The 112,867-nt window shown below is 59.4% G+C and carries 104 protein-coding genes, 1 tRNA gene and 6 pseudogenes (2 of these 111 only partly in view); 59 read left to right on the forward strand and 52 right to left on the reverse strand.

The genetic code is table 11. From position 1 onward, the window contains the following. Positions 1 to 792 carry the 5' end (the start) of an L-aspartate oxidase gene (gene nadB / locus J2W17_RS00590; RefSeq protein ID WP_307327591.1) on the reverse strand. The gene continues 825 nt to the left of window position 1, outside the view, so the window shows 792 of its 1,617 coding nt (coding positions 1–792); its start codon is at positions 790 to 792; its stop codon lies off the left edge, out of view. A 556-nt stretch (positions 793 to 1,348) separates the two neighbouring features. Here nadB and rpoE point away from each other — a divergent pair. From rpoE to J2W17_RS00610, 4 genes are all read left to right on the forward strand, one after another. Then, the gene (rpoE, locus tag J2W17_RS00595; protein WP_007944079.1) at positions 1,349 to 1,930 is read left to right on the forward strand and encodes an RNA polymerase sigma factor RpoE; all 582 of its coding nucleotides are present in this window, start codon (positions 1,349 to 1,351) and stop codon (positions 1,928 to 1,930) included. 31 nt (positions 1,931 to 1,961) lie between these two features. Continuing rightward, positions 1,962 to 2,549 carry a sigma-E factor negative regulatory protein gene (locus J2W17_RS00600; RefSeq protein ID WP_307327595.1) on the forward strand — a complete coding sequence of 196 codons (588 nt, stop codon included), beginning with the start codon at positions 1,962 to 1,964 and terminating at the stop codon, positions 2,547 to 2,549. A gap of 8 nt (positions 2,550 to 2,557) precedes the next feature. Further along, the gene (locus J2W17_RS00605; RefSeq protein ID WP_307327598.1) at positions 2,558 to 3,520 is read left to right on the forward strand and encodes a MucB/RseB C-terminal domain-containing protein; all 963 of its coding nucleotides are present in this window, start codon (positions 2,558 to 2,560) and stop codon (positions 3,518 to 3,520) included. Positions 3,521 to 3,727: 207 nt separating this feature from the next. Beyond that, positions 3,728 to 5,155, forward strand: a complete 1,428-nt coding sequence (locus tag J2W17_RS00610; protein WP_307327601.1) for a DegQ family serine endoprotease — start codon at positions 3,728 to 3,730, stop codon at positions 5,153 to 5,155. An 86-nt stretch (positions 5,156 to 5,241) separates the two neighbouring features. Here J2W17_RS00610 and J2W17_RS00615 read toward each other — a convergent pair whose 3' ends face one another. After that, a complete protein-coding gene (locus J2W17_RS00615; protein WP_307327604.1) occupies positions 5,242 to 5,433 on the reverse strand; it encodes a hypothetical protein in 192 nt (63 codons plus the stop codon). A gap of 101 nt (positions 5,434 to 5,534) precedes the next feature. Then, positions 5,535 to 6,968, reverse strand: a complete 1,434-nt coding sequence (locus tag J2W17_RS00620; protein WP_307327607.1) for a M48 family metalloprotease — start codon at positions 6,966 to 6,968, stop codon at positions 5,535 to 5,537. A 97-nt stretch (positions 6,969 to 7,065) separates the two neighbouring features. Between J2W17_RS00620 and J2W17_RS00625 the strand changes: the two genes are divergently transcribed. Continuing rightward, positions 7,066 to 7,305 carry a sulfurtransferase TusA family protein gene (locus J2W17_RS00625; protein ID WP_007898654.1) on the forward strand — a complete coding sequence of 80 codons (240 nt, stop codon included), beginning with the start codon at positions 7,066 to 7,068 and terminating at the stop codon, positions 7,303 to 7,305. A 31-nt stretch (positions 7,306 to 7,336) separates the two neighbouring features. Further along, positions 7,337 to 8,407, forward strand: coding sequence for an AI-2E family transporter (locus tag J2W17_RS00630; protein ID WP_307327612.1), 1,071 nt, complete (start codon positions 7,337 to 7,339; stop codon positions 8,405 to 8,407). Between the two features lie 62 nt (positions 8,408 to 8,469). Here J2W17_RS00630 and J2W17_RS00635 read toward each other — a convergent pair whose 3' ends face one another. Together J2W17_RS00635 and J2W17_RS00640 are read right to left on the reverse strand one after the other, a co-directional pair. Continuing rightward, entirely contained in the window at positions 8,470 to 8,943 is a 474-nt protein-coding gene (locus tag J2W17_RS00635; RefSeq protein WP_307327615.1) for a peroxiredoxin, read from the reverse strand. 10 nt (positions 8,944 to 8,953) lie between these two features. Next, on the reverse strand, positions 8,954 to 9,514 hold the full coding sequence (locus tag J2W17_RS00640) for a glycine cleavage system protein R (RefSeq protein WP_019692529.1): 561 nt from the start codon (positions 9,512 to 9,514) through the stop codon (positions 8,954 to 8,956). Between the two features lie 328 nt (positions 9,515 to 9,842). Between J2W17_RS00640 and dapA the strand changes: the two genes are divergently transcribed. From dapA to J2W17_RS00665, 5 genes are all read left to right on the forward strand, one after another. Next, on the forward strand, positions 9,843 to 10,721 hold the full coding sequence (dapA, locus tag J2W17_RS00645) for a 4-hydroxy-tetrahydrodipicolinate synthase (RefSeq protein ID WP_307327623.1): 879 nt from the start codon (positions 9,843 to 9,845) through the stop codon (positions 10,719 to 10,721). A gap of 17 nt (positions 10,722 to 10,738) precedes the next feature. Next, positions 10,739 to 11,857, forward strand: a complete 1,119-nt coding sequence (gene bamC, locus J2W17_RS00650) for an outer membrane protein assembly factor BamC (RefSeq protein WP_307327627.1) — start codon at positions 10,739 to 10,741, stop codon at positions 11,855 to 11,857. A gap of 4 nt (positions 11,858 to 11,861) precedes the next feature. Then, positions 11,862 to 12,620, forward strand: a complete 759-nt coding sequence (locus tag J2W17_RS00655; RefSeq protein WP_307327630.1) for an MBL fold metallo-hydrolase — start codon at positions 11,862 to 11,864, stop codon at positions 12,618 to 12,620. Positions 12,621 to 12,648: 28 nt separating this feature from the next. After that, positions 12,649 to 13,362 carry a phosphoribosylaminoimidazolesuccinocarboxamide synthase gene (gene purC, locus J2W17_RS00660; RefSeq protein WP_007898671.1) on the forward strand — a complete coding sequence of 238 codons (714 nt, stop codon included), beginning with the start codon at positions 12,649 to 12,651 and terminating at the stop codon, positions 13,360 to 13,362. Positions 13,363 to 13,445: 83 nt separating this feature from the next. Next, positions 13,446 to 13,535 (forward strand) — tRNA-Ser (locus J2W17_RS00665). Positions 13,536 to 13,650: 115 nt separating this feature from the next. Here J2W17_RS00665 and J2W17_RS00670 read toward each other — a convergent pair. Then, positions 13,651 to 15,744 carry an acyltransferase family protein gene (locus J2W17_RS00670; protein ID WP_307327634.1) on the reverse strand — a complete coding sequence of 698 codons (2,094 nt, stop codon included), beginning with the start codon at positions 15,742 to 15,744 and terminating at the stop codon, positions 13,651 to 13,653. Positions 15,745 to 15,977: 233 nt separating this feature from the next. Here J2W17_RS00670 and J2W17_RS00675 point away from each other — a divergent pair, with 233 nt between their 5' ends. Then, complete coding sequence (locus J2W17_RS00675; RefSeq protein ID WP_307327636.1) at positions 15,978 to 17,297, forward strand: hypothetical protein; 1,320 nt, start codon at positions 15,978 to 15,980, stop codon at positions 17,295 to 17,297. Positions 17,298 to 17,449: 152 nt separating this feature from the next. On the opposite strand, the gene J2W17_RS00680 is transcribed toward J2W17_RS00675, so the two are convergent. Next, the gene (locus J2W17_RS00680; protein WP_307327639.1) at positions 17,450 to 17,740 is read right to left on the reverse strand and encodes a DUF3077 domain-containing protein; all 291 of its coding nucleotides are present in this window, start codon (positions 17,738 to 17,740) and stop codon (positions 17,450 to 17,452) included. Between the two features lie 697 nt (positions 17,741 to 18,437). Between J2W17_RS00680 and J2W17_RS00685 the strand changes: the two genes are divergently transcribed. Further along, complete coding sequence (locus J2W17_RS00685; protein ID WP_307327642.1) at positions 18,438 to 18,692, forward strand: type II toxin-antitoxin system HicA family toxin; 255 nt, start codon at positions 18,438 to 18,440, stop codon at positions 18,690 to 18,692. After that, positions 18,689 to 19,021, forward strand: a complete 333-nt coding sequence (locus tag J2W17_RS00690; protein WP_150745892.1) for a type II toxin-antitoxin system HicB family antitoxin — start codon at positions 18,689 to 18,691, stop codon at positions 19,019 to 19,021. The genes J2W17_RS00685 and J2W17_RS00690 overlap by 4 nt, the downstream gene beginning before the upstream one ends. A 182-nt stretch (positions 19,022 to 19,203) precedes the next feature. Here the strand turns inward: J2W17_RS00690 and J2W17_RS00695 are convergent, their stop codons facing one another. Both J2W17_RS00695 and J2W17_RS00700 read right to left on the reverse strand, forming a co-directional pair. Then, the gene (locus tag J2W17_RS00695; protein WP_307327648.1) at positions 19,204 to 19,431 is read right to left on the reverse strand and encodes a hypothetical protein; all 228 of its coding nucleotides are present in this window, start codon (positions 19,429 to 19,431) and stop codon (positions 19,204 to 19,206) included. Between the two features lie 9 nt (positions 19,432 to 19,440). Further along, the gene (locus J2W17_RS00700; protein ID WP_307327651.1) at positions 19,441 to 19,857 is read right to left on the reverse strand and encodes a hypothetical protein; all 417 of its coding nucleotides are present in this window, start codon (positions 19,855 to 19,857) and stop codon (positions 19,441 to 19,443) included. A gap of 241 nt (positions 19,858 to 20,098) precedes the next feature. Here J2W17_RS00700 and J2W17_RS00705 point away from each other — a divergent pair, with 241 nt between their 5' ends. Both J2W17_RS00705 and J2W17_RS00710 read left to right on the forward strand, forming a co-directional pair. Next, positions 20,099 to 20,665 (forward strand): chalcone isomerase family protein, encoded by a 567-nt coding sequence (locus J2W17_RS00705; RefSeq protein ID WP_307327654.1) that lies wholly within the window; start codon positions 20,099 to 20,101, stop codon positions 20,663 to 20,665. A gap of 1 nt (position 20,666) precedes the next feature. After that, positions 20,667 to 21,203, forward strand: coding sequence for a DUF3833 domain-containing protein (locus tag J2W17_RS00710; RefSeq protein WP_307327658.1), 537 nt, complete (start codon positions 20,667 to 20,669; stop codon positions 21,201 to 21,203). Positions 21,204 to 21,253: 50 nt separating this feature from the next. Here J2W17_RS00710 and J2W17_RS00715 read toward each other — a convergent pair whose 3' ends face one another. The 7 genes from J2W17_RS00715 to J2W17_RS00745 form a co-directional block, all read right to left on the reverse strand. Then, positions 21,254 to 21,745 carry a DUF2878 domain-containing protein gene (locus J2W17_RS00715; protein WP_307327661.1) on the reverse strand — a complete coding sequence of 164 codons (492 nt, stop codon included), beginning with the start codon at positions 21,743 to 21,745 and terminating at the stop codon, positions 21,254 to 21,256. A gap of 1 nt (position 21,746) precedes the next feature. After that, positions 21,747 to 23,006 carry an SAM-dependent methyltransferase gene (locus tag J2W17_RS00720; protein ID WP_307327664.1) on the reverse strand — a complete coding sequence of 420 codons (1,260 nt, stop codon included), beginning with the start codon at positions 23,004 to 23,006 and terminating at the stop codon, positions 21,747 to 21,749. Continuing rightward, complete coding sequence (locus tag J2W17_RS00725) at positions 22,981 to 23,793, reverse strand: DUF1365 domain-containing protein (protein ID WP_307327667.1); 813 nt, start codon at positions 23,791 to 23,793, stop codon at positions 22,981 to 22,983. Before J2W17_RS00725 ends, J2W17_RS00720 begins: the two co-directional genes overlap by 26 nt. Beyond that, positions 23,790 to 25,037, reverse strand: a complete 1,248-nt coding sequence (locus J2W17_RS00730) for an NAD(P)/FAD-dependent oxidoreductase (RefSeq protein WP_307327670.1) — start codon at positions 25,035 to 25,037, stop codon at positions 23,790 to 23,792. The genes J2W17_RS00725 and J2W17_RS00730 overlap by 4 nt, the downstream gene beginning before the upstream one ends. 6 nt (positions 25,038 to 25,043) lie before the next feature. Continuing rightward, positions 25,044 to 25,793 carry an SDR family NAD(P)-dependent oxidoreductase gene (locus J2W17_RS00735; RefSeq protein WP_307327672.1) on the reverse strand — a complete coding sequence of 250 codons (750 nt, stop codon included), beginning with the start codon at positions 25,791 to 25,793 and terminating at the stop codon, positions 25,044 to 25,046. Next, on the reverse strand, positions 25,790 to 26,212 hold the full coding sequence (locus J2W17_RS00740) for a nuclear transport factor 2 family protein (protein WP_307327675.1): 423 nt from the start codon (positions 26,210 to 26,212) through the stop codon (positions 25,790 to 25,792). The genes J2W17_RS00735 and J2W17_RS00740 overlap by 4 nt, the downstream gene beginning before the upstream one ends. Before the next feature lie 124 nt (positions 26,213 to 26,336). Then, positions 26,337 to 26,783 carry a PAS domain-containing protein gene (locus tag J2W17_RS00745; protein WP_307327677.1) on the reverse strand — a complete coding sequence of 149 codons (447 nt, stop codon included), beginning with the start codon at positions 26,781 to 26,783 and terminating at the stop codon, positions 26,337 to 26,339. A 174-nt stretch (positions 26,784 to 26,957) separates the two neighbouring features. Here J2W17_RS00745 and J2W17_RS00750 point away from each other — a divergent pair, with 174 nt between their 5' ends. From J2W17_RS00750 to J2W17_RS00785, 10 genes and pseudogenes are all read left to right on the forward strand, one after another. Continuing rightward, positions 26,958 to 27,863 (forward strand): MerR family transcriptional regulator, encoded by a 906-nt coding sequence (locus tag J2W17_RS00750; RefSeq protein WP_373459949.1) that lies wholly within the window; start codon positions 26,958 to 26,960, stop codon positions 27,861 to 27,863. A 391-nt stretch (positions 27,864 to 28,254) separates the two neighbouring features. Next, positions 28,255 to 28,599: a hypothetical protein gene (locus tag J2W17_RS00755; protein ID WP_307327682.1), complete on the forward strand. Its 345-nt coding sequence runs from the start codon at positions 28,255 to 28,257 to the stop codon at positions 28,597 to 28,599. A gap of 296 nt (positions 28,600 to 28,895) precedes the next feature. Beyond that, positions 28,896 to 30,771, forward strand: a pseudogene (locus J2W17_RS00760) (EAL domain-containing protein). Between the two features lie 224 nt (positions 30,772 to 30,995). Continuing rightward, positions 30,996 to 32,096: an ABC transporter substrate-binding protein gene (locus J2W17_RS00765; protein WP_307327685.1), complete on the forward strand. Its 1,101-nt coding sequence runs from the start codon at positions 30,996 to 30,998 to the stop codon at positions 32,094 to 32,096. Between the two features lie 1,279 nt (positions 32,097 to 33,375). Further along, positions 33,376 to 34,425: pseudogene (locus J2W17_RS31225) on the forward strand (sensor histidine kinase); the annotation flags it as partial. 213 nt (positions 34,426 to 34,638) lie between these two features. Further along, positions 34,639 to 34,974, forward strand: a pseudogene (locus J2W17_RS31230) (response regulator transcription factor); the annotation flags it as partial. A gap of 519 nt (positions 34,975 to 35,493) precedes the next feature. Next, positions 35,494 to 35,826, forward strand: a pseudogene (locus tag J2W17_RS31235) (ATP-binding protein); the annotation flags it as partial. A 109-nt stretch (positions 35,827 to 35,935) separates the two neighbouring features. Next, positions 35,936 to 36,862 (forward strand): LysR substrate-binding domain-containing protein, encoded by a 927-nt coding sequence (locus tag J2W17_RS00775; protein WP_307327691.1) that lies wholly within the window; start codon positions 35,936 to 35,938, stop codon positions 36,860 to 36,862. A 56-nt stretch (positions 36,863 to 36,918) separates the two neighbouring features. Then, positions 36,919 to 37,284 carry a 5-carboxymethyl-2-hydroxymuconate Delta-isomerase gene (locus J2W17_RS00780; RefSeq protein WP_307327694.1) on the forward strand — a complete coding sequence of 122 codons (366 nt, stop codon included), beginning with the start codon at positions 36,919 to 36,921 and terminating at the stop codon, positions 37,282 to 37,284. A 55-nt stretch (positions 37,285 to 37,339) separates the two neighbouring features. Continuing rightward, positions 37,340 to 38,110: a class I SAM-dependent methyltransferase gene (locus tag J2W17_RS00785; RefSeq protein ID WP_307327697.1), complete on the forward strand. Its 771-nt coding sequence runs from the start codon at positions 37,340 to 37,342 to the stop codon at positions 38,108 to 38,110. Between the two features lie 14 nt (positions 38,111 to 38,124). Here the strand turns inward: J2W17_RS00785 and J2W17_RS00790 are convergent, their stop codons facing one another. Further along, positions 38,125 to 39,060, reverse strand: a complete 936-nt coding sequence (locus J2W17_RS00790; protein ID WP_307327700.1) for a LysR family transcriptional regulator — start codon at positions 39,058 to 39,060, stop codon at positions 38,125 to 38,127. Positions 39,061 to 39,282: 222 nt separating this feature from the next. Beyond that, positions 39,283 to 40,467, reverse strand: coding sequence for a cyanate transporter (locus J2W17_RS00795; RefSeq protein WP_307327703.1), 1,185 nt, complete (start codon positions 40,465 to 40,467; stop codon positions 39,283 to 39,285). 794 nt (positions 40,468 to 41,261) lie between these two features. Between J2W17_RS00795 and J2W17_RS00800 the strand changes: the two genes are divergently transcribed. The 6 genes from J2W17_RS00800 to J2W17_RS00825 all read left to right on the forward strand — a co-directional run bounded on the left by J2W17_RS00800 (position 41,262) and on the right by J2W17_RS00825 (position 47,807). Further along, positions 41,262 to 42,644, forward strand: coding sequence for a glutamine synthetase family protein (locus tag J2W17_RS00800; RefSeq protein WP_307327706.1), 1,383 nt, complete (start codon positions 41,262 to 41,264; stop codon positions 42,642 to 42,644). Between the two features lie 168 nt (positions 42,645 to 42,812). Beyond that, complete coding sequence (locus J2W17_RS00805; RefSeq protein WP_307327709.1) at positions 42,813 to 44,462, forward strand: phosphoethanolamine transferase; 1,650 nt, start codon at positions 42,813 to 42,815, stop codon at positions 44,460 to 44,462. A 73-nt stretch (positions 44,463 to 44,535) separates the two neighbouring features. Further along, the gene (locus tag J2W17_RS00810; protein ID WP_307327712.1) at positions 44,536 to 45,198 is read left to right on the forward strand and encodes a class I SAM-dependent methyltransferase; all 663 of its coding nucleotides are present in this window, start codon (positions 44,536 to 44,538) and stop codon (positions 45,196 to 45,198) included. A 123-nt stretch (positions 45,199 to 45,321) separates the two neighbouring features. Then, positions 45,322 to 46,455 carry a ribonuclease D gene (rnd, locus tag J2W17_RS00815; RefSeq protein ID WP_307327715.1) on the forward strand — a complete coding sequence of 378 codons (1,134 nt, stop codon included), beginning with the start codon at positions 45,322 to 45,324 and terminating at the stop codon, positions 46,453 to 46,455. Further along, the gene (locus J2W17_RS00820) at positions 46,452 to 46,745 is read left to right on the forward strand and encodes a YcgL domain-containing protein (RefSeq protein ID WP_307327718.1); all 294 of its coding nucleotides are present in this window, start codon (positions 46,452 to 46,454) and stop codon (positions 46,743 to 46,745) included. The genes rnd and J2W17_RS00820 overlap by 4 nt, the downstream gene beginning before the upstream one ends. A gap of 129 nt (positions 46,746 to 46,874) precedes the next feature. Next, entirely contained in the window at positions 46,875 to 47,807 is a 933-nt protein-coding gene (locus tag J2W17_RS00825; protein ID WP_307327721.1) for a D-2-hydroxyacid dehydrogenase, read from the forward strand. 111 nt (positions 47,808 to 47,918) lie between these two features. On the opposite strand, the gene J2W17_RS00830 is transcribed toward J2W17_RS00825, so the two are convergent. Then, entirely contained in the window at positions 47,919 to 48,512 is a 594-nt protein-coding gene (locus tag J2W17_RS00830; protein ID WP_307327724.1) for a nitroreductase family protein, read from the reverse strand. Positions 48,513 to 48,788: 276 nt separating this feature from the next. Here J2W17_RS00830 and J2W17_RS00835 point away from each other — a divergent pair, with 276 nt between their 5' ends. Both J2W17_RS00835 and J2W17_RS00840 read left to right on the forward strand, forming a co-directional pair. Continuing rightward, on the forward strand, positions 48,789 to 49,238 hold the full coding sequence (locus tag J2W17_RS00835; RefSeq protein ID WP_307327726.1) for a YcgN family cysteine cluster protein: 450 nt from the start codon (positions 48,789 to 48,791) through the stop codon (positions 49,236 to 49,238). A 20-nt stretch (positions 49,239 to 49,258) separates the two neighbouring features. Continuing rightward, positions 49,259 to 50,488 carry a hypothetical protein gene (locus J2W17_RS00840; protein ID WP_307327729.1) on the forward strand — a complete coding sequence of 410 codons (1,230 nt, stop codon included), beginning with the start codon at positions 49,259 to 49,261 and terminating at the stop codon, positions 50,486 to 50,488. A gap of 140 nt (positions 50,489 to 50,628) precedes the next feature. On the opposite strand, the gene J2W17_RS00845 is transcribed toward J2W17_RS00840, so the two are convergent. From J2W17_RS00845 to J2W17_RS00860, 4 genes are all read right to left on the reverse strand, one after another. Next, positions 50,629 to 51,006 (reverse strand): YgaP family membrane protein, encoded by a 378-nt coding sequence (locus J2W17_RS00845; protein ID WP_307327732.1) that lies wholly within the window; start codon positions 51,004 to 51,006, stop codon positions 50,629 to 50,631. Between the two features lie 92 nt (positions 51,007 to 51,098). Next, complete coding sequence (locus J2W17_RS00850) at positions 51,099 to 51,569, reverse strand: RNA methyltransferase (RefSeq protein WP_307327735.1); 471 nt, start codon at positions 51,567 to 51,569, stop codon at positions 51,099 to 51,101. 302 nt (positions 51,570 to 51,871) lie between these two features. After that, positions 51,872 to 52,243, reverse strand: coding sequence for a YajD family HNH nuclease (locus tag J2W17_RS00855; RefSeq protein WP_307327739.1), 372 nt, complete (start codon positions 52,241 to 52,243; stop codon positions 51,872 to 51,874). Between the two features lie 49 nt (positions 52,244 to 52,292). Beyond that, positions 52,293 to 52,979 (reverse strand): spermidine synthase, encoded by a 687-nt coding sequence (locus tag J2W17_RS00860; protein ID WP_007898703.1) that lies wholly within the window; start codon positions 52,977 to 52,979, stop codon positions 52,293 to 52,295. 96 nt (positions 52,980 to 53,075) lie between these two features. Here J2W17_RS00860 and J2W17_RS00865 point away from each other — a divergent pair, with 96 nt between their 5' ends. Further along, positions 53,076 to 53,366 (forward strand): hypothetical protein, encoded by a 291-nt coding sequence (locus J2W17_RS00865; protein WP_307327743.1) that lies wholly within the window; start codon positions 53,076 to 53,078, stop codon positions 53,364 to 53,366. Positions 53,367 to 53,424: 58 nt separating this feature from the next. Here J2W17_RS00865 and J2W17_RS00870 read toward each other — a convergent pair whose 3' ends face one another. Then, on the reverse strand, positions 53,425 to 55,479 hold the full coding sequence (locus J2W17_RS00870) for a S9 family peptidase (protein ID WP_307327746.1): 2,055 nt from the start codon (positions 55,477 to 55,479) through the stop codon (positions 53,425 to 53,427). 247 nt (positions 55,480 to 55,726) lie between these two features. Here J2W17_RS00870 and J2W17_RS00875 point away from each other — a divergent pair, with 247 nt between their 5' ends. Genes J2W17_RS00875 through J2W17_RS00885 form a run of 3 tightly spaced genes read left to right on the forward strand, consistent with a single transcriptional unit; the run spans position 55,727 to position 57,585 of the window. Next, positions 55,727 to 56,221, forward strand: a complete 495-nt coding sequence (locus J2W17_RS00875; protein ID WP_307327749.1) for an MFS transporter — start codon at positions 55,727 to 55,729, stop codon at positions 56,219 to 56,221. A gap of 32 nt (positions 56,222 to 56,253) precedes the next feature. Further along, positions 56,254 to 57,030, forward strand: coding sequence for a class II glutamine amidotransferase (locus tag J2W17_RS00880; RefSeq protein ID WP_307327752.1), 777 nt, complete (start codon positions 56,254 to 56,256; stop codon positions 57,028 to 57,030). Between the two features lie 12 nt (positions 57,031 to 57,042). Beyond that, on the forward strand, positions 57,043 to 57,585 hold the full coding sequence (locus J2W17_RS00885; protein WP_150766662.1) for a DUF2937 family protein: 543 nt from the start codon (positions 57,043 to 57,045) through the stop codon (positions 57,583 to 57,585). Between the two features lie 248 nt (positions 57,586 to 57,833). Here J2W17_RS00885 and J2W17_RS00890 read toward each other — a convergent pair whose 3' ends face one another. Together J2W17_RS00890 and J2W17_RS00895 are read right to left on the reverse strand one after the other, a co-directional pair. Then, positions 57,834 to 59,012, reverse strand: coding sequence for a vWA domain-containing protein (locus tag J2W17_RS00890; RefSeq protein ID WP_307327756.1), 1,179 nt, complete (start codon positions 59,010 to 59,012; stop codon positions 57,834 to 57,836). A gap of 33 nt (positions 59,013 to 59,045) precedes the next feature. Continuing rightward, a complete protein-coding gene (locus tag J2W17_RS00895; protein WP_307327759.1) occupies positions 59,046 to 59,891 on the reverse strand; it encodes an AAA family ATPase in 846 nt (281 codons plus the stop codon). Positions 59,892 to 60,095: 204 nt separating this feature from the next. Between J2W17_RS00895 and J2W17_RS00900 the strand changes: the two genes are divergently transcribed. Both J2W17_RS00900 and J2W17_RS00905 read left to right on the forward strand, forming a co-directional pair. Beyond that, positions 60,096 to 60,326, forward strand: a complete 231-nt coding sequence (locus J2W17_RS00900) for a DUF4160 domain-containing protein (protein WP_307327762.1) — start codon at positions 60,096 to 60,098, stop codon at positions 60,324 to 60,326. Next, a complete protein-coding gene (locus tag J2W17_RS00905; RefSeq protein ID WP_307327766.1) occupies positions 60,314 to 60,814 on the forward strand; it encodes a DUF2442 domain-containing protein in 501 nt (166 codons plus the stop codon). The genes J2W17_RS00900 and J2W17_RS00905 overlap by 13 nt, the downstream gene beginning before the upstream one ends. Here the strand turns inward: J2W17_RS00905 and J2W17_RS00910 are convergent. Then, on the reverse strand, positions 60,811 to 61,917 hold the full coding sequence (locus J2W17_RS00910; protein ID WP_444965456.1) for a DUF748 domain-containing protein: 1,107 nt from the start codon (positions 61,915 to 61,917) through the stop codon (positions 60,811 to 60,813). The genes J2W17_RS00905 and J2W17_RS00910 overlap by 4 nt on opposite strands. A 96-nt stretch (positions 61,918 to 62,013) precedes the next feature. Here J2W17_RS00910 and cysK point away from each other — a divergent pair, with 96 nt between their 5' ends. Beyond that, positions 62,014 to 62,988, forward strand: a complete 975-nt coding sequence (gene cysK / locus J2W17_RS00915) for a cysteine synthase A (RefSeq protein ID WP_307327771.1) — start codon at positions 62,014 to 62,016, stop codon at positions 62,986 to 62,988. Positions 62,989 to 63,233: 245 nt separating this feature from the next. Beyond that, complete coding sequence (locus J2W17_RS00920) at positions 63,234 to 64,172, forward strand: aspartyl/asparaginyl beta-hydroxylase domain-containing protein (protein ID WP_307327774.1); 939 nt, start codon at positions 63,234 to 63,236, stop codon at positions 64,170 to 64,172. A 149-nt stretch (positions 64,173 to 64,321) separates the two neighbouring features. On the opposite strand, the pseudogene J2W17_RS00925 reads toward J2W17_RS00920, so the two are convergent. From J2W17_RS00925 to J2W17_RS00940, 4 genes and pseudogenes are all read right to left on the reverse strand, one after another. After that, positions 64,322 to 65,259 (reverse strand): annotated as a pseudogene (locus J2W17_RS00925) (LysR family transcriptional regulator). A 69-nt stretch (positions 65,260 to 65,328) separates the two neighbouring features. Beyond that, positions 65,329 to 66,858, reverse strand: a complete 1,530-nt coding sequence (locus J2W17_RS00930; protein WP_307327777.1) for a tripartite tricarboxylate transporter permease — start codon at positions 66,856 to 66,858, stop codon at positions 65,329 to 65,331. Beyond that, positions 66,855 to 67,388, reverse strand: a complete 534-nt coding sequence (locus tag J2W17_RS00935) for a tripartite tricarboxylate transporter TctB family protein (RefSeq protein WP_307327780.1) — start codon at positions 67,386 to 67,388, stop codon at positions 66,855 to 66,857. The genes J2W17_RS00930 and J2W17_RS00935 overlap by 4 nt, the downstream gene beginning before the upstream one ends. Before the next feature lie 53 nt (positions 67,389 to 67,441). Then, positions 67,442 to 68,455, reverse strand: coding sequence for a Bug family tripartite tricarboxylate transporter substrate binding protein (locus tag J2W17_RS00940; protein WP_307327783.1), 1,014 nt, complete (start codon positions 68,453 to 68,455; stop codon positions 67,442 to 67,444). Between the two features lie 343 nt (positions 68,456 to 68,798). On the opposite strand from J2W17_RS00940, the gene J2W17_RS00945 reads away from it, so the two are divergent. From J2W17_RS00945 to J2W17_RS00965, 5 genes are all read left to right on the forward strand, one after another. Then, positions 68,799 to 69,755 (forward strand): amidohydrolase family protein, encoded by a 957-nt coding sequence (locus J2W17_RS00945; RefSeq protein ID WP_307327787.1) that lies wholly within the window; start codon positions 68,799 to 68,801, stop codon positions 69,753 to 69,755. Further along, entirely contained in the window at positions 69,752 to 70,756 is a 1,005-nt protein-coding gene (locus J2W17_RS00950; protein ID WP_307327791.1) for a 4-hydroxythreonine-4-phosphate dehydrogenase PdxA, read from the forward strand. The genes J2W17_RS00945 and J2W17_RS00950 overlap by 4 nt, the downstream gene beginning before the upstream one ends. Before the next feature lie 611 nt (positions 70,757 to 71,367). Continuing rightward, positions 71,368 to 72,543: an L-rhamnonate dehydratase gene (locus tag J2W17_RS00955; protein WP_150745842.1), complete on the forward strand. Its 1,176-nt coding sequence runs from the start codon at positions 71,368 to 71,370 to the stop codon at positions 72,541 to 72,543. A 177-nt stretch (positions 72,544 to 72,720) separates the two neighbouring features. Continuing rightward, positions 72,721 to 73,716 (forward strand): AraD1 family protein, encoded by a 996-nt coding sequence (gene araD1 / locus J2W17_RS00960; protein WP_307327797.1) that lies wholly within the window; start codon positions 72,721 to 72,723, stop codon positions 73,714 to 73,716. Between the two features lie 122 nt (positions 73,717 to 73,838). Continuing rightward, positions 73,839 to 75,419, forward strand: coding sequence for an aldehyde dehydrogenase (NADP(+)) (locus J2W17_RS00965; protein WP_307327801.1), 1,581 nt, complete (start codon positions 73,839 to 73,841; stop codon positions 75,417 to 75,419). 117 nt (positions 75,420 to 75,536) lie between these two features. Here J2W17_RS00965 and J2W17_RS00970 read toward each other — a convergent pair whose 3' ends face one another. After that, entirely contained in the window at positions 75,537 to 76,445 is a 909-nt protein-coding gene (locus J2W17_RS00970) for a DMT family transporter (protein WP_307327803.1), read from the reverse strand. A 130-nt stretch (positions 76,446 to 76,575) separates the two neighbouring features. Here J2W17_RS00970 and aceK point away from each other — a divergent pair, with 130 nt between their 5' ends. From aceK to J2W17_RS00985, 3 genes are all read left to right on the forward strand, one after another. Then, a complete protein-coding gene (gene aceK, locus J2W17_RS00975) occupies positions 76,576 to 78,297 on the forward strand; it encodes a bifunctional isocitrate dehydrogenase kinase/phosphatase (protein WP_307327806.1) in 1,722 nt (573 codons plus the stop codon). Positions 78,298 to 78,532: 235 nt separating this feature from the next. Further along, on the forward strand, positions 78,533 to 82,444 hold the full coding sequence (hrpA, locus tag J2W17_RS00980; RefSeq protein WP_307327809.1) for an ATP-dependent RNA helicase HrpA: 3,912 nt from the start codon (positions 78,533 to 78,535) through the stop codon (positions 82,442 to 82,444). 457 nt (positions 82,445 to 82,901) lie between these two features. Continuing rightward, on the forward strand, positions 82,902 to 84,023 hold the full coding sequence (locus J2W17_RS00985) for a beta-ketoacyl-ACP synthase III (RefSeq protein ID WP_307327812.1): 1,122 nt from the start codon (positions 82,902 to 82,904) through the stop codon (positions 84,021 to 84,023). Between the two features lie 237 nt (positions 84,024 to 84,260). Here the strand turns inward: J2W17_RS00985 and J2W17_RS00990 are convergent, their stop codons facing one another. Continuing rightward, the gene (locus J2W17_RS00990) at positions 84,261 to 85,553 is read right to left on the reverse strand and encodes a putative porin (protein WP_307327815.1); all 1,293 of its coding nucleotides are present in this window, start codon (positions 85,551 to 85,553) and stop codon (positions 84,261 to 84,263) included. A 279-nt stretch (positions 85,554 to 85,832) separates the two neighbouring features. On the opposite strand from J2W17_RS00990, the gene J2W17_RS00995 reads away from it, so the two are divergent. Continuing rightward, positions 85,833 to 86,957, forward strand: a complete 1,125-nt coding sequence (locus J2W17_RS00995) for a GNAT family N-acetyltransferase (RefSeq protein ID WP_307327818.1) — start codon at positions 85,833 to 85,835, stop codon at positions 86,955 to 86,957. On the opposite strand, the gene J2W17_RS01000 is transcribed toward J2W17_RS00995, so the two are convergent. The 4 genes and pseudogenes from J2W17_RS01000 to J2W17_RS01015 all read right to left on the reverse strand — a co-directional run bounded on the left by J2W17_RS01000 (position 86,958) and on the right by J2W17_RS01015 (position 91,177). Beyond that, positions 86,958 to 88,790, reverse strand: coding sequence for an ABC transporter ATP-binding protein (locus tag J2W17_RS01000; RefSeq protein ID WP_307327821.1), 1,833 nt, complete (start codon positions 88,788 to 88,790; stop codon positions 86,958 to 86,960). An 82-nt stretch (positions 88,791 to 88,872) separates the two neighbouring features. Beyond that, positions 88,873 to 89,430: a peptidylprolyl isomerase gene (locus J2W17_RS01005; protein ID WP_307327825.1), complete on the reverse strand. Its 558-nt coding sequence runs from the start codon at positions 89,428 to 89,430 to the stop codon at positions 88,873 to 88,875. Between the two features lie 3 nt (positions 89,431 to 89,433). Beyond that, positions 89,434 to 90,239, reverse strand: a pseudogene (locus tag J2W17_RS01010) (alpha/beta fold hydrolase). 14 nt (positions 90,240 to 90,253) lie between these two features. Then, the gene (locus J2W17_RS01015) at positions 90,254 to 91,177 is read right to left on the reverse strand and encodes a LysR family transcriptional regulator (protein ID WP_307327832.1); all 924 of its coding nucleotides are present in this window, start codon (positions 91,175 to 91,177) and stop codon (positions 90,254 to 90,256) included. A 48-nt stretch (positions 91,178 to 91,225) separates the two neighbouring features. Between J2W17_RS01015 and J2W17_RS01020 the strand changes: the two genes are divergently transcribed. The 3 genes from J2W17_RS01020 (at position 91,226) to J2W17_RS01030 (ending at position 93,520) form a co-directional block, all read left to right on the forward strand. Further along, positions 91,226 to 91,540, forward strand: coding sequence for a 3-phosphoglycerate kinase (locus J2W17_RS01020; protein WP_307327835.1), 315 nt, complete (start codon positions 91,226 to 91,228; stop codon positions 91,538 to 91,540). A 165-nt stretch (positions 91,541 to 91,705) separates the two neighbouring features. Next, positions 91,706 to 92,305, forward strand: a complete 600-nt coding sequence (locus tag J2W17_RS01025) for an FMN-dependent NADH-azoreductase (RefSeq protein WP_307327838.1) — start codon at positions 91,706 to 91,708, stop codon at positions 92,303 to 92,305. Positions 92,306 to 92,653: 348 nt separating this feature from the next. Further along, on the forward strand, positions 92,654 to 93,520 hold the full coding sequence (locus J2W17_RS01030) for a carboxylate/amino acid/amine transporter (RefSeq protein WP_307327841.1): 867 nt from the start codon (positions 92,654 to 92,656) through the stop codon (positions 93,518 to 93,520). Positions 93,521 to 93,702: 182 nt separating this feature from the next. Here J2W17_RS01030 and J2W17_RS01035 read toward each other — a convergent pair whose 3' ends face one another. From J2W17_RS01035 to J2W17_RS01050, 4 genes are all read right to left on the reverse strand, one after another. Continuing rightward, entirely contained in the window at positions 93,703 to 94,869 is a 1,167-nt protein-coding gene (locus J2W17_RS01035; RefSeq protein ID WP_307327843.1) for an alkaline phosphatase family protein, read from the reverse strand. A 1-nt stretch (position 94,870) separates the two neighbouring features. After that, complete coding sequence (locus J2W17_RS01040) at positions 94,871 to 96,319, reverse strand: FAD/NAD(P)-binding protein (RefSeq protein WP_307327846.1); 1,449 nt, start codon at positions 96,317 to 96,319, stop codon at positions 94,871 to 94,873. Further along, complete coding sequence (locus J2W17_RS01045; protein ID WP_307327850.1) at positions 96,316 to 97,869, reverse strand: AMP-binding protein; 1,554 nt, start codon at positions 97,867 to 97,869, stop codon at positions 96,316 to 96,318. Before J2W17_RS01045 ends, J2W17_RS01040 begins: the two co-directional genes overlap by 4 nt. Before the next feature lie 621 nt (positions 97,870 to 98,490). Next, the gene (locus J2W17_RS01050) at positions 98,491 to 99,789 is read right to left on the reverse strand and encodes a mechanosensitive ion channel family protein (protein WP_307327853.1); all 1,299 of its coding nucleotides are present in this window, start codon (positions 99,787 to 99,789) and stop codon (positions 98,491 to 98,493) included. A gap of 193 nt (positions 99,790 to 99,982) precedes the next feature. Here J2W17_RS01050 and J2W17_RS01055 point away from each other — a divergent pair, with 193 nt between their 5' ends. Further along, positions 99,983 to 101,329, forward strand: a complete 1,347-nt coding sequence (locus tag J2W17_RS01055) for a DEAD/DEAH box helicase (protein ID WP_282483259.1) — start codon at positions 99,983 to 99,985, stop codon at positions 101,327 to 101,329. Between the two features lie 73 nt (positions 101,330 to 101,402). On the opposite strand, the gene J2W17_RS01060 is transcribed toward J2W17_RS01055, so the two are convergent. Together J2W17_RS01060 and J2W17_RS01065 are read right to left on the reverse strand one after the other, a co-directional pair. After that, on the reverse strand, positions 101,403 to 101,678 hold the full coding sequence (locus J2W17_RS01060; protein ID WP_307327859.1) for a hypothetical protein: 276 nt from the start codon (positions 101,676 to 101,678) through the stop codon (positions 101,403 to 101,405). A gap of 327 nt (positions 101,679 to 102,005) precedes the next feature. Continuing rightward, the gene (locus J2W17_RS01065) at positions 102,006 to 102,740 is read right to left on the reverse strand and encodes a DUF899 domain-containing protein (RefSeq protein WP_307327862.1); all 735 of its coding nucleotides are present in this window, start codon (positions 102,738 to 102,740) and stop codon (positions 102,006 to 102,008) included. Positions 102,741 to 102,927: 187 nt separating this feature from the next. Between J2W17_RS01065 and J2W17_RS01070 the strand changes: the two genes are divergently transcribed. Next, positions 102,928 to 103,317 (forward strand): transcriptional regulator, encoded by a 390-nt coding sequence (locus J2W17_RS01070; protein ID WP_307327865.1) that lies wholly within the window; start codon positions 102,928 to 102,930, stop codon positions 103,315 to 103,317. 181 nt (positions 103,318 to 103,498) lie between these two features. Here the strand turns inward: J2W17_RS01070 and J2W17_RS01075 are convergent, their stop codons facing one another. From J2W17_RS01075 to J2W17_RS01090, 4 genes are all read right to left on the reverse strand, one after another. Continuing rightward, a complete protein-coding gene (locus J2W17_RS01075; RefSeq protein ID WP_307327868.1) occupies positions 103,499 to 104,368 on the reverse strand; it encodes a DUF6279 family lipoprotein in 870 nt (289 codons plus the stop codon). A 65-nt stretch (positions 104,369 to 104,433) separates the two neighbouring features. Then, positions 104,434 to 105,150: a TorF family putative porin gene (locus tag J2W17_RS01080; RefSeq protein ID WP_307327872.1), complete on the reverse strand. Its 717-nt coding sequence runs from the start codon at positions 105,148 to 105,150 to the stop codon at positions 104,434 to 104,436. A 214-nt stretch (positions 105,151 to 105,364) separates the two neighbouring features. Beyond that, positions 105,365 to 105,553 carry a hypothetical protein gene (locus J2W17_RS01085; protein ID WP_017337097.1) on the reverse strand — a complete coding sequence of 63 codons (189 nt, stop codon included), beginning with the start codon at positions 105,551 to 105,553 and terminating at the stop codon, positions 105,365 to 105,367. 126 nt (positions 105,554 to 105,679) lie between these two features. Then, positions 105,680 to 105,904, reverse strand: a complete 225-nt coding sequence (locus tag J2W17_RS01090; protein WP_307327876.1) for a hypothetical protein — start codon at positions 105,902 to 105,904, stop codon at positions 105,680 to 105,682. Between J2W17_RS01090 and J2W17_RS01095 the strand changes: the two genes are divergently transcribed. The 3 genes from J2W17_RS01095 (at position 105,903) to J2W17_RS01105 (ending at position 108,316) form a co-directional block, all read left to right on the forward strand. After that, positions 105,903 to 106,739, forward strand: coding sequence for a CvfB family protein (locus J2W17_RS01095; RefSeq protein WP_307327879.1), 837 nt, complete (start codon positions 105,903 to 105,905; stop codon positions 106,737 to 106,739). The two genes, J2W17_RS01090 and J2W17_RS01095, sit on opposite strands and share 2 nt — an antisense overlap. Positions 106,740 to 107,026: 287 nt before the next feature. Continuing rightward, positions 107,027 to 107,959 carry a DMT family transporter gene (locus tag J2W17_RS01100; RefSeq protein ID WP_307327882.1) on the forward strand — a complete coding sequence of 311 codons (933 nt, stop codon included), beginning with the start codon at positions 107,027 to 107,029 and terminating at the stop codon, positions 107,957 to 107,959. Positions 107,960 to 108,187: 228 nt separating this feature from the next. After that, positions 108,188 to 108,316 (forward strand): PA1414 family protein, encoded by a 129-nt coding sequence (locus tag J2W17_RS01105; RefSeq protein ID WP_003184145.1) that lies wholly within the window; start codon positions 108,188 to 108,190, stop codon positions 108,314 to 108,316. Between the two features lie 169 nt (positions 108,317 to 108,485). Here the strand turns inward: J2W17_RS01105 and J2W17_RS01110 are convergent, their stop codons facing one another. From J2W17_RS01110 to J2W17_RS01130, 5 genes are all read right to left on the reverse strand, one after another. Next, positions 108,486 to 108,737, reverse strand: coding sequence for an acyl carrier protein (locus tag J2W17_RS01110; RefSeq protein ID WP_307327885.1), 252 nt, complete (start codon positions 108,735 to 108,737; stop codon positions 108,486 to 108,488). A 54-nt stretch (positions 108,738 to 108,791) separates the two neighbouring features. Further along, the gene (locus J2W17_RS01115) at positions 108,792 to 109,517 is read right to left on the reverse strand and encodes an MBL fold metallo-hydrolase (RefSeq protein ID WP_307327888.1); all 726 of its coding nucleotides are present in this window, start codon (positions 109,515 to 109,517) and stop codon (positions 108,792 to 108,794) included. 85 nt (positions 109,518 to 109,602) lie between these two features. After that, positions 109,603 to 110,982 carry a sodium:solute symporter gene (locus J2W17_RS01120; RefSeq protein WP_307327891.1) on the reverse strand — a complete coding sequence of 460 codons (1,380 nt, stop codon included), beginning with the start codon at positions 110,980 to 110,982 and terminating at the stop codon, positions 109,603 to 109,605. Between the two features lie 189 nt (positions 110,983 to 111,171). Beyond that, entirely contained in the window at positions 111,172 to 112,683 is a 1,512-nt protein-coding gene (locus J2W17_RS01125) for a purine-cytosine permease family protein (RefSeq protein ID WP_307327894.1), read from the reverse strand. Positions 112,684 to 112,737: 54 nt separating this feature from the next. Beyond that, on the reverse strand, positions 112,738 to 112,867 hold the 3' portion of the coding sequence (locus tag J2W17_RS01130) for a YybH family protein (RefSeq protein ID WP_307327899.1). 278 nt of this gene lie beyond the right edge of the window; the window shows 130 of its 408 coding nt (coding positions 279–408); its start codon lies off the right edge, out of view; its stop codon occupies positions 112,738 to 112,740.

A 112,867-nucleotide genomic window follows, 5' to 3' on the forward strand; every position in this document is an offset into this window, starting at 1 on the left:
GCCGCGCAGGGCTTCGGTGATCAGGAAACTCTTGGCTTGCGGGTGATAGAGGCAGGTGGGATGGAACTGGTTGAACTCCAGGTTGGCCACCCTGCAGCCGGAACGCCAGGCCATGGCGATGCCATCGCCACAGGCACCGTCGGGGTTGCTGGTATAGAGGTAGACCTTGGCGGCACCGCCGGACGCGAGAATCACAAAGCGCGCGCCGTAGGTGTCGACTTCTCCGGTGCTCCGATTGAGCACGTAGGCGCCGAGACAGCGGTCGCCGTCAAGGCCCAGGCGTTTTTCCGTGATCAGATCGATCGCGACCCGCTGTTCCAGCAGCTCGATGTTCGGTCTTTGCCTGGCCTTGTCGAGCAAGGTTCGGAAAATCGCGGCACCGGTCGCATCGGCGGCATGAATGATGCGCCGATGACTGTGGCCCCCTTCACGGGTCAGGTGGAATTCGAATCCACCGTCCTCGGTGCCTGACTGTTCATCGCGGGTGAACGGCACGCCCTGGTCGATCAACCATTGTATGGCCTCTTTACTGTGCTCGACGGTAAAGCGCACGGCGTCTTCGTGACACAGGCCGCCGCCGGCATTGAGTGTGTCGTCGACGTGGGATTCAACGGTGTCGGTGTCATCCAGGACGGCAGCGACACCGCCCTGGGCCCAGAAAGTCGAGCCGTTGGCGAGGTCGCCTTTGCTCAGTACGGCAATGCGCAAATGATCGGGCAAGGTCAGCGCAAGGCTCAAGCCGGCAGCGCCGCTGCCAATTACCAGAACATCATGTTGGAACTGTTGGCTCATTTCAGGATTCCGCTCAAAGCGACCCGGGTCGGGGGTGGCGCGTGACGCCTGGATCGGCGAGTCAAGACAGCCACACAGCCCACTAGTATATAGAGGGGGGGAGCGGCACAATAGCCGGGCCAGTATGGCATTGTGAAACTACTGTGACGGAAAACAGGGGACGCTTCGTCGGATGCTTTCTCCTCCGGTTCGGCGACAGCAGCACTGTATCGTGGATTTAACACTCTTTTTCCCTCCACGGTTGCACAATGTCGGGTGGGTACGGCTATAAATATGGAACTTTTGCCAAAGGGCCAAGATCAATAGACGGTTGCCTGAATCAAGGGACAGTGTCGGCTTCAGTGCTGGATCGTGGTTGGATCCTCACTGGCGAAACCGATGACAAGATTATTCGCGCAGCCGGGTCAACTCGCGCTGCGCTTTTCGTGCGTGCCAGATCAGAGCCCGCAGGAAACTTGCTTGGAGGGGGAGAACTTTTGCGAAAAGCCCGAGTCTATGTTTGCAAGCCTGGTCGTTTAGCCATGCAAGCCTCCTCCAAGTTTATCGAGGAGTGTTCATGCTAACCCAGGAAGAGGATCAGCAGCTGGTCGAACGCGTTCAGCGCGGCGACAAGCGAGCTTTCGATCTGCTAGTGCTGAAATACCAGCACAAAATTCTCGGGTTGATCGTGCGATTCGTGCACGACACCCATGAAGCCCAGGATGTCGCACAGGAAGCCTTTATCAAGGCGTACCGTGCACTAGGAAATTTTCGCGGAGACAGCGCGTTTTATACGTGGCTTTACCGCATTGCCATTAACACGGCGAAAAACTATCTGGTTTCACGCGGCCGCCGGCCGCCTGATAGCGATGTCAGTTCCGAGGATGCAGAGTTCTACGATGGCGATCATGGCCTCAAGGATCTCGAGTCGCCAGAACGTGCACTGCTGCGCGATGAGATCGAAGGCACTGTCCATCGAACCATCCAGCAACTTCCAGAAGATTTGCGTACGGCCTTAACTTTACGTGAATTCGATGGTCTGAGTTACGAGGACATTGCAGCAGTCATGCAATGTCCGGTGGGTACCGTGCGCTCCCGGATCTTCCGCGCTCGGGAAGCCATCGATAAAGCCCTGCAGCCGTTGTTGCAGGAAAACTAAAGACAGCGGCGACAGCCAAGAGAGGAACGCCATGAGTCGTGAAGCCCTGCAGGAATCGCTGTCCGCAGTGATGGATAACGAAGCGGACGAATTGGAACTGCGTCGGGTGCTCAATGCCTTCGACGATGTTGAAACCCGTGAAACCTGGGCTCGTTATCAAATCGCTCGGGCAGTGATGCACAAGGATCTGCTGCTTCCACGCCTGGACATTGCCGCGGCAGTTTCCGCTGCGTTGGCTGACGAAGCCGTACCGGCAAAAGCTACCCGTGGTCCATGGCGCAGCCTGGGTCGTCTGGCAGTCGCCGCTTCGGTCACCGTTGCAGTATTGGCAGGTGTTCGTCTGTACAACCAGGACGAGATCGCCGGTGTCGAACTGGCCCAGCAATCCACTCAGCAGGGTCTGGCCGCTCCTCAGGTCAAGGGTCCAGCTGTATTGGCAGGCTATAGTGAGAGTTCGGATGCCACGGGCCCCATGGCCAATGGCGTATTGCAAGGTCAGCCAGGCTGGCACGACCAGCGTTTGCCAGGCTACCTGCGCCAACATGCTCAGCAGGCTGCGCTGAAAGGTACTGAAAGTGCGTTGCCGTATGCTCGTGCAGCAAGTCTGGAAAACCGTTAAGGAGGACCATGCGCTCCATACCTCTACTTACGCTTCTGCTCGGTGGCTGGTTCGTTGTTCCAGCCCACGCCGATGATGCCCAGAACTGGTTGACCCGTCTGGGTCAGGCTGAGCAACAGCAAAGCTTTCACGGTACATTCGTCTACGAGCGTAACGGTAGTTTTTCTACCCACAACATCTGGCACCGTGTCCAGGATGGCAAGGTCCGCGAGCGTTTGCTCCAGCTCGACGGTTCGGCCCAGGAAGTCGTGCGCATTGATGGACATACTCGATGCGTCAGCGGCACCCTGATTGCAGGACTCGGGGACGCCCCGAATTCCGCGGCTCGTGCACTCGACCCTCAAAAGCTCAAGAATTGGTATGACCTTGCCGTCATTGGCAAGTCGCGTGTGGCCGGGCGTTCGGCAGTCATTATCTCCCTGACGCCTCGCGACCAGCATCGCTATGGCTTCGAATTGCATCTGGATCAGGAAACCGGCCTGCCTCTCAAGTCATTGCTGCTCAGTGACAAAGGGCAGTTGCTCGAGCGGTTCCAGTTCACGCAGCTCAATACCGCCGATGTGCCGACGGACAGCGATTTGCAGCCGGGCGACGACTGCAAGACGGTTGCTTTTGATAGCGACAAGGCGTCCGCAACCAAGGTTGCCCAAACCTGGCATTCGGACTGGTTGCCGCCCGGTTTCGAGCTGACCAGCAGTACCGCGCGCAAGGATCCCGAGACCAAGACGCAGGTCGATAGTCTGATGTATGGCGATGGTCTCTCCCGTTTCTCTGTATTCCTCGAGCCATTGAATGGCGCAACCGTCATCGATACTCGCGTTCAGTTAGGCCCGACCGTGGCTGTATCCCGACGCTTGAGTACTCCTGAAGGCGAAATGATGGTCACCGTGGTCGGTGAAATTCCCGTCGGCACCGCTGAACGCATTGCGCTTTCCATGCGGAACGATAGCGCTGCAACCAGCAAGCAGTGAGCTGATTTCGGCCATTTTCACTTCGTCGGCGAGACGTCGAAATGTTTGCTGAGCATTTTCATTTGCAAATATCCCGAAAATTTTTTATAGGTCAGAGCATCTCGGCTCTGGCCTTGTCTGTTGTTCCCGGAACAAAAATGCCGGCCTGTCGTGACCGGTGTTTTATGCTCCATATCGCTTAACCCTGCTCGTCGTAATGGGAGCTGTATGTCGATACTCAGTTTGAAGTCTTATCTCTCCGTTGTTGCCACCGTCCTGGTGCTTGGTCAGGCTGTTCCTGCGCAAGCGGTCGAACTGCCGGATTTCACGCAGCTGGTCGAACAGGCCTCGCCGGCGGTCGTGAACATCAGTACCACGCAGAAACTGCCGGACCGAAAAGTGAACGAGCAGATGCCCGACCTCGAGGGCTTGCCGCCGATGTTGCGCGAGTTCTTCGAGCGCGGCATGCCGCCACAACCGCGTACGCCACGGGGTGATCGTCAGCGTGAAGCGCAGTCCCTGGGGTCGGGTTTCATCATCTCGTCCGACGGCTACATCCTGACCAACAATCATGTGATTGCCGATGCCGACGAAATCCTTGTCCGCCTGGCTGACCGCAGCGAATTGAAAGCCAAGCTGGTCGGCACCGATCCGCGTTCCGACGTGGCCCTGCTGAAAATCGAAGGCAAGGACCTGCCGGTGCTCAAGCTCGGCAAATCCCAGGACCTGAAGGCCGGACAATGGGTAGTCGCGATCGGCTCGCCGTTCGGTTTCGACCACACTGTGACCCAAGGCATCGTCAGCGCCATCGGTCGCAGCCTGCCGAATGAAAATTATGTACCGTTCATCCAGACCGACGTGCCGATCAACCCGGGTAACTCCGGTGGTCCGCTGTTCAACCTGGCGGGCGAAGTGGTGGGGATCAACTCGCAGATCTATACCCGTTCCGGCGGCTTCATGGGCGTGTCGTTTGCGATTCCTATCGACGTGGCCATGGATGTTTCCAACCAGCTGAAAAGCGGCGGCAAGGTCAGTCGTGGCTGGTTGGGTGTGGTCATCCAGGAAGTGAACAAGGACCTGGCCGAGTCGTTCGGTCTTGAAAAGCCTGCCGGTGCGCTGGTGGCGCAGATCCAGGATGACGGCCCGGCCGCCAAGGGTGGCCTGCAAGTCGGCGACGTGATCCTGAGCATGAACGGTCAACCGATCGTCATGTCCGCCGACCTGCCGCACCTGGTGGGCGCGCTGAAGGCCGGCTCGAAAGCCGATCTGGAAGTGATTCGCGAAGGCAAGCGCAAGAATGTCCAGCTGACGGTGGGCGCTATTCCTGAAGAGGGCAAAGAGCTCGATGCCCTGCCAAAATCCAGTGTCGAGCGCAGCAGCAATCGCCTGGGTGTTGCCGTGGCCGAGCTGACCGCTGAGCAGAAGAAAACCTTCGATCTCAAAGGCGGGGTGGTCATCAAGGAAGTCCAGGACGGCCCTGCTGCCCTGATCGGCTTGCAGCCAGGCGATGTGATCACTCACTTGAACAATCAGGCGATTGGTTCCACCAAGGAGTTCACCGACATTGCCGAGGCACTGCCGAAGAACCGCTCGGTGTCGATGCGGGTTCTGCGTCAAGGTCGCGCCAGCTTCATCACCTTCAAACTGGCCGAATAGTCCGGTTGTTACTGTAGGAGCAGCCGGTCGACGCTCGATTGCTCCGGGCGGCGTTCCGACGAAGGTCTCAAGGGCGACGCGTTCATTCAGAAAGAACGCGTCATCGTTGACACCGTCCCTGTAGGAGCGAGCTTGCTCGCGAAGGTCTCAGGGGCGGCGCGTTCATCCAGAAAGAACGCGTCATCGTTGACGTCCATCTCTGTAGGAGCGAGCTTGCTCGCGATGGTCTCAGGGGCGACGCGTTCATTCAGGAGGAACGCGTCATCGTTGACGTCCATCGCGAGCAAGCTTGCTCCTACAAAAGGCAAGACATGTCAGTTGTCGCCAGCATAAAAAAACCGCCTGAAAGGGCGGTTTTTTTATGCGTTCGCGAAAAGCGTCAGCCCATCATGTCCTTGATCATGCGCTCCTGCTCCATCAACTCCCGTTGCCGCGCGTCGATCCGCGACGACAGCGGGAAGTTGGTGCCCGCCTTGCGCTTGGCGAAGTCCAGTTGCTGAATGGCCTGGCGGTAGTCGCCGACCAGGGCGAAGTACTCGGCGCGGGCCTGGTGCAGGCCGATGATGTTGCCCGACAAGCCACGGGTCTCGGCCACCATGTACCAGACGTCCGGATCGTCCGGCCGACTCTTGAGCAGATTTTCCAGGGCTTTTTCCGCTTCGGGCGCCCGGTTTTGCTTGAGCAGCAGATCGACACGCACTGAATTGAGCGGATAGTTGCCCGGATACTGGGTCAACATCCGGTCCACCCGGGCCTGAGCATCGGGCAGCCGATTGTTGGTGATGTCCAGATCGACCTGAGCCAGGTTATAGATGATCTCGTTCGGCGACTTGGCCAGCAACGACGCAAGGTTTTCCCGAGCTTCGTTCAACTGGCCACCCTTGATCTGGGCGATCGCCAGGCCATAACGCGCGACATCGTTTTTCGGGTTTTCATCGAGCTGGGCGCGGAAACGCTTGGCCCCAAGGCCCGGGGTTTCTTCATAGATCAGTTGGACCCGGGCACGAATCAGCTGGTAACGCATGCTGTCTTCAATACCGCCTGGCCTGGCCTGCTCGGCTCGGTTACGGGTGTCGGCGATCCGTGATTCGGTCACCGGGTGAGTCAGCAGGAATTCCGGTGGCTTGGCATCAAAGCGGTATTGGCGCGACAACCGCTCGAACATGGTCGGCATCGAGCGTGGGTCGTAACCGGCCTTTTCCAGATTGAGAATGCCGATGCGGTCGGCTTCCTGTTCGTTTTGCCGCGAGAAGCGTCGCTGTTCCTGAATCGCCGCGGCCTGCGAACCGGCAATGGCGGCGATCCCGGCATCGCCGGCACCGGCGGCGGCAATCACGATCCCGGCCAGCAATGCGGCCATCATCGGTACTTGCATCCGCTGTTGGGCTTCGACGCCACGGGCAAAGTGACGCTGCGACAAGTGAGCCAGTTCGTGGGCCAGTACCGAAGCGTATTCGCCTTCGGTCTGGGCATTGAGGAACAAGCCGCCGTTGACTCCGATAATGCCGCCCGGTGCCGCGAAGGCGTTGAGTTGCGGGCTGTTGATCAGGATGAATTCCAGGCGCCGGTCATTGACCTGGCTGGTCTCCACCAGGCGGTAGACGCTGGATTCGACGTAGTCCTTGAGCTGTGGATCGTTGAGCTGGGACACCTGGCTGCGCAGCAGCGCCAGCCAGGCCCGGCCCAGCTGGTGTTCCTGTTGCGGCGAGACGATGGCAGAACTGGCGTCGCCGAGTGACGGCAGGTCGTCGGCGAAGCCCGGAGAGGCGAGCAGGCAAGCGAGCGTCAGCAGGGTAGGGCGCAGAAATGTCATGCACGAAGCCTTAGTCGACAAAGACCTTACTGTAGCCGGACAGTACGCTCGGGACCAGATATTCTAAGCCCCTCGACCACCTGACCGGAGTGATGCAATGACCGATGCCGTAACCCATGACGCCGAACTCGACGCCAGCGGCCTCAATTGCCCGTTGCCGTTACTCAAGGCCAAACTGGAACTCAATCGCCTGGCCAGCGGCGCAGTGCTCAAGGTAATCGCCACGGATGCGGGGTCGCAACGCGACTTTCGCACCTTTGCCCGATTGGCCGGTCATACGCTGCTGCGTGAAGAAGATGAGGCGGGTGTTTACCGCTACTGGTTGAAAAAAGCCTGAACCTGCTGCGTTGGTTTCCAAGGGATTATTGATGTTCAAGGTGTTACGCGACTGGATTCAGCGCTATTTTTCCGACGAAGAAGCCGTGGTGCTTGCCGTGCTTCTGTTTCTGGCGTTTACCGCCGTACTGACGCTCGGCGGCATGCTCGCGCCGGTGCTCGCCGGTATGGTGCTGGCGTATCTGATGCAAGGGCTGGTGGCGACGCTGGAGCGCCTGCGCATGCCGGGCGGGGCGGCAGTGGGGCTGGTCTTTGCGTTATTCATGGGGCTGCTGCTGGTGTTCATCGTGGTCGTGGTGCCGTTGCTCTGGCATCAACTGATCACCTTGTTCAATGAATTACCCGGGATGCTCGCCAAGTGGCAGTCACTGTTATTGCTGCTGCCCGAGCGTTACCCGCACCTGGTGTCCGATGAGCAAGTGCTGCGGGCCATCGAGGTGGCACGGGGCGAGATCGGCAATTTCGGCCAGTGGGCGCTGACGTACTCGCTGTCGAGCCTGCCGCTGCTGGTGAACATCATGATCTACCTGGTATTGGTGCCAATCCTGGTGTTTTTCTTTCTCAAGGATCGGGAAATGATCGGCCAGTGGGTGCGCGGTTACCTGCCTCGCGAGCGAGCGCTGATCACCCGCGTTGCCCGCGAGATGAACCGGCAGATCGCCAACTACATTCGCGGCAAAGGCATCGAGATCGTCATTTGCGGCGGCGCGACCTATATCGGTTTCGTGGTGCTGGGGCTCAACTATGCGGCGCTGCTGGCGCTACTGGTGGGCGTGTCGGTGGTGGTGCCCTATGTCGGCGCCGTGGTGGTGACCGTGCCCGTGCTGCTGATCGCGCTGTTCCAGTGGGGCTGGAGCGATCAGTTCATCTATTTGATGGCGGTCTACGGCATCATCCAGGTCCTGGACGGGAACGTGCTGGTGCCGTTGCTGTTTTCGGAAGCGGTCAACCTGCACCCGGTGGCAATCATCTGTGCGGTGCTGTTGTTTGGTGGGTTGTGGGGATTCTGGGGGGTGTTCTTTGCGATTCCCCTGGCGACGCTGTTCAAGGCTGTACTGGATGCGTGGCCGCGCAAGGAGCCGGTGGTGGCGCCGTTGCTTTAACTGCCAGCTCTGAATCTTCAGTGGGGTTGATGGCCTCTTCGCTGGCACAGACGCCCAAATAATCAGGCCTTGTTCAACGCCTGGGCAGCCGCCAAAACAGCATCCACATGCCCCGGCACCTTCACCCCACGCCATTCCTGACGCAGCACCCCATCCTTATCAATCAGGAACGTGCTGCGATCAACTCCCATGTATTCCTTGCCATACAGCTTCTTCAACTTGATCACATCGAACAGCTGACACAGCGCTTCTTCCTTGTCGCTGATCAGCTCAAAGGTGAACGCCTGCTTGGCCTTGAAGTTCTCGTGGGATTTCAGGCTGTCGCGGGACACGCCGAAGACTTCGGTATTGGCCGCTTTAAAGGCCTCGAGCTGATCGCGAAAACCCTGGCCCTGGGTGGTGCAGCCCGGCGTGCTGTCCTTCGGATAGAAGTAAATCACCACCTGCTTGCCTTTGAGGCCCGCCAGGCTGATGGTCTGCCCATTGGTGGCGGGTGCTTCGAAATCGGCAACCGGTTGGTCGATGGCAACGGCCATGAAAGCTTCCTTACATTGGGTTTTGTGGGCGCCACGGTTCGATCAGGGCGTCCAGGTTCAGCGCGTCGGCGAAATCCAGGAACTGATCGCGCAGCCAGCTGATCTGCACGCCGGCCGGCAAGGTCACCGTAAACGTGGCATTGAGCATGGTGCCGCCGGTCTGAGGCGCCTGATAGGTGTCGCAGGTCAGGTTTTCCAGCTCGACGTTGTGGTCCATGAAGAACTGGCACAGCTCGTTGATGATGTCCGAGCGGTAGGCCGAGCTGACATAAGCGACGTATGGCAGGGCCTGGGGGCGATTCTCCAGCGCCGCACTGCGCACCACATTGACCGTGAAGGCATGCTTCTTGGCGAGGCTCGACAGGCTGCCTTCGAGGCGCGCCAGGGCGTCCCAGCTGCCGGAGATCTCAAGGACCAACGCACTGCACTCGCCATGACGGGTCAGGCGAGAGGTAACCACGGCGCAGCGGTTTTCATGGCTGGCGCGGCACAGGACGTTAGTCAGCTCCATGGGGTTGGCGCCGAGGGCACTGATGACAAGGAATTGTTCGCGAACTGTGGGGGTGGACATGCAGCATTCCTAAAGCGATGAGCGGTCGATACTTTTATGGCCTTTTTTGCCCGGGCGAGCCTGCGGATGCGAATTCAAAAAACCCGAACCGGAAGGTTGCAACCTGCTCCAGAGTGGCAAGAGCGAAGGGTGGCAACGCTGGGATCGGGGCTTGTGATGCCGAAAATGGAGGCTGGAACCCGGATTGCGAGCTTGTCAGTACCGATCAAAGTCTGAAGGGTAGCGAAAAGCGGCGCCAAGGGGAATGGCAGCAGCGCAGTACTTCGCTTGTACAAGCATCTTGGCGCCAGTACCATTACCGCTCTCTTTTTCCGGCAGGAGCGGTTGCATGATTGCGGGCAGTATGGTGGCACTGGTCACACCCATGGATGCACAAGGTCGTCTCGACTGGGACAGCTTGAGCAAACTGGTGGACTTTCACCTGCAAAACGGCACCCACGCCATCGTGGCGGTCGGCACTACAGGTGAATCGGCCACCCTTGACGTGAACGAGCACATCGAAGTGATTCGTTACGTGGTGAAGCAGGTTGCAGGGCGCATTCCGGTGATCGCCGGGACTGGCGCGAACTCGACACGCGAAGCCATCGAGCTGACCACCAATGCGAAGATCGCCGGCGCCGATGCCTGCCTGTTGGTGACGCCGTATTACAACAAGCCGACCCAGGAAGGCCTGTACCAGCACTTCAAGGCCATCGCCGAAGCCGTCGACATCCCGCAGATCCTGTATAACGTGCCTGGCCGCACCGCGTGCGACATGCTCGCCGAGACCGTGATCCGCCTGTCGACCGTGAAGAACATCATCGGCATCAAGGAAGCCACCGGCGACCTGTCCCGTGCCAAAGCCATCATCGATGGCGTCAGCAAGGACTTCCTGGTGGTATCCGGCGACGACGCCACGGCAGTCGAGCTGATGCTGCTGGGCGGCAAAGGCAATATCTCGGTGACCGCCAACGTCGCGCCGCGCGACATGGCCGACATGTGCAATGCCGCGCTGAAGGGCGATGCCGTGACCGCCCGCGCGATCCACGAAAAGCTGATGCCGCTCAATAAAACCCTGTTTATCGAATCCAACCCTATTCCCGTGAAATGGGCGCTGCATGAAATGGGCTTGATGCCGGACGGTATCCGTCTGCCGCTCACCTGGCTCAGTGCTGCCTGTCACGAACCGCTGCGGCAGGCCATGCGCCAGTCCGGCGTCCTGGTTTAATTGAGGAAGTACTACGCATGAAGCGATTGGCCGGACTTTCCGCACTTGCCTTGATTATCTCCAGCACCAGTGGCTGTGGATGGGTCTGGGGCCCGGAAGGTTATTTCCGTGACCGTGGCAGCGATTACCTGGAAGCGCAACAGACTGCGCCGATGCAATTGCCGTCGGACGTCACCACCGCGAAACGTCTGGATCCGCTGTTGCCGATTCCGCGCAACGTGGCCGACGACACCGCCAAGGGCGAATACGTGGTGCCGCGTCCGCAGCCGCTGACCGCCGGGGCCGACGTTGCTGGCGCCTACTCGCTGCAGAAGACCGGTGATACGCGCTGGATCGTGGCCCAGAGCCCGCCGGCCGAAGTCTGGCCAGTGGCGGTGCAGTTCTTCCAGGACAATGGTTTCCGTCTGGACGAACAACGCCCGCAAACCGGTGAATTCACCACCACCTGGCAGCATTCCGACGAACTGTCGGCCGCAATGGCCAAGCGCCTGAGCGCAGCCGGTGTCGGCACTGACAGCGAATCCCGCGTGCGGGTCCGCATCGAGCCGGGCGTGCAACGCAACACCAGTGAAGTCTATGTGGTCAGCGCCCAGCGTCCTGCCGGCAGCACCGCCGACGTGGCCTTCACCAACCGTTCGGTCAACACCGGCCTGGACGCGGCACTGGTCGACGACATGCTCGCGAGCATGAGCCGTACGTCGGAGAAGGGCGGTTCGGTCTCCATGCTGGCTTCCCGTGATTTCGATACGCCAAGTCGCGTCAGCCTGAGCGAAGACGGCAGCGGCAACCCTGTGCTGAACGTCGGTACGGACCTGGATCGTGCCTGGTCGAGCGTCGGTCGTGCGCTGGAGCAGGGCGAATGGCGGGTTGAAGACATCAACCGCAGCCTGGGCCTGTACTACATCAACCTGGCGGAAAAAGCCGAGAAGGCAGACGACAAGCCTGGTTTCTTCAGCAGCCTGTTTGGCAGCGCGCCGGACAAGGAAGTCGTCGAAGCCCGTGCCGAGCGTTATCAGGTTCGCCTGAGCAAGGTGGGCGAAAACGTCCAGGTCACCGTCGAGAAAAACATCAACACCGTGGCGCCGGCTGACGTGGCGCGCAAAGTGTTGAGCGTGATTCAGGACAATCTGGGCTGATCTCATGCGTTTTGCCGTTCTCGGCAGCGGTAGCCAAGGGAACGGCACGCTGATAGCCAGCGCTGACACGTACGTGCTGGTGGATTGTGGTTTCTCCCTGCGGGAAACCGAAAAACGCCTGTTGCGCCTGGGTGTAAACCCGGCGCAGCTGAGCGCGATACTCGTGACCCACGAACATGCCGATCATGTGCATGGCGTGGGTTTGCTGTCTCGGCGTTACAATCTGCCTGTCTACCTCAGTCGCGGCACACTGCGCGGGATGCGCAAACCGATTGAACCGGCCGGCCTCCTGGCGGGCGGCGAGCAGCTGCAGATCGGCAACCTGAACATCGATGTCATTGCCGTGGCCCACGATGCGCAGGAGCCGACGCAATACGTTTTCAGTGACGGTGAACGGCGCTTCGGCCTGTTGACCGACCTGGGCTCCTATTGCAACAAGGTGCTGGACGGCTATCGGGACCTCGATGCGTTGATGATCGAGTCCAACCATTGCCGTGACATGCTGGCTCGCGGTCACTATCCGTACTTTCTCAAGCAACGGGTGGGCGGCGAGCTGGGACATTTGAACAACCACCAGGCGGCATTCCTGGTGTCCGAGTTGGGCTGGCAAGGCCTGCAACACCTGGTCCTGGCCCATCTGAGCAGCAAGAACAACCTGCCGCAGCTGGCCCGGCAATGTTTTGTCGACACCCTCGGGTGCGACCCGGACTGGCTGCAACTGGCCGATCAAGATTCAGGGCTCGACTGGCGATACATCGCCTAGCCCACCTACTTAGCAAGCGGAGCCCATCATGGAAAAACGTGAAGAACTCTACCGCGGCAAAGCCAAATCGGTTTACAAGACCGACGACGCTGACCGCTTGATCCTGCTGTTTCGCAACGACACCTCGGCGTTCGACGGCAAGCGCATCGAACAGCTCGACCGCAAAGGCATGGTGAACAACAAGTTCAACGCCTTCATCATGCAGAAACTCGAAGCGGCCGGCGTGCCGACCCAATTCGACAAACTGCTGGGCGACAACGAATGCCTGGTGAAAAAACTCGACATGATCCCGGTCGAGTGCGTCGTGCGTAACTACGCCGCCGGCAGCCTGGTCAAGCGCCTGGGCGTCGAAGAGGGCATGAAGCTCAACCCTTACACCTTCGAACTGTTCCTGAAGGACGACGCCAAGGGCGACCCGTTCATCAACGAATCCCACGTCGTGGCTTTCGGTTGGGGCACCGCCGAACAACTGGTCCGCATGAAAGAACTGTCGCTCAAGGTCAACGAAGTCCTGAGCAAACTGTTCGACGACGCCGGCCTGCTGCTGGTCGACTTCAAACTCGAATTCGGCGTGTTCTCTGACGGCTCCATCGTCCTGGGCGACGAATTCAGCCCGGACGGCTGCCGCCTGTGGGACAAGGCCACCGGCAAGAAAATGGACAAGGACCGCTTCCGCCAGGGCCTCGGTGACGTCATCGAAGCCTACGAAGAAGTCGCCAATCGTCTGGGCGTACCGCTTTAATCGACGCAAGCATCTGATAGCACAGAAATATTTCGTCTAGGGGCTTCGCTTCCGGCGAAAGTGTTGTTATGATGCGCGCCGTTGGAGAGATGCCAGAGTGGCCGAATGGGACGGATTCGAAATCCGTTGTACCTTCACCGGTACCTAGGGTTCGAATCCCTATCTCTCCGCCATTACATGGAAAAAGCCCCGTAGCTGAAAAGTTACGGGGCTTTTTCGTTTCTGGTTTACTGATCATATCCAAGTATGTTTTGAACGATGTCCCAGCGGCAAATGCCGGAGTCGAGTTCAGGAACCCCTGCCGGGTTGAGGTACGTCAGGTCCGGATAACGTCGGCAGCGGGCCCGGATTTAGGTTGTCCTGTGGGGCAGAGCTGCGGCTATCGGCAACCTCTTCAGGCTGCCCCCACACTTGCAGTAACAAGCGGATGAAGTCCGGGGCAAGGACCCGATTGCCATGTCCGCTCAGGTGGTCGGCATCGAAATAGAGTGGCTGGCCGTCGCGGTCGAAAGCTGAGCAGATCGGGCCGGGACACAGCAGTGCAAACGGATCCCAGACGGTCAGGTTGGGGTAGTCGCGGCGCAGTTCCCGCAGTTGTTGCATTTGCTGCGCGCGCAGGATTTCCAGCTGCTCACGCGGGGCGCTCAGGCCCGGCGCACAGACCGGGTTCATCCGATTGAACCAGTCCGAGCAACGATTGGCCGCGGCTCTGAACAGCGGCTTGGGCGCGTCGATCACCACCTGCAGGCCGGCAGCCTGCAATCGCGTCAGCACTGCGTGCGCCGATACCATGGCTTCTGCACGCGAATCGGCATTGAGCTCGGCGAGGGCTTCGGCCCAAGCAGCCTGCGGGTCGTCCGCCCAGTCACGTCCGGCCAGTTCCGGCATCCGCAAAGAAGCGAGCAGGACGATGTCGCCGGGTTTGGCGTTGGTTTCGATCGCTTGCAACGCCGCCTCCCGGCTTTGTGCACACGCCGGTGGATCGCCACCGATCAAGCGCACGACGCCGCAACCGCCGCGCTCGTGCTCGATAACCTCGACCCCCAGTTGCAAAGAGGCCAGCTTGAGCAGCGTGCGATAGGCGGCACTGTGCGAATCGCCGAGCACGAAGATCTGACGCCCGGCCAGCGACGCCCCTTCCATCGTCGGTAATGGTTCGCGCGGTTGATGTCGATAGGCCATCCAGGTGTAGGTGTCCGCGGTGCGGCTGATGGAGATTCGGTCTGGATTCTCTGCAATCCAACGTGCGCCCAACATGGATAGGCCGACGGCAACGATGCAGGCAGCGGCGGTCGCCCAGGTGCGGTGCTGCACAATCGACTTACCCGTGCGAATCGGGGTTTCAACCCAGTGATAGGAGGCCGCCGCCAGTGCCAGGACCAGCAGAGGGTAGGCCAACTGCACCAATAGCAGCTCGAAGCCGACGGTCCAGCGGACGAACACCGCGACCGGCCAGTGCCACAAATACAGTGAGTAGGACAGGCGCCCCAGGTAGGTCGCCCCGCGCGATTGCAGCAGCCGATGCGCGACTGACGGCGCGGAGCTGTCCGGCAGCACCACGGCGGTAATCATTAGCAGCGTGCCCGTCACCGTAGCCAATGCCCAGGGCAGCGGGAACCCTGTGGTATCGGCCTGCAGGAAGCCGAGCAGGACCAGGGCGAAACCGACTGCCAGCACCAGCGTCAACCCGCGGTTGGAGGGCGCTTGCGCCGAGCGCCGTTGCAGTACCTGGTACAACAATGCACCAGAAGCCAGTTCCCAGAAGCGTGAGGGCAGCAGGTAGAACGCGGCCAGCGGATCGCTGCGAGTCTGCAGCACACCGACGGCCAGTGAGGCCAGCGCCAGCGTCGGCAACAAAGCCCACAACAGTGGCACTCGCTGGCGCTGACGCAGCCACAGGAACCAGATCACGGGGAACCCCAGGTAGAACTGCTCTTCGACGCCCAGCGACCATGTGTGCAGATACGGGTTCAGATCAGCGCCGGGCGCGAAATAGGTATCGGTGTTCCAGGCCAGCACGAAGTTGCTCAGGCCGAGAAATGCGGCCAACCCGGTGCGATTGTTTTGCTCGCTGAGCCAGACTTGGGGCAGCAACATCGCCGAGAGGACAAAACTGGCTATCAGCACCACCAACAACGCGGGCAACAGACGCAGCAGGCGCCGCTGGTAAAAACCGAGCAGGAAATCGACAAAGCCCAGGTCGCGTCGCTCGGACAGCGACTGACTGATCACGAAGCCGGAGATGACGAAGAACATGTCCACACCAGTGAAGCCGCCTGGGAGCAGCGACAGGTAATCGGCGTGGTAGATCAGGACAGCTATCACCGCGATCGCCCGCAGGCCGTCGATGGCAGGTATGTAACTGCTGGCGGGTCGATGCATCGGCTAATTCCTCAAGCAGTCGAGAGTTAAAGCGCTAAGTATCGAGTGAGCGAGTACGCGCACGGCGGCGGGAGGTATGAGCCTGGCATGGGGCTTGAGTCGCAAGTCGCGACACGTCTGGTGCCGCGACGGTACCGGTGATGCAGGTGATGGCACGATCACCACAGGGACCCGGATTGAACTTCCTTTATTGGTGTCCCATATTCCGCCGGCTTACCAAGCCCGGTAGCTGAATGTGCAGCGACGTCTGGAAGGTATCCCGCCGAGATATGGTCAACAAGGCGGTGACCTGCCAAAAAGCACAACAAGCGAGCCCCCTTACGCAACTCTCGGATTTTGCCTACAACTTCATCCAGAGTTCACCCGGTTATTCTGGCAACCGTGCTACACATAATCTGAACGTCTATCACGCAAAGGCTGCTCGGAATGCCAGGATATTGGATGCTCACCGGAAGTTTTTCGATTTTCGGTTCTACGGTGATTCCAAAAACGCCGCTGCCCAATTTTCTCGCAAGACCGACGCCGGCCCCACCCAGACAAAGAAGCAAAGCACTGCCAGGTATGTGATGCGCGAGCGAATGCATTCGGCTCACCGCGGGTTTGGAGTGGGGTCTTCGGACTGTCTTGGGAGTAAGAGCGGTATGGAAAAGCGCAATCAATGGGGGTTGTTGTTTACCCTGGCCGTGATGTCGGGGAGCAATTGCCTGGCAGCCTCTGACGAAGATCCTGTGCAGGTCGTGGTCGTGGGCAATGCGGTGCACTACACCGGCGAGCTCGATGACGATGCGGTGGCGGCAGTTGCAAGTCTGTTGAAGTCTTCTGGCGGATCAATCGCGAAGCTGGTGATTGATTCAGGCGGCGGTGATGTCAATGCGGGCATGGATCTGGCCGAATTTGTGTTGGCTTCCGAGCTCGACGTGACCGTAGAGCGACTGTGTGCTTCGTCTTGTGCAAACTACGTGTTCCCGGCAGGCAAATCCAAGCGAATCAACCCGGGCGCTGTCGTGGTCTGGCATGGATCAGCCATTCAGGAGGGGCTCGAGACTGGGCCAACTGTTGACGACATCCGCCTGCCAGAGGGCGTGGAGCTATCTCTGGAACAGAAGTTGGCGTTGCTGGAGCAGCACCGTGAGCAGTCACTTCGATATGTAGAAGATGCTAAAGCGAGGCAGCGTGCATTCTTCGGCAGGATCGGAATCGATGAGCGCGTAACCGTGATGGGGCAGCAGCTTGAGGTCGCTCAAGAGTGGACATTGTCAGTCAAGGATATGGCGCGTTTCGGCATCCGTGACGTCTTTGCCGCCGATGACTACGGACGTTGCCTGCCCGCACAAGTCCGTGAGCGAGGGATTCAGTTGCTGAGTCTGGATGATTATCCAGATTATGCTGCGACCCTGGAGGTCCGGATGCCCGAGCTCTGGAGATCCTTGACTCGAGACCGGCTAATGGGCGTCACCTTTTTTGTGCAAGACGCCAAAAGCAACGGGCGAAAGCGCCGTATTTGCTGGCCTGAAGCGGTCCTGAGAGATGTAAGCAGGGGTTCGAATCCCTAACTCTCCGCTATTACATGGAAAAAGCCCCGTAGCTGAAAAGTTACGGGGCTTTTTCGTTTCCAGCGTTTCGTATAAGTTTTTTTTAGCTGCACGATCTCAACCGCAGTTGGAGGCCCCAGAAAGCGCGAGTCTTGTCGGAGAGAGGCTGACGGCTACTTTGCTGGCTTTTTAGTTTTCCAAGTTGGTCGTGGCGAAACAGCCTTAACCACATCATCGATCAGCGCTTTTCCCATTGCAGTCAAATAGTGTGCGGCCCAAGCATGACGGTCGGTGTCTTTTGCGTAAGCTGCGTCCTCTGCGAGCGCCTTGGCCAAGAAAAGGAAATCAGAGGCCTGTGCCAATGCAACATTGATGGGCACCCCCGCGCTGACGTGGAACAGTGCATTGTCTGAGCAGTAGATGGGGGTGAAACCGATAGTTTTTGCTTCTTCTGGTTCGGTCATACACCACCTCCCATGACGGAGAAGCGGTGGGGAAAGGAAAGCGATGGAGTGCTAAGTAAGCCGGTATTGATTTGAGGGTCAATCCGGATTTTGAGCGGATTTATGCTGCGCATTGTTCAGATCCCTTGATTTGAGGAACTGCCGCATTCGATACCAAGCGAATGGGTGGCAGCTGTACGCAGGTTGGTAAACCGGGGAATCAAGGAAACCGGCACATCCGAAGACGTCCCACGCACAGCCGCCATAAAACAAATTTGCAGAACGTCCGCAATCGTTTTGAAGGCGCTGTTACGCCATATTCCACCGGGTTACCAAGCCCGGTCGCTGAATGTGCAGCGACGTCTGGAGAGTATCCCGCCGAGATATGGCCAACAAGGCGGTAACCTGCCCAAAAACACAGTAAGCGAACCGCCTTACATAACTCTCGGATTTTGCCTACAACTTCATCGAGAGTCACCCGGATATTCTAGTAACCGTGCGAACGTCAATCACGCATGGGCTGCTCGGAACTCCAGGCTAATAGATGCTCATCGAAGGTTTTTCGATTATCGGTTCTGCGGTGATTCCAAAAAACGCCGCTTCCCCATTTTTGGGTACGCGGCGTTTTTTCTGATGTCTGCGTTGAATGATGCTCTTCATGCGTCGACGGTGTGATCTGCGGCTATTTACCCTCTGCCTGGTATCATGATTTAATACCATGAATAACAAACAACACGGTACTCTCAAAGCGGTGTTCGCAAGGCCGACACCGGCCACGCTGGAATGGGCGCGTATCGAGTCGCTTTTTGGCGCGGTTGGTGCCAAGACCATTGAAGGCAATGGGTCGCGGGTACGCTTCGAACTGAACGGTGTGGTTGCTACCTTTCACCGGCCTCACCCAGACAAAGAAGCGAAGCCCTACCAGGTTCGTGATGCGCGGGCTTTCCTTGAACAAGCAGGAGTCACCCCATGAACGTAATGAACTATCAAGGCTATGCCGCCCGAATTGAATACAGCGACGAAGACGGTCTGTTTGTCGGCCACATCGCGGGTATCAAGGATATCGTTGGCTTTCATGGCGAGTCAGTACGGGAGCTTCGAGAAGCCTTTGAAGAGGCCGTCACCGATTATCTGGATACGTGCGCCAAGCTCGGTCGCACGCCGCAGAAACCTTATTCGGGCAATCTCAGTCTTCGTTTGGCGCCAGCGCTCCACGCTACCGTTGCCGTAAAAGCTCAGCTGGCTCGCAAAAGTATCAATCAGTGGGTGGCTGACGTTCTTGATCGTGAGGCGCATGCCTGACGAAATGGCATGGGGTGGAGCACCCGAAAAACAGGACCGGCAGCTCCGGCTCGAACAACTTGATTCGTTCTGGCGCAGGTCGAGTGTCGGCTCGAACAGGGCGGGCTGGTCCTGTAGGTCTTCCTGCGGGATGACGTTGTCAGCCAGCGGCAGCCCCGGCCTGGACGACTCGGAATGCCCAATCATTGATCTGACTCATCACTGAGCTGATCAAGCGCTACAGCGGCGTTGGTCAGCGTGTAGTAGCCCAGCAATACTCCGTCCTGCAGATACATGAATGTCCTGGAGACGTTACGCTTTTCGTCCTGGCCAGCCTGCTGGGCAATGTATGTATTGAGGGCCGGATGCGCTTCGCAATCGAACGCAGCGCGATCAATCGACTTATCGAAGTCGACGGTGATGAAATCCATCGAAAGCCCTTAGCGCAAGGCAAGCAGGTTGCGGAGCGCCTTGTTGGGCTCAGGGGGATTGTCGAGCATCTGGTATGCAGTATCAGCATCGAGCACCGTCATACCCTCGAAATCAAAAGAGTCAGAAAGCTGAGCGGACTGATCGTGCACAACGGAGCGGACGGCGAGTGCGTCGACGACTTTTTTCAGATCGCGAAGCTCGCGCTCCAGATTCTGAAGATGCGGGACTCGTGGAGCGCGAGGGGCTTTGTATACGCCCGTTTGGCTCAGAGCACTGCCGGCAAAAGCCTTTGCGGCTTGTCGCTCAACCACTTCGTTTGCGCGCGAAGACACAGCCACAAAACGACCGTCATCGTGCCGGGCGATGACAGGCGCCTTCTTGGTTGCCGTTGTTGGCAGTGGTTCGTTCTGTGCTTGCTTAGTCACGGTGGCCTATGGAGATCGCTCCTATGCCGATTCTATTAGTTTTGTTTGAGGGATTTTCAGGGCAAAAGTCGCCTTCCACGCGGCAGCGCTGACCTGCGATAGCGCCAGCGAAGACGCCCGAGGGCCTTGGGCTGGGCACCAAATGCATACCCAAAAAAGCTGTACACGTTCTCTATTGATCGCGTAAAAACTATACATTGAGCTATTCTTGTATAGAATTTAAATAAAGGTCGAGACGTTGATGAACGTGGCTGATTCCAGACGCTTTCTCGTACATCGTCTGTCGAGATGCTGGCTCTTCGCACTGGTACTGGCCGTGCCTGCCTGGGCGGATTGGCGTCCCGCGCTGCCCGATGGGCGTCTGGTGGGCAGCGGCGACTTTACCTGGTTCGGCGTAAGTCTATACACCGCGCGGTTGTGGAGCGCTGGGTTGCCGCTGACCTGGGATCAGCCCTTTGCACTCGAACTGACTTATCACCGTGTGTTTTCCAGGGACACGCTGGTGGAGGCCAGTCTCAAGGAAATGCGTCGCATGGCAGGGGTTCGTCCAGAGGACTCAACTCTCCAACGCTGGTCCAGTGAAATGCGTGACGCCTTCGTCGATGTTCGGCCCGGAATGCGCATTACCGGGGTCTACCATCCAGGCTTTGGCTGCTCTTTCTTCGTCGACGGCCAGCTGCGCCGGCGGGTCGAGGACCCTGCATTCGCCCGCGCCTTCTTCGACATCTGGCTTGATCCGCGTACCCGGGACAAGCAACTGCGTCAACGACTGCTGGGGATGGCCGGGCCGGCGGAGGGAGGAGGTTGAGATGCGTCAAATACTGGTGCTGCTCGTTAGCCTGTTGCTGGTCAGCTGTAACAACGTTGGCGTGGAGCACTACGCAAGGGAGCGACCGGCCCTGGATCTGGTGGCGTTCTTCTCCCGGCCGGTAAAGGCCTGGGGTATGTTCCAGAATCGCTCGGGCGAGGTGGTCAAGCGTTTCCACGTCCAGATCGAAAGCCGCGTCGAGGGGCAACAGCTGATCCTCGACGAACGATTTCTCTACAGCGATGGCACGCGTCAGCGGCGCGTCTGGACGCTGGAACCGGCCGGGACCGGGCGTTGGCGTGGTCGTGCGGATGACGTCGTCGGAGAGGCTAGGGGCGAGGTCGCTGGCAACGCGCTGCGCTGGCGCTATCGCCTTGACCTGCCGGTTGACGGCAGGCATTGGGAAGTTGATCTGGACGACTGGATGTACCTGATGGACGAAGACACGATGATCAATCGCTCGAGCATGAGCAAGCTTGGCGTCGAGGTGGGAGAAGTGACCCTGTTCTTCCGCCGCCAGCCCTTGTCGCTTCCGTGAACCCTCGATGACGGGCCAAGGCAGGCGTTTGCGTTCCCGGGCAAACAGATTCATGAGCGGGGCGCGGCCATTCGCAGGATGAGCGGCATCCAGACCGCCCACAGTGGCGCGAGCAGCAGGGCCGTGCCAAGGGTGCCCCAAGGCAGGCCGACACCGGCCAGCGGTGCGCCGGCGAGGTAAGCCAGAGGTCCACCGCACAGGCCCAGTAGCGCCCCGTACCACACAGGGCGTCGAGCCCAGGCCAGGCTGTGGCGAAGCCCGCTGGCCAGCACCAACCAGAGCAAGGCCAGCCATAGGGGTAGGGGGTGCCGGGCAAAATCGAAAACTCCCAGCGCACCCAGGCCGGCATCCAGCAGCCAGCCTGTCAGCCCCACGCAGACCATTGCGGTTGCTTCGTCCCCCGGCCGTGGGCAAGCAGCCACATGCATCAACAGGCCTGCTACCACCGGCAGTAGCAGCCAGGGATGCCGCTCGCTCAGCACGCAAGCCCACCAGGCGGCCTGCATCCATAGCGCGTTACCGATCAGCCAGGCCCGGCTCAAGTCAGGCGGCCGGCAGTGATGCGCGGCGGGCGGCCGGGGCTGCCCAGAGCAGTTGCGCGACGCCGATAGCGCGCTCCTCGAAACCGCCTTGGCAGTAACACAGATAGAACTCCCAGAGGCGCTGAAAGGTGTCGTCATAGCCCAGCTCCACCAAGGCGCTGCGCGACTGACGCAGGTTGTCGCGCCAGTGCTGCAGAGTCCGCGCATAGTCCAGGCCGAAGTCCTCCATGTGCACCAGGTTCAACGCGGTGTGGCGACTGGCAGCCTGCAGCATGACGCTCAAGGAGGGCAGGGCACCACCGGGAAAGATATGACGCTGGATGAAATCCACCGACCGCTGGGCCTGCTCATAGCGCTGGTCGCGGATGGTGATGGCCTGCAGCAGCATCAAGCCGTCATCCTTGAGCAGCGAGGCGCAGCGGCGAAAGTAAAGCGGCAGATAGCGGTGCCCGACCGCCTCGATCATCTCGATCGAGACCAGCTTGTCGAAGCGTCCGCCAAGGTCGCGGTAGTCCTCGCGCAGGACGGTAATGCGCTCTTGCAGGCCAAGATCGCGGACGCGCTGCAGGGTATGGGCGTACTGCGCCTCGGACAACGTGGTGGTGGTCACCCGGCAGCCGTGGCGGGTGGCGGCATGGATCGCCAGGCTACCCCATCCGGTACCTATCTCGAGCAGATGATCGTCGGGGTGCAGCGCGAGTTTGTCGCAGATACGCTCGAGCTTGTTCAGTTGGCCCTGCTCCAGGCTCTGCTCCAGACTGTCGAACATGGCTGCCGAGTACATCATGGTCGGGTCCAGCAGCCGCTCGAACAAGGCATTGCCCAGATCGTAGTGGGCCAGAATGTTGCGCCGCGAGCCGCGCCGGCTGTTGCGGTTGAACCAGTGCAGCAGGCGCAGGATCGGACGGCCCAGGCGCGCGATCCCGCCTTCAAGGGCGTCGAGCACCTCAAGGTTGGCAACGAAGAGGCGGGTGACCGCGGCCAGGTCCGGACTGCGCCAGTAGCCGTGGATGTAAGCTTCGCCGGCACCGATCGAGCCGTTGGCCGCCACCATGCTCCAGGCTGCCTCGTCGAAGATCTCGACCTCGGCATGCAGTGCGCTGCCGGCATCGCCGAACAGCCACTGCCGGCCTTTGCAGATCAGGCGCAGACGGCCTTGGCGCAGGTTGCGAAGTTGAGTGAGCACAGCGCTTCTGGCCAGGCCGCCGAACAACGGTGCCAGGCCAAAGGATTTGCTAACGCTCAGAGTTGGATCGGACATGCTCGGACTCCTCGGGGACAGGGTGGCCAGGGTTTTGGCTGCTCTGACGGGTCGTGTGGGCGTAGAGCGGGGTGCGCTTGAGCAACAGGCGCATGGCTTGCCAATAAATGGCGCCGAGGGTGCGCAGGCTCATCCAGGGGAAGGCCAGTACGTGGCGTCGCAGTGCGGCGGCATCCAGTGGCTGGCGGCGCAGGGCCAGGTCGGCCTCGAAGACTTTTTGCCCTTCGCGGCGGTTTTCCATGTGGATGCGCAGGTGCTCGCCATCGATGCGGAAGCGCATGTGGTACTGCATGTCCATCGGCAGGAACGGCGAGACATGGAAGGCCTTGGTGACCGAGAATTGCCGGGGCTGACCGGGCAGCACCGGCAGCACGTAGTGAAAGCGCTCACGCCAGGGGGTGTTGCGGACTTCCAGCACAATCGCCGCCAGGAGCCCGTCGCTGTCGTGGCAAAAATAGAAACTGACCGGATTGAATGAAATCCCCCAGCTGCGCGGCTGGGTCAGTAAATGTATGGCGCCTTCCGGCGCCTGGCCCAGGGCATTGGCCACCACTTCGCGCGCCGCGTCCTTCAAGGGCATGCCGCGACGGGTCCAGGCTGGCAGGTAATCTGTTTCTCGCCAGCACAACGGCGCCAGGCGAGAAGCGCCGAGCAGCGGGGACAGGCCCAGCAGCTGTTCCTGTTCGTCCAGGTCCAGGTAAAACATGCCGCTGCGATAGCGGAATCCATGGAACCGCGGCGCCAGACGCCGGTGGCTGACCCAACCGTAGCAAAGGCTGCTGTTCACAGGCGTTCCCCGAACCTTTGGGCGACGTCCAGTGCGCTGACCACGCCATCCTCATGGAAGCCGTTTGCCCAATAAGCGCCGCAGAAGTAGCTGTGCCGGTTTCCTTGTAGTTCACCCTGGCGCGCCTGGGCCGCCATGGCGGCAAGGCTGTATTGGGGATGGGCATAATTGAAGCGTGCCAGCACCTGCGACGGGTCCACGCTATCGCCCTGATTGAGGCTTACGCAGAAGGTCACCGGGGCGTCGAGGCCTTGCAGAATGTTCATGTTGTAGGTCACGGCCGCCGGGGCGTGGGCGGGTCCGCCGAGGCGATAGTTCCAGCTGGCCCAGGCCTTGCGCCGGCTGGGCAGCAGGCGGGTGTCGGTGTGCAGCACTACTTCATTGGCGGCATAGGTGAGGGCGCCAAGCACCTCGTGCTCGGCGCTCGTCGGTTTCTCCAGCAGCGCCAAAGCCTGGTCGCTATGGCAGGCGAACACGACCTTGTCGAAGCGTTCCTGGCCTGCGGCGCTGGTTATCTCCACGCCAGCGTCGTCCCGGTGGACGCTCATCACCGGGCAATTGAGCCGAATGCGTTCGCTGAAGGTCTTGCACAACGGCTCCAAGTAGCTGCGCGAGCCCCCTTCGATCACTCGCCACTGTGGCCGCCGGGTGATCGAGAGCAGGCCATGGTTACGAAAGAAACGCACGAAGAAGTGCAGCGGGAAGCGCAGCATATCGGCCCTTGATACCGACCAGATGGCTGAACCCATGGGGACGATGTAGTGATGGATGAAACGCTGCCCGTAGCCTCGTGTTTGAAGGTAGTCGCCAAGACCCATGCCGGGCGCGATTCGGTGGCCGTCAAGGTCGGCCACCGCCTGCCGGTTGAAGCGCACGATATCGCGCAACATTCCCCAGAAGCCCGGCGACAGCAGATTGCCGCGCTGGGCGAAGAGGGAGTCCAGGCTATTGCCGTTGTATTCCAGGCCGCTGTCCGGATCGTTCACGGAAAAGCTCATCTCGGTCGGGCGCGAGACGACTCCCAGGCGATCCAGCAAGCGAATGAAGTTGGGGTAGGTCCAGTCGTTGAAGACGATGAAACCGGTGTCCACGGCATAGCGCTGGCCGTGCCATTCGATGTCGACAGTATGGGTATGACCGCCGATCCAGTCAGCGGCTTCGAACACGGTCACCTCGTTGCGACGTGACAGCAGATGCGCACAGGTCAGCCCAGAGATCCCGCTACCGATGATGGCGATACGCATGTGACGCTATTCCTGTTCGGTTCGCGCCAGGCGACGGCCCAGTGCCAGGCGCCAACGCGCTGGCAGGGCGCCGAGCAGGCGCAGGACGAGAGTGAAGAGGCGAGGAAAGTTGATCTCCAGCGGACGTCGCGTCAGGCGCGCGAGGACGTGCTGCGCGGCGCGGTCGGCGCTCCAGAGTTGTGGCATGGCAAAGGCGTTGCGCCGGGTCAGGGGGGTGTCGATGAACCCCGGGCTGACCAGCGTTACATCGATGCCTTCGGCGTATAGATCCAGGCGCAGGGACTCGACCAGATAACGCAGGGCCGCCTTGGAAGCGCCATAGGCTCCAGCCCGCGGTAGCGCCAGCCAGGTCACCGAGCTGCCGATCACTACCAGGTGTGGTCGTTGCCCGCGGCGCAGCAGGGGAAGGGCCGCCTGCAGGCAGTAGCTGGCCCCCAGCAGGTTGGTGCGCATCACACGCTCGACTGTCTCGGCCTCGAACAGGCCCGGCACAAGATATTCGCAGGTGCCGGCGTTGAGGATCACCAGGTCCAGCGCGCCCCACGCATGCTCGATTTCCTCGCAGATAGCCGCGACCTGTCGTGGGTCAGTCACGTCGCCGGTAGCAAGCAGGGCCCGAGGGTGGCGCAGCACGAGTGGCATTAGTGCCTCCGGGCGCCGGCCACCCAGGGCTACGTCATGGCCTTGCTCCAGCAGCCGTTCAGCAAGGGCCGCACCGAGGCCGCTGCTGGCGCCTGTCAGCCAGCAGCGACTCATGCGAGCCTGCCCTTGAGCCAGCCAATCACCCCGCCAAGAACCGGGACGTGCTCGTAGAGCAGGGCGCCGGCATCGAAGTAGTCGTGGTGTAGGTAGACCTGTTGCGCCCAGCGCAGGTGGCTGCAGCCTTGCAGACTGATCGGCTGGCCGCGGGATAGGCGTGGATGACGCAAATGCAGGTTCCAGCGCAGGTAACCGTGGCCAGGCGCGGTTTCATCCACGTCAAGGAGGTCGTAGCGGATATCCTCGACGTTGGTGTACAGCTTTTCAAAGTAACTGCGCAGTGCCGGCAGGCCGTCCAGCTGATGCAAGGGATCACGAAACTGCACGTCATTGCTGTAGAGCTCGCCCAGTCGGTGCAGGCTACCAGCGTTCAGCGTTGCGAACGTGTCAGCGAAATGGCGGAGATACGCGGACATGGCAGGCTCCAGGAAAAATTGTACAAGTCGATAAAACTGTACAGGTTTACCTGAAGACTACGTCGAAAATTGTACAAGTCAATATGCTTGTACACTTTTTGTGTCGGTCGTAACGTAACGGGTATCAGCCACCGGTCTTGGTCAGTTGACGCCGCAACTCAGCCACTTCGCTCTCAAGTGACTGGATCCTTTCCAGGGCGGCAATCTTGTCGCTGACGTCGTGCTGTATGCCGATGTAGTACGTCAACTGGTCGGCCTCATTGTGCACGGGCGTGATCGACAGCTCGTTCCAGAACGGGCTGCCATCCTTGCGATAGTTGCGCAGCACCTGACGGCAAGGCTGACCGAGGCGGATGGCGTCGCGGATGGCCTGCAGGCCAGCCTGGGCATGATCGTCTGCCTGCAGGAACCGGCAATCCTGATAGAGAATTTCGTCGGCACTGTAGCCAGTCAGGCGCTCGAAGGCAGGGTTGGCATAGATGAGGATGCTGTCATTGCCTTCCTGCTCGGCCACGACGATGCCGTCATTGGAGGCTTCGACCATCAGTTGCAGGAGTTTGGCGTCAATCATGGGCTGGGCTCGCTGGGGTTCGCAGGTTTGCCCCACAGCGTAGTCGTCAGCGACAGCCATGCCTAGATGGCAGGGCGCAGGGACCGGACATCGATGGATGCTGGTTAAAACGTGTCATGCCTGGTTTAGAATGCCGACACACTCAGGAGGCGACAACTTTTAATGACCGAGCCCATCGAATCCGCCTCCGACGACGTTTTGCTCCCCATGCGGGAAGTCGCCAGCCTGACCGGCGTCAACCCGATCACCTTGCGGGCCTGGGAGCGCCGCCACGGGCTGATCCGACCTGTACGCACGGTGGGAGGGCATCGCCTGTATTCGCAACAGGACATCGAACATATCCGTAGCATCATGCTCTGGACCAGCCGGGGCCTGCCGATCAGCAAGATAGGCGCATTGCTCGTCCAGCAGCAGAACACACCCGGTATCGCTGCATCAGGCTCGGCTGAAGCCCCCCTGGTCCAATGGCAAGAGGCCGTTCATCGCGCCACCCAGGCTTTTGATGGCGCCGAATTGGAGCGCCTTCACGGGCAACTGTTCACCATCTACCCGAAGGCTACGGTGCTGGAGGCTATTCTGCTGCCGGTCTGGCGCAGCCTGGTATCCGGCAATGCTTTCGGCCGCCGCAGCCAGTGGCTGTTCCTGGACACCTTCTTGCGTGCGCGGATGTTATTGCGACTGCAGATGAACCAGCGCAACGGTGCTTGCGTGCTGCTGGCAGACGGCTCGGGCCATACGCGCGAACTGGAGCTGTTGTGTGCCGGCTTGTCGATGAGCAATGACCAGCTGCGCATCGAGGTGCTGGGCACCGGCCAACCCCTGGAAGAACTGCCGTTGCTGTGTAAGGCGATTCAGCCCGCCGCGCTGGTGTTATGGGTCCAGGTGCCACTGCAGGCAGATGCGCACCAGCGCCTGCGAGCCCTTCAAATGGGCGTTACGTGCCCAGTGGCGTTGGCCGGCGATGCAGCCGCCGCTTCGTCGACAGGGTTGCGTGGTTCTTCGATTGCCATTTTGGGCAATGACGAAGCGAGCATTTTGCCCAGGCTGGAAGCCTTGGTAAGAGGGACACTGCAAATTTGAATCCGGTCGTTCCAGCTAAGAAGGCTTGTCTGAAACTGCATTGTAAAACTCGGCCAGCTCCTGCCAAGGGTTGGATAGAGAGCCTGACCTTGAACACTGGGAGATGTGAGGGAATTTGAGTTCTCTGTCTGACTCGGACTGCTCTGCCCTGCAGTTTCTGCAGACGATCCTTGTTTGCGAAAGGATCCAGTTTCCGTGCCATGCAACGAGTTTCTCGGAAGGTGTCATGGCCAAAAAACCTCTACAAGAGCTGTACGGATTTTACTGTATTGCAGAGGTTTCATCTATTTCAATGGGATTGTCCGCTGTTCGACGGGCGAAGTCGGTGACCCTCCAGCTCGTTAGCTATCATGCAATACAAAGCCCAAATCATTAGATGACGGGGATATGCATGAACAGATGGCAGCGGCTGTGGTGGGTCGTAAAGCTGCTGGCAGCCCTTGCGGTCGGCCTGTACGCCGCTGTCCAGGCTTCTCGCTACATGCTGGAAAGCCCTGACGCAGCGCAAATTCACCCGTTGAGCATTCTGGTTGTCGGACTGATCTTCGGCTTCGCTACTTTCGTGCTGCTCTCACTGCTCGGATGGATTGCAAGACTTTTCCTGCCTTTCCCTGATCCGGTTAACCCCAGAGCAGAGGTTAAGCCTCAAACAACGCCTGAGGAAGGTGCGCCGCCGGTACCCGAATCTCCTCCGACCCTGTCAGCAGATGATCCAGATCAACAGAAAGATCATTGATTTTCGGATTGACGTCACCTTTCCAACGAAGCGGGTACGTTGAGGCTATGCTCATCGCTATTGCAGGCAATGCATGGGTTTCAATTGCCGGTCGCCAAGGAAAGGAATCTGTATGTGTTTAGTTCTTCATGCCTGGTTCTATTATTGGAATGGCCGAATGGGCAGTCTGGTAACGCGTGTCGATCGCACGTTGCACAACTCTTGAGGATGATGGCCGGAAACATCGTGCCGCCTCCTCCCACTGTCGCCGCAACTCTAGCAATCGAAGACTCGCACCGTCCGGTGGAGGTCGCGAGATGACCCCATCGTTAGCTGTGACTAATCGGCGCATCCTGATTATTGACGACACGCCTTCGATCCATGAGGACTTTTTCAGGATCCTCGGCCCCGACTCCGCGAGTGTGTTGTCTCTGGCCTGTTCCGAAGAGGCGTTGTTTGGTACGGCGCAGCCCGCGCGACCGACCTTCAGCCTCGACTCGGCTTACCAGGGCCAGGAGGCCCTGAAGCTGGTCGAACGGGCCCTGGCCGAAGGCCGGCCTTACGCCATGGCATTCACAGACATGCGTATGCCGCCCGGCTGGGACGGCCTGCAAACCATTGAACAGTTGTGGAGAGTTGATCCGCACCTGCAGATCGCACTGTGCACCGCTTATTCCGACTACTCTTGGGAGACCATGGCGAAGCGCCTGGAACTCGATGATCAGTTGTTTATCCTGAAAAAGCCCTTCACTGCCCTGGAAATTTTCCAGATGGCCAATGCTTTGACCTGGAAATGGCAAGTGGCTCGGAACGCGTTGGCCGAAACGCTCAGCATTGAGCTCGGCAATGAGGCACACGCGCAGGAGTTACTGAGAATTTCCCACCTGCTCCAGTACGATTTACTGACCGAACTGCCCAATAGCACCTTACTCAGGGACCGTTTGACCCAGTCGATTTTGCTTTCCAGGCGCCACAACAAACAGCTGGCGGTGATGTTTCTTGGACTCGATCGTTTCAAACGCATCAACAATGCCCTTGGCTACCCGATCGGCGATGAAATGCTCAAGTTGGTCGCTCAGTGCCTGGTCAATACCGTGCGGCAGTCGGATTCGGTGTTTCGCTATGGCTCCGATGAGTTCGTTCTTATCCTGGCGGACATTCATCATCCCATGCAGACCAAAGGCATTGCGGAGAAAATCCTGACCGCGTTGAGTGTTCCGCAACGTATCGCAGGTCATGATCTGAGCGTGACCGCTAGCCTGGGCATCAGCATCTATCCCGACGATGGTGAAGAGGCCTTGGCGCTGCTAAAGAAGGCGGAAACCGCCATGCGCAGCACCAAGGAGCGCGGCCCGAACGATTTCAGCTTTTTTATCGAGGACATGAACCAGCGTGCCCGAGAACAACAATACATCGAGTCGGGTATTCGTCTGGCCCTGGAGCGCAAAGAGTTCGCGCTGCACTACCAACCGAAGCTGGATCTGGAAAGCGGCAAGATAGTGGGTGCCGAAGCCCTGATCCGCTGGCTCCATCCGCTGCGAGGCTGGGTCTTCCCCGCCGATTTCATTCCTATCGCCGAGGACAGCGGCTTGATCGTTCCGCTGAGCAAGTGGGTACTGCGCGAAGCCTGCCAGCAAGCCCGTACCTGGCAGGTGAGCGGCCTGCCGCCGATCTGTGTGTCGGTGAATATTTCGGCCATCGACTTTCGCCAGCGCGGCTTTCTCGAAGGTATTCAGCAGGTGCTGGAAGATACTGGCCTGGAGCCCAGCCTGCTTGAACTGGAAATCACCGAAAGCGTGCTCATGCAAAACATCGATTCGACCATCGCGATGCTGAAGACCATCAAGGGATATGGGGGTACGGTTGGCTATCGATGACTTTGGTACCGGTTATTCAAGCCTGAGCTATCTGCGGCACTTACCCATTGATGTGTTGAAAATAGACCAGTCGTTTGTGCGCAACCTGAACACCGATAGCAATGATGCCGCCTTGGTCAGCGCTATTATCAGCCTGGGTAAAAGTCTCAATTTGAACGTGATCGCCGAAGGCATAGAAACCAACGAACAGTTTGAATTTTTGAAGGCTCACCAGTGCGAGGAGGGCCAAGGCTACTATTTCAGCAAGGCAGTGGACGGCCCGGCGTTTGCCACACTACTGAAGATTAACAGGGTGAACGCTGCACCTAATGAGTAATCCGAATCGAAGCTTCTCTCTGGCGGCTTGACCCAGTCAGCACCGGGTCAACCCTCGCGCGTGCTCCGTACAGGGAGACGCCCAATGCCTGCGCCAAACTTCACATGGCCGGCGATCTTCAGTCTGCAGCCCGACTTCTTCAACCAGATCAGGCAATAGGTCGAGGCTGCCGGCAGGTGCAAGTGGAGGACTGGTGGTAAATCCCGAGCACAATGGAGAACAATATGGACATTAGACCGAGCCAGAAAATCTTGCGGCGCTTCGCCGGCTGCCTGACCGGACTGGCGATGGTTGTCGCCAATCCGGCCCAGGCTGCCGACGGCGGCATCGCCGGTGGCCCTACCGCAAGCAATCGCATCGCCTTCAGCAACTCCTACGAGGGCAGCGATTTTCGCAAAGTGATGGTGCGCAACTGGCAGGAGGTTGTGGCCCAAGCGCAAAAGGATGGCTTGATCCGGGAGGCACCGGTGGCCAGCGCCAACAATTCGGCGTCGGAACAGGCGGCCCATATCCAGGACATGATCGTCAAGGGCGTCGACGCCATCGTCATCCTGGCCGCGTCCGACACGGCCCTCAACGGGGTGATCAAAGATGCCTGCAACGCCGGCATCGTGGTGGTCGTCATGGCCAGCCTGGTCACCGAACGCTGCGTCTATACCGTGGACTACGACTGGTCCGCCATGGGCCGCGTGGAAATGGATTATATCGCCGAGCGCCTCAAGGGGAACGGCACGCTGCTGGAGATCCGCGGCATTGCCGGTGATGCTACGGATAAAAACATCAGTGCCGGCATTCGCAAGGCCGCCGGCGACTATCCAGGCCTGAAATTCGCCAAGACTGTATATGGGAATTGGACGGCTTCTGTGGCACGCAAGGAGGTGGCGCTGGCACTGCCGTCGCTGCCCCACATCGATGCCGTCGCTACTCAGGGGGGGGATGGTTATGGCGCGGCCATGGCGTTCAAGGCGGCGGGACGCCCCTTGCCGATCATCGTGATGGGGAACCGTCAGGACGAACTCGCCCTGTGGAAACAGGAACGCGATGCCAACGGCTACGAGACCGTCTCTGTCTCTGCCACCCCGAGCGTTTCCCAAGTGGGTTTCTGGGTGGCCCAGCAGATTCTGGCGGGCAAGCAGGTGCCGAAGTTCGTCGAGGTGCCGCTGGTACGCATCGATGCTAAAGACCTGGATGCCTGGCTCTCCACCATGCCGGTGGGCGGCGCCGCCAATCCCTATTACAGTCAGGCTTCCGTCGCGGCGATGATCGACGCCGCCGTCAACCATACGGCGGCGCCGACGCCTCTGCCGGAGGTGGTGAAGCAGTAGCGGCGGGCGAGGCGCCATGTTGACATTCAAACCAGCCAGGAGCAGGCCCATTGCCGTCAGGATCGGCCTGGCGGTCGCTGCGCTGGTGTTCCTGATGCTGGCAGTATCGCTGGTGAACCTCTACGGCCTGCGAGGCATGGTACGTGCGGTAGATTCCGCCAGCCATTCCGCGGAAATCCTGGCCTCGGTCAACGGGGCCACCGGACGGGTGGAAAACTTCATCGCCACCCGCGACCAGAAAAGCCTGTCCCAGGCCGAAGGCATGGTGGCGGCGGCTATCGCCGACCTCACCGCCATTGCGGTGGCAGAGGCGCAATCGCTCAAGGGCAGTCTGGAAAGGCTTGCCGCGGCAATCGCCGCCTTGCGGGCGGCGACCCTGACCATGGATGGCGAAACGGACAACATGACAGCCCACTATGGTCGGATGCGGGAGGCGACGATCCTCGTCGAACAGGGCATCGCCGAGGGGCTCAAGGAGCTTGAGTCCCGCATCTCTGACCACGAGGCGGGGGCGAGCAACATTGAAAACGCCCATCGCATCCTGGGCATCCTGCGCAACGGCGAACGGATCGTCACCGCCAATGTGGCCAAGGTGCTGGTGACGGGTGACAGGTCGGGCGCCACCGCGGCGCGCAACGCCTGCGCGGCACTTCCGGCCGTGGTTGAGCAATTGCGCGAGGTGATGGGTACGCTGCGGGAGGGAGAGACCCTGGACCAGTTGGCGGCGACAGTCGCTGCGGCGAGCCTGGCGGTCGAGCACCTTGGCCAGGCGCCCAAGCTCCGGGGAGGCGAGGTCTTGCGGCAACTCGCCGCCGTCGGGGATGCAGCTGAGCGCCTCGAGGCAATGGTGGGCGAAGTGGACCAGTTTGTGGCCCATGACGCAAACGACATTCAGGCAGCCACCGGTTTGCTGAACAACGCAGCCGCGTTGTCCAAGCGTTTCGCCGAGCGCGTCGCCACGCTGGAGGCGCAGACCCTATCGTTCCGCCTTTCACCGTCGGCCCAGATCGCCGGCTCCGTCGGCGACATCCTGGATGAGCTCTCCCGCCTCTCCCGCGTTCTCCCCTCGTCCGGGGGACTGCAAGCCAAGGCTACGCCCCTCACGGTCAACGAACAGATTGCCGGCTACCGGGCGGCATTCGCCAGGTTCCATCAGGCGAGCAACGCCTTGAGCGGCGCGCGCGACGAGGTTCGCGACGAGGCACGGAGCGCCGGCCAGTTGGTCGCGCGCTTTGCCGGCGAAGCGCGCTCCGACGCCGTGGTCCACAACAATCGCGGCATGCTTGCGACGGTCTTCGCGGGTGCCATCGCTATCCTGCTGGCCGGCGCTATCGCCTGGAGCACGTCGCGGTTTGTCGCGCAGCCCATCGTGGCCCTGGCGTCGGTCATGCGCCGGCTTGCGGCCGGCGACCTGAGCGCCGAGATCGCCAGCGCCGGACGCGGCGACGAGATTGGGATCATGACCCGCGCCGTCCGGGTGTTCCAGGAAAATGCCTTGCGCATTCGGGTGCTGGAGGCCGAGGCCGAAGCCGAACGACAGCAGGTCCAGGCTTCTTTGGAGAGAATGGTTGCCGAACGGACCGACACGCTGCACCAGCAGACCGAAGTGCTGGAGGCGCAGGCCATCGAACTCATTCAGGCGCGCAACCAGGCCGAGACGGCGAACCAGGCAATGAGCGATTTCGTTACTACGGTCAGCCACGAACTGCGCACCCCTCTGACCCTCATTCTCGCCCCACTGGAGCAACTCACGGCGGCGACCACTCCGCCCGCGGACTGGCGTGTGCAACTTGACCGTGTCCAGCGCAACGCGCTGCGGTTGATGAACCGGGTAAACGACATCCTCGATTTCTCCAAGGCCGAAGCGGGCAAGTTTGAGTTGTGTCAGGAGCCAATTGATTTGAACAGCACGGTGGGTGTGCTGGCCGAGGATGCCGCCATGGTGGCCGAGGGCAAAGGCTGCACCTTGACCTGGAGCATCGATACCACGCTCGGCACGGTGTTCCTGGACCCCCGGCACTTCGAGAAGATTCTTCTCAACCTGGTGAGCAATGCCATCAAGTTCACGCCCGCTGGCGGCACCGTGCACCTGGCAGTCACTCCGCTTGATGGCGAGCGATTTGAACTCGCGGTGCAAGACTCGGGCATTGGCATTGCGCCTGACAAACTGCCGCTGCTGTTCCAGCGTTTTTCCCAGATCGACAATTCCGCCACGCGCCACTACAGCGGCACAGGCATCGGTCTCGCCCTGGTCAAGGATCTGGCCGAACTGATGGGGGGCGAAGTCGGCGTCAATAGCGAGCCCGGCCAGGGTTCGTGCTTCTTTGTTCGACTTCCGTTGGGGGCGGAGCAATACACCGTGCCGACCGAAGCCAGCAATATGTACGAGCGATCGTCACCTGGCACAACAAGTACAATAGAGCAGCGCCACCTGCGTTTCGACGACGGCCGCTTTGGCAGTAGCAACGACCGACCGTCGACGCAAGGCGCAGACGACGAGCAGCACCCGGAACACGCCTTGCAATCCAGAGTGCTAGTGGTAGACGACAGCCCGGAAATGCTTGCCTACCTCAGCGAACTCCTGCACAACGACTACATCGTCGCCACCGCAGCTGATGGAGAGCAGGCCTGGGCACTCCTGCAGCGTCGACCCATCGATGTCGTTGTCTCGGATGTGATGATGCCGGAGCTCGACGGCTTTGGCCTGACAGCCAGGATAAAAGCCAGCGCCGGTTTCGCCCATTTACCCGTGATCCTGTTGACCGCCCGCGGCGGCAGCGAGGCCTGTGTCTCCGGGCTGGAGAGTGGCGCCGATGACTATATCGCCAAACCCTTCTCGCCGCTGGAGCTCAAGGCTCGCGTACGCGCGGCGCTACGCATGAGCCAGGTGCAAACCGAACTGCATGCAAAATCCCGTCAGGCGGGCATGGCCGAAATCGCCACTACCGTGCTGCACAACGTCGGCAACGTCCTCAACAGCGTGAACATATCGGCAGAACTGGTCAGCAGCCAGATGCGCGCCTCTAAAGCCCAGGGGCTGGGCAGGGTGGCTCAGCTGATGAACGAACACGTCAATGACCTGAGCGATTTTCTCACCAGAGACCATAAAGGAAAGATGCTGCCCGACTACCTGCTCAAGCTGGCGCAGGTGGTGACGGCAGAACAACAGGGCATCATCGAAGAACTCGGGCGACTCACCAAGGGCGTTGACCACATCAAAACCATTGTCGCTGCCCAGCAGTCCTATGCCGTTGCCGTCAGTGTCGTCGAGACAGTGCCGGTCTCAGAGTTAATCGATGATGCCTTGCGCATGAGTGCCGGATCACTGGCGCGCCAGGAGCTGACGGTGTTCAAGGAAATTGCCGATATGCCCCTGCAGTCGCTGGACCGGCACCGGGTGCTGCTGATTCTGGTGAACCTGATCAGCAATGCCAGGCAGGCGTTGGACGGCGTGACCGATCGCAGCCCGTGCATCACGTTCGGCGCCTTCCTCGCTGACGGGCCAGTATTGCGTATCACGATGGCCGACAACGGCAATGGGATTGCGCCAGAGGACCTGACACGTATCTTTTCCCATGGCTTCACTACTCGCAAAGACGGTCACGGTTTCGGCCTGCACAGCTGCGCGCTAGCCGCGCGGGAAATGGGTGGCAGCTTGACCGTGCACAGCGACGGGGCCGGACAGGGCGCAACCTTTACCCTCGATATCCCCCTCGGCAAGGGTATGTAAGACGAAGCTGCGGTCTGCATCTGGCTTACACGCAAACGGCTTGAGTCGATAGACGCCGATTGCAACACCTACCTAAACTGTCGGCAGATTCGGGGATCGAGGGCAGGGGATGAATCGCAACGAGCTACGCAAGGCCGATATCAACCTGATGGTGGTGTTTGAAACGCTGATGCTTGAACGCAACGTCACTCGGGTGGCCGAAAAGTTGTTTCTCGGTCAGCCAACCATCAGCTCGGCACTCAACCGTTTGCGCACGATGTTCAACGATCCGCTGTTCATTCGCGTCGGCCATCGCATGGAGCCGACGGCGCGGGCCGAGGAGATCATTCGGCACCTGTCGCCGGCGCTGGATTCGTTGTCGGTGGCCTTGAGCCTGACCCATGATTTCGACCCCACCAGCAGCACCATGACCTTCCGTATCGGGCTGTCCGACGATGTCGAGTTCGGCTTGCTGCCGCCGTTGTTGCGCGCCTTGCGCCTGGAAGCGCCGAAGGTGGTGTTCGTGGTGCAGCATGTCGATTACTGGCGGATTCCGGATTTGCTGGCGTCTGGCGATATCACCGTGGGTATCAGCCAGACCCGCGGGCTGCCGGCCAATGCCAAGCGCAAGTTACTGCGGCATATCCAGCCCAATATCTTGCGCGCCGATGCGTCCGATACGCCGCTGACCCTCGATGAATATTGCCAGCGTCCCCATGTGCTGGTGTCCCATACCGCCAATGTCAGCGGCTACGCCGATGAGTGGCTGGCAGAGATTGGCCGGACCCGCCATGTGGTGCTCTCAGTGCCGCAATACAGTTCGTTGCCGGCCTTGCTTGCCGGGACTGACCTGATTGCCAGCCTGCCGGATTACACCGCCGAAGCGATGGCCGCGTCCGGGGTGCTGTTCAGGGAACCGTTTCCGTTCCAGGCGCCGACCCTGGACCTGTCGATGGTCTGGCTCAGCCATGTCGATACCGATCCGGCCGAGCGCTGGTTGCGGTCGCGGCTTGAGGCGTTCATGGGTGAGCGCGCGCTGTTGCCGCTGCCCGAGTGAGCAGGGCGCCGCTGTGCTATATGTAAAACCTTTCACCCACTTTCAGGAGCAACGTAATGCCTCATCTGCACATGGAATACACCGCCAACCTGCCCGAGCTGAACGCAGACGTGGCCTTGATCCGGCTCAACAATGCGCTGGTGGTGTCCGGTCAGTTCGCCGCCGAATTCGATATCAAGAGCCGGGCAGTAAAGATCGACACGTTCAAGGTCGGTACTGCAATGGCTGAGCGGGCGTTCGTGCATGTGAAGCTGGCGTTGTTGAGCGGTCGCTCAGGGCAGATCAAGAAGCAATTGTCGGACAGTCTATTGGCGGTGTTGCAGGACCTGTGTCAATGGCCAACTGGCATTGAAGTCCAGCTGGCCGTGGAAATTCTCGACATCGATCGTGAGTCCTATGTCAAGACGGCTATTAACCACTGATTTGTTTCGCATCGCTGATCAGCTTCTCTTCAATTAAGTACGCGGGTCGCTACTCATGGCAGATATTCAAAAAGTTGCCCAGCTCGGTTACTCATCGCAAGCCAGCACCTATGCCAAGGGCCGCCCAAGCTATCCCATCGAACTACAAGCTTGGCTTAGAGATGCACTGGACATCCATCCGGGAGCATCGGTTATTGATTTGGGGGCCGGCACTGGCAAATTCACCCGAATATTGAGCTCCATGGGGAGCGATATTGTCGCAATCGAGCCCGTTGATGCTATGCGAGCAGAGTTTGCTAAGGAACTGGCGAACATAAAAGTCCTGAAGGGCACGGCCGAATCTATCCCGGTAGAGTCAGGAACGGCGCAAGCATTGATATGCGCCCAAGCCTTCCACTGGTTTGCGAATGAAGCGGCCCTTGCCGAGATTTATCGAGTGCTAAAACCGAACGGCCGACTGGGGCTGATTTGGAACGTGCGCGATGAGTCGGTGGACTGGGTGGCGGCCATCACTGACATCATTACCCCGTACGAAGGCGATACCCCGCGCTTTCATACCGGCGCCTGGCGATTGCCATTCACGGGGCATTACTTTTCTGACCCTGAACTGACCTGCTTTCGCTACACACATACTGGCAGTGCCAAGGAAGTTATCATTGACCGGATTCTGTCGGTAAGTTTCATCGCAGCGCTACCTCCTTCCGAAATGGCGAAAGTTACCGCGCAGTTGCAGAATCTGATCCAAACCCACCCGTCGTTGCGGGGGCGTGAAACTATTGAATTCCCGTATCAGACCCAGGCTTATCTGTGTCGCCGTTTGGATTGACCGGTCACTGAGTCTCAGGCCTTTTCCTGCTCGATGCAGGCCTGGGCCACTTGCTCGCGCAACCAGGCATTGGCGCTGTCCTGATCGGCATTTTGCGTCCACTGCATGTCGAGGGTGAAGCCCGGCAGGCCGTTGGGCGCTTCGCAATGCTTGAAGATCGCCTCGCTGGCCAGCAATTGCTGGATCCGTCGGGGCAAGGTCACGATGAACTCGGTGCCGGTGATCATTTTCAGCGCAGCACTGTAGCTGTTGGCGCGGGCGACGATTTGTCGTTTTTGCGCTTGCTGCGCCAGCCAGCCATCGACCATGTTGGTGTAAGACGTCCAAGGTGTGGGGAACACATGCCGCCGCGCGACGAAGGCTTGCAGGCTTAGACGTGGCTCCAGCGGTGTGGCGCGCTTATCGAAGACACAGACCAGGTCATCTTCCAGCAATATCCGGGATTTGAGATCACTGTGGCTACGATGGAAATGGGGGCCGAAGCACATCACCAGGTCCAGGCTGCCATCGCGCAGTGCCTCGGCCGGGATGTCGGTTTCGAACTTGTGCATATTGATCATTACCGGCAGGCCGGCGAAATCGAAGCGTTTCAGCAGGCGTGGCAAGATCAGTTGTTCGAAGTACTCAGGGGCGCAGAGGTTGAATGTGACCGCCTGCAAGGTCGGGTCGAACGTCTGGGTGCCGGCGTGACACAGGTTGATGTTTTCCAGGATCTTCAGCACATGGGGGTACATGGTGCTGGCTTTGCAGGTGGGGCGCATGCCCGCGCGGGTATTGATGAACAGCTCATCTTCGAAGCCGGTGCGCAGCTTTTTCAGGCAGTAGCTCACGGTGGACTGACTGACGCAGAGTGTCTCGGCTACACCGGTAACGCTGCTTTGCTCGTACACGGCGACAAACACCATGAGATCCTGCATGTCGAGCTTTCTAAGCAAATTGCTGTTCAGCATCCATTCCGTCTCATTGCGTTCCTTGCGCCGACCATGCGCAAACGTGTGCGTAAGATCCTAACGGAACAGGGGGGCCAGGAAAATGCCTTGCGGGCATTTTCGCGGATCATTGTGAGGTCGTCGCCATAAGCCTTCGGCGTTGAACGCTGGCAGGCGCTGCGCGGCGGCTGGGCATCGACAGCGCCCGTGTGCCGATGCCTGGCGCCCCAGGCCCGTTCCGGATCAGTGGATGTGTCTGGCGAAATGCCGCGGATCGAAGCGCAGGACCATCAGGATCATCAGCGCCATGAGGCCGGTCAGTGACCACCAGGCCCATTCGAAGCTGCCGAGTTGGTCGCGGATGATCCCCGCCAGCAGCGGCGAGAGACCGGCGATCAGGTAACCGATGCCTTGCACGAAAGCGGTCAGGCCACCGGCCCGCCGGGGATTGTCCAAGTGATCCAGCGACACGATCAGGCTCATCGGAAACAACCCGCCGATGCCCAACCCCAACAGACATGGCCACAACAGGCTCAAGTATTGCGGGCAGAGAATAAGCCCGCAGAACCCGGCCATGATCAGTGCCAGCAACGCCACCAGCACCCGGCGCCGGTCGCGGCTGCGGTTGGCGATGGCCGGCGTCAGCAGGCCGGACAACACTTCCATGGCCGTCAGGAAACCCAGGAGCAACCCGGCGTTCTGTTCGCTCCAGCCCTTTTCCACGTAGTACGGCGCCAGCCAGGCCAGCACACAGGTGTAGGACGCTGTACCGAGGCCAAAGAAGATCGCCAGCAACCAGGCGCGGGAATTGCTGAAGAAGGATTTGTCGTGGGGTGACACCGACACCGGCGTGGGCATCCCCGAGCGTCGGCCGCACCAGAACAGCAACGCCACCAGCGCCAGCGCCGCCCAGATCGCCAGGCCCACGCGCCAGCTGCCGGTCCGTGTCATCACCAGCGGTGAAAACGATGCGGCGATGGCGGCACCGCCCATGATCGAGGTGACATAGAGCCCCATGCACACGGAAACATGATCGCTGAAACGGGATTTGATCAGCGTTGGCATCACGGCCTGGATCAGCGCGATACCGATACCGGCCAGTACGGCGCTGAGGATCAGTTCGGCCGCCGTATCAAGGAACAGGCGCGACACGGTGGCCACGCCGATAATCAGCAACGAGAGTACTACGGTGCGCTGTTCCCCGAGTCGTTGGCTGACCCTGAGACCAAAGAACATCGCCAGCCCCATCGCCATCACCGGGAGCATGGTCAACAGCGAGGCCAGGCTGAAACTCAGCCCGATGTCGCCGCGAATGGCGGACAAGAGTGGACCCACGGCGGCCATGGAGGGACGCAGGTTCAGGGCGACCAGAATGATGCCGACCATCAGCCATAGGGCAGGGCGGGATGTTGCGCGGACGTTTTCCATCGATCGGACCCTGGATGACAAGGGGGCCAATTAGGCGCAAGAGGACTGCGGGCTGCAAATCAGAAAGTCCGGGGGGGTATTTAAAAATCAAATACCTAGGCCGGAACACGATCCCCTTTAGGAGCGAGCTTGCTCCGGGCGGCGTTCCGACGATGGACTCAAGAGCGCCGCGTTTAACCAGTGAATACGCATTATCGTTCACGACCATCGCGAGCAAGCTTGCTCCTGCAGGGCGCCGCGTTTAACCAGTAAGCACGCGTCATCGTTGGCGACCATCGCGAGCAAGCTTGCTCCTACAGGGCGCCGCGTTTAACCAGTAAGCACGCGTCATCGTTGGCGACCATCGCGAGCAAGCTTGCTCCTGCAGGGCGCCGCGTTTAGCTAGTAAGCACGCGTCATCGTTGGCGACCATCGCGAGCAAGCTTGCTCCTGCAGGGCGCCGCGTTTAGCTAGTAAGCACGCGTTATCGTTAAAGACCATCGCGAGCAAGCTCGCTCCTACAGGGACTGTGATTGTTTAGCCAACCCACACCCAAAGTTCTTCAAATCCCGATTTAACGACTTGACCACCCGTGTGACGCTGCCGCTCATCTGTTTACCGCGGTCTTCTCCATGGACAATTGTCCAATCGCACTTCCATCCAAGCTCGCCTTCTGGGCGCTGTGGCATTGTCGTCACGCGCGCCCACCGGATTCTTACTTTCCCTGCTGATTGTCCTTACAGATCTCATGCCATGCGCGAGATTAAAGTGTGGGTGCTTTGCGCGCCCCCCTGACACGGAAAAAGAGAACTCCCATGCGTTGTGCCACGACCTCCTTTGCCTCCACGCAAGAAGCCCTGACCTTTCTCGAACAGAACCCGGATGTTGAAATGTTCGAGTTGTTCATCATCGACAACAACGGTGTACCCCGGGGCAAGTTGCTGCACCGCGATGAATTGCTGGCGGTGTATGAAAGCGGGCGGCCCTTGCCGAGCACTATCCTCGGCCTGACCATCAACGGCGATGACGTGGAAAACTCCGGGCTGGTCTGGGACGTGGGTGATATCGATTGCCGGGCCTACCCGATCAGCGGCAGTCTGACGCGCATGCCGTGGCGATTGATTCCGACGGCGGCGGTGCAGGTCAGCATGCACCCGAAAGAGGGCATGCCCGCGACCATTGCCGACCCGCGGCATCTGCTGGCGAAAGTGATCGAAGGTTTGCAGGCCGACGGTTATTACCCGGTCATGGCGGCGGAGCTGGAGTTTTACCTGCTGGATCAGCAGCGCGACAACAGCGGTCGGCCGCAGCCGGCCCGGGATGCCGATGGCGGGCGTCCACGTGCGACTCAGGTTTACGGCTTGCGGGAACTGGAGCAGATCGAACCGTTCCTGGCCGACCTCTACAGCGCCTGCAAACTCCAGGGCATTCCGGCGCGCACGGCGATTTCCGAATACGCGCCGGGGCAGGTGGAGATCACTCTCGAACACCGCACTGACGCTTTGCAGGCGATGGACGAAGCAGTGCGTTATAAAAGGCTGGTCAAGGGCGTGGCACACAAGCACGGGATGACGGCGTGTTTCATGGCCAAACCCTTCGATGACCTGGCAGGCACCGGCATGCACATGCACGTCAGCCTGGCGGACAAGGACGGCAATAATCTGTTCGCCAGCGAAGCGCCGGACGGCACGCCACTGCTGAAACAGGCTGTGGCGGGGATGCTTGGCACTTTGCTCGATTCGTTGTTGCTGTTCTGTCCCAACGCCAACTCTTACCGCCGTTTCCAGACCAACAGCTATGCGCCACTGGCGGTGACCTGGGGCGTGGACAATCGCACCGTGAGTTTGCGAGTACCCGGCGGGCCGGCGTTCTCGCGCCATATCGAGCATCGTATCTGTGGCGCCGACGCCAACCCGTATCTGGCGGCGGCGGCGATCCTGGCCGGTATCCATCGCGGCATTCGCGAGCAACTCGACCCGGGCGCACCCGTGGAGGGCAATGGTTACGCCCAGGCCTGGGAACTGTTGCCGACCGACTGGCTGACGACGTTACGGGCGCTGGAAGGTTCGAGTTGGGCGCGGGAAGCGTTCGGAGGCGATTTTCTCGGCGTGTACCTGGCGGTGAAACGTGCCGAATATCGACAGTTCATGGGCGAGGTCGGTGAGCAGGATTGGCGCTGGTACCTGAACCAGGCCTGAACCATTCTCAAATAAGCTGAAAGTTTTGAGATAGTCCATGGAGCCAACTAATCGTTGGCTTCTTTTTCACAAAAAATTGATGGTTGGCTGCTTAAAGTTTGTGCAGTCGCGGTCAATGAAATTTTCATATTGATCGACGGCACTCCTTTTCAGGAACAGCCAACCATCATGTTGAAGATTAAAGCCGTGCGCCCCGAGTGGGTGACACTGATTGCCAGCGCCTTGTTATTGACGGCGTTCAATCTTGTGCTCTGGCAACACCTGTTTGCAATCACCGCGTCTGACGGCAACGGCCTGCTCATGCGCGCGGCTTTCGGGGTGATGATTCTCGCCGCGTTTAACCTTGTTTTGACCCTGCTGGCTTTCCGGGCCGTGATGAAACCGATGCTGACGCTGATCTTCATGGTCAGTGCCGGCGTGGCTTACTTCATGAGTCAATATGGCGTGCTGATTGACATTGGCATGTTGCGTAATTTTGCACAAACCAATGCAACGGAAGTGCGCGACTTACTCTCGATAAAATTATTAGTTTATATTTTACTGCTGGGGATTCTCCCGTCCTGGTTGTTGTGCAAGACACCGATAAGTTATCGTCGCTGGCACCGTGAAATGTTAAGTAAAGTGCTGGTGAGTATCGCCTCGGTGGCCGTCATGGGCGGCGTGGCGTTGCTCAACTACCAGGGCTTGTCTTCATTGTTTCGCAATCACCATGAGTTGCACTTGATGGTGGTGCCAAGTAACTACATCGGTGCCGCGGCCGGCTACTTGCGCGAACAAGTGGTCTCCGCGCGGCAACCTTTTGTCAAAGTAGGTGAAGACGCTGAGAGAAACCTGGCCTGGCAAACCCACGCCCGCAAATCCCTGACCGTACTGGTGGTGGGCGAAAGCGCCCGGGCCGAGAATTTCGGCATCCTCGGCTATGACCGCAATACCACGCCAAAGCTTGATAAAGAGGTCGGCCTGATCGCGTTCACCGATGTGCATTCATGCGGCACGGAAACAGCCGTATCGGTACCGTGCATGTTCTCCAACATGGGCCGCAAGGCTTACAACGCCAGCACCGCGAAGAACGAAGAGGGCTTGCTGGATGTGCTCAAGCACGCAGGCCTGGACGTGATCTGGCGGGACAACCAGTCGGGCTGCAAAGGTACCTGCGATCGGGTCACCCTCGAGGACGTCAGCAACCTCAAGGATCCGCTGCTATGCGCCCACAATGAATGCCGCGATGAAATACTCCTGCAGGGCCTGCAGCATTTCATCGACACCCTGGATAAGGACACGGTCCTGGTGTTGCATCAGATGGGTAGTCACGGTCCGGAATATTTCAAGCGCTACCCGAAAGAGTACGAACGCTTTACCCCGGTCTGCGACAGCAACGCGCTGAACAATTGCAGTCGCGAAAGTATCGTCAATGGCTACGACAACACCCTGGTGTATACCGACCACGTACTGTCGACCCTGATCGATCTGTTGCGCAGCAACCAGGACAAAGTCGATACCGCCATGCTGTACCTGTCGGATCACGGCGAGTCCCTGGGCGAATACAACCTGTTCCTCCATGGAACGCCTTACCTGCTGGCGCCGGAACAACAAAAGCATGTCGCAATGCTCGCCTGGTTCTCCGACAGCTACCAAAAGTCGTTTTCGGTGGACACCCACTGCCTGCAACTGAGCCGTGAAGAACCCTTGAGCCAGGACAACCTGTTCCATTCGATGCTCGGTCTGTTGGAGATCCACAGCAAGGTCTACAACCAGGATCTGGATCTGTTTGCCGGTTGCCGCGGTGCGGTGATCGACGGTGTGCTGGCCAAGGAATGAAGCTTTCGACCTTTTTTTCACGCGCCGCTCGCTAACCTGCGATGGGTACCTATTCCTACAAGAGTCATTTCACATGTCCGCGCAATCCCCATCCGCCATCGAACTGGAGTTCGCCCGGCGCTACGACCAGGAACACGCCCGCGTCTGCCTTCAGTCGCGACCGCATGGCCTGGGGAGGCGCTTGACGTTCTGGCGCGACGAGCAATTGGTGCGCAACGCGCTCAAGGTGGCGGGCGAGCCGGGCCTGGTTCTCGATGTTGTCTGTGGCGCCGGGCGCTACTGGCCGGTGTTGGCCGAGCATGCCAACCGGGTAATCCTCGCGTCCAATCCATCCCGGGACATGCTCAACCACGCCCAGACCCACCATCCGCAGAAGCTGCTCGAGCGGATAAAGACCTTTCAGAGTTCAGCCTTCGCCATCGATTTATCAGCGAACGCAGTCGACTGCATTTTTTGCATGCAACTGTTTCAACACATCGACAGTGCCGAGCATCGATTGGCCATGCTCAAGGAGTTTCACCGGGTCAGCCGCGATACCGTGATAGTGGCAGTACGCATTGATGCGCATTTCAAGCTTCGGCGGCGCGGGGCAGAGGCTGCCCAACCCCGCCAGTTGCCTGGCAAGGCCGAAATTGAAGCGCAATTCTTGCAGGTGGGTTTACGCCTGCTCAGCCATCAGGATTTCCTGCCCGGTTGTGCAAGGATGCGAGTCTATGTGCTGCGTAAGACCAGATAACCTCCCTTTGTCAGACATTTCTTGCTAACAGGCAGGTATTTTCGCTAAAGCTCTTGTTCAGTGGATGCGTGGAAATCGTCTGTGGCGATATATACTGCGTGCCATTCTTCAAGGGAGAGCCGTGTGGCCATCGATATTCACTGGATTCGCGACAACGATAGCCTCGGTCGGTTTTGTGCCGAGTGGCAGCAGCTGCCGTTCGTTGCCCTCGACACCGAATTCATGCGGGTCGACACCTTTTATCCGATTGCAGGCCTGCTGCAGATTGGCGATGGCGTACGCGCTTACCTGATTGACCCGCTGACCATCGACAACTGGCAGCCGTTGGCCGCGTTGCTGGAAAACCCGGCCGTGGTCAAAGTCCTGCATGCCTGCAGCGAGGATCTGGAAGTTCTGCTGCGCCTGACCGGCAGCCTGCCGGCGTCGCTGTTCGACACTCAACTGGCCGCCGCTTACCTGAACCTGGGTTTTTCCATGGGGTATTCGCGCCTGGTGCAGGAAGTGCTCGGCATCGACCTGCCAAAGGGCGAGACCCGTTCCGACTGGTTGCAACGCCCGCTTTCCGACACCCAGATCAGCTACGCCGCCGAAGATGCCCTGCACCTGGCGGAAGTTTTCGTACAGTTGCGTCCGAAGCTTTCTGATGACAAGTACGCCTGGGTCCTGGAAGACGGTGCCGAGCTGGTGGCCAACCTGCGCCGCGAAATCGACCCGTACGAGGTCTATCGCGATGCCAAGCTGGCCTGGAAACTGTCCCGCGCGCAACTCGCCGTGTTGCGTGAGCTCTGCGCCTGGCGCGAGTGCGAGGCCCGCGCCCGCGATCTGCCGCGCAATCGCATTGTCCGTGAGCATTCCCTGTGGCCGCTGGCGCGGACTCAACCGGACAACCTGGGCGCGCTGGCGAAAATCGAAGACATGCACCCGCGTACCGTGCGTCAGGACGGCGAGTTTCTGCTTGATCTGATCAAGCGCTCTGGCAGTGTGTCGCCGGATCAATGGCCGCCAGCTGTGCCGGAGCCATTGCCGGTGGAGGCCGCCGCGCTGGTCAAACAGCTGCGGGCGATCGGCCAGGCTGAAGCCGAACGCCTGAACATCGCCCCGGAATTGATGCTGCGCAAGAAAACCCTGGAAGCGCTGCTCAAGAGCGGTTTCCCCAATGGTCCATACCAATTGCCTGATTCGCTGCGTGGCTGGCGCCGCGAATTGATGGGCCAGGCGCTGCTCGACAGCCTGGCCACCGCCGGAGAACAGCCTTGAAACGTATTTGCTCCATCTACCGAAGCCTGAAGAAAAACGAGATGTACCTCTACGTGCTCAAAAGCGATGCACTGGAGCGCGTCCCGGAAAGCCTGATGGCCGCCTTCGGCAAACCCCATCACGCCTTCGACCTGGTGCTGAGCCCCGAGCGCAAACTGTCGCGCGAAGACATCACCCTGGTCCTGGAAAACCTCGACAAGCAGGGCTATCACCTGCAGATGCCGCCGGCCGAGGACGAATACATCGAACATTTGCCGGAAGAATTGCTGCGACGCAATGACCCGATGTGATCGGCAGGGCATCCGGGCTACTGTAAAGAGCCTTCTCTTGAGTCATTGGAATTGAATTTGGCGATGGCCAAAGCGATGGAGCATGACTTCATCGGCGGTCGTCTGCACTGTTTTCGAAAGGTTTGAACCATGCGCGTTCTGATTGCTGAACACGACCACCCGGTATACGCCCAACTGCTGCGTGAGGCAGCGCCCGACCTGGAAGTGCTGACCAGCGGCGACTCCGCCGAACTGGCCAGCCAGGCTGCCGATTGTCCGGTCTGGCTGGGGCAGCCGGATTTGCTGGCGACGCTGCTGCGCCAGGGCCACCAACCGCAATGGCTGCAATCGACCTGGGCTGGCATTACTCCACTGTTGGCCGACGGCTTGCCGCGGCACTATCGCCTGACCCGGGCGGTGGGGATTTTCGGCCAGGTGATGGCCGAATACGTGCTGACCTACATGCTCGGCCACGAGCGCGAAGTGCTGCCCCGACTGGTCAGCCAGGTCGAGCGCAAGTGGGACAGCCGCCAGGGGCACAGCCTGGCAGGGCGCAAGGTGTTGATCGTCGGCACCGGTGACATCGGCCAGACCGTGGCGCAGTTCCTGCTGCCGTTTGGTGTGCAGCTGTATGGCATCGCCAGCGAGGCCCGCGAACAGGCACCGTTTATCGAAGTAGGGGCACTGGCCGACTTGCCGCGGCTGGTCGCTGAAGTGGATTACGTGATCAATCTGTTGCCGAACACGCCCAACACCCATGACCTGTACGACGCCGCGCTGTTCAAGCAGTTCAAGCAGACCGGCCTGTTCATCAACGTCGGGCGCGGCGTGGCGGTGGTCGATGCGGATCTGGTGGCAGCCTTGAAGGAAGGGCATCTGGCAGGCGCCGTGATCGACGTCTGCCGTCAGGAACCGCTGCCGCAACGTCACCCGTTCTGGACCGCCTGGGGCTTGCTGTTGACCGGGCACAGTTCGGCGCCGACTTCGCCACCGATGATGGTGAAGTTGTTTGTCGAGAACCTGCGGGCGTATGAGGCGGGCGAGGCGTTGCGCGGGGAAGTGGATTTCAATCGCGGGTATTGAGTTCACCATGAACCCTGTAGGAGCCGGCTTGCCGGCGAAGGCGTTTTCATGGCCGCGGCAAGGCTTGAGGCCGCCTTCGCTGGCAAGCCAGCTCCTACAGGGGGGTGTGGCTTAGAGGGTGAAATCACCCTCGGCCGCCAATTCGCTCAACGGACGACGCGGGCTCGGCGCTTCACGCGCTTGCAGGTACTCCGCCAGGCTCGCCTTGTCGCCCAGTTTGCCGATCGCCACCGCTGCATGCAGCGCGTAGCCCTCGGGAATGTTCAGCTCTTTGCGGGCCAGTTCCTGATCGAAACCAGCCATGCCGTGGGTGTGCCAGCCGCTGATGCTCGCTTGCAGCGCCAGATGGCCCCAGGCCGAACCGGTGTCGAAGGTGTGCCACAGGGCCGGGGTTTCTTCGCTGGCGCCAGGCGCCACAAAGGTGGTTTTCGAAACGACGATCACCAGCGCCGAGGCGTGTTGCGCCCAGCTGCGGTTGAATTCGTTCAGCAGCCCCAGGTAACGCTCCCAGTTCGGCGTGTCGCGACGCGCGTAGAGAAACCGCCAGGGTTGCGAGTTGTAGGCCGAGGGTGCCCAGCGTGCGGCTTCGAAGAAGCTCAACAGGGTTTCGACAGGAATGGTTTCGCCGGTAAAGGCCCGGGGCGACCAGCGATCGGTGAACTGAGGATGAATGGCATGGTCGGCAACGCGTGGATTAGCGCTCATCAAGAGGTTCCTTGCTAGGGTTGGAAGTGAGGGACGTCAGAAACCTGCGGGCGCAGTTGAGCTGAGCGTTGAGGTTTCTTGAGCCTGGGCAGTTCGCCTGAATGCTACGCGGTCGAGCGTTAATGGCACGCGGGTCTGGCTCCTTGCGACTGGCAAAGCTACTGGGCGGCGCAAAAACTGACAAGCCCCGTCGACCGGCAGTCGCCAATGCTTGGCCCGCAAGGGCCTTGGCACTAGACTGGCGGCCTTTTCACCACCTGATGTCGATGTTGAACCATGGCCGCTAAAGTCGAACCGTTCTGGATGCGCAAAACCCTCGATCAACTCGATCCAGAGGAATGGGAATCGCTGTGCGACGGCTGTGGCCTGTGCTGCCTGCAAAAGCTCGAGGATGAAGAAGACAACTCCGTCTATTACACGCGCATTGCCTGCAAGCTGCTGGACCTGAAAACCTGCCAGTGCACCGATTACCCCAACCGTCGCGATTTCGTGCCGGACTGCATCCAGCTCACGCCAGGCAAGGCCGACGCGTTCAAGTGGCTGCCACCGACTTGCGGTTATCGACTGGTCAGCGAGGGCAAGGACCTGCCGCTCTGGCATCACCTGGTGTGCGGTGATCGTGACGCCGTGCACCACGAACGAATTTCACAATCCGGGCGCATGCTCGCCGAAGGCAGCGTGGCCGAAGAGGATTGGGAAGACCATCTGATTTTCCGGGCGGGTTAAGGTTTCACCAAGGAGCATGTATGGCTATGGGATTGCGCCGGGCGCTGGCCGTCGCACTGCTGGCCCTGGGCTCGCCGGTGTGGGCGGCGCAGAAGGTCGATCTGGATTATCACGTGCGCCTGTTGCCGCAAAGCGATCAGGCCGAAGTGCGCCTGACCCTGGCCCGGGGCTCGGCGGTACGCAGTCTGGATTTCGACCTGGGCGATGGCAGCCACTACAGCGATTTCAAGGCCGATGGCCAATGGCAACTCACACCGGGCAAGTCGGTGCGCGGTGTCTGGCGGCCCGCCACCGACAAGGCCAGCCTGACCTATCGCGTGCGGGTCAGCCACGGCCGCAAGAGCGGCAGCTTCGATACTCGCATGACCCCGACCTGGGCACTGATGCGCGGCGACGATCTGGTGCCGGCCGCCAGACTCGATCAGCAGGACGGCATCGAGCTGGTGTCACGCCTGGCATTCGAGTTGCCCAGCGGCTGGAACAGCGTCGAAACCGCCTGGCCGCGGATCGGCAAGAACAAGTTTCGCATCGATAACGTCTCCCGATTGTTCGACCGGCCCACGGGCTGGATGCTCGCCGGCCACCTTGGCAGTCGCCGCACCCGGTTGGGAGAAACCGCAGTCACCGTCGCCTCGCCCAGAGGCCAGGGCATGCGTCGCATGGACGTGCTGACGCTGCTGACCTTTGTCTGGCCGCAAGCGCAGGCGGTGTTCCCGCGTCATCCCGCCAAGCTGCTGATCGTCGGCGGCAATGACCCGATGTGGCGCGGCAGCCTGGCGGCGCGCGATTCCATCTATTTGAATACACGTCTGCCGCTGGTCAGCGAAAATGGCACCAGCGCGGTGGTGCGTGAATTGGCCCAGGTGTTCGGCCGGATCAACGACCGCCAGCGCAGTGACTGGATCAGCGAAGGCTTTGCCGAGTATTACGCGATCGAACTGGTGCGCCGGGCGGGTGGCATGAGTGATGAGCGCTATGAGAGCTTGCACGGCAAATTAATCAAGGACGGCCAGAAGGTGACGACGTTGCGCGGTGATCAGATGAGCCCGGCACAGGTTTCAAAGGCGGTGTTGGTGCTGCAGGAGCTGGACGGCGAGATTCGCCTGAAAACCCGCAACAAGCGTTCGCTGGATGATGTGTTGCGTGGGGCGATGCGTATGGAGGGTGTGGACACCAAGGAATTCGTTCAGCTCGCCGAGAGCGTGATTGGCGAGTCCTCCAAGGTTCTTGATACCGAGTTGCTTCAGTAATATCGCCTTCGCTGGCAAGCCAGCTCCTACAGTAATTGGCGGTGATCACCTATCTTGTGTACGCCAACGCAACCTGTAGGAGCTGGCTTGCCAGCGAAGAGGCCATAAGCCCCACTACAAATCCGGGATCAAATCCGGGATCAAACCCCGGTCTTGGGCGACGTCAAAGATTCATTCCCGGTCACGGTAGCCGTCTTGGTCGCCGCGTCGGCATTCGCCTTCAGCCGCCCCAATTCTTCCCCGGCCCGCTCGATCTTCGCCCGCACGTTATTCATGTCCTGGCGACTCTTCTCCAACAGGCTCTTGACCGAACTGTGCCCGGTAATCCCGCGCGCCAGCGCCACGCCGCCGATCGCCACTTGAATCAACCCGAATATGCCGCCGCGCCGCAGGCCCTTGGTGACCATCACCACGCCACCGGCTACCGAGCCGATGCGCTCCCAGCCCTGTACGTTATGGTCGGAATGAGTCTGGAACGGGGTGGATTCGATGCGCTCTACGCGTGTCAGTTCGCTCATGATCTGTCTCCTGGCTGGACGGGCTGCTTCAAGAATAGATAAATAAGCTGACTGCCGAGGCGGGCGGCTTGTTCCATCGGATGTGCTGTGATTCAGCGAAATTTTGGCCCCGAGCGGGTATTCAGGCCTTTGGCCATGCGGTCGTACAGTACGACGTTGACGGTGGCCGCCAGGTTCATGCAACCGGTGGTCGGGATGTAAATCACGTCTTCGCACCAGTCACGAATCTCCTGATCCAGCGATCCGTCTTCCGGGCCGAAGATATACAGGGCACGATCCGGGTGGGTGTACTCTGGCAGCGAACGGGCGCCTTCGACCAGTTCCACCGCGACCGGGACGCAGCCCAGGGGCAGGATTTTCTTCAGGTCGTCGATGCCGATCAGTGGAATGTCGTAGTGCACGCGCTTGGTGTCGGTGACGAAGTCTGCGGCACGTTCATACCGCTTGCCGGTGTAGAACACGGACGCGGCGCCATAACAACCGGCGGCGCGCATGACCGAACCGACGTTTTCCGGGGATTTCGGGTTATACAAACCAATGCAGCTGTACCGTTTGTCTGCCACGAGCGGGGTGCCTTCGGGGAAAAAGCGCGATTATACGGCGATTGGGGGAGGGGTGTCCGGTTTGGGGACTTGTGGTGATTGTTAAATCGAACATGTGTGACCACCACAAAACCCTGTAGGAGCTGGCTTGCCAGCGATGGACGACAACGATGACGCGTGCTGTCTGAATCAACGCGTTGCTCTTGAGTCCATCGCGAGCAGGCTCGCTCCCACAGTTGATCGGAGGCATACACAAATCCGAGTTCAACAAAAATCCACTGTAGGAGTTTGCCAGCGAAGAGGTCCTTACCGACGAGCCAACGTCAGTCGTCCTTCTTCAACAGTCCAGCCAACGCCGCAAACGGGTTATGCGTCGCCTTGGCGATCTTCGGCGAGCTCAGCGAGCCTTCACCGAAGTACTGCTGGTCGGTATACCGCGAATGTTCATTGTCGTGGCAATACAGGCACAACAATTCCCAGTTCGAGCCGTCCTGCGGATTGTTGTCGTGGTTGTGGTCGCGGTGGTGCACGGTCAGTTCACTCAGGCGCTTGCCGGAGAACTCGCGGGCGCAGCGGCCGCACACGTGCGGATACATCTTCAGGGCCTTGTCGCGGTAACCCATTTCCTTGTCGCGCTGGTTGTCGGCGAGGATGCGGTCCAGCTTCGATGTATTGGTTGGGGTGGACGAACTCATGGGTTCACCTTTGTAAAAAGACTAATGACGGTTATGAAGTGAGTTTAGCTCAGCCCTTGAGCTTCTCGGCAATCCAGATGGTGTGGCGGGTGCCTTTGTTGCCGTGGGCGAAGACTTGCACCTCTTCTGCCTTGAAACCGGCCTTTTTCAGCTTGTCGGAAAACTGTCGGTCAGCGCTGGCCGACCACACCGCCAGCACGCCTTTGGGGCGCAAGGCCTTGGCGCAGGCGCTCAGGCCGCCGGCGGAATAGAGCCAACTGTTGGCCTTCTGGGTCAGGCCTTCGGGGCCGTTGTCGACGTCGAGCATGATCGCATCGAAGCCCTGTGGCTCGGCTTGCAGCACCTTGGCCACGTCTTCCATGCGGATTACCGTGCGCGGGTCGAGCAGCGGATTGCCGGCTTTCTCGCCCAGCGGTCCACGGTTCCATTCCACGACGCCGGGCACCAGTTCGGCGACTACCACTTCAGCGGTCTTGCCCAGATGCTTGAGCGCCGAGGCGAGGGTGAAGCCCATGCCCAGGCCACCGATCAACACCCGCGAATTCGGCCGGCCCGCCACCTTGCGGCACGGGATCTCGGCCAGGGCGTCTTCGGATCCGTGCATGCGCGTGTTCATCAACTGCCCGCCATCGCCCCCCTGGATCTTGATGACGAAATCCTCACCGTATTCGAACAGGCACAGGGCACCGCCATTTTCAGGAATCGGAGTGGTGTCGAGCAGAACGAAACGTTTCATTGGGGCTCTCTTGAGGGGAATTCGACAATCAGGGGCAGGCAATCAGCGGCGGTTGGGAGTAGCCTGCAAAAAGACTACAAGGCCAACGGAGCCATGATGAAGCGCACCATTCTAACGGTCATTGCCCTGGCCGCGCTCTCGATAACTGCGGTGCAGGCCCAGGAACAACCCGCCATTCCCACCAGCCCCGGGCCATTGCCCGGTTCGCCCGGTACCGCGACGCCGACGCCTTACCCGCAAATCACCCCGATCAGCGTGCCCAAGGCCGGTCCCGGCAGTGGCGGTCCGCCGTTGTTGCCGCCGATCGAAATGCCCAGCCCGCCCAAGGACCAGACGTTGCCGGGGCTGGAGCAGAACAGCACGAAGATCAAATCGCCGGGCGGTTAAGGCGAGGACGATGGGCCATCGGCCCGGTGCCCGAGATCGGGCAACCGTGCCAATTCGCTCAGGCAATGCCCAAGACGTTAAAAACAAACGCATATTCGAGCGCGACGTCACGCAGTCCCTGGTACCGCCCGCTCATCCCGCCGTGCCCCGCACCCAATTCGGTCTTGAGCAGCAAGGGATGGGTGTCGGTTTTGGTCGCACGCAACCTTGCCACCCACTTGGCCGCTTCCCAGTACTGCACGCGGCTGTCGTTGTAGCCGGCAATCACCAGCGTCGCAGGATAAGCCTGCGCGGTGACGTTTTCGTACGGGGCGTAAGCCTTGATCCGTTCATAAACGTCCGGTTCCTGCGGATTGCCCCACTCGTCGTACTCGGTGACGGTCAACGGCAGATCCGGGTCGAGCATGGTGTTGAGCACGTCGACGAACGGCACTTCGGCAATTGCGGCGCCGAACAACTCCGGCCGCATGTTGAGGACGGCACCGATCAGCAATCCACCGGCGCTACCGCCACTGATTGCCAGCTGCCTTGGCGTCGTCAACCCGTTGTCGATCAAGTGCTCGGCGCAGGCGATGAAGTCGCTGAAGGTGTTGTGCTTGTGTTCCTGCTTGCCGGCGCGATACCAGGCTTCGCCCAACTCACCGCCGCCACGCACGTGAGCGATGGCAAACGCCACGCCACGATCCAGCAGGCTCAGGCGCGCGTGGGAGAACCACGGGTCGAGACTTTCGCCATACGCGCCGTAGCCGTACAGATAAAGGGGAGTCGGCTTGCCGAGGGCTTCGCGTTTGACGACGAGGCTGATCGGCACTTTCGTTCCGTCGGGCGCCGTCGCCCACAGACGCTGGCTGACGTAGGCATCGGCATCGAACGGGCCCAGCACCGGGGTTTGCTTGAGGACTTTCTGCTCGCCGGTCGCCAGTCCCAGCTGACGGATCTGTGCCGGACGGTTCAACGCTTCGTAGCGCAGGCGAATCCTGTCGCTGACGAATTCCAGGCTGTTCTGCACGTGAAGGCTATAGGCCGCATCCGGCAGTTGCACGCGATAGCTCGGCAGGTCTTGCGGGTGGACTTCGATGATCGGCAAGCCACCCTCACGCAGGCTCAGGGTCATGGCCTCGGCGTTCAGGCTCATGCCATCAATCATCGTGGTGTCGCTGTGGGGAATCAGGTTCTGCCAATCGGACAGGGTCGGCGCGACGCCGGTATCGACGGCCGTGTACAGGGCAAAGTTGATGCCGTCGCGATTGGTGCGAATGAACCAGGTCCAGACACCATCGAGCACACCATGATCGACATCGTACTCATGGCCTTCAACCCGCGGCGCTACGCAGACAAAGGCTTGCTGCGGCTGGAACGCGTCAAGCACCCAGACTTCGCTGGTGGTCTTGCTGCCCACGGACAGCAGCAATTGCTGCTCGGAACTGGACCGGTAGCAGTGCATGAAGAATCGCCCGTCCTGTTCATGGAACACCTCTTCGGCCGCCGTGCCATCGAGTCGATAGCGGTACAGTTTGTGCGGGCGGTGGGTGTCGTCCAGTTCGCCGAAGAACAGCGTCAGGCTGTCGTTGGCCCAGGTCATGCTGCCGTCGCAGTCCTGGAATTCCAGTTCGCTGACACGACCGTTGGACAATTCCTTCACGAACAGCGTGAAAATCTCATCGCCCGTGGAGTCGATGCTGTAGGCCAGGCGTTGGTGGTCCGGGCTGATACTGAACGCGCCCAGGGAAAAGAAGCCGCCCTTGGCCAGTTCGTTCGGGTCCAGCAGCAGTTGCTCATGGCTTTCGTCGAGCAGCAGGCTGTCGTCGGCCGGGCGCGGGCAGCGGTAATGGCGAGCGTATTCGTCACCCGCCGTAGTGCGCGTGTAATACAGGTACGGCCCCCAGGGGGAGGGCAGCGACAGATCGGTTTCGAGAATCCGGCCCTTGATCTCTTCGAACAGGGTCTCGCGCAGCCCGGCCTGATCGGCGGTTTGCGCCTCTTGGTAATGGTTTTCCGCTTTCAGGTAGTCGAGCACCGCGTTGGTGTCGCGCTCCTGGAGCCAGGCATACGGGTCATCGCCTTCGGCCTTGCGGGCGACGGGGGCGTTAAGGATGTTGGCGGATTCGGGCATGAATGGCTCTCGGGCGATGTACGAAACAGAGATTTGCAGACAGCATGCAGGTCATGGAGCCACTGCGAAACCTGTGGGAGCGAGCTTGCTCGCGATGACGTCAGTACATTCACCATCAATGTCGGCTGGCCGTCCGCTATCGCGAGCAAGCTCGCTCCCACAGGTTCAGTGTCTTGACCAACAGGTATTGGGACAAGCCTGATGGGCGAAAAGTCGTTACTATAAGCGCCTCTTTGCCTGCCTTGCCATGGACACCATGACCGAGAACGACTATCTGATCGCTTGGGGCCTCTACGCCTTCGCCGCTTTAGGCTGCCTGTTAGTGTGGATGCGCATGACCCGCTGGATGTGGCGCTGGCTGCGTGAGCCGCTGCGACTGCTGGTGGTCGTGCTGCTGTTCAGCCCGACCATCATTGATCCTGTGAAGGAAAAGGTCGCCCCGGCCATCGCCATCACCGCCCTGGATCTGCTGTTCAAGGTCGGCAACAACGCATGGCGGGCTATTTCCGACCTGTTCATGTACGGCATCCTCGCGTTCGGCCTCTACCTGGTGTTCGTGGCGATCCGTTTCATGATCGAGCGCAGCGCCAACGCTCGCAAGGAACAGGCCGCCGCCCAAGCCGCGGCCAGGGCCGACGAACCTGAAGAAGACCAGCCTTTCGGCGGTGCCGGCGACGATCGGTACGGTCGCCCGCCAGTGCCGAGCAACCCTCAGCGTTTGCGGGTCGAACCGCGTTTGTAACCTTGCCCCTGCATTGAATCGAGAGTCAGAACATGTGTGAGTTATTGGGCATGAGCGCCAATGTCCCGACCGATATCGTGTTCAGCTTCACCGGGCTGATGCAGCGCGGCGGCCGCACCGGGCCGCACCGCGACGGTTGGGGCATCGCCTTCTATGAAGGCCGCGGCCTGCGCCTGTTCCAGGACCCGGCAGCGAGCTGCGAATCGGAAGTCGCGAACCTGGTGCAGCGCTATCCGATCAAGAGCGAAGTGGTGATCGGTCACATCCGCCAGGCCAACGTCGGCAAGGTCTGCCTGTCCAACACCCATCCGTTCGTGCGCGAGCTGTGGGGGCGCAACTGGTGCTTCGCCCACAACGGCCAACTGGCGGACTTTCAACCCATTACCAGTTTTTACCGCCCGGTCGGCGATACTGACAGCGAAGCGGCGTTCTGCGACGTGCTCAATCGGGTGCGTGCCGCCTTCCCGGAGCCGGTGGAAATCGAAGAACTGTTGCCGGACCTGGTGGCCGCGTGCGCCGAATACCGCAGCAAAGGCGTGTTCAATTGCCTGCTCAGCGACGGCGACTGGCTGTTCTGCTATTGCTCGACCAAGCTGGCGCAGATCACCCGCCGCGCACCGTTTGGCCCGGCACGCCTGAAGGATGTCGATGTGATCGTCGACTTCCAGGCCGAAACCACGCCCAACGACGTGGTCACGGTGATTGCCACCGAACCCTTGACCGAAAACGAAACCTGGACCCGCTATGAACCGGGCCAATGGAGCCTGTGGCGGCGCGGTGAATGCGTCAGCCAGGGCAAGACCGAATAAGGATCCGCAAGCATGTTGCTCAGTTACCTACGGCTGGTGTTGTTTGCGGCGGGCCTGTTGATCGGTGTCCAGGTGCCGGGGTTCATCAGCGATTATGCCAAGCGGGTCGAGGCTCATCTGATCGAAGCGCAGACTGGCTTGAGCGGATTCCAGGGGACTGCCAACCAGTTCTTCAAGGGTGACATGCAGGCGTTGGTGGCCCATTACCGAGCCAGCGAAGACCCGATCTTTCGCAGTGACGCCGATAGCCTGAACACCCTGCTGACCCGCCGACAGGCCCTAGATAAACAGTTCCAGGCCATGCAGGGGCCGTGGTACATCCGCTTTCTGCAGGTGGTCCTGGCGGCGGATCCGGAGATTCGCAAGGAAACCTGGAATGGCTACAGCTACCAGATCCTGCTGACGCCGGAAGCGATGATATGGGGCATGAGCGGTGCGCTGCTGCTGTCCTTTGGCATCGAATGCCTGTTCCGGCTGATCGACTGGGTGGTGCTGGGCGGCAAACGCCTGCGCCAGAGCCGGCCGATTGAAGATCGGGATGTGCGGGGGTTGTAGGGCCCAAAGATCAAGAGCAAATGCTCGTCCGCGATCTCCACCAACGGACAGTGATCCGTCATCTGCACTTTGGTACAGGAGGCGGCGCATCGGGAGCAGGTCGAGTATCTGCACCGGTTCGTCAAACGCTAAGAGCTTCGCGAGCGGGCCCGCACAGGGGGAAACGATGTTTCACAAGATGTGTGTCCAACGCTAATCCTTGTGGGAGCGGGCTTGCTCGCGAAGAGGCCCTTACAGGCAATGCATTTCTATTTGGAAAGAAACCTCATCGCCTCTTCAAGCCCCCGCAACGTCAGCGGATACATCTGGTCATCAACCAGCTCCCGCACAATGTTGGTCGACGAGGTATACCCCCAGGTATCTTTCGGATACGGATTGATCCAGATGAGTTTCTTGTACTTCTCCTTGAATCGCTGCATCCACACATGACCCGCCTCTTCGTTCCAATGCTCGACACTGCCGCCGGCCTGGGTGATTTCGTAGGGCGCCATGGCGGCGTCGCCGATGAAGATAACTTTGTAGTCGGCGCCGTACTTGTGCAGCAAATCCTGGGTCGAAGTGCGCTCGGAAGTACGGCGCATGTTGTTCTTCCACACCGATTCATAAATGAAGTTGTGGAAGTAGAAGTACTCCAGGTGCTTGAACTCGGTCTTGCAGGCCGAGAATAGTTCCTCGCAGATCTTCACATGCGCGTCCATCGAGCCGCCGATGTCGAACAGCAGCAACAGCTTGACCGTATTGCGCCGCTCGGGCCGCATCTGGATGTTCAACAGCCCGGCATCGCGTGCGGTGTGGTCGATGGTGCCGTCGATGTCCAGCTCTTCCGCCGCACCCTGACGAGCGAATTTGCGCAACCGACGCAAAGCGACCTTGATATTGCGCGTGCCCAGTTCCACCGAATCGTCGAGGTTCTTGTACTCGCGCTGATCCCAGACCTTGACCGCCTTGCCCTGGCGCTTGCCGGCATCGCCGACCCGGATGCCCTCCGGGTTGAAGCCGCCGGAGCCGAACGGGCTGGTGCCGCCGGTGCCGATCCATTTGTTGCCGCCGGCATGGCGTTCCTTCTGTTCTTCCAGGCGTTTCTTGAATTCTTCGATCAACTTGTCCAGGCCGCCGAGGGACTGGATCCGTGCACGCTCTTCATCGCTGAGGGAACGTTCGAATTCCTTGCGCAACCAGTCTTCCGGGATCAAGGCCTTAAGGTGGTCGTCGAGTTTTTCCAGGCCGTTGAAGTAGGCACCGAACGCGCGATCGAACTTGTCGAAATGTTTTTCGTCCTTCACCAGGATCGTCCGGGACAGGTAATAGAACTCGTCCATGTCGGCGAACGTCACGCGCTGTTTCAGCGCGTTGATCAGGTCCAGCAGCTCCCGTACCGAGACCGGCACCTTGGCTGCGCGCATTTCATTGAACAGGTTGAGCAGCATGGCTATTGCCCTCTATCTGGTTGAACAGAGGGATCAGCGAGTGCCGCGACGGCTCATGAACGCCAGGCGCTCAAGCAACTGCACATCTTGCTCGTTCTTCACCAGGGCGCCGGCCAGCGGTGGAATGGCCTTGGTCGGATCGCGCTCGCGCAGCACCGCTTCGCCGATGTTGTCGGCCATCAGCAGCTTCAGCCAGTCCACCAGTTCGGAGGTCGACGGCTTCTTCTTCAGGCCCGGCACCTTGCGCACGTCGAAGAACACATCCAGCGCTTCGCTGACCAGGTCCTTCTTGATGTTCGGGTAGTGCACGTCGACGATCCGCTGCATCGTCACCCGATCCGGGAAAGCGATGTAATGGAAGAAGCAACGGCGCAGGAAGGCGTCCGGCAGTTCTTTCTCGTTGTTGGAGGTAATGATGATGATCGGACGCTTCTTGGCCTTGATGGTCTCGTCGATCTCGTAAACGTAGAACTCCATCTTGTCGAGTTCTTGCAGCAGGTCGTTTGGAAACTCGATGTCGGCCTTGTCGATCTCGTCGATCAGCAGGATTACCCGCTCGTCGGACTCGAAAGCCTCCCAGAGCTTGCCCTTTTTCAGGTAGTTGCGAACGTCGTGGACCCTTTCCGTGCCCAGTTGCGAATCGCGCAGGCGGCTGACCGCGTCATACTCGTACAAGCCCTGATGCGCCTTGGTGGTGGACTTGATGTGCCAGGTGATCAGCCTGGCGCCGAAGGATTGCGCCAGTTGCTCGGCGAGCATGGTCTTGCCGGTGCCCGGTTCGCCCTTGACCAGCAGTGGACGCTCCAGGGTAATGGCGGCGTTGACCGCCAGCTTCAGGTCATCGGTGGCAACGTAGGCCTGGGTGCCTTCGAACTTCATCTGCTAATCCTCGAACGTTAACGCCGACCTGAACGAGGCAGGGCGGGGCGCAATAATGTGTAGTACCCCGACTATAACGCGGTGCCCGGTCCACTGTGAACGCAGACGGCTTATTCAGTCTCTGAATGGGGCGTCACATCTTGACTCAGTCTCGGCGCCGGGCCAGTATTGAGCTATCGCCATTTTGGCGATAGCTTGCGGGGCATGTCTACTAAATATCGATTTCGCGGTACATACCGCATTCAGTTGCGCGAGAAGGATCATCCTCCACCCCATGTGCATCTGACTGGCGGTGGGCTTGATGTGATGCTCAGCCTGGAAACCGTCGCAGTGATGGTGGGCAAGGCGCCGCCGCTGATTATCAAGGAAGCGCTGGAGTGGGTCAGGGCCCATCAGGCGCAATTGCTGGAGGACTGGAAACGATGTTACCCATGAAACGACCACGGCTGTCAGCCGTGCAGGCATTGCCGGATTACCACCTTGCACTGACCTATATCGACGGTCAGCAACTGACTCTCGATTTGAGTCGTGACCTGCGCGCCTATGCTGGCTTGCAGCCTTTGCTGGAGTCCGGCGCTTTCGAAGGTGCAACCCTGGGCGATGATGGCTGGAGTGTCGAGTGGCCTGAACCGGACATTCAGATTGGCGCCGACACGCTCTACCTGGATGCGCTTGCACAAAACGCCTCGGACGAAAACACCCGGATCTTCATCGATTGGCGCGCGCGCACCGGGTTGGCGCTCAATCAGGCGGCCGAGGCGCTGGGTGTCAGTGCACGAAGCATTACCCGCTACAGCAGTGGCCGTGAAGCAGTGCCGCGGTCGTTGGCCCTGGCGTGCCTGGGTTGGGATTTTCTGCAGCAGCGAAATCCGGCGCAAGCGGCTGAGGAGACCGGTCGCTATACCGTCAAGCGCAAGCCTTAACCCGCATCCGGCTTCGGCCGTTCATACCGGGCATTGAATGCCTGAATGAAACCATTACGTAAAATCTGCAAAAACGCCTGGAACGCGCTGATATCTTGCCGATGCACATTGCCGCTCAGTTCGACACGGGTTGCAAACTGGTTCTTACCCTGGTTTTTCAATACGGTTTCGGAGCCGCCGACGATGGCCTCCCAGATGGAACGGAAAATCCCTTTGTCCTTGTTCTCCACATCCTGCTGCCAATTGAACACGTCCACATCCTTGAGCAGCGGTTTGATGTAACCCGTTAATTTTGCCTTTTTGGCCTGCGCCTCGATCACCACATCACCATGGCCGGCGTTGAAATCGAACTTGCCATAGGCTGAAGCGAAGTCGTTCATGCGCTTGAGTTCGATGTTCCTCGCGCGCAGCCGGAATTCAAAGTCTTCAAAGTTGCTCAGCGGGTCGAAGGTGGCGGTGGTTTCCAAGGGCGCGTGTCCCAGCAGCATCGCTTTGCCTTCGAAGCGAGCATCGCGTTTTCCTTCGGTGTCGGCCACGTTGGTCAGGTTATAAATACTGGCGTCGACCTGGGTGGCGTTCATGTTGACGGGTGGTTTTGAATTGAAGTTTCGGAAGCTGATCTTGCCGTCGTTGATGCGTACTTCGTTCAGGGTGATCGGCAGCAACTTGCCCAGTTGCGCCCGCCAGTCGGTGCCCTGGCCGGTCTGGGAGTTTTGCTTGTTGGCGCCGCCGTCGACGAAGTTCACTTCTGGCTTGATGAACTGCACCTCGGCCACCACCGCGTGGTCGTACCAGAGCGAGTGCCAACTGACGGAGAGGTCGATCAGCGGCGCGTTGACGAAGGGTACCGGGACTTTGCCGTCGACCTTGACGATTTTCAGCCCGTTGATTTTATAAGCGCCGCGCCACAGGGCCAGATCCACATCGACGATCTGGCCACGGTAGTCGCCCATGTCCGCCAGCTTGTCGTTCAGGTAGTTGCGCACCATGTAGGGCAGGGCGAAATGCAGGGCAATCAGCAGTACGACCAGGCCGGCTAGCGTCCACAGCGGCCAACGGTATCTCCGTTTCATGATGGCAAATCTCTGGCGATGTAAAGCCATTGACTGTTGTTGTAACCGGACGTTCGACTGACTGGACGACCACAGGCAACAGGCTTACCTTGGAGGGCTTATTCAACGCTGTACAAGGACCCAGCCATGAGCCGTATTTTCGCTGACAACGCCCACTCCATTGGCAATACGCCGCTGGTGCAGATCAACCGCATCGCCCCGCGCGGCGTGACCATCCTGACCAAGATCGAAGGGCGCAACCCGGGTTATTCGGTCAAGTGCCGGATCGGCGCGAACATGATCTGGGACGCCGAAAGCTCCGGAAAACTCAAAGCAGGCATGACCATCGTCGAGCCGACTTCGGGCAATACGGGTATCGGCCTCGCGTTCGTTGCCGCGGCGCGCGGTTACAAGTTGCTGCTGACCATGCCGTCCTCCATGAGCATCGAGCGACGCAAAGTGCTCAAGGCGCTCGGTGCCGAGCTGGTCTTGACCGAACCGGCCAAGGGCATGAAGGGGGCGATCGAGAAAGCAGCTGAAATTGTTGCCAGCGCCCCGTCCAACTATTTCATGCCCGCGCAGTTCGACAACCCGGCCAACCCGGCGATTCACGAGAAAACCACCGGCCCGGAAATCTGGAACGATACCGATGGTGCGGTCGATGTATTGGTGGCTGGCGTCGGGACGGGTGGAACCATTACCGGGGTTTCGCGGTATATCAAGAATACCCAAGGCAAACCGATCATTTCGGTGGCCGTGGAGCCGGTGTCATCTCCGGTCATCAGCCAGGCACTTGCCGGGGAAGAGATCAAGCCGAGCCCGCACAAGATCCAGGGTATCGGGGCCGGTTTCGTGCCGAAAAACCTGGATCTGTCGATGGTCGATCGGGTCGAGCTGGTCAGCGATGAAGAGTCCAAGGCCATGGCCCTGCGTTTGATGCAGGAAGAAGGAATTTTGTGCGGGATCTCCTCTGGCGCGGCAATGGCTGTAGCGGTTCGACTGGCGGAAACCCCGGAAATGCAGGGCAAGACCATCGTGGTGATCCTGCCCGATTCCGGCGAGCGTTATCTGTCGAGCATGTTGTTCAGTGATCTGTTTACCGACCAGGAGACTCAGCAGTAACTGAAATAATCAAAAGATCGCAGACTGCGATCTTTTGATCTGGTTTTTGATCTGGTTTGTGAACGGGGAATGACCCACGTCAGCCCCCGTTCAGGAGCCTTGTGTTAGAAGTGCTTTGTTGCATATTCCTCAACACTGAATGTTGATTTGTGCGGGTTTTTCCCGACGCCGGTACTGTTTATCATGCTGGCTGCAACGTCGGGTAAATGGCGTTGTGCAGAGTGTCGATTATCAAGGAGTTGCTGATGACCTTTTCACTTGCCGCGAAGGCGTCGCTGTTGCTGCTGTTTATGGGCAGTACTCTTTATGTGCATTTGCGCGGCAGGGCGCGATTGCCGGTCCTGCGCCAGTTTGTCAACCATTCGGCCCTGTTTGCCCCCTATAACGCCTTGATGTACCTGTTCTCCAGCGTACCGTCCAGGCCCTATCTGGATCGCAGCAAATTCCCCGAGCTGGATGTACTCAAGGATAACTGGGAAGTCATCCGCGACGAAGCGATGCACCTGTTCGACGAGGGCTACATCCGCGCGGCCGAAAAAAACAACGACGCCGGTTTCGGCTCGTTCTTCAAGAAGGGCTGGAAGCGTTTCTATCTCAAGTGGTATGACAAACCGCTGCCGTCGGCACAAACCCTGTGCCCGAAAACCGTGGCCCTGCTCAGTGGCATTCCCAACGTCAAAGGTGCCATGTTCGCCTTGCTGCCGGGCGGCAGTCACCTCAACCCGCACCGCGATCCGTTTGCCGGATCCCTGCGTTATCACTTGGGGCTGTCGACGCCGAATTCCGACGACTGCCGCATTTTCGTCGATGGTCAGATTTACGCCTGGCGTGATGGCGAGGACGTAATGTTCGACGAGACGTATGTGCACTGGGTCAAGAACGAAACGCAAATGACCCGGGTCATCCTGTTCTGCGATGTCGAACGCCCGCTGAGCAACCGCGTCATGACCCGCATCAACCGTTGGGTCAGTGGCTTCCTGGGCCGCGCCACCGCACCGCAGAACCTGGATGACGAGCGGGTGGGCGGGATCAACCAGGCCTATGCCTGGAGCAAGAACTTCGGCGACAGCTTCAGTGGCGGGATCAAGCAGTGGAAGCGTCGTAACCCCAAGGCGTACCGCGTAATGCGGCCAGTATTGGCGGTCATCGTCTTGACGTTGTTGGGGTATTGGTTGTTCGGTTGATGCATTTTCCCGAATCAAACACCGGTCCCCTGTAGGAGCGAGCTCGCTCGCGATGGACGTTAACGATGACGCGTAATTCCTGGATAAGAGCGTCGTCCTTCAAATTTTCGCGAGCAAGCTCGCTCCTACACCTACACCTACACCTACACCTACACCTGCGAATGTTCCGCCCGCACTGAATTCATGAACGCCTGCATCGCCGACGACTGGATGCGATGACGCCGGGTGATCAGCCCATAGGGCGGCAATCGGGCTTCGAACTTGATAGGCAACACGGCCAGCAGATCACGGCCCGGATAGTCCTCGACCACCGACACCGGTGTCACGCCGAGCATGTCGGTCTGCTGTATCAATGACAGCAGGGTCATGATCGAGGTGGTTTCGACAATGCTGCTGGGGATATCGACCCGTGCGTTGTGGAACACCTGATTGATGATCGCGCGCATCGGGCTTGGATGCTGTTGCAGTACCCAGGTCATGTTCTGCAGTTCCGCCCAGCTCAATTGCTTTTCTTTCGCCAGGGGATTTTGCGCACCGGCAATCACGCAGAGCGCTTCTTCACCCAAGCTGTCGAACAGCAACTCTCGGCCCGCGCTCCCGCCGGAATCCGCCCCAGCACGATATCCAGCTGGTCCTGCAACAGCGCCTGCACCAGCACGTCGCTGGTGTCGACCTGGATGCTCATGGATAACCGTGGATGGCTTTGTTTCAAGGTCGCGATGGTGCGGGTCAACAAGCCTGAGGCCAGCGCCGGAATCGCGCCGACCGCTACCCGCCCGAGGTTGCCGGATTCGAGTGCGACCAGCTCTTCACGCATGCCGCTGAGTTCGGCGAATACCATGCGAGCGTAATAGGTGACGGTTTCCCCGAACGGGGTAGAACGCATGCCCCGGGGCAGCCGCTCGAAGAGCTCCACACCCAGCAGGTCCTCGGCTTCGTGCAGCATCTTGGTCGCGGCCGGTTGGGTCATGCCGATGTGGTCGGCGGCGCGGCGCAACGAGCCGAATTCCTGCAACGCCAGCATCAGCCGTAGCTGACGCAGACGCAGTCGACTGTGGATCACATTGGCAACAGGAATTCGGGTCATGGGCCGTGCTCGCAAAAAGGACTGCGGCAAGCCTGACAACAAATGTCAGGCGTTGCCAGCATTGCTGTGTCACAGCACCGATTTTGGCTTCGCGACCTGGGGTTTGCGCAGGCCCGTCAGGGTTTGCAGCGCCTTGGAAATCAGCGGCCAGAACAACATCAGCAGCGCTGCCGTGGTCAGGCCGCCTACCAGCGGGTTCGACCAGAAGATCCCGATGTGGCCGTCGGAGAACAGCATCGACTGACGGAACGTATCTTCAGCCTTGTCCCCCAGCACGGCGGCGAGAACCAGCGGTGCGATCGGGTAACCGAGTTTCTTGAACAGATAACCCAGCGCGCCAAAGCCGAGCATCAGCACCACGTCGAAGAACGAGTTGTGCACGGAGTAGGCACCGATCGCGCAGACCATGATGATGATCGGTGCAATGATCGAGAACGGAATGCGCAGGATCGACGCGAACAGCGGCACGGTGGCCAGCACCACGATCAGACTCACCACGTTGCCCAGGTACATGCTCGCGATCAGGCCCCAGACGAAGTCATGTTGCTCGACGAACAGCGTCGGTCCAGGGTGCAGGCCCCAGATCATCAACCCGCCGAGCATCACGGCGGCGGTGGCCGAACCGGGAATGCCCAGGGTCAACATCGGCAGCAGCGCGCTGGTGCCGGCCGCATGGTCGGCGGTTTCCGGGGCGATCACGCCTTCGAGTTCACCCTTGCCGAAGTTCTCGCGGTTCTTCGAGAAGCGTCGTGCCAGGCTGTAGCTCATGAACGATGCCGCAGTGGGTCCGCCAGGGGTGATGCCCATCCAGCAGCCGACCAGGGTGCTGCGCACAATGGTCCACCAGTAACGGGGCAGCTTGGCCCAAGTGCGCAGGATCACCATGGGTGTGATGCGTGCATGCTCGCCGCGGAACACCAGGCCTTCCTCGACGGTGCAAAGGATTTCGCCAATGCCAAACAGGCCGATGACCGCCACTTCGAAACTGATGCCCGTCATCAGGGCCGGCTGGTCGAAGGTCAGGCGCAGGTTGCCCGAGACCGTGTCCATGCCGACCGCGGCCATGGCGAAACCGATCATCATCGCCACCACGGTTTTCAGGGGCGGGTTCTTGCTCATGCCGATGAAGGTACAGAACGCCAACAGGTACACCGCGAAGAACTCCGGCGAACTGAAGGACATGGCGAACGCGGCGATCTTTGTCGACAGGAAGGTCAGCAACAACACCCCGGCCAACGCGCCGATCAACGCCGAGCTGAACGCGGCGGTCAGTGCTTCGGCGGCACGACCTTCGCGGGCCATCGGGTAGCCGTCGAAGGTGGTCGCCACCGATGAGGGCTCGCCGGGTATGTTGAACAGGATCGAGGTGATCGAGCCGCCGAACAGCGCGCCCCAATACATGCAAGACAACAGGATGATCGCCGACACCGGCGACATGGTGAACGTCAGCGGCAGCAGCAACGCCACGCCATTGGGGGCGCCGAGGCCGGGCAATACGCCGACCAGGATACCCAGCAGCACGCCGATCACCATCAGGCCGATATGGCCGGGGGTCAGGATCAGGTTCATGCCTTGCAGCAGCGAATCGAACTCGCTCATTTGAAATGTCTCTCGGCCAGGGCAATCCAGTCGCCAAGAGGGCCGGCATCCAGCGGGACCTTGAACCACAGTGCGAAAATCAGGTAGCTGGCGAGGACTGCACCGAGGGATATAGTCGCGATCATCAACTTGCCATAAGGTTTGACGCGGGTTTTGTCATGCCACATGAACCAGGCGATGAAACAGGCCGAGGCCACATAGATTCCGGTGAACGGCATGGCCGCGACGAACAGCGCAATCGGGATGAACACCGACAGCACTTGCCTGAACGCGCTACGGCTGACAAATGAAATGCTCAGCGCTTTCCAGCGCACCAGGGTCAACACGCCGTTGCCCACACTCGCGGCGCTCAACAGCAGGCCGATGTAAAAGGGGAAGTAACCCGGCTCTGGGCCGGAATCGCCCCAGCCGATACCCTGTTCGACGCTGCCGTACATCACCACCACGCCGATCAGCGTGGTGAAGAGTGTCAGACCGAGTTCGACCCAGCGGGTACCGACCAGTGCCGGTGAATCCGAAGATTGGGACATGAAAACACCTCCAGCAGGTGACGGCCGTGCGCAGGCGGACGGCCGCGGGCAACTCAGTTTTTCAGCCAGCCGGCTTCTTTGAACACCGGGGTAACGCGAGCAGTGTCTTTTTCAATGTAGGCGGTCAATGGCTCGCCTTCGAGGAACGTCGGTACCAGCGCGTTCTGCTTGACGTAGGCCTTGAACTCCGGGGTCTCGGTGACTTTGCGCATCAGCTCGACATAGAACGCGCGCTGTTCGGCGGTGACTTCGCCAGGCATGAACACAGTGCGCGGGAAGCGGTACTGATCGATGCCCAGGCCCTGTTCGTGGCAGGTCGGAACGTCGGCCCAGGCTTTATCGCCGGCGACTTTCTCGGTGTAGCTCATGCGCTCCTTGCTGAATACGCAGAGCGGCTCGACCTGGTCGCCACGCCATTGGCTGATGCTTTCGCTGGGATTGTTGACGTTGGCGGCGATGTGTTTGCCGGCCAGTTGGGTCGCCGCTTCACTGCCGCTCTTGAACGGGATGTACACCAGTTTGCTGTTGTTGGTCTGGTTCAACAGCAGGGTCAGGGTCTGATCGACATCCTTGGACTGGCTACCGCCCATGCGCAGTTTCGACGGGTCGGCCTTGACGGCTTCGTAGAAGCCCTTGGCATCTTTCCACGGTGCGCCTTTGTAGCTCCAGAGAATGAAGTCATCCTCGGCCACGGCCGCCACCGGGGTCAGTTCCTGCCATTGATAACCGAGCTTGGACACCAGCGGCAACAGGTAGATGTTGTTGGTGCCGATCACCAGTTTTTCCGCATCGCCCTTGTTCATTTTCAGGTCGAGGAAGGCTTCGGCGCCATTGCCGCCGCCCTTGTTCAGGACGATGGTATTGACGTCGAGGAACTTGTGGGTGGTGATGATTGACTGGATCAGGCGACCGAGCTGGTCGGTGCCGCCACCGGGACCTCCGGCGACGACGATTTCGACGTTCTTGTCCGGTTGCCAGGCATGGGCCAGAGCCGGGAGGATCCCCGCGGCGACCAGTGTGCAACCAAGAGCCAGACGGGACGTGCGACGGACGAATGCATTTCGCATGGAAGGGCCTCGTTTTTGTAGTTGTTATGGATGACTTGTCGGTTGAGAAGTTGCAAGCCTGGAGTGAGTGTGGGAAGGCGCTGCCTTCGCGTCTAGTCAAAACAATACATACGCCGATAGCCTGGGGTTATAGGTCGCCAGATGCGAAATCGCCTGTCTCGCCAGGAGGCTTGTGCCAGAGCCATTTGAGTGGAAAGCCGGCATAGGCGCAAGACCCCGCAAGACACCTGAAAGCAGGGCTTGACATAACCCGAGGCTATCGCCTTATTTCAAGTTTTGATTGGACGGTTATCGCTGAGCCTTTGATAGTGCTCACCAGTCCACGAACTCGACGAGGTGCCCAATGGGTGAGCTTTGGAATGGGCCGATCATCGACGCCCATCATCACTTCTGGGACCCGTCGATCAATGCCCATCCCTGGTTGGCGTCCGAGGCCAATATCCCGTTTCCGTACGGTGACTGCAGTGCGCTCAAGCGTCGCTATTTTCCCGAGGACTACTTCGCCGATGCCGGTCTTCATGACGTGGTGAAGACGGTGTACATAGAGACCGAATGGGACCCGAATGACCCGATTGGCGAAACCCGCTTCATCGAACGACTGGCCGCCCGTTATGGCGTACCGAATGCAATCGTCGCACAAGCCTGGCTGGACCATCCCGACGCCATTGCGGTAATGGCCGAGCAAGCGAGTTACAAGTGCGTGCGCAGCGTCCGCCACAAACCCGGCGGCCCGACGACGCCGGCGCAAGTTGGCCATGTGCGCAGCCTGATGAGCGACGAGCGTTGGCGACGCAGTTACGCTGCATTGCAAGGGCTGGGGCTGCACTTCGACTTGCAGACGCCCTGGTGGAATTTGCACGAAGCCGAACGATTGGCCCGGGATTTTCCCGGCACCACGCTGATACTCAACCACGCCGGGTTGCCGAGCGACCGCAGTGCCGAGGGCCTGGTGGGTTGGCGTCTGGCGATGGCGCGGCTGGCCCAATGGCCGAACGTGCAGGTGAAAATCTCCGGCCTTGGGTTGCGCGGCCAGGCCTGGCGCGCCAAGGACAATGCCTGGATCGTGCGCGAAGTGATCGCGATGTACGGTTGCGGTCGAGTGATGTTCGCCAGCAACTTTCCAGTGGACGGCCTGTGCGGCTCGTTCAGTGACATTTACAACGGTTTCAAATCCATTGTTGCTGATCTGCCGCGGGCCGATCAGGAGCGATTGTTCTACAGCAACGCGCAACGGGTTTATCGTTGCGAGCCTGGCGTCATTGACCGGACACGGCCAGAACCCTTGAGGAGTGAAGCATGAACAAGACATCCATCGCCATGGTCCTGGGTGACCCGGCGGGCATCGGCCCGGAACTGATCGCGCGCCTGCTCGGCGAGCCCGACGTGCGCAGGCAGGCCAATGTGATTCTGATTGCCGACGAGGCGGAAATGTGCCGTGGCATGCGCATCGCCGGGACCGAGTTTCCCTATCGTCGCGTGGAGTCTCTGGACCAGTTGGACTTTCGCGATGACACGCCGCTGTTCTATGACTTCCGTGGCGACACCATTGGCGAATTTGCGCGCAGTGAAGCCAGTGTCATCGGTGGTCGCTACAGCCTCGACACCCTGGAAAAGGCCTTGCGCCTGACCGAGGCCGGCAGCACCGACGCGGTGCTGTTCGGGCCGTTGAACAAGACCTCGTTGCACATGGCCGGAATGGCCCACAGCGACGAACTGCACTGGTTCGCCGAGCTACTGGATTTCCACGGGCCGTTCTGCGAATTCAACGTGCTCGACAATCTCTGGACTTCCCGGGTGACGTCCCACGTCGCCCTGGCCGATGTGCCGGGCATGCTCACCCAGGCGCGGGTGGTGGAGGCGATCCAGCTGATCGACACGGCGCTCAAACGCAATGGCCTTGAGAAACCGCGCATCGGAGTGTGTGGGTTGAATCCGCACAACGGCGACAACGGCTCATTCGGGCGCGAAGAGCTGGACATCATCGGCCCGGCTGTACGTTCAGCCAAGGCGCTGGGGATTGCGGCTGAAGGACCGTATCCGGGGGACACGATTTTCCTCAAGGTGCAGGGCGATGCCAGTGCTTTCGACGCGGTGGTGACCATGTATCACGACCAGGGCCAGATCGCGATCAAGTTGATGGGTTTTTCCCGTGGCGTGACCGTGCAGGGCGGGTTGCCGATCCCGATTACGACACCCGCCCACGGTACTGCATTTGATATCGCGGGGCAGGGCAAGGCGAATGTCGGAGCGATCCGCCAGGCGTTCGAGATTGCGTGCCGGATGGGTGCCAACAGCTACTGACCCCGGTCTCTGAAACAACACCAATACTTTGTCCACCGTGCACCCTGTAGTAGCTGGCTTGCCAGCGAAGACAGCCTGACAAACACACCTGAGGTGGCTGTCAGACCGCTATCGCGAGCAAGCTCGCTCCCACAGGGATTTGATGGTGGTGCTCGATTTTTGTGATCAACACAAAACCCTGTAGGAGCTGGCTTGCCAGCGAAGACGGCCTGACAGACACACCTGAGGCGGCTGTCAGACCGCTATCGCGAGCAGGCTCGCTCCCACAGGGATTTGATGGTGGTGCTCGATTTTTGTGATCAACGCAAAACCCTGTAGGAGCTGGCTTGCCAGCGAAGACGGCCTGACAGACACACATGAGGTGACTGTAAGACCGCTTTCGCTGGCAAGCCAGCTCCTACTTTTTTGTGTGGTGCCTGATAACTCGATCTACTCAACAACTGCTTTTACCTATCACCCCAGGTTATCGCCGGATACGCATAAGTGATTATCCTCCACCCTCAAGCGCTGGCTAAATTCGCTCCATCGAATGCCCGGACCGACCCTTACGAGCGGCTCCGCGCAGCGACCCGACAACGACAAAAAAGCCGGCAGCGCAAGGAATTGTATTCATGAAAATCAAAGCCATCCGTACCCGCGTTTTCGAGTGGAAAGGCAAAGTCGTCCCACCGCAAGCGCACTTCTGCACCAACGCCAGCGACATCCTGTTCGAGCGCGGCGATGCCATGGGCTCATTCCGTTTCCATGGCTGGCTGGTGGTGGAAGTCGAGACTGACACCGGTCTTGTCGGCATCGGTAACTGCGCCTTGGCGCCGCGTGTGGCCAAGGAAATCATCGACACCTACCTGGCACCGATCGCCATCGGCGAAGACCCGTTCGACAACGAATACATCTGGCAGAAAATGTACCGTCAGAGCCACGCCTGGGGCCGTAAAGGCATCGGCATGGCGGCGATCTCGGCGATCGACATCGCCATCTGGGACATCATGGGCAAAGCCGTGAACAAGCCGGTGTTCAAACTGCTCGGCGGGCGGACCAAGGAAAAAATCTGGACCTACGCCTCCAAGCTTTACGCCAATGACAACCTGGACCTGTTCCTCGAAGAAGCCCAGGGGTATCTGAATCAAGGCTTCACCGCGTTGAAAATGCGTTTCGGCTACGGCCCCAAAGACGGTCCGGCGGGCATGCGCAAGAACATCGAGCAAGTGCGCGCGCTGCGCGAACTGGCCGGCCCGGACATCGACATCATGCTCGAATGCTACATGGGCTGGACCCTGGAATACGCCCGTCGCATGTTGCCCAAACTCGCCGAGTTCGAACCACGCTGGCTCGAAGAACCGGTGATCGCCGACGACATCGAAGGTTATATCGAGCTGAAAAAAATGGGCATCATGCCGATCTCCGGCGGCGAGCATGAATTCACTTCCTACGGCTTCAAGGATCTGCTGGAACGCCGCGCCATCGACGTGATCCAGTACGACACCAACCGCGTCGGCGGCATCACCGCCGCGCGCAAGATCAACGCCATGGCCGAAGCCTGGTCGGTGCCGGTGATTCCGCACGCCGGGCAGATGCACAACTACCACCTGACCATGTCCACCACCGCCTCGCCGATGGCCGAATTCTTCCCGGTGTTCGACGTCGAAGTCGGCAACGAACTGTTTTACTACGTGTTCAAGGGCGAGCCACAACCGGTCAACGGCTACATCCAGCTCGACGACAACAAGCCGGGTCTGGGCCTGGAAATCTCCGATGAATACCTGAGCGACTTCAACATCATCGAGTGACCTTGAGGCGAGGGGATTTAGCGAAACGTCGCCCCGCCCCGTTGGGCTGCAAAGCGATCCAGCCCCGTTCAATGGACTGGGTTGATCGGATTCACGACTGCGTCGCAGCCCAACGGGGCGGGGCGACGTTTCGCCAAGCCCCTCGCCACAAATTCACGACTTTCTGGAGGGCCGGACATGCGCCTGATTCAATTTGAAAACACCGCCGGGGAGCGCCAGGTCGGACTCGTCGAAGGTTCACAGGTTCAAGTGCTGCGTGATACCCGAAGCACCCGTGAACTGGCACTCGCGGCGATCCGCGCCCAGCGCAGCCTGCAGGACGAAGTCGCCTTGCGCGGCACCGAGCCGGGCCCGGATTACGCGCAACTGTTGCAACAGGGCAAGGTGCTGCCGCCGCTGGACCATGAAGACCCGGCCCATTGCCTGATCAGCGGCACTGGCCTGACTCACCTGGGCAGCGCCTCGGCGCGGGACAAGATGCATCAGCAGGACGGTGCGGTCGAAGCGGGCATGACCGACACCATGCGCATCTTCAAATGGGGCCTGGAGGGCGGCAAACCAGCGGCCGGCCAGGTCGGTGCGCAGCCGGAATGGTTCTACAAGGGCGACGGCAGCATCGTCGTGCGCCCCGGCGCGGACTTCCCCGTGCCGCCGTTTGCCGAAGACGCCGGCGAAGAGCCTGAGTTGACCGGTCTCTACGTGATCGGTGACGACGGCCAGCCCTATCGGGTCGGTTATGCCTTGGGCAACGAGTTCTCCGACCATGTGATGGAGCGCCGCAATTACCTGTACCTCGCCCACTCGAAACTGCGCTACTGCGCCTACGGCCCGGAGCTGCGGGTCGGTGAACTGCCCAGGCACCTGGCGGGCACCAGCCGCATCACGCGCAACGGCGAAACGATCTGGGAAAAAGAGTTTCTCAGCGGCGAAGACAACATGTGCCACAGCCTCGCCAACCTCGAATTCCACCACTTCAAATATGCGCAGTTCCTGCGTCCGGGCGATGTCCACGTGCATTACTTCGGCACCGCCACGCTGTCGTTTGCCGACGGGGTGAAAACCCAGCCGGGGGATCGTTTCCAGGTCAGCCTCGCTGAGTTCGGCGCACCGCTGGAAAACGGCATCGGCGAAAGCGCTCAGCCATTGGCCATCGGCCAGGTGCGCACACTCTGACCCCTGTAGGAGCCGGCTCGCCGGCGATAGCGATTTGGCAAGCGACGTTGATGTTTGCCCTGCCATGGCCTTCGCCGGCAAGCCGGCTCCTACAGGTCTGCCATCGATCAAGGAAATGCGAAATGACCACGCTACTCGGACACAACTACATCGGCGGCCGGCGCAGCGCCAACGGCACCCTGCAGCTGCAAAGCCTCGACGCGACCAGCGGTGAACCACTGCCCGGCAGCTTCTTCCAGGCAACCGAAGCCGAAGTGGATGCCGCCGCCAATGCTGCCGCGGCTGCGTACCCGATCTACCGCAACCTCAGCGCGGAAAAACGTGCGTTGTTCCTCGACGCCATCGCCGATGAAATCGATGCCTTGGGCGATGATTTCGTCGCCACCGTGTGCCGCGAAACTGCGTTGCCGGCCGGGCGCATTCAAGGTGAGCGCGGGCGCACCAGCGGCCAGATGCGCCTGTTCGCCAAGGTCCTGCGCCGGGGTGATTTTTATGGCGCGCGCATCGATCGGGCGCTGCCGGATCGTCAGCCGTTGCCGCGTCCGGATCTGCGTCAGTACCGCATCGCCTTAGGGCCGGTCGCGGTATTTGGCGCGAGTAATTTTCCTCTGGCATTTTCCACCGCCGGTGGCGACACCGCTTCCGCACTGGCCGCCGGTTGCCCGGTGGTATTCAAGGCGCACAGCGGCCACATGGCGACCGCCGAATGGGTGGCGGATGCGATCATCCGCGCCGCCGAGCGCACTGAAATGCCGACCGGCGTGTTCAACATGATTTACGGCGGAGGCGTCGGTGAATGGCTGGTCAAGCACCCGGCGATCCAGGCCGTGGGCTTCACCGGTTCGCTCAAGGGCGGCAATGCCCTGAGCCACATGGCCGCGACACGGCCGCAGCCGATCCCGGTGTTTGCCGAGATGTCGAGCATCAACCCGGTGTTCCTGCTGCCCGCAGCGCTCGCGGTGCGTGGCGAACAGATCGCCGCGCAGCTGGCCGGTTCGGTGACATTGGGTTGCGGTCAGTTCTGCACCAATCCAGGCCTGGTGATCGGCCTGCGCTCTCCACAATTCAGCGCATTCGTCGAAACGTTTTGCGCCAGCATGAATCAGCAACCGCCGCAGACCATGCTCAACGCCGGCGCACTGGTCAGCTACAGCAAATGCCTTGGCGAACTGCACGAACATCCGGGGCTGACGCATCTGGCGGGCAAGCCGCAACAGGGCCGTCAGGCTCATCCTCAAGTGTTCCAGGCGGATGTCAGCCTGTTGCTCAAGGGCGATGAACTGCTTCAGGAAGAGGTTTTCGGACCGACCACCATCATCGTTGAAGTCGAGGATCGGGCGCAGCTGACGGCGGCGCTGCAGGGCCTGCGCGGGCAATTGACGGCGACGCTGATCGGCGAGGCCGACGAGCTGCTGGAGTATCGCTGGCTGGCCGAGTCGCTGCAGGAGAAGGTCGGGCGGATTCTGCTCAATGGTTATCCGACCGGGGTCGAGGTCTGCGAGGCGATGGTGCATGGCGGGCCGTACCCGGCGACGTCGGATTCACGCGGAACGTCGGTCGGCACCCTGGCGATCGACCGTTTCCTGCGGCCGGTGTGCTTCCAGAATTATCCGGATGCGTTGTTGCCGGAGGCGTTGCAGGATGCCAATCCGCTGGGGATTCGGCGGTTGGTGGATGGGGAGGTGAGTGCCGCAGCGTTGTGATTTGCGGTGTCTGGACCTCCGTCTTCGCGAGCGAGCCCGCAGTTGATCTGTGTCGCAACGAAGTTCCAATGTGGGAGCGGGCTTGCTCGCGAAGGCGTCATCAGCAACACCGCAAAACTACCGGGTAATCACCTTGGAAGCCTTCACCACCGAAGGCTTCAACACCAACCACAACGCCGCCGCAATCAACACCCCGCCATAGATATGCGCCATCGACAACGGCTCATCCAGCAACATCGCCCCCCACAACACCCCGAACGGCGGAATCAGGAAGGTCGTGGTCATCGACTTCACCGGCCCGACCGAGCTGAGCAGGCGGAAGTAAATAATGTACGCCAACGCGGTACATACCAGCCCCAATCCCAGCAGCGACAGCCAGACACTCCAGCCGCCCCAGCTCGCTGGCGGCTGGCTGATCAAGCTGTAGCCAAACAGCGGCAGCAGCAACAACGTCGCGCCCAGCATGCTGCCCAGCGCCGATAGGCGACTGTCGAGACCGCCGGCCTGGTCGAGCCAACGGCGTGCCAGGAAGCCGGCGAAACCGTAGCAGGTGGTGGCGAGCAGGCAGGCGACGGCACCCATCAGCAGGTCCATGTCGAACGCCACCGGCCCGGCCCGGGTCAGGATGCCGACGCCAAGCAGGCCGAGAAATACCCCGCCGAGCTTGGCGGCGGTGAGTTTTTCATGGAAGAACAGGCCCCCGATCAACACCCCCATCAGCGGCGTCGTGGCGTTGAAAATCGCCGAGTAACCGGCCGGCAGCACTTGGGCGGCGACGGAATAAAGGGTCGCGGGAATTCCGGAGTTGATCATCCCCAGCAGCATCACCGTCTTGAGTTTGCCTTTGAAGTCCCAGCTGATGCGCATCAGGCCCAGGATCACCAGCAAGCCGACTGCCGCAATCGACACGCGGAAAAAAGCCGTGGGGATCGTGCCAATCACCGGGGCAATGATGCGCATGAACAGGAAGCTCGCCCCCCAAATGGCGGCAAGTGCCAGCAAACGCAGAGTATCGACGAGGTTCACAACGCTTTCCTTCCATGATTGGCGCGCAAGTGTCGCGCCAGTCAGGGCTCAAGGCAATGGTTGCGTTGCGTCATACAGGGCCACTAAGCTCAGGCTCCAACGATCAGCATCAGCCGCCGAGGTTTTACCTATGCCGCAGCATTGGCCAGCCGCCGACATCGCCCGAATGATTCTCGACGGCTTTGACGATTACCGCGAGCATTTCCGTCAGATCACTGACGGCGCCCGGGCCCGATTCGAACAGGCCAAGTGGCAGGAGGCGCAAATCGCGTCGGCAGCGCGGATCAATCTGTACGAAGAAAAAGTCGGCGAAACCGTGGCGCGACTGCGCAGCACCTTCGAAGCCGACACGTTGTTGGACGACAGTTGCTGGCCGCTGGTCAAGAGCGCCTACATCACGCTGATCGACCTGCGCTTCGACGATGAATTATCCGAGACCTGGTACAACTCGATTTTCTGCGGGCTGTTCAGCCACGACCTGATCAGCGATGGCTGCATGTTCATCCACACCACCCGGCCCAGCCTGCGCCGGGCCCGGGCCGCGCAAACCCGCACCTACAAACCTCAAGGCAGGCTGGCGGGCATGCTCGCCAGCGTGTTCGCCGATTATCGCTTCAGCGAGGAGTACGCCGACCTGCCCGGTGACCTGCGCCGTCTCGAAGCGCAATTGCGCGATAACCTGCCGGACTGGGTGTGCAAGGACCCGGAGCTGAGCGTCGAACTGTTTACCTCGGTGCTTTACCGCAACAAGGGGGCGTACCTGGTGGGGCGCATCTACACCCAGGACGAGCAATGGCCCCTGGTGATTCCGCTGCTGCACCGCGAAGGCCGCGGGATCCAGATCGATGCGTTGATCACCGATGAAGCAGACGTGTCGATCATCTTCTCCTTCACCCGCTCGTACTTCATGGTCGACGTGCCGGTACCGGCGGAGTTCATCGGCTTTCTCAAACGCATCCTGCCGGGCAAGCACATCGCCGAGCTGTACACCTCGATCGGCTTCTACAAACACGGCAAATCGGAATTCTACCGGGCACTGATCAATCACCTGGCCAACACCGATGATCAGTTCATCATGGCCCCCGGTGTGCGCGGCATGGTCATGAGCGTGTTCACGCTGCCGGGTTTCAATACCGTATTCAAAATCATCAAGGACCGCTTCTCGCCGTCGAAAAACGTCGACCGCGCCACAGTCATCGAGAAGTACCGTCTGGTGAAAAGCGTCGACCGGGTCGGGCGCATGGCCGATACCCAGGAATTTGCCGACTTTCGTTTCCCCTTGAGCAAATTCGAGCCGGCGTGCCTGGAAGAGCTGCTCGAAGTGGCCGCGACCACGGTGTCGGTGGAGGACGATACGGTGCTGATTCGTCACTGCTGGACCGAGCGGCGCATGACACCGCTGAACCTCTACCTGGAACACGCCAACCCGGCGCAGGTGCGCGAGGCGCTGGAGGATTACGGCCTGGCGATCAAGCAACTGGCGGCGGCGAACATCTTTCCCGGCGACATGCTGCTGAAGAATTTTGGCGTCACGCGCCACGGGCGTGTGGTGTTTTATGACTATGACGAAATCTGCTTCCTGACCGAGGCCAACTTCCGCCATATCCCGCTACCGCGCACCCCGGAAGACGAAATGGCCTCCGAGCCGTGGTATTCGATCGGACCGCTGGATGTGTTCCCCGAAGAGTTTCCGCCGTTCCTGTTTGCCGATGCCGGGCAGCGCAAGCTGTTCGATCAACTGCATGGCGAGCTGTACAACGCCGATTACTGGAAGAGCCTGCAGGAGGCGATTCGCGCCGGCAAAGTGATCGACGTGTTCCCGTACCGGCGCAAGGGCCTCGATAACGAATGACCCCACACCCTCCTGCAGGAGCCGGCTTGCCGGCGAAGGCGACTTGACAGACACCACCACCGTGACGGTCACACCGCAACCCCCTGTAGGAGCTGGCTTGCCAGCGAAGGCGGCCTGATAGTCACCTACGATGTGACGGACACACCGCCTTCGCCAGCAAGCCGGCTCCTACAATAGTCCTTCAAATCTGCGACAATCGCCCCCCTGCGCCACTAGACGACTTATTGCGTACCTGATGACTGACGAATCGCCTTCCATCGACAAACTGCTGAAAAACCTCGATCACGCCATGCTCGCCGACCGCCACCGGCTGCGGCGGCAGTTGCTCGAGCTGCGCAAGAAACCTGACGAGGCCAAGCTGGCCCAGTGGGCGGCGCGCCTGCAGGCGTCCTGTGACCAGGTGCTGGCGCGGCGTGCCAGCCTGCCGGTGGTGCGTTATGACGACAGCCTGCCGATTGCCGCCAAGCGCGATGAAATCAAGGCCGCGTTGCTCAAGCATCAGGTGCTGATCATCGCCGGCGAAACCGGTTCGGGTAAAACCACCCAGTTGCCGAAGATCTGCCTGGAAATCGGCCGCGGCCAGCACGGCCTGATCGGCCACACCCAACCCCGTCGGATCGCTGCGCGCAGCGTGGCCAGTCGGGTCGCCGAAGAACTGGGCACGCCGTTGGGCGCGCTGGTCGGCTATCAGGTACGGTTCGAGGATCAGAGCGATTCCAACACCCTGATCAAGCTGATGACCGACGGCATCCTGCTGGCGGAAACCCAGAACGACCGCTACCTCGAGCGCTACGACACGATCATCGTCGACGAAGCCCACGAACGCAGCCTGAACATCGACTTTCTGCTCGGCTATCTGAAAACCCTGCTGCCCCGTCGCCCGGACCTGAAAGTCATCATCACCTCGGCGACCATCGACTTGGAGCGCTTCTCCAAACACTTCGATGACGCACCGATCGTCGAAGTCTCCGGCCGTACGTTTCCGGTGGAGACCTGGTATCGCCCGCTGACCCTGGAGCAGGACGAGGAGGGTAACCGCGTCGAAGATGACTTGACCGTGGATCAGGCGATACTCGCCACCCTCGACGAAATCGCCGCCTTCGAACGCAGCGAGCGCAAGAGCCCCGGCGATGTGCTGGTGTTCCTGCCCGGCGAGCGCGAGATTCGTGACGCCGCCGACATGTTGCGCAAGGCCCAGCTCAAGCACACCGAAATCCTGCCGCTGTACGCGCGGCTTTCGCCCGCCGAACAGCAGCGAATTTTCCAGTCGCACCCGGGCCGGCGGGTGGTGCTGGCGACCAACGTCGCCGAAACCTCGCTGACGGTGCCGGGCATTCGTTACGTGATCGACAGCGGCACTGCGCGCATCAGTCGCTACAGCTATCGGGCCAAGGTCCAGCGCCTGCCCATCGAAGCCATTTCCCAGGCCAGCGCCAACCAGCGCAAAGGTCGTTGCGGGCGAGTCGAGCCGGGCATCTGCGTGCGGCTGTTCAGCGAAGAGGACTTTATCTGTCGTCCGGAATTTACCGACCCGGAGATCCTGCGCACCAACCTCGCGGCGGTGATTCTGCAGATGCTGCACCTGCGCCTGGGTGAAATCACCGATTTTCCGTTTATCGAGCCGCCGGACGGCAAGGCGATCAGCGACGGTTTCAACCTGCTGCAAGAACTCTCGGCGGTGGACCGCAACAGCCAGTTGACCCCGCTCGGTCGCCAGTTGGCGCGCTTGCCGGTGGACCCGCGCATGGGTCGCATGCTGCTGGAAGCGGCGAAGCTCGGCAGCTTGCAGGAAGTGCTGATCGTCGCCAGCGCCATGTCGATCCAGGACCCGCGCGAACGCCCACCGGAGCGTCAACAAGCGGCCGATCAGGCCCATGCGCAATGGAAAGACGTGGACTCGGACTTCGCCGGGCTGGTCAACCTGTGGCGCGGTTTTGAAGAACAGCGCCAGGCCCTGACGGCCAGTCCATTGCGCAACTGGTGCCGCAAGAATTTCCTCAATTACCTGCGCCTGCGTGAGTGGCGCGACTCTCACCGGCAGTTGAGCCTGATCTGCCGCGACATGCAGCTGAGCCTCAATAAAGAGCCGGCGGATTACCCGAAGCTGCACAAAGCCGTGCTCTCGGGCCTGCTCAGCCAGATCGGCCAGAAAACCGAAGACGGCGATTACCTGGGGGCCCGTCAGCGACGCTTCTGGATTCACCCGTCATCCGGGCTGGGCAAGAAGCGCCCGCAATGGTTGATGACCGCCGAACTGGTGGAAACCACCAAGCTCTATGCGCGGATGGTGGCCAAGATCGATGCCGACTGGATCGAGCCGCTCGCCGGGCACCTGATCAAGAAAAACCACTTCGAACCCCATTGGGAGAAGAAGCGCGGTCAGGTGGTGGCGTTCGAACAGATCACGTTGTTCGGGCTGATTGTGGTCGGTCGCCGGCCGGTGCATTACGGGCCGGTCGATCCGGTGGTGTCGCGCGAGTTGTTCATCCGCGAAGCCTTGGTGCGGGGCGAGATTCAATCCCGGGCCAAATGCCTGACCGCCAACAAACAACTGTTGGAACAGCTCGACGAACTGGAAGCCAAGGCCCGTCGCCGCGACATTCTGGCCGACGAAGAAACCCTGTTCGCCTTCTACGACGCGCGACTGCCGGCCGAGATCCACCAGACCGCGACCTTCGACAGCTGGTACCGGGTCAACAGCCAGAAAGATCCGCAGCTGCTGATCATGCGCGAAGAAGATGTGCTGGCCCGCGAGGCCAGTGAAGTCACCGCCGCGCATTACCCGGACACCTTGCACATCGGCGACCTGGAGCTGGCCCTGAGTTACCACTTCGAGCCCAACCATCCACGGGACGGCGTCACCCTGAGGGTCCCGGCGCCGCTGTTGCCGATGTTGCCGCCGGAGCGCCTGGAGTGGCTGGTGCCGGGTGTGATCGAGGCCAAGTGCATCGCGCTGGTGCGCAACCTGCCCAAGGCCCTGCGCAAGAACTTCGTGCCGGTGCCGGACTTCGTCAAGGCCGCGTTGCAGCGCATGACCTTTGCCGAGGGCTCCTTGCCCCAGGCCTTGGGCCGCGAGCTGCTGCGGATGACCGGAGCGCGGGTCAGCGACGACGCCTGGGCCGAAGCGGCGCAGCAGGTCGAAAGCCATCTGCGGATGAACCTGGAAATCGTCGACGGCCAGGGCAAGTTTCTTGGTGAAGGCCGGGACCTGGCCGAGTTGACTGCGCGCTTTGCCGAGGCCAGCCAGGCAGCCCTGGCCGTGCCGCAAACCGCGAAGAGCCAACAGCCGGTAGAGGCGAAAGTCTTTGCCGCCGTCGCTGAAAAAACCCAACAGAAGATCGCCGGGCTGTCCATGACGGTCTATCCGGCGTTGGTGGAAGAGAGCGGCACGGTCAAGGAAGGGCGTTTCTCGACGCCGGCCGAAGCCGAATTCCAGCATCGCCGCGCCTTGCAGCGTTTGCTGATGCAGCAATTGGCCGAGCCGGCGAAATTCCTGCGCGGCAAGTTGCCGGGGCTGACCGAACTGGGCCTGATGTACCGCGACATGGGACGTGTCGACAGCCTGGTGGAAGACATCCTGCTGGCCAGTCTCGACAGCTGCATCCTCGACGGCGAAGACCCGCTGCCGCGCGATGGCGCTGCACTGGCGGCGCTGGCCGAGCGCAAGCGCGGCGGCTGGACCGAGCACGCCGAACGATTGGCGAAGCTGACGCTGGAGATTCTCAAGCTCTGGCACGGTCTGCAAAAACGCTTCAAGGGCAAGATCGACCTGGCGCAAGCTGTGGCCCTGAACGACATCAAGCAGCAGCTCAGCCATTTGGTGTACCCGGGATTCGTGCGTGAAACGCCGATGCAGTGGCTCAAGGAGCTGCCGCGCTACCTCAAGGCCATCGAGCAACGCTTCGAAAAACTGGGTGCTCAGGTCCAGAAGGACCGGGTCTGGAGCGGTGAGTTGTCCGGCCTCTGGAGCCAGTACCAGACCCGCGCCAGCAAGCATGCGCAGGAAGGCAAGCGCGATCCGCAGCTGGAACTTTATCGCTGGTGGCTGGAGGAATACCGGGTTTCGTTGTTCGCCCAGCAGTTGGGGACCAAGGTGCCGATCTCCGACAAGCGCCTGAGCAAGCAATGGAGCCAGGTCGAACCCTGACACGCCCCCCTGTAGGAGCTGGCTTGCCAGCGAAGGGTGCCTCAAGCCCTGCATCGCCCTCGAAGACGCCTTCGCCGGCAAGCCGGCTCCTACAGGGATTGGCGTTGACCGCGCTCCATCTGTATACCGGAGACCGTGTAGGAGCTGGCTTGTCGGCTCGCCGCACTGCAGCAAAAGCGGCCTCAAACCTTGCATGGCCCACGAAGACGCCTTCGCCGGCAAGCCGGGCTCCTACAGGATTTGCGTGATGCTGGTATTCTCGCAAAAAGGCGCCAAAACCCAAGGTTTATGGCAAACTTCGCGCCTATAAACGCCAGCCCAGCGGTTTTGAACCTAACGGCCCCGGGCGGATTGGAATCTTCGATGCCAGGTTTTGCGTCCGGACCTGGAGTAGACCCTTTGCGTGTTGGTACGCCAGTGCCAACGCTTACTGCCTGAACAGATCAGAGAAACGACCATGCATAACGTCGTCATCAGCGGCACCGGCTTGTACACCCCGGCCAACAGCATTTCCAATGAAGAGCTGGTGCAGTCTTTCAATACCTACGTCGGGCAGTTCAACGCCGATAACGCCGAAGCGATCGCCCGCGGTGAAATCGAAGCGCTGACCGAATCCAGCGCGGCGTTTATCGAAAAAGCCTCTGGCATCAAAAGCCGCTTTGTCATGGACAAAGACGGCATCCTCGACCCGCAACGCATGGCGCCACGCCTGCCGGAGCGCTCGAACGACGAGTGGTCAGTGCTCTGCCAGATGGCCATCGGCGCCGCCGAACAAGCCCTGCAGCGTGCGGGCAAGACCGCCGCGGACATCGACGGCGTGATCGTCGCCTGTTCCAACCTGCAGCGCGCCTACCCGGCCATCGCCATCGAAGTCCAGGAAGCGCTGGGCATCCAGGGTTTCGGCTTCGACATGAACGTCGCCTGCTCCTCGGCGACTTTCGGCATTCAGGCCGCCGCCAACAGCGTGCAACTGGGCCAGGCCCGGGCGATCCTGATGGTCAACCCGGAAGTTTGCACCGGTCACCTGAATTTCCGTGACCGCGACAGCCATTTCATCTTCGGCGATGCCGCGACCGCAGTGATCATCGAACGGGCCGACCTGGCCACTTCCCCGTACCAGTTCGACGTGGTCAGCACCAAGCTGCTGACCAAATTCTCCAACAACATCCGCAACAACTTCGGCTTCCTCAATCGCGCAGCGGAAGAGGGGATCGGAGCCACGGACAAATTGTTCGTCCAGGAAGGCCGTAAGGTGTTCAAGGACGTCTGCCCGATGGTCGCGGAACTGGTCGCCAGGCATCTGGAAGAAAACCAGCTCAACGTCACCGACGTGAAGCGTTTCTGGTTGCACCAGGCCAACCTCAGCATGAACCATTTGATTGTCAGGAAACTGCTGGGCCGCGAAGCCACCGAAGAAGAAGCGCCGGTGATTCTCGACACCTACGCCAACACCAGTTCTGCCGGTTCGGTGATTGCCTTTCACAAACATCAGGATGACCTGGCGGCCGGTTCGCTGGCGGTGCTCAGCTCGTTTGGCGCCGGTTATTCGATTGGTAGCGTGATCTTGCGCAAGCGCTGAATCCGCTTTTGTAGGAGCGAGCCTGCTCGCGAAAAACCTGAGAGCGCCGCGGGGTGTCAGGTTTCCAGCGTTATCGTTGACGACCTGCGCGAGCAAGCTCGCTCCTACAGAGGGGGGAGGCAACAACAAAACAGCCTGGCGGTGCTGCATCGGACGGATGATGGGGACCGATGCAGCAACGCCAGGCTGTAAAAAGATGCGCCTCGGGCTTCCTTGCCCGAGCCATGTCGCGAGGAATCAGAACTTGGCTTCTGCATCCAGCTGCAGGGTGTTGATTTTCGAATCTCGCAGGGTGGCGTTGGTGTAGTCGGAGTCAGCCATGAAGTACGTCGCGCCGAGGGCGAAGTTCTTGTCGATCTCGTAGCTCACTTTCAACTTGCTGCCGCGCGAACCGGTGAAACCGTTGGCGAAGTCCGAGTCGGTGAAAGCACCGACCACGGCGTTGCGTTGAATGTCGCGATAGTTGTAGTCCACGCCGAAGCCATAGAACTTGGTCTTGACGCCGGCCAGCCAGCCCATGTCCTGATCGTTGCTGGCGTCGTCGTTGTTGACGACCTGACCGTACAACGACAGCGGCATTGGCAGGCCGCCGATGTCGAGCTGGCCGAAGCCTTCGTACACCTTGAATTCTTCGCCGGGGCTGTTGCCGTTGATGGCCAGTGTGGCGGTGTCGTTGTCATTGTCGTAGGCGTAGAGACTGCCGCCCAGGGTCATTTTCAGGTTGTCGGTGATCGCGAAGCGGGCCCCCAACTGACCAGCGTACAGGCGCAGGTCGTGACGGAACTGCTTGCCTTCGCCGTCGACGTTGTCCTGGAGGGTGTAGTGGCCGGCGCTACCGAACAGCTCGGCCGAGCTGCCCAGCGGGTATTTGTAAGTTACCGCCAGACCTTCCGGGCTGATGTCGCTGTCCCAGATGATGTCGCCCATGCTCACCCAGGGCTGTGGCATCTTGCCGCCGATCAAGTGCAAATTCTGGATGGCCGTCGGGTGGTAGTCGACGTAGCCCTGGTCCAGCCAGATATCTTTCTTGGAGAAGTTGCCTTCCAGGCTCTGGTTGGTGGAGCGAGCATCATTGTTGTTACCAGTGGCGATACGAATGCCGGTATCCACTTGCGGGTTGATTTCGGTGTAGGCACCCAGGCGGACACGAATACGTTGACGATCCTGGTCACCGGTGTTGGATACGCCGTCGTTCTTGACGGTTTCCTGACGGAAACGAACGTCGCCCTTGAACTGGGTCTTGGCCGCCCATGCCAGTTTCTGGTCGAAGGTACTCAGTTCATTGGTTTTCTTCGCAGTCGCTGCGATTTGCTCATTGGTTTCTTGCTGCGCCTGACGCGCAATCTGCTGGTCCTTCTGATCCTTGGCCAGTTCGGCCTGCAATTCAGCGTACTGCGCCTGGGAAATCGAACCATTGGCCTTGAGCATGTCGAGCAGTTTGGCGTCGACTGCGGCGCTGGCCGGAATACTCATGGCCAGCAACAGCCCGCCACACAGGGCCGCCGCAGTTTTCGTGGAAGCAAGACGCATATCAATCTCCGAAGATGTAAGAGGATGACTGAGCCATCCAGGACACAACCGACCTAAGGCCGGAAAACAGTGGCCGGGTAGAACCCGACGCTCTAAAAACTGGCGCCAGTATCGCGATGGATTATTACAAAGCAGTGGCAAAGTGATGGCGTCTCGATGACGGTCTGAATGCACCTGAACACCCTTATCCAGCGCACTGCGGTCGGATAGGTCGTGTGGAGCGCACCGCGATAAGCGATACTCGCTGGGCTTTCATGCAAAGAAGTGGAGAGGAAATCGATGCCGTTGCAACGTCTGGAAAAACTGTCCGAAATCGCTGCGCACACTTGGGATGCTCTGGTGCCGGATAACCAGCCGTTTCTGCGCCATGCCTTTCTCGGCGCGCTGGAAGACAGCGGCAGTGTCGGCCCTCACTCGGGCTGGCAGCCCGAGCATTTGTTGCACATGGACGGTGACCGCTTGATCGCCGCCTTGCCCAGTTACCGCAAATGGCATTCCTATGGCGAGTACGTGTTCGATCACGCCTGGGCTGATGCCTGCGAGCGTGCCGGCATCGACTATTATCCCAAGCTGCTGACCGCCGTACCGTTCAGCCCGGTCAGCGGGCCGCGGTTGCTGGCGGCCACGCTCGAGGAGGGTTTCGAACTGCTGAAAAGCCTGCCCGGCTACCTTGAGATCGAGCAGCTCTCAAGTGCTCACATCAACTTCACGGATTGTTTCACCGACGCCGCATTGGCCGAACAGCCGGGCTGGTTGCAGCGCATCGGCTGTCAGTACCACTGGCAGAATCGCGGCTATCGGGATTTTCAGGACTTCCTCGACGCCCTCAGTTCGCGCAAGCGCAAACAGATGCGCAAGGAGCGTGAGCAAGTGGCGGGGCAGGGCATTGATTTCGAATGGCTTGAAGGTCGGCAGCTGGATCAGGTGCAGTGGGATTTTGTCTATGCCTGCTACGCCAACACCTATGCGGTGCGGCGGCAGCGGCCTTACCTGACCCGGGCATTTTTCAGTCTGCTGGCCGAACGGATGCCGGAAGCGATTCGCGTGGTGTTGGCCAAACAGGGTTCACGGCCGGTCGCCATGGCGTTCAGCCTGGTGGGGGGCGACAGTTTTTACGGTCGTTACTGGGGATGCCTGGCGGAGTTCGATCGCCTGCACTTCGAGACCTGTTTCTATCAAGGCATGGACTATGCGATTGCCAATGGCTTCCAGCGCTTCGACGCCGGGGCTCAGGGCGAGCACAAGTTGATTCGCGGATTCGAGCCGGTGATCACCCATTCCTGGCACTATTTGCGCCATGCCGGCCTGAAGGCTGCGGTCAAGGACTTCCTGCGCCAGGAGCGCGTCGGGGTGCTGGCGTATGCCGAGGACGCCAGGACCGCCTTGCCCTATCGACAAGCCTGATCAATCGATCCCGACAAACCCGCCGGTCTGGTGCTGCCACAACCGCGCATATAACCCGCCATGGGCCAGCAATTCGGCGTGGCTGCCGGTCTCGGCGATCGTGCCTTTTTCCAGCACCACCAACCGGTCCATCCGGGCGATGGTCGAGAGGCGGTGGGCGATGGCGATCACGGTCTTGCCTTGCATCAGGGTTTCGAGGCTTTCCTGGATGGCCGCTTCGACCTCCGAGTCCAGCGCCGAAGTGGCCTCGTCCATGATCAGGATCGGCGCGTCCTTGAGCAGCACCCGGGCAATCGCAATGCGCTGACGCTGGCCGCCGGAGAGTTTCACCCCGCGTTCACCGACATGTGCATCGAAACCGGTGCGCCCCTGGGCGTCCGACAGCAATGGGATGAACTCGTCGGCCCGGGCCTTGCGCACCGCTTCCCAGAGCTCGGCGTCGGTGGCGTCGGGCTTGCCGTACAGCAGATTGTCACGGATCGAGCGGTGCAGCAGCGACGTGTCCTGGGTGATCATGCCGATACGCTCGCGCAGGCTTTCCTGGCTAACCTCGGCGATGTTCTGGCCGTCGATGAGAATGCGCCCACCCTGCACGTCATACAGGCGCAGGAGCAAATTGACCAGGGTCGATTTACCTGCGCCGGACGGGCCGATCAGGCCGATTTTCTCGCCGGGTTTGATGGTCAGGTTCAGGTCGCCGATGATCCCGCTCTTCTTGCCGTAATGGAAATCCACATGTTCGAATCGGACTTCGCCACGGGGGACGACCAGGGGCTTGGCCTGCTCGCGGTCGGTGACGCTGACCGGCTGGGAAATGGACTGCAAGCCGTCCTGGACCATGCCGATGTTTTCGAAAATGCCGGTGACCACCCACATGATCCAGCCGGACATGTTGACGATACGAATCACCAGGCCGGTAGCCAGCGCAATCGCACCGACAGTGATCAGCGACTGCGTCCACAGCCACAGGGCCAGGCCGGTGGTGCAGACGATCAGCAAGCCGTTCATGCTGGTGATGACCACGTCCATGCTGGTCACCACCCGGCCGGCCAGTTGGGCTTTTTCGGTTTGTTCCTTGATCGCTTCGCGGGCGTATTGCTGTTCGAAGTGGGTGTGGGCAAACAGCTTCAGGGTGGTGATATTGGTATAGCCATCGACAATCCGCCCCATGAGTTTGGAGCGCGCATCGGAGGACACCACCGAGCGCTCCTTGACCCGCGGCACGAAGTAATAAAGGGCACTGATGAAGGCGACGATCCAGGTCAGCAGCGGGATCATCAGGCGCCAGTCGGCTTCGGCGAACAGCACCAGCGAGCTGATCGCATAAATCAGTACGTGCCACAGCGCGTCCACTGCTTGCACGGCGGAATCACGCAACGAGTTGCCGGTCTGCATGATGCGTTGGGCGATGCGTCCGGCGAAGTCGTTCTGGAAAAAATTCAGGCTCTGCTTGAGTACATAACTGTGGTTCTGCCAGCGGATCAGGCTGGTCATGCTGGGGCTCAGGGTCTGGTGCACCAGCAGGTCATGCAGGCCGACAAAAATCGGCCGAAAAACCAGGGCCACCACCGCCATCCAGGCCAGCTCGATGCCATGATCCTTGAAGAAATTGACGTTCGGCGTTCCCTGGGCCAAATCGATGATGCGGCTCAGGTAACTGAACAGCGCCACTTCGATCAGCGCACCGATCAGACCGACGATCAGCAGTACGGCGAAACTCGGCCAGACCTGCTTCAGGTAGTAGGTATAGAAAGGGAGAACCCGATCCGGTGGCGCGGCCGTCGGGGCATCGCGGAAAATGTCGATCAGCTTCTCGAAACGGCGATAAAGCATTGGTTCTCCGCCCGCGCACGGGCTCTCCCTTGAACAGTGCGAGCGGCGCACTCCGGCAGCCGCTCAAGACTTGCTGTGAAGCTTAGTCGATGACTTTGGCCGACTTGATGAACACAGGGTCGGCCGGCACATCTTTCATGCCGCCGCGAGTGGTGGTTGGCGTGTTGACGATGATGTCCACCACGTCCATGCCTTTGACGACTTTACCGAACACGGCATAGCCGTCGCCCTGATCCAGGAAGTCGTTGTCCTTGACGTTGACGAAGAACTGGCTGGTGGCCGAATCAGGATTAGAGGTGCGGGCCATGGACAGTGTGCCACGGACGTTATGCAGACCGTTCTTCGACTCGTTCTTGATCGGTGCCTTGGTTTCTTTCTGCTGCATTTGTTGAGTGAAACCACCACCCTGGACCATGAAGCCCGGAATCACCCGGTGGAAAATCGTGTTGTTGTAGAAGCCGCTGTTGACGTAATCGAGGAAGTTCTTGGTACTGATCGGCGCCTTGACCGCGTCCAGTTCGATCTCGATCTGGCCGTTGGTGGTTTCCAGCAGCACGTGCGGCGCCTTGGCGGGCGTGGCGGCCATCAGATTGGCGGCAAACAGCACGGAGCCGGCGACGAGGGCGATTTTTTTCAGCATGGGTCAGTGATCCTGATTGGGTTTGTGTCGACTGCGATGAGAAACTCGAGCAGGGTTTGGTTGAAGCGTTCGGGTTGATCCAGCGGCGTGGCGTGGCGTGAATCGGCGATCACCACCAGCCGCGCATCGGGCAGCAGTTTTACATAGGTTTCTTTCAGCGACACCGGTGTGTAGTCACGGTCTGCGCTGACGATGAGGGTTGGACAGGAAACCCTGGAAAGTCGTTCCTGAACCCCCCAGCCAATGATCGCATCGAAGCTGGCGAGATAAGCACGTCTGTCGTTTTTTGCCCAGCGCTGAGCTATTTTCTGGCGCAATTGAGCCTGCCCTGGTTCAGGAAACAGCTTGGCGCCCAAGGCTTTGCCGATGGCACCCATGCTGAGCATGTGCATCAGGCTCCAGCGCTTGAACCACTGCCAATACTCGTCGCGGCTGCGCAGTTTGACCTCGGGTGCGCTGTTGACGATGCACAGGCTCTTGAGCAGCTGGGGTTGGTCCACCGCCAGTTGAAAACCGATCATGCCGCCCATGGACAGGCCGACATAATGCACCGGGCCAAGGTTCAAATGCTCGATCAGCGCGACCAGGTCGGCACTGAACCCGGCAATGCTGTAGCGCTCGCGGGGTTTATCTGAGCGACCGTGGCCCCGTACATCCGGGACGATCACCCGGTAGCGCGTCGACAAGGCCGGGATCTGTTGTTCCCAGTCCAGGGTGCTGGAACCCAACCCGTGGACCAGCAGCAACGGCGCGCCGTGGCCGTATTCCTCATAGTGCAGGTTGCAACCTTCATGTTCGAAATAGGCCATGGTCACACTCCGTGTCAGGCTTGTTCAGGGGCGGCGAACGGCACATCCAGCGGCGCGGTATCGAACGTGCGCAGCAATTCGATGAGAATCTGTGTCGCCGGGCCCAGGGGTTTATCCTTGTTCGAATACAGGTAGAAGCTCGGATTCCGGCTGCCGCCCTGATCCAACGGTAGCAGCTTGAGCGTACCTTCCTTGAGTTCCCGTTCGATCATGTGCCGCGGCAACCAGGCAAAACCCAGCCCGCTGCCGACAAAAGTCGCCGCAGTGGCCAGGCTGCCGACGGTCCAGCGCTGCTCGGCACCGAGCCAGCCGACATCCCGTGGCTGCTGGCGACCGGAGTCGCGAATCACCACTTGCATCTGGCTTTCCAGGTCCTGGAAATTCAGTTCGCGATTAAGGCGGTGCAGGGGATGGTCGGGGTGGGCGACCGCGACGAATTCGACGTCGCTCAATTCCGCGCCCAGGTAACCGGGAATGCTGAAGCCGGTAATGGCCAGATCGGCCACGCCTTCCAGCAAGACTTCCTCCACGCCCGACAACACTTCTTCGCGCAGACGCACCCGGCAGCCGCGGCTTTGCGGCATGAACGCGGTCAAGGCGCGCACAAGACGGGCGCTGGGGTACGCGGCATCGACCACCAGCCGCACTTCCGCTTCCCAGCCTTGTTCCATATGGTGGGCCAGGTCTTCAAGCTGACTGGCCTGTTTCACCAGTTGCCGGGAACGGCGCAGCAACACCCCCCCTGCTTCGGTCAACACTGCCTTGCGCCCGTCGATGCGCAGCAGCGGGACGCCGAGCTGGTCCTGCATGCGTGCCACGGTGTAGCTGACCGACGATTGCGAGCGGTGCAGCGCTTCGGCGGCCTGGGCGAAACCGCCGTGGTCGACCACGGCCTGTAGCGTTCGCCATTGATCAAGGGTCACGCGGGGCGCTTTCATGAACAGCTCCTCTTGTCTAAGCTGGCAATCCCTTCTGGAGACTGCTGAATGAAAAAATTCTGTTGTGTGATGCTGGCGCTGCTGCCACTGACGGCGTTTGCCTATCCGATCGACGTGCAAAAGCAGGTGAACGGCTTGAGCATCGACTACAACGCCTATGACACCGACAGCGACATCGCGTCCATTCAGGTCAACAACTACGGCACGACCGATGCGATCTGCAAGGTGGTCTTCAACAATGGCCCGGAAGCGCCGCGCACCCGCAAGATCGAAGTGCCTGCCGGCAAACACACCAATGCCACCGCCAAGTTCACCCGGACCATCATCAAGATGCGCATCAACCTGAGTTGCAGCCCCAAATAGCATCGATACCCCCTGTGGGAGCAAGCCCCCCTCCCACAGGTATGCTCAGCTTATAAACGAATTTATTGATGGGTTATAGCAGTTATTTGCGCTTTTTCATCGATATGGTTCTGTTTAACCTTCACTCCATCGACCTACAGCATTCTCAGATGGAGGCTACAGCCCATGTCCCGCGTTCTGATCATCGAAAGCAGTGCCCGTCAGCAAGACTCGGTTTCCCGTCAACTGACCCAGACGTTCATCAGCCAGTGGCAAGCCGCTCACCCCGACGACCAGATCACCGTGCGTGACCTGGCAGTGAACCCGGTGCCGCATCTTGATATCAACCTGCTGGGTGGCTGGATGAAACCCGCCGAACAGCGCAATGACATCGAACAGGTTTCTCTGGAACGCTCCAACCAGTTGACGGACGAACTGCTGGCCGCCGACGTGCTGGTCATGGCAGCCCCCATGTACAACTTCGCCATCCCGAGCACCCTCAAGGCCTGGCTCGACCACGTGCTGCGCGCTGGCGTGACCTTCAAGTACACCGAGACCGGCCCGCAAGGTCTGCTCAATGGCAAGCGTGCCTACGTGCTGACCGCTCGCGGCGGGATTTATGCCGGTGGTCCGGCGGATCATCAGGAACCCTACCTGCGCCAGGTCATGGCCTTCATCGGCATTCACGACGTGACCTTCATCCACGCCGAGGGCATGAACCTGGGCGGTGACTTCCAGGAGAAAGGCTTGAACCAGGCCAACGCCAAGCTTGCCCAGGTCGCCTGAGGCGTTAATCGCCAGATAATCGCTGGATGGTCTAGTGACCTGGCGCAACCCCTCAAGCCTGTACGCGCATCGAACCTCCCTTTTGCACTTGTTGCTCCTGAGTGCTGTAGCCCGATTGAACGCTTTAGCGAGATCGGGCTTTTTTTTGCCCGGGATTTTGTACGCTTGAACACAAACCCCCTGTAGGAGCTGGCTTGCCAGCGAAAGCGGTGTGTCAGGCAATATTGAACTTGACTGAGCCACCGCCTTCGCTGGCAAGCCAGCTCCTACAGAGGGGTGTGTTGCTTGACGAGTCGCAGTGACGGGCAAAACCCGCTATCGTCGCCGCCATCCAAAAACGAGGCGAGCATGGGCTATCTACTTTTTGTCACGCTGATCCAGGCGTTTTCCTTCAGCCTGATCGGCGAATACCTGGCCGGGCATGTCGACAGTTACTTCGCGGTACTGGTGCGAGTCGTGCTCGCCGGTCTGGTATTCATCCCGCTGACACGCTGGCGCTCGGTGGAACCGGCGTTCATGCGCGGCATGCTGCTGATCGGCGCGTTGCAGTTCGGCGTGACTTACGTCTGCCTGTATCTCAGCTTCCGGGTGCTGACGGTGCCGGAAGTGTTGCTGTTCACCATCCTCACGCCGTTGCACGTGACCCTGATCGAAGACGCCCTCAATCGGCGCTTCAATCCCTGGGCCTTGATTGCGGCACTGGTTGCGGTGCTCGGCGCGGCGGTGATCCGCTTTGACCGGATCAACCCGGACTTCTTCATGGGCTTTTTGCTGCTGCAACTGGCCAACTTCACCTACGCGGCCGGGCAGGTGCTCTACAAGCATCTGGTAGCCCGTCACCCCAGCGACCTGCCGCACTACCGGCGCTTCGGGTACTTCTACCTCGGCGCATTGGCGGTGGTATTGCCGGCGTTTTTGTTGTTCGGCAAACAGAATTTCCTGCCCGAAGCACCGCTGCAATGGGGCGTGCTGCTATTCCTCGGCCTGGTCTCGACCGCGTTGGGCTTGTACTGGTGGAACAAGGGGGCGTGCCTGGTGAACGGCGGGACGCTGGCAGTGATGAACAATTTGCATGTGCCGGTGGGGCTGCTGATCAATTTGCTGATCTGGAATCAGGATGAAGAGCTGGGGCGGTTGTTCCTGGGCGGGTCGGTGATTCTCGCGGCGGTATGGATCAGCCGTTTGGGCATACGCAAACCCGTGACCGTCCACTGAACCCTGTGGGAGAGGGCTTGCTCGCGAAGGCGGAGTGTCAGCCAATGGTGATTTCGACTGATACACAGCCTTCGCCGGCAAACCGGTCTCGCTCCTACATGGAATGATCGTGCTACAGAATGTGTTATTCGAATTCTGATCGAATAGGCTATAGCTCCGAAGACGAGCCACAGCCTATGATTTTACCTGTTGGAGTAAGTTAGAAGCGGGGAAAGCTGATCCGCCTCTGTCAAAGCTCCATGATGCCCTTTCCATGAGGTCTGATGTTTTTCCGTGGTGCTTTTAACTATGCCGCCCCGCCCTGTGGGATACACAATCAGGTCTCCGAGGCGTTGTTCAAAGATCGCTTCTACGACGCAACCAAACAAACCGCTGCTGATCGCTTGCTCACGCGAGAGCACCGTAAAATCGTCGCCCAGCGTGTTTCTCCATCGCTCCAGTACGTTGCTGACTCGTTCATCCTGTACGTAAACGTGCCTCGCGCGGATATCGCCCGCAATCCACGCGACGCCCTCTTGCAGATGTCGGTTACTGTCGAAGTCAAAAGTGAGCTCTGGCAATAGGGTTGTCATGCCGTGGTCGGCAGTGATCAGCAGATTTGTCCCTTGAGCAAGCATGCCAACTGTCTTTGAGATCAAAGCGTCTATCTTCTGCAGGCTGTTCAGCCAGGACTCTGACCCCGTGCCGTAGATATGCCCTGCATAATCCAATTCGCCCAGATAGACGTAAATCATCTGCCGCGGTGATTTGTTCAAGACGCTCTTAATTTGCAGGCAACAGTGCGAGTAGTCTGCATAGGGCGTGATTGTGGCTCCTCTGTAGATCTCTTTGCTGTAGCGGGAGTTCGTGATGTTCGCTGGGAGTATGCATTCGACATTCAGATCCAGTTCGCCGGCAATCTCCCAAGCTGTCTTTGCGGTTGGTAAAATCGGTGGTTCAAGGAGAGAACGAGTGGGTGTTTGATCTTGATAAGGACTACCGATCATCCATGGCAGAGGTGAAAACGCAGTCTGACCCTCCAGCGCAAAACGGCTGCCAACAATACCGTGCCGGCCACTTTCTTGGGCAAGTGCAAAGGAAGCGAGACTGGTCGCGGTAGTGGCTGGAAATCCGACTCTGAAAGACTGGCTGCTACCAAGCAGTGTTCGAAGGAACGGTGCTCGGGAGCGATGCTCGTCGAGCAACAGATGCCCCAATCCGTCAACCATGAAAACGACTGTCGTGTCTGCAGGTTGCAGGTTGAAGCCCGGCTCAAATGAAGGCACATCCAGACTCGCCAGGATGGCTTGTGAGAGGTTCGCCAGTCCTGATTTTTGGACCTGAGAAGCGTTTTGTATCGGCGCGCCCATATCACTGGTCTCTCGAAAGAATCGCGGATGTAGCAGCGACGCTGTGCATGACGTTACGCACTACATCGGTCGTTGCCAGGAATTCGCCCTTTGTCAGGTCACCGACAATAAAAAGTCCGGTGACTTCACTGCGACGGCTAGAAAGTGCCTGATAGGTTAACGGGTTGATGGAAATCCCGCCTAGCGAGTGAGTCGTAATCGAGCCGTTTGCCAACATATTCTTCAGCAGGGGCAATTGTTTGAGGTCAGCCTCTTCATAGCCAACACCCCGCCCATCGATCAAATAGTCGACACTCAGGCAATTGTTTTGCCCATGATAAATGTCAAAGCTTAAGTCGGTAGCTTCGATTCCTCGCAGATTAGAGAAAATTTGCAGTTGTTGACGTCCCATCAACTGCAATATTCGCGCGGCACTGAATGCAGGAAATGCCGCCAGATAGGTCATCCAGGGTCCATGATATTTAGTCATGAAGGTGGCTTTATCTTCGGTGCTTAGTTTTGTCCAGAGCTTATCCACAATGGTGTAGGAGGCTAACAAAACGCTTTGCCAAAGATGATTGCCTTGCGAACAGTTTTTGAGCTCTTGATCAAGTTCCTCGGCTTTTGTTGCGTCGGTTTGTCCGAAGCCGTTCCAGTCAATACAATGGTTAGTGACAATATCAAGTTCTGTCTTATGAAGCGCAAGTATCGACTCCAGCGTCTGATTTTGTTCGACCAACAGAGCGGTGAGGAACGCGCTCGAATCATAACCGGAGTGTTCAGCGATGATCTTAGGTAGCTTGCCCGCTCTGGAAGCCATGATTATTTTACCGGTATGGCCATTTTCCTGAAGCGCCAGGACTGCGTCGATCGCGGTTAGCCGAGTGCCGATAATGCCTACCGTTGCATCACTAGGTATGTTCATGTCTTGGTAGGGAGAGTGGAAAAGTTTTTTGGATGTGTTGCTTAACAATGGTGCCTTAGGCGAGTGCCCGATACAGATAATCACTTTGTCGAAGAGCTCGTTGGTGCCATTATCAAATTCAACGATGAATTTTCCGCCGGACGTGATAGGCGTAACGCAGGTCACAGAAGCGTTAATAAGTTCGGCGTGAGTCGCATTGTCTAACGCATTTTGCAACTGGTGGCCAACATACATGCCAAATAGTTGCCTTGGAGGAAACTCAGACCATGCCTGTTCATAGTTGATGGATGCCTCACACCATAATGACTGGTTTTTAGCTCTCCATTCGACAAACTCTAGAGGGTTATTGGGGTTGATACTCATGATTGAAGCAGGCAGATTAATAAGGTGGCTTTTATAATGTGTGCCGAAGGCTAGCCCGGTGCCTGGTTTTCGTTTGTCGACAATGACGTACTCAAGTGCCGGGTCCCGTTTTTCCAGTTCAAAATAGAGTTGGTTGAAAAGGCAAACGCCTGTTGGTCCGGCACCAATTTGTAGAACTCTCATTTCGACGCTCCTGCCAGCAATTTTACGGCTATCTTGTTTGCTTCCGTGCGATCGATTTTACCGCTCATGGTCATCGGTAAATTTCTGATGAAGTAAATATTATCGTTGTGGATCGGGTAATCATCAAGATAAGAGACATGCCGAGCTATTGATTCGTGGTTGGGTGCTTTGCAGTGAGTATTGAGTTTTATCAGCAGTATTATTTTTTTGTCTATTTCGTGCGGTGAGGCAGTGGCGACGCACTCTAATATGTCTTCATGGTCTCGCAAATGAGATTCCAATTCTGTGAGATCGATCAGTTTTCCAAAAACCTTGATCCGTGCATCGGCCCGTCCATGGAGACTGAAATTTTCGCCGTCATAAGAGGCCAAGTCACCCGTCCGATACCATCGACCATGGCGGCCGAGGGGTAGTCGGCGCAGATATCGACCTGCTGTTCTGCTGTCATGGTGCAAGTATCCTTGGCCCACGCCAGCACCCCCTATATACAACTCACCTATCTCATGCTGATCCGCGTGCTTGCCGTCGTTTTTCAGAATGGCAATCAGAGCGCTTGGGAACGGAACGCCAATAGGGAGGGGGGAATCATCGCGAAGATTTGCCAAGGCTTCTTTGGTTGGTTCGAAGTAAGTGCTGTCAATGGTTGTTTCGGTCGTTCCGTAAGAAAATACCAGACGGCAATCGTCACCAATGATTTTACGGATATCCTTGAACTCTCTGGCTCGCATTACATCAGATCCGGCAATCAGCAATTTGAAACTATTAAGAATGATTCCATTGTTCAATGCGTAGGTATAAAGCTCTCTGAGAATGATCGGTGTAAATTCGGCGCATTCGATTTGGTGAGTAGCTATGAAGTTGGCCAGGCTTTCAGCGACGTGCTTCTCGGCTGATGTAGGCACAAAGATGGACGCGCCTGAACACAGCCCGCGAATCCAGTCACCTGCGAATACATCAAAGGAGAGGCTGGCAAATTGTAGATGCTTTTTGATGCTGTTCAACTGATAGATATCATTCCAGCTTTTGAATGTCTCAATCAGGTTGACGTGGCCTATAGCTACTCCTTTTGGATCTCCGGTAGAACCAGAGGTGAACATGATATAGGCCAAGGGGTGATACCGTTGTGTGATGAAGGTATCGAAGGCAGGCGCAGATAGATCGTTATAATGGATAAATTCGGGATCGTTGTCTTGCCGGGTGTATGGAAGATCAGGTGCTGATAGAACGAGTTCAACATTAGCTACGATCAGGGTGCGTTGTATTTTTGTCGGGGCCATCAATGGGTCTATTGGGCAGTAAATGCAGCCCGCATGCAGGCATCCCAACAAGGACGCTAGTGCACTGCTGACGTCATCTTGCATAATGGCAATGATACTGCCTGGTTCTATGCCTTTGCTCTGGATGTAGGCAGATACCTTGTAAAGTTCGAGTTCCAATGTTTGATAGCTGACGGTTTTGTGATTCGTTACGATGGCGACACTATTGGGGGTGGTGTGGCAGAATTTTAATATGAGATCGAGAATTGAGTCGTGGTGAGTGGCGCGATGCATAAACTAATCCTTATGTTTATGGTTGTTTTTTTAGGAGTGTAGTGTGTAGGCTGGTGACTTTGAGAAGCAGTAGCCTGCTACTGCACAAGGCTCCGGTTCGTATTTTTTTTCGGAGGAGTTTGTTGTCGTTCTTTAATGGGCGGTTGAATTACGAGGGCCGCAAAGGTCTAGCCATAGCGATTGTTTGGCGGTTAAGCAGGGAGGTTTGAATGTCAAACAAGTTGAGGGAGCTTTTTGAGGAGTAGTCATCATGCCGATGTCGGAATATGGGCATTCTTATCATTTTTGCCTACCTTGGACGTGATCAGAATCTAATGAGTAACAAATATTATTTTCTACGTCAACCCGGGGCTTTTTAGGGAGACGAGTTAGGGCGCAATACTCCGCGTCCCAGAGCTGTCGGGAAAAAATTAAAAATTGTAATCAGTTGAGTATTCGCCTTGCGCCATGTTCCCGGAAGCGTCTGTCACTCGGTAGCTTGGCCATCATTTCTTCAAAATGGAGGCGTTCGATTCCGAGTAAATTTGTGGCTTGAATTCCTGAGTGTTCAAGTTGGATTTGCCCAATCCAGAATGCTTTACGGCGTTCTGGATGCAAACCATTCGCGAAGGACCCGTAATGTTACATGACGTGCTTTTCAGGCTCTGGAATGTGGCTCGCACCGAGCATCGCCGGGAGTAACCCGGCCCTCAGATCCCCACCACTGGGCTGCTGATACAGACTCAAGCCAAACTCCGGCAGCACCGCCAGCAGGTAATCGAAGATATCCCCCTGGATCCGCTCGTAATCGGCCCACACCGTGGTGCGGGTGAAACAGTAGATTTCCAGCGGAATCCCCTGCGCGGTGGTCTGCATCTGGCGGACCATGCAGGTCATGTTCGGCTGAATCTCCGGGTGGCTCTTCAGATAGGCCAGGGCATAGGCGCGGAAGGTCCCGATATTGGTCATCCGCCGCCGGTTGGCTGACATTGCCGCGACGTTGCCCTGGGCTTCGTTCCAGGCCTTGAGTTCGGCCTGTTTGCGGCGGATGTAATCGGTCAGCAGATGCACCTGGGCCAGCTTCTGCTCTTCGTCGTCGCGAATGAAGCGTACGCCGCTGGCATCGATGAACAGGCTGCGCTTGATCCGGCGTCCACCGGACTGCTGCATGCCACGCCAGTTCTTGAACGACTCGGACATCAGGCGCCAGGTCGGGATCGACACAATGGTCTTATCGAAATTCTGCACTTTCACCGTGTGCAAGGTGATGTCCACCACGTCACCGTCGGCACCGACTTGCGGCATCTCGATCCAGTCGCCGACGCGCAGCATGTCGTTGCTGGTCAGCTGCACGCTGGCGACAAACGACAGCAGGGTATCCTTGTAGACCAGCAGAATGACCGCCGACATGGCCCCCAGGCCCGACAGCAGCAACAGCGGCGAACGGTCGATCAATGTCGCGACGATGATGATCGCGCCGAACACGTACAAGACCATTTTCGCCAATTGTACGTAGCCTTTGATCGAGCGGGTGCGGGCGTGTTCGGTGCGGGCATAGATGTCCAGCAGGGCGTTGAGCAGGGCGCTGACGGCCAGCACCAGGAACAGGATGGTGAATGCCAGCGCCACGTTGCCGAGAAACGTCAGGCTGGTCTTGCCCAGCTCCGGCACCAGGTGCAGGCCGAACTGGATCACCAGCGAGGGCGTCATCTGTGCCAGGCGGTGAAATACCTTGTTATGACGAAAGTCGTTGATCCAGTGCAGCGAAGGCTGACGGCCGAGCAATTTGGTCGCGTGCAGAATGAGGTAGCGCGCCACTCGTCCGAGGATCAGCGCAATCACCAGCAACAGCAGCAGCCCGAGGCTGGAATGCAGGAGCGGATGCTGATCGAGCGCACCCCAAAGGTCTTGGACGTTGAGCCAGAGCTGTTTGATATCCATGGGCAAAAAGGGGTCTTCTATTGGATGCGACGGGGGGATTAGAGCATTTAAGACGCGTTGGATGACGTTTGATGACAAAAGGCGCAACAAAAAAACCATTGTTTAGCGCCGTTTGTATAAAGAAACTCGGCCTTCGCGCTCGAAACCGTTACCCTATGCAGCTGTTTTTTTGTATTTCTTCGAGGTAGCACCCGTGTTTTCCCAATTCGCCCTGCACGAACGCCTGCTCAAAGCCGTGGCCGAGCTTAAATTTGTCGAGCCAACGCCTGTGCAAGCAGCGGCTATTCCGCTGGCGCTCCAAGGGCGTGACCTGCGGGTGACAGCGCAAACCGGCAGCGGCAAGACCGCTGCATTCGTCTTGCCGATCCTCAACCGCCTGATCGGTCCGGCCAAAGTCCGTGTCAGCATCAAGACCCTGATCCTGCTGCCGACCCGCGAACTGGCCCAGCAGACCATCAAGGAAGTCGAGCGTTTCGCCCAGTTCACGTTCATCAAGTCCGGCCTGATCACCGGCGGTGAAGACTTCAAGGTCCAGGCCGCGATGCTGCGCAAAGTGCCGGACATCCTGATCGGTACGCCGGGGCGGATGATCGAGCAACTGAACGCCGGCAACCTCGACTTGAAAGAAGTTGAAGTACTGGTGCTCGACGAAGCCGACCGCATGCTCGACATGGGCTTTGCCGAAGACGTGCAGCGTCTGGTGCAAGAGTGCACCAACCGTCAGCAGACCATGCTGTTCTCGGCCACCACCGGCGGTTCGGGCCTGCGCGAGATGGTCGCCAAGGTGCTGAACAACCCTGAGCACCTGCAACTGAACAACGTCAGCGACCTGAACGCCACCACCCGTCAGCAGATCATCACTGCCGACCACAATCAGCACAAAGAACAGATCGTGAACTGGCTGCTGGCCAACGAGACCTATCAGAAGGCCATCGTGTTCACCAACACCCGGGCCATGGCCGACCGTATCTACGGCCGCCTGGTGGCACAGGACTACAAAGCGTTCGTGCTGCATGGTGACAAGGACCAGAAAGACCGCAAGCTGGCCATCGATCGTCTGAAGCAGGGCGGCGTGAAAATCCTCGTCGCCACCGACGTCGCCGCTCGCGGCCTGGACGTTGACGGGCTTGACCTGGTGATCAACTTCGATATGCCGCGCAGCGGCGACGAGTACGTGCACCGCATCGGTCGTACCGGCCGCGCCGGCAACGATGGCCTGGCCATCTCGCTGATCTGCCACGGCGACTGGAACCTGATGTCGAGCGTCGAGCGCTACCTCAAGCAGAGCTTCGAGCGCCGCACCATCAAGGAAGTCAAAGGCACTTACGGCGGACCGAAGAAGGTCAAGGCCTCGGGCAAAGCCGTCGGCGTGAAGAAGAAAAAGGTCGACGCCAAGGGCGACAAGAAGAAAACCGGCGCCAAGGCCCCGACCAAGCGCAAGATCGCCAACCGCCCGAAGACCGACGCCTTGTCGCTGGTCAGCAAGGACGGCATGGCGCCGCTCAAGCGCCGCAAGCCGGAAGCGCCGGCTGCTGAGTAAGTCGTCGATAGCGAGGTAATAAAAAACCCGGACAGTGTCCGGGTTTTTTTATGCTTGGAAATCTGTTTGGCCTTCAACCCTCAGCTTTCTTCTCAGCCGTTTCCAGCTCCTTCAATCGCTGGTCGATCAACTGGCACTTGTCCGGCAAATCCTTGCTGGCAGTACCCAGGTCCATTTTCTGCAGTTCGTCATTGATCTCCTTGGCCTTGGCTGGATTCTGCTCGGTGAGCTTGGTGACCTCCCTGGCCAGTTGTTCACGCTTGATGGTGGCTTCTTCAGGTGTGCAGGCCCATACAGGGAGGGCGCAAGCGATAGTGGCAGCCAGGGTGAGTTTCAGCAGGGTTTTCATGGGGCGAGCCTCAGTTCCGGTTAAGGCGGGTTATCCGGTTGAGGGTTCGTGCATGGAAAAGTTCAGCGACGGAAGCGCTCAATTGCAGATTGCGCCCTTTCAAGCTGAACTATTAAGAGCGCCTCTGGCAACTGTAGGAGCTGGCTTGTCGGGTCGCCGCATCGCAGCGAAGGGGCCATCACATTCAACATTGATGTCGTCTGACACACCGCCTTCGCTGGCAAGCCAGCTCCTGCAAGGGGATTGAGAGGTTAATGACTACTGTGAAGATCCGGATCGATGTGGGAGCGAGCTTGCTCGCGATGGCCGCGACTCGGTCTGCTTGTTCTATCCCCCATGACAGCAGCTGGATGAAGCCTTCTGTTCATACTGATCATGCAGCCGCACCCATTCCATGATTTGCTCTTCATTGCGGCCCTTGGGCGTCAGATCCAGGTAGTTATAAGCGCCAACCAACAGGTCGAGGCCCCGGGCGTAGGTGGAGTAGGTATGGAAGATTTCGCCGTCTTCGTTGCGATAAAACACGCTCAGGCCGGGGAGTTCTTCTTCGGCGCCGTCGGATTTTTCGTAGTTGTAGGTCGCCTTGCCGGCGGCGAGGTCTTCGGCCCGGAACGAGACGCCGAAGTCGTAGTTGAAATCGCAGCCCTCGGACGAGACCCAGTCGAATTTCCAGCCCATGCGCCGTTTGAACGCCTGAAATTCGGCGAAGGGTGCGTGGGAAACCGCAACCACCGCCACGTCATGGTGGGCCAGGTGCCGGTTGGCGCCGTCGATGTGGTCGGACAGGAACGAGCAGCCGGAACAGCCTTCGTCCCAGCCTTTGGCGAACATGAAGTGGTAAATGACCAACTGGCTGCGACCGCCGAACAGATCGGCCAGTTTCAGCTCGCCGTCAGGGCCCTGAAAGCGGTAATCCTTGTCGATTTTCACCCAGGGCAGGGCGCGACGTTCGGCGCTGAGTTTGTCCCGTTCCCGGGTGAAGGCTTTTTCGTGGGCCAGGTGTTGTTTGCGGGCAGCGAGCCATTCTTCCTTGGGGACGACGGGATGGTTCTGAATGTTCATGGGTTTTCTCCTGCGTGATGCTGGGAGGTAACTGACATGGCTAGTCGTTTGACCTGTGCCCAATTCGACATACCACCGGTCGGTGCTGTTCAAAACCTGATTAAAGAGCTCAGCTGAACGGCTGCGCACGCTGTCGGTCACAACCTATGTAGGCCATTCCACTCACGGGCGCTGGAGGTTGATCAGGATGACGACTTATAACTGGGATTTGATCGAACGTTTGCTGCACGAAGTACAGAACGGGGCACCCAGCTTCACGCCACGTCCCTATGCCGAACAATACGCTGCCGAGCAAGCGACAGAGGGCGAGGTGACGGAAAACCTGGATCACCTGAAAGCGGTGGCCGGCGAGTACGAAAAGTTACTGCTGGAGCGTGGCTATATTGAGCCTCGTCCTGAGGAGCAGGGTGGCACCGGTTCGAACTACGTCTTGACACCACGGGGCTCGAGTTTGTTGAGCTTGATCGACAGCAGCATTCCAGGCAATGATCACCCGCGGCAGGTGCTGGATGAGCAGGAGGATGCGCTGGACGAGGTGACGTTTGATCAAGTGGCGTCGAAGGCGCAGATCGCCTGAGTCTTACGCCAGCTCCTACATGATGCACGGCGTACCGATGGAACGGGGGTCAACGCCGCCCCCTGTAGGAGCCGGCTTGCCGGCGAAGGCGTCTTCATGGGCGGTGTAAGCCTTGAAGTCGCATTCGCTGCGATGCGGCGATCCGGCAAGCCAGCTCCTACAAGGGATTTGTGTTGGACGCTTAACCTTGTTTGGTGGCTTTCAAACATTTCAAATCATTGAAATCCTTGCGCACGCCCTCGATTTTCTTCAGCAATCGCTGCCGTTGCTCCGGGGTGCTCTCGGCCATCAAGTCCACGAACAGCGACCGCGCCTGGGCTTCGGTGTTGGCGTACGCCTGGCGGTAAGCGGGTGTCCACAACGTCTCTCGATTGACCAGAAGCGTCTCGACGCGCTGGGGGAATTGCGGGCTCTGGCGCTGCGCAACCGCCGCACTGAATTGCTTTTGCCAATGGACGCGGTTAGCGATCCATTGCGTGTTCTGATCGCCCAAGGCCATTGACCAGTCGACTACCCGTTGCTTTTGGGGAGGGCTGAGTGGGCCGAGCCAGTCATTCAAGCGTTTTTCCATGCGCTCGCCACGCTCCTTCACCTGCTGATCGAGTGACGGTTTCAGGTATTGCTCCTGACGTTTGCGCTGGTCCTTGGCGAAGGCGTCGTTCATTTCCGCGACTTGTTTGTCATTGAGCCCCTGCAACAATTCGATGGCTGAGGGGGTGATTTCCCTGGCGGTCTGGGCGATGGCTTGCTTGGCTTCCTGCGTGCGTGCTTGTAGTGCAGCGTCGGTGACCTCGTTGCGCTCCACCATGTCCTGCAGACGGTCCAGCCAGTCGAGGTAACCCGGCAGTTGCGTGGTGCAGTGCCAGCTCAGGTGCTCTTCGAGGCGTTCGTTGAACCAGTCCTTCTGCCCGCCATTCATGCTCAGGTAATCGCTGAGCGTCCACGGGATGATCACGTCGAGATTGCGATAGGCCAGACCGACGCGGCTGCACGCGCCGAGGGCAAGACAGAGGGTGATAACGACGGTGAGACACTTCAACCAGCGCGACATGGGCAAGTCCTTGCGAAAGCGTAGGTTCTCATGTGAACGCGGGATGAACCCGCCAGTTCAGCCAATCAATAGAAGGCATGTTGAGCTTTGAGGGTGACCAGGCCATCGCACTGGCTGTTATGCCCGGAATAGGCCGAACAGTCGCTGCCGCTGAGGCTGGAATCGCTGTAGATCAGGTTCAGGTCGATGCCCATGAATGGACGGGAGAGTGTCACTGACCAATCGGTGAAACTGCCGACATAACCACCCTCCACAGTCACCGGGGCATTGAGCTGGTGCGTCGTGTATTTCATGCTGACCCCGATGCCGAAGGGCTGATTGCCGTTCAGGTCGGCGAATACGGTACTGTTCTGTTTATCCGGATCGTTGCTGAACGCCGCGCCGAAGCGACTGCCCAGCAGGGTCAGGCCACCAAACAACTCCTGGCTGTCGAGCGTCTCCACTGTCGGGTAGCTGTAATGGATCATGCCCACTTCGTAACCGAGGCTGTGATCGAAGGGCTGTTTAAAACCCACGTAGGAATCGACTTCAAGATTTTTGCCCGGACTCAGGCCCACGCTCGGCGACCATTGGCCCACGTAAAATCCGCTATCGTGGCTGAGATCCAGTCCGCCGTGGAACGAGCCGGTGCTGGCAGGCTTGACCAGACCCTGGGCCATGCTGCGGCTGGGGGAGGTGCCCAGTTTGAGGTCGAAGTCGCCCAGCTCACGCTGGAAGATTTGCGCATTGGCGACCGAACACGCCAGCAGGCTGACGAGCAGGAAAAGAAAGGGTTTGAGCATACGTCACTCCATGAACAGCGAGGCACAGGAAAAACCTGCTGAAACGCTTGATCTAGACGTGTGCAAGGATACCGGCGAATGCCCGGCGCTGATGGCCGTTCGTCGATTTTTGATGGATGTATTATTGGGCGGGGTGTTTCGGGAAGGTTCCAGTCCAAGCGCTTCGAAGCTCAAAGCGCTTAGGGACCAGTTATCGCGGGCAGATCTTCAAGCGTTACTTTTTGCCCAGAGTGATCTGCTTGGACGGGCCGAATGTCTGGCCGCTGACGCCTTTGGCAATTTGCTGGATCTCGCCGCCAGACTTGAGGAACGCAGCAATCTGATTGTTGATCGATTCGCTGGTTTCAACGGCTGGAGCTGGCTTTGCTTTGCTGTTGGATGCTTTTACACGCATGGCGGCCATTAACCTGTAGAAATTAACTTGGCCAGGCATAGTACAGGAAATACTTGACAATTGCTTGATAAATATCCTCCCGAAATACAACTCGCAGGTCGGTGGTGTATCGCGGGTTATTGTTCGGAAATATCCCTAAGCTGCTGTTTTAACTAAAAAGAACAGAGCGAAATTAGCGGTTTTTGCCTGACAGGCAAGCGCAACCAGCGTCACCCTAGGCTGACGAGTGGCCAGGCACGCGGGATAAAAATCAGGAAAATTAAGGCCTTCAGAGGATTTTCCTGCGCCATCGGGCTGGCCGCCGAACGCAACCCGCAAAACCGGGTAGAATGCCGCCCACGCAATGAGGGTATTGGACATGGCTTTAGTCGGGCGTTACAACAGTTTGCAAGTGGTTAAACACACTAACTTCGGTTTATATCTGGACGGTGGCGCAGACGGCGAAATCCTTCTGCCCAATCGTTATATTCCCAAAGATATTCCCAGTGAAGATGAAGACTGGCTCAACGTTTTTATTTATCTGGACAGCGATGACAAACTCATCGCAACTACCGAGAAGCCGAAAGTACAGGTCGGTGAATTCGCCAGTTTGAAAGTCGTTGAAGTCAACAGCATCGGGGTTTTCCTGGATTGGGGCTTGCCGAAGGACCTGTTGTTGCCGTATTCCGAGGAAAAGCGCCAGATGACCGCCGGCGAGTATGTCGTGGTGCACGTCTACCTCGACAAACACACCCGTCGCATCACGGCGACGGCGCGCCTGGACCGCTACCTGGACAAGAGCCCGGCCAACTACACCCCGGGCCAGGAAGTTGATCTGCTGGTCGCCGAAGCCACCGACATGGGGTTCAAGGCGATCATCAACAACAAGCACTGGGGCCTGATCCACAAGAACGAAATCTTCAAGTTCATGCGCGCTGGTAAAGAAGAAAAGGGCTTTATCAAGGAAGTCCGGGCCGATGGCAAGATCAGCCTGAGCCTGCAACCGGTCGGCGAGGAAGCCGCCTCCAGCCTGAATTCGAAGATCCTCGCCAGGCTGCGCGACAACAACGGCACACTGCCGGTGAGCGACAAGAGCGACCCGGCGGTGATCACCAGCATGTTTGGCGTCAGCAAGGGCAACTTCAAAAAGGCGATTGGCGCGTTGTACAAGAACGGCCAGATCGTCATTCATGCCGACCGCATCGAATTGAGCTGACCCGGCCTCGGCCCCTTGTAGGAGCGAGCTTGCTCGCGATGGACTTCAAGGCGCCGCGTTTTACAGAAAACACGCCATCGTTGACGACCTTCGCGAGCAAGCTCGCTCCTACAGGGGGGGCGTGACGCAACCAGGAAGCCAAAGGTCTCTGGCAGGCGGCATTTTCTGCCCATCTGGTTAATAATCGGCAGCATCGTTTTTCTCCCCGGCGCTTGATCGGCAACGAACCGGGGCTTTTGCTTTTACTTTCGAGTCACTGCCATGGATTGTGTTGTCGAGGTAGTCCGGTGAGCGTCACCCGGCGTAGCGCCGATGGGTTTGCCCTGCAAGTGATGATGGGGCTATGCCTGATCTGGGGTGTCCAGCAGGTGATAATCAAATGGGCGGCGCCCGACATTGCCCCGGTCATGCAAGCGGCGGGGCGGTCGGGTATTTCCGCGTTGCTCGTAGGACTTTTGCTGTGCTGGAAGGGCGGTTGGGACCAGGTCGGCAGTACCTGGCGCGGCGGTTTGCTGGCCGGCGCGCTGTTCGGTCTGGAGTTTTTGTTCATTTCCGAAGGCCTGCAACTGACCACGGCCGCACACATGTCCGTGTTCCTTTACACCGCGCCGATCTTTACCGCATTGGGTGTCAACTGGTTGTTGCCCAGTGAACGCTTGAGACCCGTCCAGTGGCTGGGAATATTCCTGGCTTTCATCGGGATTGCCATTGCATTTGCCGGTGGAGTGTCTTGGGACAATCTCGATCGGCGCATGCTCTTGGGCGATGCGTTGGGCGTGCTGGCCGGCGCGTCCTGGGGTGCGACTACAGTGGTGGTGCGCGCTTCGCGGCTGTCGGAAGCGCCGGTGACCCTGACCCTGTTTTATCAACTGATCGTCGGTTTCGTCGGCCTGCTGCTGATCGCCGTCCTCAGCGGCCAGATCGGTCACGTCAGCCTGACCACGGTGGCGGTGGCCAGCGTGCTGTTCCAGGGATTGGTGGTTTCGTTCTTCAGTTACCTGACCTGGTTCTGGCTGTTGCGCCGTTACCTGGCAGCGAATCTGGCGGTGTTTTCGTTCATGACGCCATTGTTTGGCGTCACCTTCGGCGTGGTGCTGCTGGGTGAAGAATTGAGTCTCAATTTCATCGTCGGCGCGGTGCTGGTGCTGTTGGGCATCACCTTTGTCAGTGCCGAGCAGTGGGTGCGCCGTCATCTGCGCAAAGCCCTGGGGCAGGACTGACCGTGCCGGTGGCCGATCGAATGTGTGGATCAAGCGGCGACAGACGGTCTAACCACCGGCACCGACTCGCGGTCGTTTGATTGCTTGAACTAATGGTCAGGTATTTGGATCAATTCAGTAACAGATCTTTGCCACTTTTGGCGAGCATTGCGCAGGACTTCGGACTATTATCAGTGCGAAGGGGCTACAGAATTTCAAGCCGCTCGGCACTACCCTCAAGGGGGCACCATGAAAGAGAAAATCCAAAACTGGCTGCATGACCTGGGTGTTGCACTCGGTTTGATCGAACCGCCTTTGCAACCTGTGCCTATTCGTACTGACGACGAACAGCGTCGACGCCAGCCGCGTCGCCGGTAGGGCAGGCGCTTTCCGGTGGCGAGGGAGCTTGCTCCCGCTGGGCCGCGCAGCGACCCCATTGCTGCCACCAAGGTCGGTCAGATTGGCCTCGTATCAAGCTTGCGACTGCTGCGCAGCCGAGCGGGAGCAAGCTCCCTCGCCACAGCACACTTGTCTCTGGCAACTGTTCTCAGTGTCGCCCAATTCTCAGCAAAAAACGGCTCAAGTCATTCACCGTCATCGCGGTCTTGAGCATCTGATCTTCTTCGGCGGTGAACGCCGTCAAACCCAGCTCATCTTCCAGATGGAAGATCAGTTCTTCGATATCCTCCTTATCCAATCCCAATTGCGCCAGGCTGGTGTTGTCGTCGAAGTCCTCCTCAACCTCAAGCAGGCGGCTGATGAAGCGATGTACGGCGGCACGAACGGCGGCTTTTTTCATGGTTTTCTTCGAGGGCGTTATTGTTGTCGTCCCTGCGCTTGAGTACAGCAGGCTTCAACCATGGGAGCGCTGCCACTCGTCAATCATCGTACGTAAATGCTCTCCGGAAAAACTGCCGAAATGCCCACCGTGCACGGTGCGGATACGCAGCGCACGCAAGCGCTCAAGGCTGCGTGCGTAGTCGTCGAGGTTGGAGTGATAGGCGTCCTCGATGAGCGGGCCGTCGTAGATGATATCGCCGCTGAACAGCGTCTCGGTCGCCGCCTCGTAAAGACTGATGCCGCCGGGTGAATGCCCCGGTGTGTGCAACACTTTCAGCGTGCGGTTACCCAGGTCCAGTACGTCGCCTTCTTCAATCATTCCCGTCGCCGGTGCGGCCTTGACCCGGTATTCGGCGTAGCACAATGGGCAGTCGGGATGAGCCTCGAACATGTCGTCGGCAACGAAAGCTTTGCTCAAGTCGTTATCGCCATCCGGTGCGGCAAGGATGTCCGCCTCCGCCGGGTGTACCAGGCGCTCCGCGAATTCGTGGTGCCCGGCAATGTGGTCGAAATGGCAGTGGCTGGCCACCGCCACCAGGGGGCGCTCGGTGATCCACGGCAATTGCTCGCGCAAGCTCACCAGCCCGGAACCGCTGTCCAGCAGCAAATCCTTGTCGCGACCCTGGATGTGCCAGAGATTGCAGCGATAGAACGGGCGGATGTAAGGCTCGTGAATCAGGCGGATGCCGTCACTGAGTTGTTTCACCTCGAACCATTGATCGCGGCTGACGATCTTCATAAGCCGTTTCCTTCAGGCGAAAAAAAACGAGTGTGGCAACCGACGCCACACTCGTCGAAGAAAAAGTTAATCCATTCTTTTCAGTTTAGACAGCGCTCGCCAGCGGTGCCGGGCGACGGGACAGCAGGCTGACCACGACGAAACTCACCAGGCCGACGCCGAGGCTGTAGTAGATCGGGGTATTGGCGTCCATACCGTCCTTGATCATGAACACCAACGCGGTGGTAAAACCCAAGCCCATGCTGGCGATGGCGCCGGCGGTGGTGGCGCGTTTCCAGAAGATCGCACCGATCAACGGGATCAGCATGCCGCCTACCAACAGGTTATAGGCCAGGGTCAGGGCGCTGATTACGTCATTGACGACCAGAGCGATACCCAACACGACGAGACCGGTGAGCAGGGTAAACAGGCGATTGATGCGCAGGCTCGATTGTTTGCCGCCGCGCAGTTTCGGCAGCAGGTCTTCGGTCAGTGTGGTGGACGCAGCGAGCAGGCCGGCGCTGGCGGTGGACATCATCGCAGCCAGTGCAGCAGCGATCACCAGGCCACGGATACCGTCCGGAAGCGACAGTTTGACGATGGCGGCGAAGGCGTTGTTGACGTTGTCCAGGTCCGGAATCAGCACGTGAGCGGCCATGCCGATCAGGGCGCAGGCCAGGCCGTAGAAGATGCAGTAGATACCGGCGAACGTACCGGCGTACTGAGCGACCTTGGCGGTCCGGACGGTGAACACCCGCTGCCAGATGTCCTGGCCAATCAGGATCCCGAAGAAGTAGATCATGAAGTAGGTGATGATGGTGTCCCAGCCGATGGTGCTGAAGTTGAAGGCTGCTTCCGGCAGTTTCAATACCAACTCATCCCAACCGCCGACACGGTACAGGCAGATCGGCAGCAGGATGAACATCAGGCCCACGGTCTTGATCACGAACTGGACGATGTCGGTGAGGGTCAAGGACCACATGCCGCCGATGGCCGAGTAGACCACCACCACGCCACCACCGAGCAATATCGAGACCCAGAATGGCAGGCCGAACAACACTTGCAACACGGTGCCGATCGCCAGGATCGAGGTCACGCCGATCATCAGCGCATACGCCAGCATGATTGCCGCGCTCGCCGAGCGGGCCATCGGGTTGTAGCGTTTTTCCAGGACCTGGGTAACGGTATAGATTTTAAGCTTGAGCAGCGGTTTGGCGAGGAACAGGTTCAGCGCCACGATCCCGCAACCCAGTGCGGCGCACAGCCAGAAACCGGAAATGCCATGGACGTAGCCCAGGCGCACGGTGCCCACGGTGGACGCGCCACCCAGGACGGTCGCGGCCATGGTGCCCATGTACAGGGTAGGGCCAAGGTTACGACCGGCGACCAGGTAGTCTTCGTTGGTCTTGGCCTTGCGCATGCCGAAGTAGCCGAGTACCAGCATCGCGGCGGCGTAGATGAGTACGACGAATAAATCCAAAGCCATGATGGCGTGTCTCCGATTGTCTTTTTTATGTGAGGCGAAAATCAATGCCTATGGATATATCAATTCCTGTGGGAGCGTGGCTTGCCCGCGATGGGTGCGCCGCGGTCCGCCAGGCAGACCGCGTTATCGTTCATCGCGGGCAAGCCACGCTCCCACAGGTAATGCGTTGACCACAGGTAATGCGTTGAATCAGGCGGCTTGTCGCAACGCCGGTTTACCGAGCGAATCCGTGCCCTTGCTGCGTGAATCATCCGGGCCGAACACCGCGGCCGGTTCCGGGAACAGACTCAGCAGCGCCAGATACACCAGCGACGCCAGGCCGAGGGTCACCGGCAGGCTGATGTCGATGCCGCCCGCCAGATTCCCCAGTGGCCCGACAAACTGCCCAGGCAGGTTCACAAAGCACAAACCCACCAGTGCGCTCGGGATCCAGGCACCCAGGCCACGCCAGTTCCAGCCATGGGTGAACCAGTAACGACCGCCTTTCTCGCCGCGGGTGAACACCTGCAGGTCATCCGGGCAGTAGAAGCCGCGACGCACCAGCAGACCGATGATCATGATCACCATCCACGGAGTGGTGCAGGTGATGATCAGTACGGCGAAGGTCGACACGCTCTGCACCAGGTTCGCGGCGAAGCGACCGATGAAGATGAAGGCAATCGACATCACGCCGATCAGCAGCGTCGCCTTGACACGCGACAGCACCCGTGGGAAGACGCTGGACATGTCCAGCCCGGTGCCATAGAGCGAAGTGGTGCCGGTGGACATGCCGCCGATCACTGCAATCAGGCACACCGGCAGGAAGAACCAGCTCGGCGAGACCGCCAGCAGGCCGCCGACGTAGTTGTTGGCCGCGATGTAGTCCGGCGCCTTGATCGCCACGATGGTGGCGGTGGTCAGGCCGAACAGGAACGGGATGAAGGTCGCGATCTGCGAGATCACCACCGCCGCCATGATCCGGCGCTTGGAGGTGTCACGCGGAATGTAGCGCGACCAATCGCCGAGGAACGCGCCGAAGGAAATCGGGTTGCTCATCGCCACCAGCGCCGCGCCGATGAAGGCCGCCCAGAAACCCGGTTGCCCCAGGCTGACGGTGCCGGCGTAGTTCACATCGAAAGGCCCGGCAAAGGCGAAGAGGCCCAGCAGGAACAGCAGGCTGGCGCTCCACACCGCGATCTTGTTGACCCACAGCAGGAAGCGGAAGCCATAGATGCAAACGGTCAGCACCAGGATCGCGAACAGACCGTAGGCCAGGCCCAGGGTCAAATCGGTTTCCGGAAGACCGACCAGGCGCTTGGCACCACCGATCAGCGCATCACCCGAACTCCACACCGAGAGCGAGAAGAACGCGATGGCGGTCAGCAACGACAGGAACGAACCGACGATCCGCCCGTGCACGCCGAAATGCGCACCGGAAGACACGGCGTTGTTGGTGCCGTTGAGCGGGCCGAACAGGCCCATGGGCGCGAGGATCAGCGAGCCAAGCAGTACGCCGAGCACAATCGCCAGCACACCGGCCTGGAATGACAGGCCGAACAGCACCGGGAAGCTGCCGAGCACGGCGGTGGCAAAGGTGTTGGAACCGCCGAAGATCATCCGGAACAAGTCCGTCGGGCCTGCGGTGCGTTCGTTGTCCGGGATCTGTTCGACCCCGTGGGTTTCAATCTGCGTAAGGCTTTGGTCGTTGTTGTTGTTATTCATGATCTGCTCCGATCATAAAGGCGCGCTCATCGTGCGTGAGCGTCACCTGTTTGGCTAAGGGGGTGGCAGCCCTTCCGGCATCGCGGACAAATGTTCGTGGCAGGCCAGCCATGGGCCTTGTTGTTGTCGGCGAAACACAATCGTCTCGCGCTCCTGGCTGAAGTGTCGCTCCCCTTGCATGCGC

The sequence above is a fragment of the Pseudomonas lini genome (assembly GCF_030812475.1).
In the GTDB taxonomy this organism is placed as follows: domain Bacteria; phylum Pseudomonadota; class Gammaproteobacteria; order Pseudomonadales; family Pseudomonadaceae; genus Aquipseudomonas; species Aquipseudomonas lini_A.

Bases quoted from the DNA above. Each gene is read 5' to 3' on its own strand.
- rpoE (WP_007944079.1), top strand. From the start codon at position 1,349: ATGCTAACCCAGGAAGAGGATCAGCAGCTGGTCGAACGCGTTCAGCGC.
- J2W17_RS00600 (WP_307327595.1), top strand. From the start codon at position 1,962: ATGAGTCGTGAAGCCCTGCAGGAATCGCTGTCCGCAGTGATGGATAAC.
- J2W17_RS00605 (WP_307327598.1), top strand. From the start codon at position 2,558: ATGCGCTCCATACCTCTACTTACGCTTCTGCTCGGTGGCTGGTTCGTT.
- J2W17_RS00610 (WP_307327601.1), top strand. From the start codon at position 3,728: ATGTCGATACTCAGTTTGAAGTCTTATCTCTCCGTTGTTGCCACCGTC.
- J2W17_RS00615 (WP_307327604.1), bottom strand. From the start codon at position 5,433: ATGGACGTCAACGATGACGCGTTCCTCCTGAATGAACGCGTCGCCCCT.
- J2W17_RS00620 (WP_307327607.1), bottom strand. From the start codon at position 6,968: ATGACATTTCTGCGCCCTACCCTGCTGACGCTCGCTTGCCTGCTCGCC.
- J2W17_RS00625 (WP_007898654.1), top strand. From the start codon at position 7,066: ATGACCGATGCCGTAACCCATGACGCCGAACTCGACGCCAGCGGCCTC.
- J2W17_RS00630 (WP_307327612.1), top strand. From the start codon at position 7,337: ATGTTCAAGGTGTTACGCGACTGGATTCAGCGCTATTTTTCCGACGAA.
- J2W17_RS00635 (WP_307327615.1), bottom strand. From the start codon at position 8,943: ATGGCCGTTGCCATCGACCAACCGGTTGCCGATTTCGAAGCACCCGCC.
- J2W17_RS00640 (WP_019692529.1), bottom strand. From the start codon at position 9,514: ATGTCCACCCCCACAGTTCGCGAACAATTCCTTGTCATCAGTGCCCTC.
- dapA (WP_307327623.1), top strand. From the start codon at position 9,843: ATGATTGCGGGCAGTATGGTGGCACTGGTCACACCCATGGATGCACAA.
- bamC (WP_307327627.1), top strand. From the start codon at position 10,739: ATGAAGCGATTGGCCGGACTTTCCGCACTTGCCTTGATTATCTCCAGC.
- J2W17_RS00655 (WP_307327630.1), top strand. From the start codon at position 11,862: ATGCGTTTTGCCGTTCTCGGCAGCGGTAGCCAAGGGAACGGCACGCTG.
- purC (WP_007898671.1), top strand. From the start codon at position 12,649: ATGGAAAAACGTGAAGAACTCTACCGCGGCAAAGCCAAATCGGTTTAC.
- J2W17_RS00670 (WP_307327634.1), bottom strand. From the start codon at position 15,744: ATGCATCGACCCGCCAGCAGTTACATACCTGCCATCGACGGCCTGCGG.
- J2W17_RS00675 (WP_307327636.1), top strand. From the start codon at position 15,978: ATGTGCAGCGACGTCTGGAAGGTATCCCGCCGAGATATGGTCAACAAG.
- J2W17_RS00680 (WP_307327639.1), bottom strand. From the start codon at position 17,740: ATGACCGAACCAGAAGAAGCAAAAACTATCGGTTTCACCCCCATCTAC.
- J2W17_RS00685 (WP_307327642.1), top strand. From the start codon at position 18,438: ATGAATAACAAACAACACGGTACTCTCAAAGCGGTGTTCGCAAGGCCG.
- J2W17_RS00690 (WP_150745892.1), top strand. From the start codon at position 18,689: ATGAACGTAATGAACTATCAAGGCTATGCCGCCCGAATTGAATACAGC.
- J2W17_RS00695 (WP_307327648.1), bottom strand. From the start codon at position 19,431: ATGGATTTCATCACCGTCGACTTCGATAAGTCGATTGATCGCGCTGCG.
- J2W17_RS00705 (WP_307327654.1), top strand. From the start codon at position 20,099: ATGAACGTGGCTGATTCCAGACGCTTTCTCGTACATCGTCTGTCGAGA.
- J2W17_RS00710 (WP_307327658.1), top strand. From the start codon at position 20,667: ATGCGTCAAATACTGGTGCTGCTCGTTAGCCTGTTGCTGGTCAGCTGT.
- J2W17_RS00720 (WP_307327664.1), bottom strand. From the start codon at position 23,006: ATGTCCGATCCAACTCTGAGCGTTAGCAAATCCTTTGGCCTGGCACCG.
- J2W17_RS00730 (WP_307327670.1), bottom strand. From the start codon at position 25,037: ATGCGTATCGCCATCATCGGTAGCGGGATCTCTGGGCTGACCTGTGCG.
- J2W17_RS00735 (WP_307327672.1), bottom strand. From the start codon at position 25,793: ATGAGTCGCTGCTGGCTGACAGGCGCCAGCAGCGGCCTCGGTGCGGCC.
- J2W17_RS00740 (WP_307327675.1), bottom strand. From the start codon at position 26,212: ATGTCCGCGTATCTCCGCCATTTCGCTGACACGTTCGCAACGCTGAAC.
- J2W17_RS00745 (WP_307327677.1), bottom strand. From the start codon at position 26,783: ATGATTGACGCCAAACTCCTGCAACTGATGGTCGAAGCCTCCAATGAC.
- J2W17_RS00755 (WP_307327682.1), top strand. From the start codon at position 28,255: ATGAACAGATGGCAGCGGCTGTGGTGGGTCGTAAAGCTGCTGGCAGCC.
- J2W17_RS00765 (WP_307327685.1), top strand. From the start codon at position 30,996: ATGGACATTAGACCGAGCCAGAAAATCTTGCGGCGCTTCGCCGGCTGC.
- J2W17_RS00775 (WP_307327691.1), top strand. From the start codon at position 35,936: ATGAATCGCAACGAGCTACGCAAGGCCGATATCAACCTGATGGTGGTG.
- J2W17_RS00780 (WP_307327694.1), top strand. From the start codon at position 36,919: ATGCCTCATCTGCACATGGAATACACCGCCAACCTGCCCGAGCTGAAC.
- J2W17_RS00785 (WP_307327697.1), top strand. From the start codon at position 37,340: ATGGCAGATATTCAAAAAGTTGCCCAGCTCGGTTACTCATCGCAAGCC.
- J2W17_RS00790 (WP_307327700.1), bottom strand. From the start codon at position 39,060: ATGCTGAACAGCAATTTGCTTAGAAAGCTCGACATGCAGGATCTCATG.
- J2W17_RS00795 (WP_307327703.1), bottom strand. From the start codon at position 40,467: ATGGAAAACGTCCGCGCAACATCCCGCCCTGCCCTATGGCTGATGGTC.
- J2W17_RS00800 (WP_307327706.1), top strand. From the start codon at position 41,262: ATGCGTTGTGCCACGACCTCCTTTGCCTCCACGCAAGAAGCCCTGACC.
- J2W17_RS00805 (WP_307327709.1), top strand. From the start codon at position 42,813: ATGTTGAAGATTAAAGCCGTGCGCCCCGAGTGGGTGACACTGATTGCC.
- J2W17_RS00810 (WP_307327712.1), top strand. From the start codon at position 44,536: ATGTCCGCGCAATCCCCATCCGCCATCGAACTGGAGTTCGCCCGGCGC.
- J2W17_RS00825 (WP_307327721.1), top strand. From the start codon at position 46,875: ATGCGCGTTCTGATTGCTGAACACGACCACCCGGTATACGCCCAACTG.
- J2W17_RS00830 (WP_307327724.1), bottom strand. From the start codon at position 48,512: ATGAGCGCTAATCCACGCGTTGCCGACCATGCCATTCATCCTCAGTTC.
- J2W17_RS00835 (WP_307327726.1), top strand. From the start codon at position 48,789: ATGGCCGCTAAAGTCGAACCGTTCTGGATGCGCAAAACCCTCGATCAA.
- J2W17_RS00840 (WP_307327729.1), top strand. From the start codon at position 49,259: ATGGCTATGGGATTGCGCCGGGCGCTGGCCGTCGCACTGCTGGCCCTG.
- J2W17_RS00845 (WP_307327732.1), bottom strand. From the start codon at position 51,006: ATGAGCGAACTGACACGCGTAGAGCGCATCGAATCCACCCCGTTCCAG.
- J2W17_RS00855 (WP_307327739.1), bottom strand. From the start codon at position 52,243: ATGAGTTCGTCCACCCCAACCAATACATCGAAGCTGGACCGCATCCTC.
- J2W17_RS00860 (WP_007898703.1), bottom strand. From the start codon at position 52,979: ATGAAACGTTTCGTTCTGCTCGACACCACTCCGATTCCTGAAAATGGC.
- J2W17_RS00865 (WP_307327743.1), top strand. From the start codon at position 53,076: ATGAAGCGCACCATTCTAACGGTCATTGCCCTGGCCGCGCTCTCGATA.
- J2W17_RS00870 (WP_307327746.1), bottom strand. From the start codon at position 55,479: ATGCCCGAATCCGCCAACATCCTTAACGCCCCCGTCGCCCGCAAGGCC.
- J2W17_RS00875 (WP_307327749.1), top strand. From the start codon at position 55,727: ATGGACACCATGACCGAGAACGACTATCTGATCGCTTGGGGCCTCTAC.
- J2W17_RS00880 (WP_307327752.1), top strand. From the start codon at position 56,254: ATGTGTGAGTTATTGGGCATGAGCGCCAATGTCCCGACCGATATCGTG.
- J2W17_RS00885 (WP_150766662.1), top strand. From the start codon at position 57,043: ATGTTGCTCAGTTACCTACGGCTGGTGTTGTTTGCGGCGGGCCTGTTG.
- J2W17_RS00890 (WP_307327756.1), bottom strand. From the start codon at position 59,012: ATGCTGCTCAACCTGTTCAATGAAATGCGCGCAGCCAAGGTGCCGGTC.
- J2W17_RS00895 (WP_307327759.1), bottom strand. From the start codon at position 59,891: ATGAAGTTCGAAGGCACCCAGGCCTACGTTGCCACCGATGACCTGAAG.
- J2W17_RS00900 (WP_307327762.1), top strand. From the start codon at position 60,096: ATGTCTACTAAATATCGATTTCGCGGTACATACCGCATTCAGTTGCGC.
- J2W17_RS00905 (WP_307327766.1), top strand. From the start codon at position 60,314: ATGTTACCCATGAAACGACCACGGCTGTCAGCCGTGCAGGCATTGCCG.
- J2W17_RS00910 (WP_444965456.1), bottom strand. From the start codon at position 61,917: ATGGCTTTACATCGCCAGAGATTTGCCATCATGAAACGGAGATACCGT.
- cysK (WP_307327771.1), top strand. From the start codon at position 62,014: ATGAGCCGTATTTTCGCTGACAACGCCCACTCCATTGGCAATACGCCG.
- J2W17_RS00920 (WP_307327774.1), top strand. From the start codon at position 63,234: ATGACCTTTTCACTTGCCGCGAAGGCGTCGCTGTTGCTGCTGTTTATG.
- J2W17_RS00930 (WP_307327777.1), bottom strand. From the start codon at position 66,858: ATGAGCGAGTTCGATTCGCTGCTGCAAGGCATGAACCTGATCCTGACC.
- J2W17_RS00935 (WP_307327780.1), bottom strand. From the start codon at position 67,388: ATGTCCCAATCTTCGGATTCACCGGCACTGGTCGGTACCCGCTGGGTC.
- J2W17_RS00940 (WP_307327783.1), bottom strand. From the start codon at position 68,455: ATGCGAAATGCATTCGTCCGTCGCACGTCCCGTCTGGCTCTTGGTTGC.
- J2W17_RS00945 (WP_307327787.1), top strand. From the start codon at position 68,799: ATGGGTGAGCTTTGGAATGGGCCGATCATCGACGCCCATCATCACTTC.
- J2W17_RS00950 (WP_307327791.1), top strand. From the start codon at position 69,752: ATGAACAAGACATCCATCGCCATGGTCCTGGGTGACCCGGCGGGCATC.
- J2W17_RS00955 (WP_150745842.1), top strand. From the start codon at position 71,368: ATGAAAATCAAAGCCATCCGTACCCGCGTTTTCGAGTGGAAAGGCAAA.
- araD1 (WP_307327797.1), top strand. From the start codon at position 72,721: ATGCGCCTGATTCAATTTGAAAACACCGCCGGGGAGCGCCAGGTCGGA.
- J2W17_RS00965 (WP_307327801.1), top strand. From the start codon at position 73,839: ATGACCACGCTACTCGGACACAACTACATCGGCGGCCGGCGCAGCGCC.
- aceK (WP_307327806.1), top strand. From the start codon at position 76,576: ATGCCGCAGCATTGGCCAGCCGCCGACATCGCCCGAATGATTCTCGAC.
- hrpA (WP_307327809.1), top strand. From the start codon at position 78,533: ATGACTGACGAATCGCCTTCCATCGACAAACTGCTGAAAAACCTCGAT.
- J2W17_RS00985 (WP_307327812.1), top strand. From the start codon at position 82,902: ATGCATAACGTCGTCATCAGCGGCACCGGCTTGTACACCCCGGCCAAC.
- J2W17_RS00990 (WP_307327815.1), bottom strand. From the start codon at position 85,553: ATGCGTCTTGCTTCCACGAAAACTGCGGCGGCCCTGTGTGGCGGGCTG.
- J2W17_RS00995 (WP_307327818.1), top strand. From the start codon at position 85,833: ATGCCGTTGCAACGTCTGGAAAAACTGTCCGAAATCGCTGCGCACACT.
- J2W17_RS01000 (WP_307327821.1), bottom strand. From the start codon at position 88,790: ATGCTTTATCGCCGTTTCGAGAAGCTGATCGACATTTTCCGCGATGCC.
- J2W17_RS01005 (WP_307327825.1), bottom strand. From the start codon at position 89,430: ATGCTGAAAAAAATCGCCCTCGTCGCCGGCTCCGTGCTGTTTGCCGCC.
- J2W17_RS01015 (WP_307327832.1), bottom strand. From the start codon at position 91,177: ATGAAAGCGCCCCGCGTGACCCTTGATCAATGGCGAACGCTACAGGCC.
- J2W17_RS01020 (WP_307327835.1), top strand. From the start codon at position 91,226: ATGAAAAAATTCTGTTGTGTGATGCTGGCGCTGCTGCCACTGACGGCG.
- J2W17_RS01025 (WP_307327838.1), top strand. From the start codon at position 91,706: ATGTCCCGCGTTCTGATCATCGAAAGCAGTGCCCGTCAGCAAGACTCG.
- J2W17_RS01030 (WP_307327841.1), top strand. From the start codon at position 92,654: ATGGGCTATCTACTTTTTGTCACGCTGATCCAGGCGTTTTCCTTCAGC.
- J2W17_RS01035 (WP_307327843.1), bottom strand. From the start codon at position 94,869: ATGGGCGCGCCGATACAAAACGCTTCTCAGGTCCAAAAATCAGGACTG.
- J2W17_RS01040 (WP_307327846.1), bottom strand. From the start codon at position 96,319: ATGAGAGTTCTACAAATTGGTGCCGGACCAACAGGCGTTTGCCTTTTC.
- J2W17_RS01045 (WP_307327850.1), bottom strand. From the start codon at position 97,869: ATGCATCGCGCCACTCACCACGACTCAATTCTCGATCTCATATTAAAA.
- J2W17_RS01050 (WP_307327853.1), bottom strand. From the start codon at position 99,789: ATGGATATCAAACAGCTCTGGCTCAACGTCCAAGACCTTTGGGGTGCG.
- J2W17_RS01060 (WP_307327859.1), bottom strand. From the start codon at position 101,678: ATGAAAACCCTGCTGAAACTCACCCTGGCTGCCACTATCGCTTGCGCC.
- J2W17_RS01065 (WP_307327862.1), bottom strand. From the start codon at position 102,740: ATGAACATTCAGAACCATCCCGTCGTCCCCAAGGAAGAATGGCTCGCT.
- J2W17_RS01070 (WP_307327865.1), top strand. From the start codon at position 102,928: ATGACGACTTATAACTGGGATTTGATCGAACGTTTGCTGCACGAAGTA.
- J2W17_RS01075 (WP_307327868.1), bottom strand. From the start codon at position 104,368: ATGTCGCGCTGGTTGAAGTGTCTCACCGTCGTTATCACCCTCTGTCTT.
- J2W17_RS01080 (WP_307327872.1), bottom strand. From the start codon at position 105,150: ATGCTCAAACCCTTTCTTTTCCTGCTCGTCAGCCTGCTGGCGTGTTCG.
- J2W17_RS01085 (WP_017337097.1), bottom strand. From the start codon at position 105,553: ATGGCCGCCATGCGTGTAAAAGCATCCAACAGCAAAGCAAAGCCAGCT.
- J2W17_RS01095 (WP_307327879.1), top strand. From the start codon at position 105,903: ATGGCTTTAGTCGGGCGTTACAACAGTTTGCAAGTGGTTAAACACACT.
- J2W17_RS01090 (WP_307327876.1), bottom strand. From the start codon at position 105,904: ATGTCCAATACCCTCATTGCGTGGGCGGCATTCTACCCGGTTTTGCGG.
- J2W17_RS01105 (WP_003184145.1), top strand. From the start codon at position 108,188: ATGAAAGAGAAAATCCAAAACTGGCTGCATGACCTGGGTGTTGCACTC.
- J2W17_RS01110 (WP_307327885.1), bottom strand. From the start codon at position 108,737: ATGAAAAAAGCCGCCGTTCGTGCCGCCGTACATCGCTTCATCAGCCGC.
- J2W17_RS01115 (WP_307327888.1), bottom strand. From the start codon at position 109,517: ATGAAGATCGTCAGCCGCGATCAATGGTTCGAGGTGAAACAACTCAGT.
- J2W17_RS01120 (WP_307327891.1), bottom strand. From the start codon at position 110,982: ATGGCTTTGGATTTATTCGTCGTACTCATCTACGCCGCCGCGATGCTG.
- J2W17_RS01125 (WP_307327894.1), bottom strand. From the start codon at position 112,683: ATGAATAACAACAACAACGACCAAAGCCTTACGCAGATTGAAACCCAC.